Raw genomic sequence first — 115,343 nt, forward strand, 5'->3', positions numbered from 1 at the left:
TGATTCCATTGGTGAAACTGGAGAATTGGTGGTAAAAGCTGCCGCCAGTCAATTTGATTCTACTCGTATTGAAGTTAGACGCAAACATAACTTGAGTTCAGTTCAAGAAGTTACCCAAGCATTAAAACAGGCGGCAGAATGCCGGGCGGCTGTGGTCTACACTTTGGCACGCCCTGATTTAAAACGGCATTTGGAATCCGAAGCGAAAAAGCTGGGTTTGGTTACTGTTGACGTTATGTGTCCGGTAATTGAGGCCTTGGCTAAAGTGACCGGGCAAACACCTAAATATGAACCCGGCCTTATCCGCAAAGTAGATAAAGCTTATTTTTCTAAAGTGGAGGCTATTGAGTTTGCCGTTAAATTTGACGACGGCAAGGATCCTCGCGGCTTGCTGAAAGCCGATGTAGTAGTAATAGGAGTTTCCCGGACGTCTAAGACCCCTTTATGTATGTATCTTGCCCATAAGGGGATTAAGGCAGCCAATGTTCCCCTGGTTCTTGAAACGCTACCGCCAGATGAGCTTTTTCAAATTCCCGCCAATAAAGTGGTGGGACTAACCATCAAACCGGCAAACTTGCAGGAGATTAGGAAACAGCGGCTTAAACTTATGGGTTTGCCGCCTACTACAGATTATGTCAATATGGAAAGGCTGTTGGCGGAATTTGAATATTCCTCTTCGGTTATGCGTAAAGTCGGTTGCGCCGTGATTGATGTAACCAATAGGGCAGTTGAGGAAACAGCCGCCAACGTTTTGGATATATACCAGAAAGGAGTTAGATTCAATGCCTAAATATGTATACCTTTTCAAAGAGGGACGCGCTGATATGCGTGCTCTCTTGGGCGGGAAAGGCGCTAATCTTGCCGAAATGACCAATATTGGTCTTCCTGTACCGCCGGGAATGACAATTAGCACTGAAGCTTGTAAAGAGTATTACCACATAGGTGGTAAGATGCCGGCAGGGATAATGGATGAAGTTAAGCAATACTTGACTACGGTGGAGGAACAGACTGGTAAAAAATTTGGTGATCTTTCTAATCCGCTATTAGTATCTGTCCGTTCCGGCGCCATGTTCTCCATGCCCGGCATGATGGACACAATTTTGAATCTTGGCCTGAATGAACAAACGGTTCAGTCTTTGGCCAGCAATACCGACAATTTGAGATTTGCTTACGATGCCTTCCGGCGTTTCATTCAAATGTTTGGCGACGTGGTATTAGAGCTTCCTAAACATGAATTCGAAAACCTGTTGCACCGGCAAAAAGAGGAGCAGGGTGTTACATACGACCAGGAGTTGACCTCCGAATCCCTGCGAAAAGTGATCAATAACTATAAAGAAATGATTGAAAGTGAGACAGGCCATCCTTTTCCCGAAGACCCCATGGTTCAGCTTACCATGGCGATTGAAGCCGTGTTCCGCTCTTGGAACAATGACCGGGCTATCATATACCGTAATCTTAATAAAATTCCTCACGATCTTGGTACTGCTGTGAATGTCCAGTCCATGGTCTTCGGGAATATGGGCAACGATTCCGGCACCGGCGTAGCATTTACCCGTAATCCGTCTACCGGTGAGAATGTTTTGTATGGAGAGTTTTTGACAAATGCCCAGGGTGAGGATGTAGTCGCCGGTATTCGTACTCCCCGTCCTATAGCTCAACTTAAGGAAGAAATGCCGGTAATATATGACCAGTTCGAAAAAATTGCCGATCTCCTGGAACGCCATTATAAGAATATGCAGGATATTGAATTCACTATTGAGCGTGGCAGGCTTTACATTCTCCAAACCCGCAACGGCAAGCGCACTGCTCAGGCCAGTGTGCGTGTCGCCTATGAGATGGCTAAGGAAGGTTTGATTACCAAACAGGCAGCATTGCTGTTAGTCGAGCCGAATCAGCTGGATCAACTGCTGCATCGCCAGATCGACAGCGGGGCTAAATTAAATGTGATTGCGAAAGGTCTGCCGGCTTCTCCGGGAGCGGCTTCCGGCAAAGTTGTTTTTGACTCCGATGAAGCCGAACGTATGGGTAAGACCGGGGCCAAAGTTCTCCTGGTCCGTATGGAAACTACTCCGGATGACATCCATGGCATTGTAGCTGCTCAGGGCATCTTAACCAGCCGCGGCGGTATGACCAGCCATGCTGCTGTAGTTGCACGCGGCATGGGAAAACCATGTGTCTGCGGTTGTGAACCAATCAGAATCGACTACGCTAAAGAAGAATTTACTGTCGGTCAACTGACTGTTAAAAAAGGCGACATTATTTCCATTGACGGCTCCTCCGGTCAGGTTATTTTAGGCGAAGTGCCAATGAAGGAGCCGGAAATTTCCTCGGAATACAGTATAGTGTTGTCTTGGGCTGACGAATATAAACGTCTTGAAGTACGGGCTAACGCCGATACCCCGGAAGATGCAAAAAAAGCCAGGGAATTCGGTGCCACCGGCATAGGCCTTACCAGGACAGAGCACATGTTCATGGGTCAAGAACGCTTACCGTTTGTGCAGCAAATGATTTTAGCCGAAACATTGGAAGAACGGCTGGAAGCACTGTCACATCTTTTGCCAATGCAACAAGGCGACTTTTACGGAATTTTGAAAGCAATGGAAGGATATCCGGTTTGTATTCGTTTGTTGGATCCCCCACTGCATGAATTTCTGCCCAGCCAGGAAGAACTGCTGATTGAGACAACCGAACTTAAAATAACCGGTAAAGATCCCAAACTGTTGGCAGAGAAGCAGCAGCTTCTAAAAAAAGTGCGTGCGCTTCATGAGTTTAACCCAATGCTGGGACACCGGGGATGTCGCCTGGGTATTACCTTCCCGGAAATATATGAGATGCAGATTCAAGCCATCTTTAACGCAACAGTTGAGCTTACCAAGGAAGGATATAATGTTTTGCCGGAAGTAGAGATACCGTTGACAATTGATGTCAACGAAATGAAGATATTTAAAGAAAAAATTGTAGCAATTGCGGAAGCGGCAATGTCTGCCGCTAACGCCAAATTCCACTACAGCGTGGGGACCATGATTGAATTGCCGCGGGCGGCTCTTTTAGCTGACGAACTGGCCGAGTATAGTGAATTCTTTAGTTTTGGCACTAATGATCTGACGCAAACGACTTTCGGCTTCAGCCGGGATGATGCGGAGGGCAAGTTCTTGCCGAACTACGTGGAACGTAAAATTCTCAAAGAAAATCCGTTCATCGTTCTTGATCAAAAAGGCGTAGGAAAACTTATGCGTATAGCAGTTGAAGGCGGGCGCAAAGCACGTCCCGGGTTATTGATAGGCATATGTGGTGAGCACGGTGGTGAGCCCAGCTCGGTAGCGTTTTGCCATCAGATCGGACTTGATTTTGTAAGTTGTTCTCCCTATCGCGTACCGCTGGCCAGATTGGCTGCCGCCCAGGCTGCCATCACTGATCACGAGATTATTGGTACCAGATAAGAGCGTAAAAGGATGGCGGCACAGAGATACTTCTCTGTGCCTTCTGTCTTATACGGTATAAAAAGGTTTTTTCAGGCGGTGCCCGAAACTAGCCAACTAATCGCCTGAGGTTGCATTCAAGATCGCAGCAATAGCTTGGGCCACGGAGGCAATTATAGTGGCATCCGGCTCGGCCTTGTTAGCTTCCTCTTCATTAATTCTTTCAAGCAACTGCAGTGTTCTGACGGCAAATATCACTCTGGTTAATTGATAGTTGGCAACCAGTTTTTCGAAATTATTATTCGTAAAACCATGCAACCTGTTTCCTCCTTCCAATATATTCTCCCTATATATTGGCTATAAATGGTCAAATGCAAAGTGGATGGTTTTCCTGAATTCTTTAACGCGTTCCATATAGTATTAATAATATGGGTTAGAATGCTCCGGCATGACAAATTTGGTAATAGTGTCTTGACCACATTATCTTTTTAGTTTGATGACGGACAAAATGGCAAATGGCGGCGTCAGCCCCTCCTAGCAGACCCCTTCCAGTATGCGTCGTCGGGTCTTCCTTGCCCTTTGCCATTTTGTCTCGCCCTAAAACTAAAATATAACATGGTCAAGTCACTAGCGTATATAAATCTAACAATTTTACTTCAAATAGCAGGAATGGTTAAATTTATGTTGAATAAAAAAAGCTTAATGCTATACTAGCTCGGAAAGGAGGAAAGAACTAAGGAGCTCTGTTATAGAGCGGCCCGAGAGGGCAATCTGATCTGTGAGAGGAGAGATAAAACGTGCTTGAGAAATTATTTGGTCTTAGTACGCGTAAGACTGACGTTCGAACCGAGGTCATGGCCGGTATTACCACTTTTATGACCATGGCGTATATCCTGTTTGTAAATCCGAGTATTCTCGGGGCTGCCGGCATGGATAAAAATGCCGTTCTGTTAGCCACCGCAATTGGCGCCGGTATTGTCACTATCGCCATGGGCCTTTTTGTTAACTATCCCATTGCTCTTGCCCCCGGTATGGGCCTCAATGCCTTTTATGCCTTTACTGTTGTCATCGGCATGGGTGTTTCTTGGCAAGTGGCTTTAGGCGCCGTATTTATTTCCGGTCTAATTTTTATCATACTTACTGTTACTCAAATACGCCAGTTGCTGGTGGAAGGCATACCTTCCTCCCTAAAGCATGCGATTACGGTTGGTATTGGGTTGTTTATAACCATTATCGGTCTAAAACTTTCCGGAATCATGGCGATCAGACTTTCCTTGATTCCCCCTACTTTAGAGAAAATAATTGCGGCTAAGGGCAATGGCACACCCCTGCCTTTTGAAACAATCATTGAAATGGGTAACCTGTTTCATTCGGAGGTGCTGCTCGCCGTATTTGGCTTAATATTGATCGGTATTCTGATGGCGCGTCAGATTAAAGGTTCTATACTTATCGGTATTCTTACAACAACTGTTATTGGCATCATTACAGGAGTAGTCAACGTTCCCCAAGGGTTTTCTCCTGTTAAAATTCCTGACTTCAGTAATAACGCATTTTTGGCTTTAGATATCATGGGGGCTATTAATATGGGCCTGCTGACAATCATCTTTACTTTCACTTTTGTTGAACTGTTCGATACTATGGGAACATTAGTCGGAACCGCTACCAAGGCCGGCTTAGTCGACAAAAGCGGTAAATTCCCCGGTATTGGTAAAGCTATGCTGGTTGACGCGACCGGTGTAAGCTTTGGCGCGCTGCTGGGCACAAGCACAATTACCGCCTATATCGAAAGCGCTGCCGGGATTGGGGCTGGCGGGCGCACGGGTCTTACGGCGGTAGTATGCGGTATACTGTTTATCTTGGCACTGTTCTTCACTCCTTTGGCCCAGCTGATTCCTGATGCTGCCACTGCGCCGGCGCTCATCATCGTCGGTGTTCTGATGATGGAATCGGTGCTCCATATAAACTTCGCTGATTTTACCGAAGCCATGCCTGCTTTTTTAACGATTGCTCTTATGCCATTTACCTATAGCATTGCCAATGGCATATCCGCCGGTCTGGTTTTATACCCGCTACTTAAGTTGGTTACCGGGCGGGGGCGTGACGTTCATTGGATTGTTTATGTACTAGCCATTTTGGTTGTCTTACGGTTTTTCTTTCTTGCAGAATAGTTTTTAAACAGCCCCGTTATTGGCAAGATGGGGTCTTGCAGCAAATTAGGGGACCGGTGAAACACTGGTCCCTTGATTTTTTCAACAAGGTACAAACAGGTAATTTTAGTATTAACATTGCTGTGATTGTTATAGATAATTATGAAGATGGTTATTGACATAAAAAATATTTTGTGATATTCTAAATGAGTTGCCGCTGATTGTGGCATAAATTAATAAAAGATATGACCTACTAGCTCAGTCGGTAGAGCACCTGACTTTTAATCAGGGTGTCCCGCGTTCGAGTCGCGGGTGGGTCACCAGAGGATCCAAGGCTTTTCAGAAGTAATTCTGAAGGGCTTTTTTTATTCACCTTATCAACCGTATAACCTCATCGATTCTTCAGAAGTTATTCTATTTTTTATAAACTATGATATCATATAAATAGTTGAAGGTAATAGCTTACACGGCAAGAGGTGGACGGGCTGCCACAGCCCGGTAAGAAAGGAGGTAAGGGTATGAATATTGTAATTGAACCGGCGGCTCGTGAATACATTCTGAAAAAAAGTGTTGATAAGGCCATCAACATCAGGATTAAAGAACGACCCGGCATCGGGCGTGTGGGTCAGGCCTATTACCTGTCCGTGCAATTGGGAAAAATCGAACCACATCAAATGCACAGCTTTAATAAAATCGTTATCGATGATACCGAGGTATATTATTTAGACCGGCTGCCTGAGATTTTTAAATCAATAACGGTAAAGATAGAAAAAATGTTGTTTTTCAAAAATTTAGTGGCCAGCGGCGACAAGTGAGGCAATAGATCAAACGTTGCTTGATGGAGGGAATATATGGCGACATGGCAGAGAGAAGAGGCGGTACGGCAGCGGGCCAGCCACATTGCCGGCGTGCTGGTCCGGTACGGCTTTGGTTTTCTGGTGAACGACTTAGGGCTGCGCCGGCTATTTTCGCTTACCGGTTTTTGCAGGTCGGGAGACTGTGTAGGGAGATTCAAAAGCGAGGAGTTTCGGCGGCTGGTGCAGAAGCTGCCATTTATGCTGGAAGAGTTGGGACCTGCTTTTGTCAAATTTGGCCAGTTCTTAAGCAGCCGGCAGGATATTATCCCCATGTATGTAACTGATGCTCTAAAGCGACTGCAGGAAAAGATGACGCCGGTCCCCTTCGCCCGCATTGAGCAAATCATTATTGAAAACCTGCCTGGGTATGGGGATTGGTTTGACTATATTGATCCTGAGCCATTAGGCGTGGCTTCTATCGCTCAGACTCATGCCGCCCGGCTAAAGGATGGCCGCCGGGTGGTCCTTAAAGTTCGCAAGCCGGAGGTTATCAACCAGATTGAACTGGATCTCAAAGTATTGCAAAAGATAGTGGACTTTCTGTCAAAACAGCCGGAGGTTAATAAGTTAATAAATATTGAAACCAGCTTTGCGATTTTTGCTCATTCTCTTAGAAAGGAAATTGACTTTTCGGTGGAAGCGGGCAACATTCAGTTGTTTCAGCACCTGTTGGCCGATAGCGGCTTGGCTAGGACGCCGCAAGTGGAGTGGGAACTGACAAATGAAAACCTGCTGACCATGGAATACATTGAGGGCATTAGCATGGAGGCGGCGGTTGAGGGCGTAGACCCGACCGAGCGCCGGCAACTTGCCCATAAATTTTTAGAGAGTTTCCTCAGGCAAGTGCTTTTGTATGGCGTGTTTCACGGCGATCCTCATTCCGGCAACGTCAGGCTGACGGCAGCCGGAGAAGTTGTCTATCTGGATTTTGGTATCGTCGGGCGCATCGACCCGCGCATGATGGAACGATTGATTGAAAACTTTATCGCGGTGCAAAATGCTGATGTGGAGACACTGATCAACGTAACTATGGAAATAGGCCATTTTTCCGGTGAAATTAACTGGCAAAATTACTATGAAGATATGGCTGAGTTGCTGTATATGTCCCAGAATATGACTCACGGGAAAATAGAATTGGGTAAGATGATTTTTGGTATGATGCAGGTTTCCCAGAAACACGGCATCCATATACCGGAAAGGTTGTTGTTATTGGGGAAAGCTTTCGCCATTGCCGAGGGCAATGCCCGGAAACTTGACCCGGACATCAATTTCCTGGAAATTTCCCGGCCAATTATTCTGGAGTTTTTGCGAAAAAACCTTATGCCTCAGATGAGCGAGACGGCGATGCTGGCCAGTGCATTGGATGTGAAAAAGAAACTCCGTATTGCGTTTAGTGAATTGCCTGCTTTTATTTCCGGCCTGACCCGGGGCGATAAAAAAATACCGCTGGAGTTGAGCGGTATGGACTTTATCGGCGACAAGCTGGACAAGTCCATCAATCGCATTGCTTACAGTGTAATTATCGCCAGTATGCTTTTAGCCTCTTCCATCATGATGCATGCCGGCGAGGGACCCATTCAATCCGAAATACACTACACTGGTTATTACCTTTTGCTGATTTCATTGGGAGCCACGGTATATTTATTCTTTAAAATCTTCCGGCAGGTTAAAAAGTAAGGCAACAATGGGCTGGGTATCCTCCAAACACGTGAATAGTAAAAACGAATTGTAGTGAATTGAAACAGTATATGCAAGAACAGTGTCAAAAACGGTATTGCAAAATGGGATAGTTTCGGTTATAATAATTTTCGCGACAGAAACCTTGTTGTTATTGATGGGAACCAAAGACAGCACAATGATCATGGCCCGTTGGTCAAGCGGTTAAGACACCGCCCTTTCACGGCGGTATCAAGGGTTCGATTCCCTTACGGGTCACCAACTCGCTGTTCGGGATTCGCTGCTCGCTGTTCGAAAGAGCAAAAGCCTGCGAATCTGATTATATGGTTTTCGGAGTAGATTTTGACGTGAGTCAACTATCTAATGTCGAAAATCGATACGGGCGATTAGCTCAGCTGGGAGAGCGCCTGCCTTACAAGCAGGATGTCGGCAGTTCGATCCTGTCATCGCCCACCAATTCAGTCATTAGTCATCAGGCGGCAGTTTGCGGGAGTAATCTTTTTGAAACTTACCGATGTTACCGATGGCTGCAGCCTGACGACAGACGACCGAGAAAATACGGCCCGGTGGTGTAGTGGTTAACATGCCGCCCTGTCACGGCGGAGATCGAGGGTTCAAGTCCCTTCCGGGTCGCCATTAATTTTACCAGCCCCGCGGCTGGCTATAAATGCTCAGATGCTAGGCGCGACGAGGACCGTAGCGGAGGCGTACTGCAGTATGTACGTTGAGCAACGGACCACAGGAGCAACAACGCAGATGGGCGTTTAGAGACTGACGCGTATTTGCCTCGGTAGCTCAGTCGGTAGAGCAGAGGACTGAAAATCCTCGTGTCGGCAGTTCGATTCTGCCCTGAGGCACCATAAAAATGCGGAAGTAGCTCAGTGGTGAGCAACGCCTTGCCAAGGCAAGGATCGCGAGTTAGAATCTCGTTTTCGGCTCCCAACATAAGGCGGCATAGCCAAGTGGTAAGGCAGAGGTCTGCAAAACCTTTACTCCCCAGTTCAAATCTGGGTGCCGCCTCCATAAATATTATAGCATGCATGCAGATTATCAAATGCCACGAACTGCTTAGAAATGGTCAGATGCTAGGCGCGACGAGAACCGGAACGGAAGCGTACTGGTTGTACGCTGGAGTGAGGACCGCAGGAGCAACAACGCAGATGGCCGTTTTTAAGCAGTTCCCAACTTATAGAGAAAGTAGTATTATGCCGGGGTGGCGGAACTGGCAGACGCAACGGACTTAAAATCCGTCGGATGGTAACATCCGTACCGGTTCGATTCCGGTCCTCGGCACCAAAAAAAATTAATAGAATTTATAAGACTTCGCGGGTTAGGCGGAGTTTTTTGCATTTTCAAGTCTAATAATTTTATTAGGTGCTTCAAGTGAGAAAACCGGCTGATAAGCTAGGTTTAGGTGATAAGTAGAGCGTATTACTTAAGCATGCTACAAAATAGCAGATGAAAAATAAACAAAAATCTGATTAAATTGTTATCATATGATAACAAAAATGTTGATAAAAGATCTAATTAGCAATATAATATATAGTGAAGGTGGTGTTTCCGTGGCACGAAGAGCGACAAAAGAAGAAATTGAAAGTGTATTGGCAATTGTTCGGGATTGTGTTAGGAATAAGCGGTATACGTTTATTCCTCGCAAGAAAAATCTTGACGCTCTGGCTGCGGAAGGCATGACTATTCCGGATTTACTTGATGCAATAATCGACATGAAAGCAATCGACTATTTTTATGGGCCTTCTGAAGACCGTGACCGGCCGGGAACCGGCGATATCTGGGAGTTTGGCTGTCAGTTCCGCAAGGAATTTTACTTGAAATTCAAACTGGTTACGTCGAAAGATAACGCTGTCGTAGTTCTTTCTTTCCATGAGCCAGACAGGACAATTCACTATCCTTACAGGCCATGAATTCCATGGCAAAAAAGTGAGTAATTATGAGTGGAGGATGAAACTATGAGCAACCCGATTATATTTTGTCCGCATTGTCTGGAAGAGCGAGCTTATCATACAATTGAAAAGAAAGAAGTCTATCCTGTTAAAGGAGAGCCGGTCGAGATTACTGCAACGGTTGCCGTGTGTGATGCCTGCGGCGAAGAAATCTTTCAGCCGGATTTAGACAATGCCAATCTGTTATTGGCATATGACGTATACCGGAGAAAACACAAGCTGCTGTTTCCGGCTGAAATTAAATCGATCCGGGAAAAGTATGGCTTAAGCCAGCGGAAGTTTGCCAAACTGCTGGGATGGGGCGAGATTACCGTTCATCGCTATGAAGCGGGGGCCCTGCAGGATATTGCCCATAATGATGTTCTGAAACTGCTTCAGGACCCTTTGAATATGCAGCGGCTATTAGAGCAGCGTCAAAGTGAATTAGATGAGAAGGAATATAAAAAATTAGCCGGAACTGTGCGCGATGCGCTGGAGCAAACAAAGAAAGAGCGGCTGCGTGACTGTATTGTGATGAACTATTTTAACAATGAAAGTAACATATATACGGGCAACCGTCCTTTCGATTTAGATAAGTTTGCAGCAATGATTTTGTTTTTTGCCGGAGTAATGTCCGGAATGCTTTACAAAACGATGATGTGGAAACTGTTATGGTATGCCGATATGGTGCATTTCCGGCGGCATGACCGCTCTATTAGCGGCGCCCATTATGCCCACCTTCCCTATGGCCCGGTGCCGGATGAACATGATCTTTTGCTCAGCCAGTTACGAAGCGAGGGAATTATCGATGTTACGCCACAGATTCGCGGCGAGACCATTAAAGGAAAGGTTGACCTGTCAGCTAATGCTTTTACACCGGAAGAAATGGATACGCTAACGCATATCGCGAAAACATTTCAGAAGTTTAACACTAGACGTATTAGTGAATATTCGCATAAAGAAAAGGGCTATATGGAAACCCAGGATGGACAATACATTTCTTATGCTTACACCAAGGAGTTATCCTTGCAGTAAATTGCCTGGAATGAGGGCGAATCCAACGTTCCGACAGCCATGGCAATGATCCTTATCCCCTTGTCCGCCAAAAAGATAGTAATGACTGAAAACGGCTCTCTTATTCCGTAACTTGGGTAAGAGAGCCGTTCCTGATTCTTATGATAATGTTGTATACGAACCGTCTGTGTTTGGCTATGCTATGAAGGAAATGTCCATTACATATCGCGAGATGAGTGATTTAATCGATGTTCTATATCATATGGTTTATATTATCCTGGATAGTTTGGCTTCGGTTTGCCGATAGAGCCCGCTGGCGTGAGATGTTGCCGGTTGTATTTTTTGCAAAAACCTTGGCATTAGCCACCGACCTTTTTGTGGTCCACTACCCGCTGTGGGAATATGTCGGACCCCTGCTCTTTATCCACCTGGCCGATGACTTAGGTATCTATCCTGTGGTGATATACCTCTTTATTCAATGGTTGCCTGATAGCCATACAATTAAACCAATGCTCAAATATTGGCTGGTTTGGACGACCATCGCCGTCATTATCGAACTAATCTATGTGATTTCCGGGCATATGCGATATCACTTATGGTGGAACACGTGGCATTCCTATGCTGCCGACTGGTTTTTGTACTGGCTGTTTTATCAATATCACAGAATCCTTAAGTTGGAGAGATTATCCGCAAATAGGTAAACACCTGTCTGTCGCATAGTCATTTATCGTATTGTTGCCAGGCGTTTGTTTATTTCTCTTAGGAAGTTTTCGGTATTTACAGCCTTTTTTTCCCGGAGTTCCGAAAGGTTTAAGAGGTCTTTTGTCATAACTCCCTCGGCGATGGTTTGGATTGAGGCTTTTTCCAGCTTGCCGGCAAAATCAACTAAATCATTGATTCCATCAAGCTCACCCCGTTTTCTTAAAGCTCCGGTCCAGGCAAAAATGGTAGCCATTGAATTTGAGGATGTCTCTTCCCCTTTAAGATGCTTGTAATAGTGTCTTTGAATAGTTCCGTGGGCAGCCTCAAATTCGTAGTATCCTTCGGGCGACACCAGGACAGATGTCATCATCGCCAAGCTGCCAAATGCGCTTGCGACCATATCGGACATTACATCGCCGTCATAATTTTTGCAGGCCCAGACCATGCCGCCTTCTGAACGGATGATTCTCGCAACAACATCGTCAATTAGTGTATAGAAATATTCGATATTGGCGGCAGTAAATTTTTCGTTGTATTCGTTATCAAAGATTTCCTGGAATAGATTTTTGAAGGTTTGATCGTAATCTTTGGATATTGTATCTTTGGTAGAAAACCACAAATCCTGCTTTTGATCCAGAGCGTAATTGAAGCAAGCTTTAGCAAAGCTTTTTATTGATTGGTCCAGATTATGCATGCCAAGAACTACGCCGGGGCCTTTAAAATCATGGATGGTTTGCCGGGAAACTTCGCCGGCTTCACTGGTGAAAATAAGTTCCGCTTTACCTTTTTCTTTAATCCTATATTCAACATCCTTGTAGATATCGCCGTAGGCATGCCTGGCAATGGTTATTGGCTTTTTCCATGTCTTTACGAAAGGCTTAATGCTGTCAACTATGATGGGAGACCTAAAAACCGTACCATCCAGGATAGCCCGGATTGTAGCATTGGGACTTTTCCAAATTTGTTTCAGATTGTATTCTTTTACCCTGGCTTCGTTGGCGGTAATTGTTGCACATTTGACGCCTACCCCGTACTTTTTTATAGCCAGTGCCGACTCTTCCGTTATTTTGTCGTTCGTCTTGTCTCTGTTTTCAAGGCCAAGGTCATAGTAATCGGTTTTTAACTCTATGTACGGGTCCAACAGGATGTCCTTAATCATTTTCCATATTACTCTGGTCATTTCATCGCCGTCGATTTCTACCAAGGGAGTGCTCATCTTAATTTTTTCAGCCATATTTATTCTCCTTTATAAATTAAATCGGGAATGTATCCTGGCGGAAAACCGCCGTTTTTACATATCTTAGGCTAATTTTAAGTAAAATAACATTTTAGTATTTAACTCTCTAAATTGCCCGATACATATAAAATATTAAACCAAATTGCTATCTTAAGCAAGGTGGTGGGGATTTTTCATATTCATTTGAGAAAAGCGAAACAATTAAGGTATAATTTAAAGACATGGAAATGTTTTGTTGCCACCATGGTTGTTATGGTTGTTGCGAGGAGGACGAAAATGCGAATTGCGGTGGGCGTAACAGGGGCCAGCGGGGCCGTATACGGCTATAACCTTATTCTTTTATTGTCCCGGCTGGGAATTGAAGTACATACGGTGTACACCCAAATGGGAGAAAAAGTATTAGAGTATGAGTGCGGGGTGACCATCAAGGAGATTAGTAAACATGCCAAAGTATATGCCAACGATGACTTGTTTGCATCATTGGCCAGCGGATCATTTAAAACAGATGGTATGGTCATCGTTCCTTGCTCCATGCATACACTAGGCGCTTTGGCCAATGCCAGCGGCGGGAATTTGTTAACCAGGTCGGCCGATGTCACCTTGAAAGAGGGACGCAAGCTGATCGTGGTGCCGCGGGAAACTCCCGTAACCGCCATCCATCTGGAAAATATGCTCAAACTGGCACGGGGCGGAGCTGTCATCCTGCCTGCGTCACCGGCCTTTTATCATAAACCGAAGACTTTGGATGACATGGTGAACTTCATGCTAGGAAAAATTATGGATGTTATCGGCATAGAACACCGGTTATTCCGGCGCTGGGGCGAGTAGCAGCTAACACATCATGGGAAGGGGATAGTTCGTGCTTACAGAACTGACAGTGAAAGATTTTATTGAGGAACTGGCCGCCGATTCGCCGGCTCCGGGCGGCGGCAGCGTTTCGGCATTAGCTGGATCAATGGCGGCCGGATTATTAAACATGGTTTTGAATCTAACCGTGGGCCGGGAAAAATTCGCCGCCGCGGAAGGGGAACTAATGCCGCTTAAGGCTGAAACCGAAAAACTTTACAAGCGTCTCACGGAACTTATTAATATTGATACAGATGCTTTCAATGGCGTAATGGCGGCTCTTAAATTGCCGAAAAAGACGGAAGAACAGAAACAGACGCGTGCGGCTGAAATACAGCTTGCCTATAAACAAGCGGCCGATATTCCGCTGGAAGTAGCCGGTCACTGTTTGTCCGTTTTAAAAATATGCCCGGCAATTTTGGCGAAAGGCAACCCTAATTCACTTTCCGACGCGGGAGTTGCCGTACAAATGGCCTATGCCGGTCTGCAGGGAGCTATAATGAATGTTAAAATTAATATTAGCTCAATCCAGGACACTGAATATGCCAGCGCTGCGGCAGCGAGGGTTACTGTCATGCTGAATGAAGGCGAAGCCTTGCGGCAGCAAGCAATGGCTATTGTGTAGTGGTTGTTTTTGTAACCTTTTATCCAAGTAGTAAAAAATGAATTGTTTAGGATTAAATTGGAAATTACTTGGAACCCGTGATATCGCGGGTTTCTTTCTTCTCTTGCTTCCGTTGTTTGCCGCCATGTTTACCACAATTAGGGTATAATATTATTGTAACCGTACTTGATGGCAGAGGAGAAAAAAGGGTAACCCGCAATGGGGGTGCAAGATGCCAAGGGAAAACAGTGATGATCGTCCCGACGCTGACGAATTACCGGGACGGATTCCAAAAGCAGCGAAAGGAAAACTAACCGTCTTTTTTGGGGCAGCAGCAGGTGTGGGCAAAACTTACACCATGTTGGAGGCTGCTCAGCAATGTTTGGCCGAAGGTATGGACGTGGTTAGCGGCTGGATTGAAACCCATGGCCGTGCGGAAACGGAAAGGCTTGTAGCCGGTCTGCCTTGCATTGCCCCGCAGATAATCCTGTATCGCGACAAGGAAATCAAGGAAATGGACATTGACGCCATCCTGGCGCGAAAACCGGACCTGGTCATAGTGGACGAATTGGCTCATACCAATATCCTCGGCTCCCGTCATGTCCGGCGATACCAGGATATAGAGGAGTTGCTAAATGCGGGCATCAACGTCTATACTACTCTTAGTATTCAACATATTGAGAGTCTGAACGACGTAGTAACCCGGATTACGGGTGTTATTGTCCGGGAGACGGTTCCTGACTACATCGTCGAACGGGCTGATACCGTTCAATTGATTGATATACCGCCGGAAGAACTTATCAAGCGCCTGAAAGAAGGTAAGGTCTACGTTCCCGGCCAAGTCGAGCAGGCTCTCAAAAAATTCTTCCGCCCCGGCAACATCAATGCGTTGCGGGAGCTGGCGCTCCGCTTTACCGCCAGCCGGGTTGACAAGGATTTAGCCCAATATATGCGGGAGCATAATATTGAGGGTCCATGGCCGGCAGCAGGACGCATCATGGTATGCGTCAGCGCCAGTCCATTTTCCGCTCAGCTTATCCGGGCCGCCAGACGCTTGTCCGGTGGCTTGCAAGCTGAACTCCTGGCCGTACATATTGAGGCGCCTACCCGCCGCTATCCCATGGGAGAGAAAGAACGTGACCGGGTGGTCCGGAACTTAAGGCTAGCCGAAGAATTAGGAGCCCAAACGCTGACTATAGTGGGCGAGAACTTAGTGAATGAAATATTAGAGGTGGCTCGTAGCCATAACGTGACCGCTATCGTTGTCGGCAGGCCGCAACACAGTCGCTTATGGGAACTTCGGCACGGCTCATTGGTAGATAAACTTATCCGCCATGGCGGCGGAATTAATGTCTATGTCATCCAGGGAAAAGCGGAAGAGGAAGAGCGGCCCGCCATTAAAACTGCCCCGCCTGCCGTCGCATCCAGGCCGCTTTGGCACTACTGCGGCGGTTTGTCCATGATGGTTGCCGTGACAATTTTAAGTTGGCTTTTTAAGGCCGAACTGGAACTTGTCAATATAGCTCTTTTATATGTTCTTCCCGTACTTTTGGCTGCTGCCTGGTGGGGACGCTGGCCGTCCTATGTTACCGCCGTGGCCAGCGTATTGGCCTTTGATTTTTTATTCGTATCGCCTATTTTCACTTTTTCCGTAAGCGACATACGTTATGTCTGGAGTTTTATAATCTTTTTATTTGTTTCGTTTGTCAGCGGCGGGCGGACTGAACTCCTGCGATTAGAGGCAAAGTCGGCCCGGCAGCGGGAGAAAAGAACTCGCGCATTGTACGAGTTCAGCCGGGGAATAGCTGCTGTTATCAACCTGGAGGCGATAGCGAAGGAACTGGCCAGGCATGCCGGGGAAACTATCGGCAGCAAAACCATGGTGCTTTTGCCGGACGATAAAGGCTATCTGGCGATGGCAGGGTTTTACGATCCAGCCCGTCCAGACAGCTTTTCCCAACCCCAGCCATTATTAGAGGCCGAAAATGCGGTGGCAAGCTGGGCCTATCAGCACAGGCAGGTGGCAGGACGATCAACTGAAACACTGCCGGGGCGGATTTTCTTCTCTATGTACCGCTTATTACCGGCGGCACGGTGCGGGGTGTCCTGGGTGTACATATCATTGCCAATAAAATCACCCCTGAAGAACGGAGGCTTATCGATGCCTGGGCGGGATTGGCGGCTATTGCTGTCGAAAGGGTGAAGCTGGCGGAAGCAGCCCGGGAAACAGCCCTGTTAGTAGAATCCGATCGTTTGCGCACCGCTCTTCTCAATTCCATTTCCCACGAACTCCGGACACCCCTGTCGGGCATTATTGGTTCGGTATCCACTTTGATGGAAGCAGGCGATCTGTACAACGAACAAACCCGGCGCGAACTATTGGAAACCATCCAGGAAGGGGCGGTCCGCATGGAGCGCGTCGTGGCCAATCTTTTGGACACTGCCCGCCTGGAAAGCGGCATGCTGCAACTTAAGACCGATTGGTGTGATATTGAAGATATTGTAGGCGCAGCCCTGCGTCGAATCGGTGATATGGCTCATCAACTCACTGTGGAGATACCTAATGACTTGGACCTGATCCGTGCCGACTGTATATTATTAGAGCAGGTGCTGGTTAATCTGGTGGACAACGCCATAAAGTATTCGCCACCCGCCAGCGCCATTGCTATTACTGCCGCTCAGGAAAACGGGAGTATGCAGGTGTCTGTTCTGGATAACGGCCCTGGCATTCCCAGTGAAGATTTATCCCGCATTTTTGATAAGTTTTATCGTATTCGCCAGCCAAAGCAAATGAGCGGTACCGGCTTGGGCTTATCTATTTGTAAAGGCATTATTGAAGCTCATGGCGGACGGATTTGGGCACAAAACCGTTCCGGTGGCGGAACGGCATTTCACTTTATCATCCCCGTCCGGGGAGACGGGGCGATTATTCCTCCAAAGGCAGGGAGACTGATATGAATGAAAAAGGACTCCGGATGCTGGTGATTGACGATGAGCAGCAAATTCGAAAACTCTTAAACGTTTCGTTAAGTGCCCACGGTTACCAAGTTCACGCAGCGGTGACAGGTCAGGAAGGAATCAACTGGGCAGCCGTCCATAAACCTGATCTAATTATCGTAGACCTCGGACTACCTGATATGGACGGAAAAAACGTGATCAAAAAAATACGTGAATGGTCACAGGTCCCTATTATTATTTTAACTGCCCGCGATCAGGAGCAGGAAAAAATCGAAGCTCTTGACGCCGGCGCCGACGACTATGTCACTAAACCTTTCGGTATGGGCGAACTCATGGCTCGCATGCGCGTATCCCTGCGCCGGGCGGCTACCGCCGAGAACGATCCAGTATTATCCTGCGGCGGCCTTGTCATAGATCTGGTACAGCGCCGTGTAACTGTAGAAGGGAGGGAGATAAAGCTGACTCCCACTGAATATGAAATTATTAAAATCATGGCTCAACATGCAGGCAGGGTACTGACCCACAAACAGCTCCTAAAAGCTGTGTGGGGCAACACTTATAATGAAGATACCCACTATATCCGGGTGTATGTAGGGCAATTACGGCGGAAAATTGAACAGGACCCTGCTCGCCCGCAATATATTATTACCGAATCCGGAGTGGGCTACCGGCTTATGGGGCAGTAGGGCGGCAGCCGCAGAAATATTCCGGGAGAAAGCGGGAGGAGATAGTTTTGCGAAAAGTTGAGGCAATCATTCGGCCGCATAAATTAAATGAGATAAAAGATGGTTTGTCCAGGTTAGGTATCAGAGGGATGACGGTTTCCGAAGTATTTGGCTATGGTCTGCAAAAAGGGCATATCGGTATATACCGGGGAAAGCAGTATAACATAAACATATTACCAAAAGTAAAAATTGAAATAGTAGCCTTGGCTGCCGATGTGGACGATATTATTGATATTATTATAAAAAAAGGGCAAACCGGTGAAATTGGTGACGGCAAAATATTCGTTTTACCGGTTGAGCAGGTCTACCGTATCCGCACAGGAGAATCCGGGAAAGCGGCCTTATAATTTTTGGATTACCATAATATTTTATTAATTTGGCAAGATCTATAAAAATCAGGATAAGATAAAATGTGTTGTGATTTGTGGATTTTATGATATAATATATCTGGAATTTAATATATTTTAAGGCAATGAAGCCGGACTTACCATACGTGTTACGTATGGTAAGTTTGGTTTTTTTGTTTTAGAAAAGGGTTTTAGAAAAGGGGAGGAAGAAAGATGGAATTGTCCATACACTCGTTGGCGTCGGGAATTGACACAGTTTGGGTTCTATTGTGCGCGGCATTGGTCTTTTTGATGGAGGGCGGCTTTGCAGCCTTGGAAGCCGGTTTTATCCGCAGTAAAAATTCATTGAACATTATTATGAAAGTAATAATGGACTGCACGGTTGGAATGATTGGCTATTTTGCATTTGGTTTTGCTTTTATGTATGGTCTCGATAAAGCTGGATTCATTGGATTTTCCGGATTCTTTCTTAATGGGGACATGACTCACCTGGGGTTAAAAATACCGGTCTATGCTTACTGGCTATTCCAAGCCGCCTTTGCAATAGCTATGGCCACCATCGTATCAGGCGCCGTTGCTGAGCGAATGAAATTTGCTCCCTACATAGTCTTTTCTTTCCTGGCTACGGTTATTATCTACCCGGTTGCCGGACACTGGGTATGGAGTGGTGATGGCTGGCTGAATAAGTTGGGGATGATGGATTTTGCCGGTTCTGCGGTGGTGCATTCTTTAGGTGGTTGGGCTTCGCTTGCTGCTGTTTATGTGCTAGGGCCCAGAACCGGGAAATTTGCCAAAGATGGTTCGGTGAACGTCATTCCTGGTCATAACTTGCCGCTTGCCGCTCTTGGCGCGTTTTTCCTGTGGTTTGGCTGGTTTGGATTTAATCCTGGAAGCACATTGTCGGGCCTTGATATGAATATTGCCCGGATTGCTGTGAACACCAACATTGCCGCCGCCGCCGGTGGCACGATGGCGGCTCTGTATACCGCGTTCCGATATGGCAAGGCCGATCCCAGTATGACAATAAACGGTGCTCTGGGCGGTCTTGTGGCCATAACTGCCGGCTGTGCGTTTGTGGAGCCTGTCAGTGCTTTAATTATTGGTGGTATTGCCGGTGTACTTATTGTTTTTGCTGTGGCATTTTTTGACTCCGTTCGGGCTGATGACCCGGTTGGTGCGATTGCAGTCCATGGAGTCTGCGGAACCTTTGGCACCATTGCCGTCGGAATTTTTGCCGAAAACGGCGGGCTGCTTTACGGCGGCGGAGTAGGATTGCTTGGGGTACAAGCCCTTGGGGTGATAGCTGTATCAGTATGGGGATTTGCTGCTACCTACGGATTGTTTAGCTTATTGAAAGCAATCGTCGGGATCAGGGTAGCGGTGGAAGAGGAAATTGAAGGATTAGATATTAGCGAACACGGTATAACGGCCTATAATGATCTGGAATACAACCCAATGCCGACATTAGGGCATACAGTCAATACCGCCGGTACGGTTATGACCGTAGAAAATCGGCTTGCTGAATAGAGTTGTTATCGTCAAGCAGAAATGACTGAGCATTTGTATCAAACCGAGTATAACTAAACGGTAACTTCATTTTAACAATACAGACTGCAGGCAGGAAGGTCACCATGTTGTCATGGCGGCCTTCTTATTTTTTTGGTTATATGTAAAAAACTTATGAAGATTATCATCTGCAGTGTCGATAAAGCAGGAATAACTCGGCAATTTGTAGAACGTAATGGCAAACATTGTAATATTTAATGGAGACAGGAGGGCGCCGGTATGATAAAAAACGTCAGGATGTTTATTGTGCTCATGGCTTTTTTGGGTATAGTATTTTTAGCCTATATTCCGGCCTACGCGGCCGAGCGGGTGTATTCAATAGGGGACGAGGGACTGGTAGTGGCGCAAATCCAGCTAAAATTAAATCAATTTGGTTATTCCAAGCGAGTGATTAACGGCAAATTTGATAAGGATATGTCCAAAGCAATAAAAGAATTTCAAAAAAAGAACAATTTACAGCAGACCGGTGTTGTGGATAAAGTTACTTATAAAATTTTGTTTGATACCGACATGCCGGAAATCAAGGCGCCACAGCAGCAAAAAGCCATACCGGCGAAAAGTACCGGCGTTACCAAGACAGCATCTAAATATCTCGGTACTCCCTACCGGTTTGGCGGAGCCGGTCCGGGAGGATTTGACTGCTCCGGCTTTGTTATGTATGTATTTGATAAGAACGGCAAAAAACTGCCGCGTACGGCAGATGTCCAGTTTACTGTTGGGCGCAAAATAGACCGGGTGGGTCTGACGCCGGGAGACCTGGTATTTTTCACAACTTATGCTCCGGGAGCTTCGCATGTGGGTATTTATTATGGTGACGGAAAGTTTATTCATGCCTCCTCCAGCCGGGGTGTGATGATCAGCAAGCTGGATGAAAGCTACTGGAAGGCACGATACTTAGGCGCAAAACGGGTTTTGTAGAAAGATCTCGGCTTAAAGTGGGGGAACTGCTTAGAAGCCGCCATTTGCGTCGGTGCTTCTGCGGTCCTCACTCCAGCGTACAACCAGTACGCTTCCGTTCCGGTCCTCGTCGCGCCTAGCACCTGACGACTTCTAAGCAGTTCGTGGCAGTTCATTGTCTGTGCAAAAATATAGTTCGTTTAAGATTGGGGGGGACAGAATGATTGTGGGGCACATTTCGAATATAGAGAAAGAAGCTCCGGCTTTTCATCCGGCGATTGTTATGGGGCTGAAGTTTCTTGCCAACGCCGATTTCGGTGCGCTGTCTCCCGGACGGTATACTATTGACGGTGATGATATGTATGTTAATATTGATCACTATCAAACTGAGCCGAAGGAAATTCGCCGGCCGGAAGCTCATCAAAAGTATATTGATATCCAGTACCTGATTGCGGGAGAAGAGATAATTGGTGTAAGCCTTTTAGCGAGTAAGTATCCGGTAATGGAAGATAAGCTGGCGACAAGTGATGTAATTTTTTACCAATCGGTGGACGATGAAGCGGATGTAATTATGACCCAGGGGATGTACGCTGTTTTATTTCCGTGGGATGTCCACCGCCCTTGCTGCAATCGGCTTGCCAGCAGGCCGGTGCGCAAAGCTGTGGTTAAAATAAGGACCGGGCTGTTAACAGAGTGAAAACCCGAACATTGGACGTTGCTTTTTAGAAAAAGTTCATTTTTCTGTTGACAGCTGTTCCGAAACGGCGGTACAATTAGAACCAGGAAATAAAGTCCATAAGGCTCGTATATTTTTGAGGATATGGCTCAAAAGTTTCTACCAGGCAACCGTAAATTGCCCGACTACGGGTGAAAGTGTACCTAGGGTTCCGCGCCGCCGGTTGAGGCTGGTGCTTATTTCGGTTGCGGCTGTGACCAAGTGGTACAGGTGTTATTGGATAACACTACACCGAAGGGATAAAAACCCTGGCGGGGAGGTTTCGCTCTAGAACTGTAAGACGCGAAGTTTCCCCGTTGGGGTTTTTTACATTGTGTTACCATATGTTTGGTAATTTGTTTGGTAATTGCTAATTCCGTATTCCGCCTGAAATAAGGGAGAAACTAATTTTATTAATCAGATTTCCGTCTAAGGGGTGATCACTTGTGAAAGTTGCAATTATTATGGGAAGTGATTCCGACTGGCCGCTGCTTGAACCAGCAGTGAAGCAATTGGCTGATTTGGGTATTAAAAATGAGATTTTAGTGGCATCTGCTCACCGGACTCCGGGAAAGGTTCACGATTTTGCTGCCGGTGCTAGGGAAAGAGGCGTGAAAGTTATTATTGCCGCTGCCGGAGCGGCAGCTCATCTGGCAGGCGTAGTGGCCAGTTTCACTACTCTGCCGGTTATTGGTGTTCCCATTAACAGCACGTCGCTGGGCGGGATAGATGCTTTATTAAGTGTTGCTCAGATGCCTGCCGGTATTCCGGTGGCCACTATGGCTATAAACGGTGCCAAGAACGCAGCTTTGTTTGCTGCTCAAGTCTTAGCGCTGGAAAATCCGGCGCTGGCGGAAAAGTTAACTGCTCACCGTGAGGAAATGGCACGGGAAGTGGAAATGAAAGCAGCCAGACTGTTGGAAAAAATCGGTAAATAAATCTATAGAGTATCGTAATGTTTATCTTCAATTGCCACGAACTGCTCAAAAATCGTCAGATGCTAGGCGCGACGAGGACCGGAACGCAAGCGTACTGGGATGTACGCTGGAGTGAGGACCGCAGGAGCAACGACGCAGATGGCGGTTTTTCAGCAGTTCCCAGCTTAAAGTGAATAGTTAAGAAGATAGGGGGAGATGCAAAGATGGACAAAAAACCTATGTATGAAGGAAAAGCCAAGCAAGTATATGCAACGGATAATCCCGATCAGTTATTAGTGTACTATAAGGATGACGCTACTGCGTTTAATGGTGAGAAACGCGGTACCATCGGCAATAAAGGTATTTTAAATAATAAGATCTCTACTTTCTTTTTTAACCTTTTGACCGAAAAAGGAATTCCCAATCATTTTGTCAAAATGGTCAGTGATAGGGAAATGCTGGTGAAAACCCTCAAGATTTTGTCGGTTGAAGTGGTTGTGCGTAATATTGCCGCCGGCAGCCTGGCCAAACGTATCGGCTGGGAAGAAGGACGAAAGCTGCCTGCTACCGTCGTTGAACTTTATTATAAAAATGATGATTTAGGTGATCCCCTTATCAACTATTATCATATCAGGGCTCTGGGTTTGGCAACTAATGAACAGGTCCTGCTTATGGAGCAATACGCCCTGAAGGTGAATGAAATACTTTCAGACTTTCTTAAAGACAAGAAGATCGAACTAATTGATTTCAAACTTGAGTTTGGATTGCATAACGGCGAACTGCTCCTGGGTGATGAAATCTCGCCTGATACCTGTCGCTTTTGGGATACGGAGACTGGCCAAAAATTAGACAAGGACCGGTTCCGTCGAGACTTGGGCAATGTGGAGGAAGCATATCAGGAAGTGTTAAAGCGGCTTACCGGGCAAAAACAATAGAGGCTGGTTCAAAACGCCCATCTGCGTTGTTGCTCCTGCGGGCGCTCACTCCACGTACTTCTCTGTACTGTTCCGTTCGCGTCCTCGTCGCGCCTAGCATCTGAACATTTTGAACCAGCCTCTCTAAATTAAGGATGCGTGTTTTTTGAAACACGCTTTAATAACCAATATTCGGTGAAGGAGATTAAAGGTGCTTTACGACGCATTGACAGATAAATTTAAAGAAGAGTGCGGCATATTCGGCATATTTTCCCGTTGTGAAAATGTCTCCATGATAACCTACTGGGGTCTGTACGCTCTCCAGCATCGCGGTCAGGAAAGCGCAGGTATAGCTGTTACCGACGGGTGTGTTATGGATATTCAGCGGGGAATGGGGTTGGTGCCTGACGTATTCAAAAATGGCGTGCCGGAAATGGCTGCCCATATCGCCATCGGTCATGTCCGCTACTCGACTACCGGTTCCAGTTTGCTGCGGAATACACAGCCTCTTCTGGTAAATTATTCCGGGGGTCAAATCAGCCTGGCCCATAACGGCAATCTTACTAATGCTCATGAAATTCGCAGCGGACTGGAAAAGGAAGGCTGTGTTTTTCAGACTTCAATCGACAGTGAAGTTATCGTTAACCTGATTGCCCGTTCCGGCAAACCGACGGTAGAAGAAAAAGTCAGCGATAGTTTGACCGGAGTGCACGGAGCGTATTGTCTGGTAATCATGACCGAAAACAAGCTCATTGGTGTACGGGACCCTAACGGTTTTCGGCCTCTTTGCATTGGCAAGACCGGTGAAGGCTGGGTTCTGGCTTCTGAATCCTGTGCTTTGGATACAGTTGGGGCGCGGTTTATCCGGGATGTGGAACCGGGGGAGATGGTGACTATTGATGACACCGGCCTAAGTTCCCGGCATTTTGCGGCAGCTGAGCGCCGGGCGGGTTGTGTGTTTGAGTATATCTATTTTGCCCGGCCGGACAGTATTATTGATGGTCAAAGCGTCTACGAGGCCAGGTTCAATATGGGAAAAACTTTAGCCAGGGAAAGCGGCTACAAAGCCGATATCGTTATATCCGTTCCCGACTCAGGCACCACGGCGGCCGTTGGTTTCAGTCGTGAATCAGGTATTCCGTTTGCGGAGGGACTAATGAAAAACCGCTATATCGGCCGGACATTCATACAGCCGGAACAGAAAAAACGAGATTTAGGCGTTCGGCTTAAACTCAACGCCGTTGCTTCCGTCGTAAAGGGCAAATCGGTAATTATGGTGGATGATTCCATTGTCCGCGGCACTACCAGCGGCAAGATTGTGCGCATGCTCAAAGATGCGGGGGCAACCAAGGTTCACATGTGCGTAAGTTCACCACCCATCGGCTACCCTTGTTACTATGGCATCGATACATCTGTGCGCAAAGAGCTTATAGCTGCCTCGAAGCTAGTTGACGAAATTCGCCGATTTATTGGCGCAGATTCGCTTCACTACCTGTCATTGGAGGGTTTGCATGCTTCCATTCCCAACATCTCAGGGAAGACTTTATGCAATGCCTGTTTCAACTGTGACTATCCGGCAAGAATTCCCTGTGCGGAACAGTGCAGCTGTAACAAGTATGTATTTGAACCCACCCAGCGCCATTGAGCAGATGGTTATAGACTGATTCAATAAGGGGAATCTAACGCATGAATGATAACAGTGATAACAATAATAGCAATGAGGGCAATATTGAATTGACCTACCGGGATGCCGGCGTTAATATAGACGCCGGGAACCGGGCGGTGGAACTGATAAAGCGGCACGTTCGCTCGACTTATCGTCCTGAGGTTCTGGGAGACATCGGCGGATTTGGCGGACTTTTTTCTTTAAACGCGGGAAAGTACCGTCAGCCTGTTCTGGTGAGCGGTACAGACGGCGTCGGTACTAAATTGCGGCTGGCTTTTATGATGGATAAGCATGATACTATCGGCCAGGATGCAGTAGCTATGTGCGTTAACGATATTCTGGTTCAAGGAGCCGAGCCACTCTTCTTTTTAGATTATCTGGCTGTCGGCAAACTGGACCCGGAAAAAGTCGCAGCCATTGTCAGCGGTGTTGCTTTAGGCTGCCGCGAGTCAGGCTGCGCTCTTATTGGCGGCGAAACAGCCGAGATGGCCGGTTTTTATCCGGATGGTGAGTATGATATTGCCGGCTTTGCCGTTGGCGTGGTGGACAAGGATAGTATCATTACCGGAGAAACGATTCGTCCGGGTGACGTGCTGATTGGACTGCCGTCCAGCGGTCTTCATTCCAATGGCTTTTCACTTGTCCGGAAAATATGCTTTGAGATTAAAAAAATGGCGGTAGATGTTTACATTCCCGAATTTGGCCGGACATTGGGCGAAGAGTTACTGGAACCCACCCGCCTCTATCCCAAGGTATGCCTACCGCTTCTGGAACGTTTCGAAGTCAAAGGTATGGTTCATGTCACAGGCGGCGGCTTTTATGACAACATACCCCGAGTGCTGCCGGACAATTGCGGTGTGGAAGTAGACGCGGCTGCATGGCCGGTTCCGCCCGTATTTAAACTTGTGCAGCAGTGGGGCCGTGTGGCCCGACCCGAGATGTACCGAACTTTTAACATGGGTATCGGCATGATTTTTGTTGTGCCCGCTGAGCAGACAGATACCATTTTGGACTATCTCTCCTCCCGCCAGGAAAAAGCCTATATAATCGGTAAAGTAACAACCGGTGACCGCCAAGTAGTACTCAAGTAAAAAGCAGGTTCAATAATGCAATGACAGTTATTCAGCAGATCTTAACGAGTAGTAAACTTGTATCTACCCAGCGTATCAAATGCCGCGAACTGCTTAGAAATCGTCAGCTGCTAGGCGCGATGAGTACTGGAACGCAAGCGTACTGGTTGTACGCTGGAGTGAAGCACGCAAGAGCAACGACGCAGATGGCGGTTTATAAGCAGTTCCCTACTTAAAGTAAATAGTTGGTAAAGGAGGCGTGGCGGGTGAATCGAACAGTCCTGGGAGTGCTGGCTTCCGGCCGGGGCAGCAACCTGCAGGCAATTCTCGACGCCATTAATGCCGGCCGGTTAGCGGCTAAAATAGGGGTGGTCATCAGCGACAATCCGGCAGCGAATGTATTAAAACGCATTGTCGGCCTGGGCATTCCGGCAGCTTGTATTGATCGCAGCCGTTTTTCCAGCAGGCCCGAGTTTGAAAGCGCCTTAGCGGCCGAGTTGAACTTGCATCATGTGGAGCTCGTAGTACTGGCCGGTTTTATGCGGGTACTAAGCCAGAATTTTATTGAATTGTTTCCGGGAAGGATTATGAATATCCACCCGTCGCTTTTGCCGGCTTTTCCCGGTGAAAATGCCCAGGAACAGGCGTTCCGGCACGGCGTAAAGGTATCAGGATGTACTGTGCATTTTGTTGACAAAGGTGTAGACACCGGACCCATCATCCTGCAAGAGGCTGTACCGGTACTGGAAAGCGATACAGTGGAGTCCTTGTCGGAGAGAATATTGCATGTAGAACATATTTTATACCCTCGTGCTATTGGTTTATATACGGCGGGCCGGCTTCGCATTGAGGGAAGCCGGGTTATTATCCTGGATAAGTAACAGTTACCAAGTAAGGGAGAAATGTCATATGGAGATTAAACGCGCGTTACTAAGCGTTTCCGATAAAACGGGTATTGTCGAACTGGCCCGGGCTTTATCGGGTTTGGGAATAGAAATTATTTCCACCGGCGGGACGATGAAGACCATTAAGGAAGCTGGTATTCCTGTTACATATGTAAGTGAAGTTACCGGCTTTCCCGAGATTATGGACGGGAGGGTAAAAACCTTAAATCCTTTCATTCATGGCGGGATTCTTGCCAGACGGGACAATCCTGATCATATAGCGGCGATGGCGAAACATGGCATCCGCGGGATTGACATGGTGGTTGTAAATTTATACCCGTTTCGGCAGACGATAGCCAAACCTGACGTTACTTTGAACGATGCCATTGAAAACATTGATATTGGCGGTCCGGCGATGATACGAGCAGCAGCAAAGAATTTTCAGTATGTCACCGTGGTTGTGAATCCTTCCCGTTACCCGGATGTTTTGCGGCAACTGGAAGCAACCGGCATGATCTCAAGCGATTTGCGCATGGGCTTGGCTCAGGAAGCTTTTTTACATACGGCCGAATATGATGCCTATATTGCCCGCTATCTTGGGCGGCAGCTTGGCGAAACCGAATTCCCGGTAAATCTCCAGCTGGCATATGAGAAGATACAGGATCTGCGCTACGGAGAAAATCCCCATCAACAGGCTGCATTTTACCGGCAAAAACATTTTGACGGACCGGGAGTGGCCACCGCCAAACAATTAAGCGGCAAGGAACTATCCTTTAACAATATTGTTGATGTGGAAGCCGCCTATTCCATTGTCGCGGAGTTCCAACAGCCGGCAGCTACCATTATCAAACATACCAATCCTTGCGGCATGGGAATTGGACCCACTATTGCCGAAGCCTACGCCAAAGCCTATGCAGCTGATCCTGTTTCCGCTTTTGGCGGCATTGTCGGGCTAAACCGGCAGGTAGACCGGGAAACGGCCGAGAAGATAAACGAGATATTTGTTGAAGTTGTTATTGCACCGGCGTTTAGCGATGAAGCAGTGTCGGTGCTGACTCAGAAAAAGAACATAAGGCTTTTGGCTGCCGGTTTACCTCAAACCGGCCAAGCCGGGAAGCTGGATATAAAACCTGTATCAGGCGGCATACTCCTGCAGGACGCGGATATAACAACTGCCACGCAGGAAGAAATGCAGGTTGTGACGAAACGTCGGCCAACGGCGGCGGAATGGGAACAGCTTCTCTTCGCCTGGAAAGTTGTGAAGCATGTGAAATCTAATGCCATTGTGATTGCCGGCAACAGTCAGACTTTGGGGGTAGGAGCCGGACAAATGAACCGGGTAGGGGCGGCGGAAATTGCTCTCGCACAGGCGGGAGATGCGGCCAAGGGAGCGGTATTGGCCTCAGACGCCTTTTTTCCCTTCGCCGATACCGTAGAGGCCGCGGCCCAAGCGGGTATTACCGCCATTATTCAGCCGGGAGGATCTTTAAAAGACGAAGATTCAATTACCGTTGCCAATCAGTATAGCATTACGATGGTATTCACCGGCGTACGGCATTTTAAACATTAACTACATGCCTGTAAGCAGGGAACTGCTTATAAACCGTCATGCTGCGTCGCCGTACCATCTGCGTTGCTGTCATCTGCGACAAATTAACTCGCGTTGATAACACTAAAGAAATCAGAATCGTGCTCCTGCGGTCCTCGCTCCAACGTACCTCCAGTACGCCTCCGCTCCGGTCCTCGTCGTGCCTAGACGGTCTGACTATGTTTACTTAGCAGCATATGAGTTGCTATTCACAATATGTTTTTTGGTATGCAACGGTATCTAACGATTTCTAAGCAGTTCGTGGCATTAGTGATCTGAGCAGATGCATGGAACACATGAAAGGCTATACACGCGAATTTTGCGGTGTAGCCTTCTTTTTACTTATTATAAAAAGTGGTAAAGAGAATTGGAACGCAGAGAGCGCAGAGGGCACAGAGAGAAATTAGTGTGCAGAGTTTTTCTTAAAAAATCATTTATTGATTGAATTGGTTTGAAAAAGTAACATACTAACAGTATAATAAAGAAAATTGGTAAATTATATAGTTATCATTATGGACTGGGGGGTCTAAGCAATGGATACCGACTGTAGACATGGTAAAGCCTGTAGTAAAGAAGTTGGCTTGGAAGCAAGCAATAAAGAGGATGGCTTGAATCAGACAATGCCGGCCAATTTTATTGAGAATATTATTAACGAGGATCTTAAGACCGGCAAATATGTCGGTCGCGTACATACGCGCTTTCCTCCTGAACCAAACGGATATTTACATATTGGACATGCAAAATCCATTTGTCTGAACTTTGGGTTGGCTTTGAAATATGGCGGCCTATGCAACTTGCGCTTTGATGATACCAACCCGAGCAAGGAAGACACCGAGTACGTTGACTCCATTCAGGAAGATGTCAAATGGCTGGGATTTTCCTGGGATGACCGCATGTTTTACGCTTCGGATTACTTTGAGCAATTGTATGAATATGCTGTCCAACTAATCAAGTCGGGGAAAGCATACGTATGCGACTTAAGCGCTGAGCAGATACGGGAGTATCGCGGCACCCTGACAGAGCCGGGAAAAGAAAGTCCCTATCGCAACCGTGGGGTGGAAGAAAATTTGGATTTGTTTGAACGGATGCGCGCCGGCGAGTTTCCAGACGGCTCCCGCGTATTGCGGGCTAAAATTGACATGGCTTCTCCTAATTTAAACATGCGGGACCCGGTATTATATCGCATCATGCGGGCTTCGCACCACCGGACCGGGGACAAATGGCTGATTTATCCCATGTACGATTATGCCCACCCGGTATCGGATTCCATTGAAGGTGTAACCCATTCCATTTGTACGCTGGAGTTCGAGGATCATCGTCCGCTATATGACTGGGCCCTTGAAGCCCTCGGCATCTACCAGTGCCGGCAAATTGAGTTTGCTCGCCTCAACCTGACTAACACCATTATGAGCAAGCGCTATCTCCGTCAATTGGTGGAGGAGGGATACGTAAGCAGCTGGGATGACCCGCGAATGCCGACCATATCCGGTCTTAGACGGCGTGGCTATACCCCTGAAGCCATCCGGGATTTTTGCGACCGCATCGGAGTTGCTAAAAGTAACAGTACTGTCGATATCGCCCTCTTGGAGCATTGTATTCGCGAAGACTTAAATACAAAAGCCTCACGCGTTATGGCTGTACTGCGGCCGTTAAAGGTAGTTATCGTAAACTATCCGGAGGACCGGGTTGAAGAACTGATTGCCGAGAACAATCCGGAAAATCCGGATATGGGATCCAGGGCAATGCCTTTCTCCCGCGAAATATACATTGAACAAGAGGACTTCAATGAGAATCCGCCGAAAAAATATTTTCGTCTGACTCCCGGTGGCGAAGTACGGCTTAAGCATGCTTATATTATCAAATGTGAGCAAGTGGTCAAAGATGAGAAAACCGGTGAAGTTCTTGAAGTTCACTGTACCTACGATCCCGCAACCAAAAGTGGCAGCGGAACCAGTAACCGGAAGGTCAAAGGCACTATTCATTGGGTATCAGCCGCTCATGCCGTTAAAGCTGAGGCCCGCCTTTATGATTATTTAATGATAAGCGGAGACCGGACGGAAGAAGAGGCCGGGGAGACTGACGACTTTAAGTCCAGGCTAAATCCGGATTCTTTGCATACTTTGAGTTGTTTTGTTGAACCTAGCCTTAAGATTGCAAAACCGGGCAGCCGCTATCAATTTTTGCGTCATGGTTATTTCTGCATGGATATAGTGGATTCTACCAATGAGATCCCTGTTTTTAACCGGATTGTATCCTTAAAAGACTCTTGGACTAAGACGGTGGCAGCACAAACAAAATCTTAACTGCAGAATTAAGAAAGACTTTTGCGGCAAAGCCGCGGTTGCCGCAAAAGTCTTTCCGGCTGTGGAGGTGGCTGAATTGCTGTACATTAAATTTTTCTATAGTACATTTTTATTGCCGCCAGGGATCTTTATCCTTATTTTCCTGCTGTATTTCATTTATTTATTCCGGCTGGATAGAAGGAAGGCAACGTTGGGTTTGCTTATTACTTTTATTTTCTATCTTACGGCTACCCATCTGGTGGGAGATTATTTTATCCGTTCCCTGGAAGGACGATACAGCCCGTCGCTTGCCCCTAACGGGGATGTGATTGTTATGCTGGGCGGGGGTGCCACCATGGATACGCCAAACGTAAATGGAACCGGCAATTTATCGGGTTCTGCCGCCAACAGGCTGTTAACCTCTGCCCAGCTATTTCATCTGCTTAACGTCCCGATAATTGTTTCGGGCGGCAAAACGTTTGAAAACACCGGGACGGAAGCTAAGATAGCAAGGCATATATTACTCGGTCTTGGCGTTCCGGAAGAAAAAATAATAATGGAAGATCAGAGCCGAAATACAACAGAGAACGCCATGTTTACCAAGACAATTTTGAACCAGTACGGGTTTTACCGCCCTATTTTAGTCACATCCGCATTTCACATGGAGCGGGCAGTGAGGCAGTTTGCTAAATTTGGTGTGAACGTGACACCCTATCCAACTGACTACCAGACAAACATACGGAGTAATTTTGAAGGCTACCAGTTATGGCCATCTTGTGATGCAATGCTGAATTTTCAATTGGCTTTAAAGGAGTATGTGGGCATACTGGCTTCTGAATGGTACTAATAGCTATTCACCTTTAAGTAGGGAACTGCTTAGAAACCGCCATCTGCGTCGTTGCTCCTGCGTGCTTCACTCCAGCGTACATCCCAGTACGCTTGCGTTCCAGTACTCGTCGCGCCTAGCATCTGACGATTTCTAAACAGTTCGTGGCATTTGATAATCTGAGTAGATACAAAAAAGGGTTGGAACTGTTTGGTCTGATAGAATTTCGAAAATATTTATGTTGTCCCAATTCGTCGACAATTGTTTTGTGGAGGAAATTACCGTTTTAGTGTAGAAAAAATGGTAATAGGTTTGTTATGGTCTTTTAAAGTATGGAGAATAATACGATATAATATAAGCATAGATGAACTTGCATACAAGGAGTGACAAATAAGTTTGAATATATTGGTGATAGGAGGAGGCGGGCGTGAGCACGCTTTGGCGTGGAAACTGTCACAGAGTCCACGCGTGAAGAAATTATATTGCGCGCCGGGGAATCCTGGGATAGCTTCCTTAGCTGAATGCGTAGCCATTAATGTTACTGATAATAAATCCTTGGGCAGCTTTGCTAAGGAACATAATATAGATTTGACGGTAGTTGGTCCTGAATTGCCTCTTACCAACGGCATTGTTGATTATTTCAACGAATTGGGCCTCAAGATATTTGGACCCAATCAGATGGCTGCCCAAATTGAAGGCTCCAAAGCTTTTGCCAAAGAACTTATGCATAAATACGGAATACCTACAGCCAAGTCAGAGGTATTTACTGATGCTAATGCCGCCATTCGGTATATCCAAGAACAAGGTGCGCCAATTGTGGTGAAAGCGGATGGTTTAGCAGCAGGAAAAGGCGTGGTTGTGGCTATGACCGTGGAAGAAGCAACAGCCGCCGTAGAGATGATAATGCTGGATAAGTTTTTCGGCAATGCCGGAGCACAGGTGGTAGTCGAAGAATATCTCAGGGGGGAAGAAGCGTCTGTTTTAGCTTTTACCGACGGAATTACTGTTAAGCCAATGGTAGCTGCTCAGGATCATAAGCGCGTGTTTGACGGCGACCAGGGGCCAAATACGGGCGGAATGGGGGCTTATGCCCCTGCGCCGGTAGTTACCCCGACTTTAGAGAAGAGAGTAGTTACGGAAATTCTCCAGCCGGTAATTAAGGCGATGCAGGAAGAAGGACGGCCCTATACCGGCTGTCTTTATGCAGGACTCATGATTACGGACACGGGACCAAAAGTGATAGAATTCAACGCTCGTTTTGGCGACCCGGAAACCCAGGTCGTATTGCCGCTGGTAGCTTCTGATCTGGTTGATATTATGGAAGCTTGCATAGAACAAAGGTTAAAGGGTATTGAAGTGGAGTGGTCGAATCAGGCGGCCGTTTGCATTGTTTTGGCAGCTGGCGGGTATCCTGGTGAATATAGAAAAGGTGACACTATACATGGTATTAGTCAGGCTGAGGAAAAAGGGGCATTGGTATTCCATGCCGGTACTGCGTTCAACGCAGATGAAGTAGTGACAAACGGCGGACGGGTACTTGGCGTCACCGCAACCGGCTTCAGTATTGAACTGGCTATTAAGAAAGCATATGAGGCGGCAGGGAAGATTCATTTCCGTGACATGCACTTCCGGAACGACATTGCCTGCCGGGCGCTAAACCGGGTCTGACCGACATGGAATATAACTTAGTTATTATAAACCTTCTGACCATCGGGGTTTTATTGATGGGTTTAATCCTGACTGCGATCGGGTTACCCGGAAATGTGGTAATTTTTGTTACAGCCCTCACTTATGGCTACTTTGAAGGTTTTTCCCATATAACGTATTCGGTTTTGCTTCTAATTCTGGCTGCTTTTTTAGCTGGTGAGGCTATTGAGTTTGTGGCCGGCTCCCTGGGAGCCAAAAAAGGAAACGCATCCCGGCGGGCTGTTTGGGCAGCATTTTTGGGTGGAATAGCAGGCGGCATAATCGGTACCGGCATGGCGCCCGGGATTGGTTCTTTGCTTGGGGCTGTGGCGGGAGCTTTCGCTAGCGGTTTCGCGGCTGAACTTAGTAAAACCGGTGACATAACCAAGGCTGGACAGGTGGCAAAAAGTATAGTTATTGGGCAGGTATTAGGCATTATTGCTAAACTGGCCATAGCCTTTGGTATGGTTATCTTGCTCATCTCTAAGCTGGTTTGGACCGGTTAGGCGACTGTTTCAACAGTCTTTGAGAGAGGATGAATTCAGGAGGTTAGTATGAACAACAGCCAGGAACACGGACAGGTGGATGATGGTCGCGGCAAGCGGCAGCAGATACTTGATGCTGCTTATACTGTTTTTTCCCGCAAGGGCTACCATCGCGCTACGGTAGATGAAATTATTGCCCTTGCCGATACCGGCAAGGGGACAGTATATAATTATTTTGTTAACAAAGAGCAATTGTTTTACACATTGATTAAAGAGTGCAGCGCAAAATTCGAGGCAGACCTGGCAGCAATTGCTGCGCTGGATGAACTGCCATTAGACAAAGTCGGGAAGGCTATTAAAGTGTTTCTGGAATTTTATGTGGCCAATGCTGACTTGTGGCGAGTTTTGATGTATGAAATGCGCGGTGTGGGAACTGAAGGAAAATCAGCTTTCACCCTGGTTCAACGGGAAAAATATAAAGAGCGTTTTACCCATACTATCGAAATGCTGGAGAAAATATTGCAAGAAGGTATTGACCAGAAAGTCATCCGGCCTTGTGATGTGACCAAAGCTGCGCACGGGTTGTTCAGCGTTATCCTCATGATGGTCTTTCAGGGATTTGTGGGCCAGAACGATGAGAGTATTGAAAAAGTGTCGCGCAATATTGCGGATATTTTCTTATATGGTGTTGCGCAGACCAATAATAATTAGACGGCTGATTAGCTGTCTGCTCTAGAATTCCTATGGTCTGAACCGCCCCTTTTGAGGGCGGTCTTTTAGTATCCGTTTAAAGAGGATTATTTTCCTATTAAAAGATGATTATTTGAAATTTGATGAATTTGCTCCTGCAAATCTTTTATTTGCTTTTGTACATCATCTTCCGGCGTTTTTTCCTTATTTTCTTTTTCTTTCTTTACACGCAACGCTTCTTCTTGTGCGGCAACCGTTAACAATAGCGCCCCTAATGCAGCCAAAAAATTACCTAAAACATTTAATTGTTCTGAGGTTAATGTCTCCTCAAGTGCTACGGTGATAAGCGTGGCTAAAATGGCAAGCTCATTTGGGTCCAACTCAAAAAATGGTATGTTACTTTCCATTGTTTACTTCATCCCATCATTTTCTATTATGCTCGATCCTGCAAACAATGTTTGCATTTGTCCGAGGGGGGAAGGGGCAAGATATGTGCATAAAAAAGGTTACAACGCAAATAAGTATGCCCAATTGCGTTATAACCTTTGAAATTAGATATAGGAGATACTATATTATATACATACAGTCGGAAATTCATTCGAAAATGGCAACACTTTGGCGGTCCTTTTCCAGATAACAGACTGCATGTCTGGAAAATTTAGGAATCTAATTATTGTTAGTTTCCTTATACCGCTTATCCGTAGGATTTCGAGTATTTGCGGCGTTGCTGGGGATTGCATCTGCTAAATCAACTATTCCCTGATGTTCATTGCTATTTGGCCAGGCAGCCTTATAATTATAGGAGCCGGGAATATCCTGCGGCGAGTCTGAACTGCCCCATTTTAGTACCGCCTGTAAGGCATCTTCACCATCGAATCCTACAAAATTAATATCTGCGGTATCCAAGAATGTCCGATGAAACGGAGGAGCCAACACTCCTTCTTCTAAGGGACGGGGTGTGGCATCGATAACATTCCTGTCCTTCTGGCATTCAATGCAGCGCACAGCCCAGGGCAATGCTTCCAGGCGCTCAATATCAATTTTCCTGCCGCATTTTTCACAAATACCGTAGGACCCGGCGTGTATCCGGTCCAGGGCTGCTTCCACCTGTTCGAGAAGTATATGTTCATTATCCCGAAGCGCCACGTCCTTACTCCGCTCAAACACAACATCTCCCAGATCAGCAGGATGGTTGTCGTACATGGAAAGCTCGCCCACGGAATCTGACATAGTATCGCCAATACCTGTTTCTTCAAGACGGCTAATTACCTGTGTTAGCCGGTCTTTTTCTTTTATTAGCGCGTTTTTAAATCGCTGAAGGACAGCCGGTGGAAGGTGTTGAGTATATTGCACTGATCGATTCTCCCTTTCGATAAAAAATTTAATTGGAACATTATACTCAAAACAGAAAATGTTTTCGAATTTGGAATGGTTGCGTCATCATCGTTTGCGACTGCATTCACCTCCTTCGAATCTATAATGTTCCCAATTACCAAGCGCTTATGTCGGTCAGTTTCGCGGCCGGTTTTCCGTTTGAATTCAATGGGGTACTGCAGGAAACAGTATGTAAAGACGTATAAAAAAAATCTGTGGGGAAAAACTTACATCGAAATACCGAGCCGTTATCGGCCATCAGCACAATAGCGAACGGAGTGGCTTAATGAAAAACGAGCATAACGAGTATATGGATATGAAAATTAATAAGGACATTGATGCAAACATCAACTATTTAAAAGAACTTGTCGGGGTCGGCGAAAGTTTTGACATTATTTTTCGCGAATATAAAGTCGGCCGCAGACGGGCGGCGTCTTTCTCTATCAATGGTATGACCAATGATGTTCTCCTTACCAATGTCTTTCAAAATATGATACTTTTTAATCAGGACGATTTATCGATTAATACGCTGCAAAAGCTGTTTTACTCGCACGCCACGCATTCGCAGGTAAAACTGGTTGATAATATGCATGACGCTGTCATCAGTATGTTATCCGGCGAACTTATATTTTTTGTCGACAACGAGGAACAGGTAATTGTTTTCGATGCCAGGGCATATCCCGTACGCGCCCCGGAAGAATCAAATATTGAGAAGGTAACAAGAGGATCCAGGGACTCCTTTGTTGAGACTTTGCCGTTTAGTACAAGCTTGATCCGGCGGCGGTTACGCGACCCGAATCTACGGTTTGAAATCGTTAAAGTGGGTACCAGATCACAGACAGACGTCGCTGTTGCTTATATAAAGGATATAGTCAACCCGGATTTAATCAAAATCATTAAGGAACGCCTTAACAGTATTGTAATTGATGGTGTCCCAATGGCGGAAAAAGCCATTGAAGAATTCGTTCTTCGCGGCAGTAAATGGAATCCGCTTCCCAAAGTGCGGTACACTGAGCGGCCGGATGTAGTTGCGGTTCACCTTTTAGAGGGGCATGTCTGCCTCATTGTTGATACAACGCCTGATGCTATGATATTGCCTACTACCTTCTGGCATCATGTGCAGCATGTGGAAGAGTATCATCAAAACCCCCTGATCGGCTCCTATCTGCGTTTGGTGCGGCTATTTGGCATACTCATGTCTCTGCTGTTGCCGCCGGTGTGGCTTGCCATGAGTTTGCAGCAGCATCTTTTGCCGGAATCTCTCGCTTTTTTGGGCCCGCGTGATCCGGGGATTATTCCGCTGGGAGTGCAGTTTATTCTCGCGGATATCGGCGTTGAACTGGTTCGTATGGCTACTGTTCATGTTCCGTCGGCGCAATCAACCGCTTTAGGATTCATCGGCGCTTTTATGCTGGGAGAATTTGCGACCAAAGTCGGGCTGTTCGGCAATGAGGTCATTTTTTATACGGCTGTTGCGGCGGTAGGAGGATTTGCAACACCGAGTGTAGAGCTTTCCATGACTATGCGCTTTTTCAGAATCGGCCTGCTCCTCCTCGTAATGTTTTTCAAATTGCCTGGTCTGTTCATTGGGATCATTGCGATCTTTCTGATAATGTTAGGGACTAAATCTTTAAATTTTCCCTATCTTTGGCCGTTATTCCCCTTTAATTACCAGGCAATGAAAGATGTCATTTTCCGGCTGCCGATACCGAAGAAAGTCCTCCGTCCGGCCATGCTCAAGCCCCAGGACAAGGACCGGCAGGAGAAGTGATTTCAGACTATTGCCAGCTGCATATAAAAGATGTAATATAGAAATTACCAAGGGAGCTCATGTTATGGGCTGAGAGTGGGCTGTAAGCGCCAGACCTTTTACCTGATCGGGATAATGCCCGCGTAGGAAGGTAATGGTAATGATTTGGCGCGCCTCATTTTGTGAGTCGCGCTTTTTGGTATTATGGGCTCCCCGCGTAACTATAGCGGCGGCCAAACAGGCTGACATTGTGCTAAATTATATTCTGGGTATAAACAAGTGATGAGGAGAGTAGCCAATGAAAAACTTTCATCTGGAGAATCTGATAGCTGCCGACATTTACGGCATAACGGCGGCAGACTATTCATTAGGGCGCACCAATGTGGAAATTGTCGACTTGCTAATCGCTGCCGGAATCAAAATTATTCAATACCGGGAAAAAAAGAAGCAAGCGCGGGCGAAATATGAAGAGTGCCTTATTATCCGGGAAAAGACCCGGGCTGCAGGTGTAACCTTTATTGTAAATGATCACATTGATTTGGCCATTCTGGTAGAAGCTGACGGTGTGCATATCGGTCAGGATGATCTGCCGCCGCAAGCAGTTCGCAAGCTGGTGGGCGAGAATATGCTTATTGGTCTTTCCACCCACTCGCCTGGCCAGGCTGCTGCTGCTGTTCGTCTAGGTGCGGTTGATTATATTGGCGTTGGTCCTATTTATACGCCGGGCATAAAAAAAGAGGATGTTTGCGCGCCCGTCGGGCTGGAGTATTTGGATTATGTGGCAGGCAATATAAACCTGCCGTTTGTTGCCATCGGCGGAATCAAAGAGCATAACATCAGATTGGTCAAAAACCATGGGGCGCGTACCATTGCCTTGGTCAGCGAAATCGTGGGCGCTGAGAATATTGGCGCTAAGGTTGCCGCGCTAAGGCAGGAAATGAACAGGTAATGAAGTTAATATATTTTCATATTGTAAAGAATCGAAGGATTAAAGCAGTAAAGCAGGGAATCTGATTTTGATGACGAATAGAAAAATTTAGATTTAAGTTTGCCGATTCGCGAGGAGGGCGGAATTTGTGCCGGTAAACCCTAAGCTTAAAGATGACTTAACCGACCGGTTATTTCAGGCCATATTGTCTTTACAGACTGAGGAAGAGTGCTACCAGTTTTTTGAAGATGTCTGTACAATTAGCGAATTAAAAGCTATGGCTCAGCGGCTGGAAGTAGCCAGAATGTTGAAGGCGGGCCACACATACGATGAAATAGTAGATCGGACAGGGGCCAGCACTGCGACCGTCAGCAGGGTGAAACGCTGTTTATATTATGGCGCGGATGGTTACAAACAGGTTTTACTTCGCCTTGAGGAAGAAAACAAGAGAATGGAGAGTTTATAGCATATGAACCGGGACCAATATGTACCGCAAATACCTTATGGAACACGTGACTTGCTGCCGCGTGAAGCTAAGCAGAAGCGAACGGTGGAGAACTCCTTGGCGGATTTATTTACAAAATGGGGCTATGAAGAGGTAATCACGCCTACTTTCGAGTATCTGCAAACTTTGTCTATCGGCGCTGGTGATGAAATGCTCCAGCATGTATTTAAATTCTTTGACAAAAATAATCGTATTCTGGTATTGCGGCCCGACATGACGACTCCTTTGGCCCGGGTAGCGGCTACCCGGCTTAAGGAAACTCCCCCGCCGGTTCGGCTGTTCTATTTGACCAATGTGTTTCGGCACGAGCTGGCGCAAGCCGGACGGCAGTGTGAATTTTATCAAGCCGGAGTCGAGCTGTTGGGTGCTTCTGACCCGGCGGCTGATGCGGAAGTGGTGGCATTAGCCGTGAACGCCATGTTAGAATCAGGTCTTGCTAATTTTCAAATCAGTTTGGGTCAGGTGGAATTTATTAACGGTATCATGGCTGAGAGCGGTCTTGAGGCTGAGTATCGGCATAAAGTTAAGCACTGCATGGTTACCCGCGATTTAGTAGGGTTAGGGGAAATTTTATCACAGTGTGGTTTAAGTACCGGTACCCAGAAGCTTTTGCAGCGGATTCCGCTACTTCATGGCCGGAATGATATGCTCGACCAGGCCTATCACTTGGTGCAAAATGACCTCAGCCGGCAGGCGCTGGATAATCTGGCTGACATCCGCAGACTGCTTACGGGTTACGGCGTGGATCAATACGTCAATTTTGATTTGGGAATCATTCGCGATTTGGATTACTATACCGGCATGGTATTTGAAGCATACACGCCGGGATTGGGCTTCCCGCTGTGCGGGGGCGGCAGATACGACAAAATGGTTGCTGCTTTTGGTATTGAATGTCCGGCTACGGGTTTTGCCCTTGGAATTGAACGAGTGTTGCTGGCTCTGGAGCGGCAAGGTATAAATATAAACATAAAAGCCAAGGATGTGTATATTGCCTGGAAGCAGGGACTGCTGTCGAAGGCTATTGCGACTGCGCAAGAACAACGTGGCTTGGGTCGAATAGCGGAATTGGCGCTGGGACCACAAACCAGAGACCAGGCAGAGGTGGCGCAGCGTGAACGGGGATATCGGGAATTAATTTATATCGAGTGAGTGAATAAAGTAATAAAAGGATTAGTCAATGTTGAACCGGGTAAAACAGGTCGTTGCCGCTTTAAGAGCTGAAATTAACCAGGACGATAGGAATTTTGTCGCCTGCCATTTAACGGAAAAGGAAGCGGCATTGTTTTGGCGTATGAACCTGCCTGACCAGCGCCACTCGCTAAATGTTGCCTATAGCGCTTTAGAGCTTGCTCAGGGGAATAAGAGTATTAACAGTAAAGTTTTATTGAAAGCTGCCTTGCTGCATGATGTAGGCAAAGTTAAAGGCGATGTAAGCACTTTGGACAAAATTGTTACCGTTATTCTCAATAAGGTCGTACCTGAGTGGACCCGGGCTTGGGGGCGGGAAGGCCGGGGCGGAAGAATTGCCAATGTAAGGCATGCTATATATATTTACTATCATCATCCCGCTCGCGGCGCCGACATGCTTGCCGCACAAGGAGTTGAGGGGGAAGTGGTATATATAGTGGGCAAACATCATGCAGCTCCGGCGGCAAACGATGCGCCGGAGCTGCGAGTGCTGCGAACAGCCGATAATATGCACTAAGAGAATAGAGAATAGAGCTAATAACCTTTTGCTTTGTCAATCACATTCAGCATATCCCTGCCTTGGGTAAAGCGGGTAAGGTTATCAACAAACAGTTTCAGGGCGCGATCCAGGTAAGCCGGTGACAGGGCGGCAATATGCGGGGTAATGATCACATTGGGCATATTCCACAAAGGACTGGTGTCGGGAAGCGGTTCTTTTTCAAATACATCCAGCCCGGCGCCTTGAATGATCTTTTGCTCTAATGCCAAAATCAAATCAGCCTCTTTTACAATACTCCCGCGGGCAATGTTAAAAAAATACGCCGAAGGTTTCATACACTGAAAGTGTTCTAAACAGATCAATTCTTTGGTTGCTTCTGTAAGCGGCAAAGCTACAACTACAAAGTCGGACCGGCTGAGCATGTCACGAAGATTTTGGTTGTCTGCAGGATATAGTTTATCTACGAATAGTTCAGTGGTTACCTGCTGTTTGTATGCCAGTACGTGCATTCCCAGCGCCTTTGATTTTTTGGCGATTTCCCGGCCAATGGAGCCTAAGCCTATTATGCCAATGGTTTTTTCGAATATTTCGTCCAAAGGTGCCCGCTGCCATTTTTGTTCGGTTTGATAACGCGCTGATAAATTTAGGCCTCTGGTAAAAGAGAGAATCATGGCCAAAACATGTTCCGATACAGGAATACCGTGGATTCCTTTAGAATTGGTCAAGATAATATCCGACTTTTGAATTTCGGGAAATAACAAGTTTTCCACCCCGGCGCTGAGGGCGTGAATCCATTTTAGTCTGCGCGCCTGCAGATAGAGGGGCTGTGTATCGGCCCCACCCCAAGTTACAAGAATGTCGGTATCTTTTATATATTGCGCCGCGTTTGCAGTGTTGCTTATAATCACCTGAATATTAGGTTCGACATCTGTTATCGCCCTAAGATGCCGTTCGGCCAGATTATTAAGGACCAGGATATTGAGTTCGGGCATAAGAAATACCCCCTTTTTCTTTCCTTCCTTATTATTTAACTACATATTTTATATATGTTCTATATATGGCTTTTGTTTTCCTATGTTTACTAAATAAACAAACTCAACTATATTATATATATTTTTGAACAGAAAAAATCTTGTATGGATATTGACGGATTAATATTTGAGATGATAGTATATTAACATGTTAATGCTTTAAATAACTAAAGCTATGCAGGAGGCTATACAATGACCTCAAGTGATATGGAATACCTTACAATTGCTTTGCCAAAAGGGAAATTGTTCATTCCTTCAGCCGAAATGCTGGCGAAGCTAGGGTATACTGCTGAAGGCCTGAGCGAGAATTCACGCAAACTGGTTATTGCCAATACGGAAAAGAAAATTCGGTTCATTATTACCAAGACGGCCGATTTGCCTACTTATGTGGAATACGGCGCGGCTGATATCGGCATTATTGGCAAGGATGTCTTGTTGGAAGAAAATAAGGATGTCTATGAGCTTTTAGATCTAAAATTTGGTTATTGCCGCATGATGGTAGCCGTGCCCCAAGCGCTGAAACAGGAAAAAATGAGTGACTACGCCCATATGCGGGTTGCAACAAAATACCCGCGGGTGGCGGAAAGCTTTTTTCATGGCATCGGTATTCAAATGGAAATCATCAAGCTGAACGGGTCCATCGAATTAGCGCCGATGGTGGGACTGGCGGAAATGATCGTTGATCTGGTGGAGACAGGGCGAACTCTCAGGGAGAACAATCTGGTGGAGGTGGCCCAAATCCATCCGGCCACAGCCCGTTTTATCGCCAACCGGGTTAGTTTTAAAATGAAGTTTAACCGTATCAATCAAATAGTAGAAGGACTTAAAGGTCTTATCGACAGAGAAAGTGAGAAAGCAAAATGAAAACAATATATAATGGATTTTTAACTAAAGAAGAAATGGCTGAAGTTCTGGAAAAGCCCTCTTTTGATAAAGTAGTATTGAGCAGCGGCGTCCGGGCTAAGATCAGCGAAATGTTCGGCAAGGAAATGACTGCCCAGGAAGTTGTCGCCCAAATTATAGAAGAAGTGCGCAAGCAGGGCGACGAGGCCATCCTTCGTTACACATCGGTTATTGATGGAGTTGACTTAACGGCTGATACGCTGGCAGTATCTGAGGCCGATATCGACCAGGCTATGGAAACAATTGACAAGAGTGTCCTTGCTGCCTTGGAGCAGGCAGTTGTCAATGTCCGTCGTTTTCACGCCGAACAGATGCCTAAATCCTGGCTAACGGAACGAAATCACGGCGCCATGCTGGGGCAGAAATGCCTGCCCATTGACCGGGTAGGCATCTATGTTCCCGGTGGTACTGCGGCATATCCTTCTTCTGTCATTATGAACGCCGTGCCGGCTGCTGTTGCCGGCGTCAAGGAGATTATCATGGTTGTTCCGCCGGCCAAGGATGGTACGGTTAATCCTTATGTTTTGGCCGCCGCCCGCTTAGCAAACGTAACCAGGATATTTAAGCTGGGCGGAGCGCAAGCGATTGCCGCTCTGGCTTTTGGCACCAAAACCGTTCCCAAGGTTGATAAGATAACCGGACCGGGAAACCTTTTTGTTACCTTGGCCAAAAAAGCTGTCTATGGGCATTGCGACATAGACATGCTTGCCGGTCCCAGCGAAATTCTCATTGTTGCGGACGACACCGCCGATCCGGCTTATGTAGCGGCCGACATGTTAAGCCAGGCGGAACATGACCCGCTGGCGTCGAGCATTCTCATCACCGATTCCCGGGAATTAGCAGGCAAGGTTACCGGTGAAGTAAAGCGGCAGCTTGAACTTTTGCCTCGCAAAGATATTGCCGCCGAGTCTATAGAAGAGAATGGCCTAATCATTATCGCCAGCGATATGATGGAAGCGATGGAGCTTGCCAACCTGTCTGCTCCCGAGCACCTGGAGATCTTAACAGCTGAACCTTTCAAGCTGTTGCCGTATGTGCGTCATGCCGGCGCAGTATTTTTGGGGCCTTACTCGCCGGAGCCTTTAGGCGATTATTTCGCCGGACCCAATCATATATTGCCGACCGGTGGAACAGCCCGTTTTTATTCCGTGCTAAATGTGGAAACATTCATGAAAAAAACCAGCATTATTGCCTATACCCAAGCTGCGTTCCAGGAGGTGAGCGAACAGGTAATCCGGCTGGCGGAAGCTGAAGGTCTGGACGCTCATGCTAATGCAGTGCGGGTAAGGAGAAGTTAACATGCTGAATATACGCCTCGGACTTGAAACATTAAAACCTTATTCCGTCGAGGAAATTGATTGGCAAATTAAGCTGGATGCCAACGAGGAACCGCGTAATTTACCGCCGGCAGTCAGAGCAGAACTGATGGAACGAATTTCATCCCTGGCTTTTAATCGTTATCCGGAAATTAACGGTTTGAATCTGAGACGCTTAATCAGCGAAAGATTCAGCCAGAGTTTTAAAAATGTACTTGTAGGGAGCGGATCAAACGGGATACTTGCTGCCCTATGTTTCGCGTATGGCGGTCAAGGCCGAAGCGTAGTTTACCCTAATCCTTCCTTTGCCATGTATGGGATTTATGCCAAACTGTCCGACAGCAAAGGTGTGGCGGTAGAGATGGAACCGGATTTTTCCCTTTCGGTTGATAAAATACTTACAGCAGCCGAGAAAGAGCAGGCCGCTGTCATTATTTTATGCAATCCCAATAATCCGACAGGAGGTATCATCCCACTGGCAGACATAGAATATATCGCTGCCAATGCTAAATGCCTGGTGGTGGTAGACGAAGCCTATTATGAGTTTTACGGTCAATCGGCTGTCGGTTTACTGCCTAAATATCCCCGGTTGGCAGTAACCCGTACCTTTTCTAAGGCTTATTGTCTGGCTGCGGCTCGCGTGGGTTATATGCTGGCGTCGGAAGAGGTTATAGAGACAGTGGGCAAAGTTCTACTACCTTATAATGTGAACACCACATCGCTTATTGCCGCTGAAACTGTCTGGCAAATGCGGGATCAATTCGAGCCGGGAATCGGTGAAACAGTATCTGAAAGGAAGAAACTGGCGGCCGCATTGGAAGCTATTCCTGGAGTGGAAGTGTTTCCCTCTGAAACCAACTTTCTCCTAATTCGAGTGGGTGATACCGCTGGCTGGATGAAGCGCCTGGCTGACCAGGGGATTGGCGTTCGTGATTTTAACAATGCACCGGGGCTGTCCGGCTGCCTAAGAGTGACCGTTGGTACGCCGGCGGAGAACCAGGCCTTTTTAAAGGCGGTGGCGCTATGAAACGTATGGCGTCAATCGAAAGAAACACTATCGAAACCAAGATTAAAGCATCGCTTAGTATTGACGGCGCCGGTCAGTCTTCGGTCGCTACCGGTATAGGCTTTTTTGACCATATGCTTATATTATTCGCCAGGCACGGACTTTTTGACCTGACGATGGAAATTGACGGCGATTTTAACGTGGATGGGCATCATAGCGTGGAAGATGCCGGTATTGTATTAGGCAAGGCTTTGGCCAAGGCTCTGGGTGACAGGGCAGGCATCAAACGTTACGGCACTGCTTTTGTCCCTATGGATGAGGCGCTGGCCATGGTTTCTTTGGATATCAGCGGGAGGCCTTACCTGGTATTTGAAGCAACTATGCCCTCTGAGCGGGTTGGCCAGTTTGAAAGTGAGCTTGTGGAAGAATTTTTGCGGGCTTTTGCCACTCACGCCGGTTTAACTTTGCATGTCCGCCTACTTTCCGGCAAGAATACCCACCATATTATTGAGGCGATATTCAAAGGTTTGGGACAGGCCTTGGACGAAGCTACCCGCGTGGACGAGCGGATTGCTGGAGTGATGTCCACAAAAGGCAAGTTGGACTAGTGCTCTTTAAGTAGGGAACTGCTTATAAACCGTCATCTGCGTCGTTGCTCCTGCGGTCCTCACTCCGACGTACCCCCAGTACGCCTGCGTTCCGGTCCTCGTCGCGCCTAGCACCTGACAATTTCTAAGCAGTTCGTGGCAGTTGGATAAATTGAGCCTATTAGATTGCTTTTTGGGAGCGAATCTTGGAATTACTTGAAGATTATTCTTGAAGTATTCTGAATTCTGAATTCTGACTCCTGAGTACATAGTCACAACGGGAGGTTGACCTATGAAAAACAGCATTGCCATTATTGATTACGGGATGGGGAACCTCCATAGCGCGGCCAAGGCTTTTGCCAAACTTTACGCCGGGGAGGGCAGCCCTTGGGATATCCTGGTCACAAGTGACCCGGCGGAAATTGAAAGCGCCCGGAAAGTAGTCTTGCCGGGCGTCGGTGCTTTTGGCGATTGTATGCGCAATCTGGCGAGTTACGGACTGGTTGATGTCATTCTGCGAGTGATTAGCCGCGGCACACCTTTCCTGGGCATATGCGTGGGGCTGCAGTTGCTGTTCGAAGGCAGCGAAGAAGACCCGGGAGTTGCCGGTCTGGGAGTTTTTAAAGGTATGGTGAAAAAAATTGAGGCTCCCGGTCTAAAAATACCGCACATGGGGTGGAACAGTCTGGAATTTAAGAGCGTCAGTCCGCTATTTGCCGGCTTGCCTTCTAATTCTTATGTCTACTTCGTACATAGCTATCATCCTGTTCCGGACGAAGCTGATGTGATCACCGCCGTTACTCATTACGGCGGGGTGGTTACAGCGGCGGTAGGCCGCGGCAACGTGCAGGCCGTACAGTTTCACCCGGAAAAATCCAGTGCCGTGGGACTAAAAATACTTGCGAACTTCAAAAGTGTGTTTTAAAAAACACACTTCCTCTAAATTATTTGAGACTGTTACAAGGTGCCCAGATGCTAGGCGTACCGGAAGCCGCGCAGCGAGGGCGTACTGGGTTTGTACGTTGAGAATTCGTCGCCATGGAGACTTAGTTAAAGCCGGCATATGATGTTCAGTAAGTAAAAGTCGGCATAATCAGACCGGGGTTGAGGAACAACGACGCAGATGGGTATTTTGTAACAGTCTCTTCAAGGAGTTGACATTATGATTATCTTTCCGGCCATTGACATTCGCGGCGGAAAATGCGTCAGGCTTACCGAAGGCCGGTTTGATCAGGAGACGGTTTTTGCCGACAATCCTGCGGCGATGGCTATCAAATGGGCAGCGGCAGGCGCTACCTACTTGCATGTGGTAGATCTAGACGGAGCTTTAGCCGGCAAGCCTGTAAATGTAAGCGTGATTGCGGAAATCGTGCAGTCGGTCGCCATTCCGATACAAATTGGCGGTGGTATTCGCACTCTCAATAATATTGAAACAGTGCTGGCATCTGGGGTAGAGCGGGTTATATTAGGTTCAGTGGCTGTTCGTAACCCTGAATTGGTCAAGACGGCTTGCCGGGAATTTGGCGAACGCATTGTAATAGGAATTGACGCCAGGGACGGCCTGGTCGCCGTAGAGGGTTGGGGTGTAAGCGGCGGCATTGCAGCGGAAGAGTTGGCCAAACGAATGGCGGACAAGGGTGTAGCCCGCATTATTTATACAGACATTTCCCGCGACGGCACACTACGCGGCGTCAATGTTGCCGCCACGGCATCCCTCGCCAGGGCTGCCGGCATTCCCGTTATCGCTTCAGGCGGTGTGAGCAGCATCGAGGATATTCGCCTGATTACGCAGGCATCAGCGGAGGGCATTGAGGGGGTTATCGTCGGTAAGGCTATTTATACCGGGGCGCTTGACCTGCCGGCTGCTCTCGCCTTAGTCCGGGAAGGGGTGATATAGTATGCACACCAAGCGAATTATTCCTTGCTTGGATGTCAAAGACGGCCGGGTTGTGAAAGGGACTAATTTCGTCGGTTTGCGGGATGCGGGTGATCCGGTGGAATTAGCCAAAGTATATGATCAGATGATGGCCGATGAATTGGTGTTTCTTGACATAACTGCCTCGTCCGACCAGCGCAATACCATGGTGGATGTGGTGGAGCGAACAGCGGCCGAAGTATTTATTCCTTATACTGTTGGCGGCGGAATTCGCGCAGTGGAGGATATCCGCAAAATGTTGAAAGCCGGCGCTGATAAAGTTTCTCTTAATACTGCGGCGGTGAAAAATCCGGATCTAATTAGTGAAGGAGCCAAACGTTTTGGCCGGCAATGCATTGTCCTGGCGGTTGACGCTAGGCAGGTAGGGACGAATCAATGGGAAGTTTATATTAACGGTGGCCGTACACCCACAGGTATTGACGTTTGGGAGTGGGTAAAGCGTGCAACTCAGATGGGGGCAGGGGAAATACTCCTTACAAGTATGGACAAAGACGGCACAAAAGACGGTTATGATATCCCTCTTACCCGGGCCGTATCCGAAGCTGTGGACGTGCCGGTTATTGCCTCGGGCGGCGCCGGCGAGATGGAGCATTTTTATGATGTTTTGACTATCGGCAAAGCTGATGCCGTATTGGCCGCTTCCGTTTTTCACTACGGCCAGTTTACCGTAGGGCAAGTGAAGGAATATCTCAGATCGCGCGGGGTGGAGGTAAGATCATGATGGAAATAGATGGGATTCGATATGATGCCAACGGTCTGGTGCCGGCAATTGTGCAGGATGAGGCCACCGGGACGGTGCTTATGCTGGCCTATATGAATCGGGAATCACTGATGAAAACTATCGCCACAGGTTATACCTGGTTTTATAGCCGCAGCCGGAACAGCCTGTGGCATAAAGGGGAAACCTCCGGACATGTGCAAAAAGTAAAAGACATATTCTACGACTGTGATGCCGACACTCTGCTGGTGAAGGTTGAACAAACAGGGGTAGCTTGTCATGAAGGGACTTTCTCCTGCTTCAGCCGCAAGTTAGGTCAGAAGCAAAGTGAAATAGAAAGAGTTGCTGATCCGCAAGCGGAGTATGGTGAGGCGTCAATCACCATACTCCATGAGCTGTATCATATTATTAATGATCGTAAGCTAAACCCCAAAGAAGGGTCATATACCACATATTTGTTTGATAAAGGACAAGACAAAATCCTCAAAAAGGTCGGTGAAGAATCGGCTGAAACCATTATTGCTTCCAAAAATAACAGTAAAACGGAAATATTATACGAGATGGCCGATTTATGGTATCACTGTCTGGTATTACTGGCTTACCATGGCATTACTCCTACTGAATTATTCGCAGAACTGAAAAGCAGACGAAAGTGAATAAGAGTTAAGACGGGGCGCTGGCAATAATCAATTGGATTTGACCGAAAGAGAGGTTAATGGGTATCCGATGGCCGTTTTTAACGGGTATCTCAATTGTGTCGCTAATAGACTGCGGGGTTAGGTCAAGCTCTGTTCCTCTGTCGGACATGTTAACTGAAAAAACGCCGTTATGTACATTCAAAAACTCTGCGGCACTATCCTTGGTTAACTCGTCTATCACAGCAAGATCTTCTTGGCTGAAGCGACGGGCCAGTTCCAAAAGGGATAAATCTTCCAGCAACAAGCCGGTGAACAGGTTAACGTTACCGGAAATGGATTGCGTTACAAACCAGTTGCCAACCATTTGCGGCAGATCTTGAGAGAAAGGAATAGAGCGGGTTAGTATCGGTTCGTCATCGAGAAACCGGATAATATTGCGCAAGAAAAGCGCGGTATAGTCATAGTATAAGTCGGCCACAGTCTTTTCTTCCGAAAAATCAAGGAAAATACGCACAATGGCGTCAATATCCCGGTTTTGCAGCGATTTAAACTGGTTGGAAGTGAACTGGTTCGCCTGTTTATAACTTTCGAGAGTGTTTTCTAATTGGCTGAGACTGAGGAACCCTTTGTCGACAATAGCTTGGCTTAGGCTGAGGTGGCGATTATTTTGGGCATCTAACAGTTGATCAACTTGCTGGCTGGTAAGGTACCCTTTGGCGATGGCAATTTCCCCGAACTTACGGTCCATCACCTGCTGAAGCTGATGCACTTCCTCCACTTGATTGGCAGTCATCAGTCCGGAATTAATTGCAAGCACTCCCAGTTTGACCCGCACGGAACGTTCATATTCGAAAGCGTCATAAAGCTGGTCTACCGTTAATATTTCTTTATTAAACAAATACTGTCCAAAATATTGACTAAACATGATTCATCTCCTTCTGTGGCACTGGCCGTTACAGTTTGAGGTGTGAGTTGTAGTTGGATAGTGTGTAACTTGAAATTGCAGGATAGTGTCACCGGCCAATGGCTTTAGCAATTTGTTCTTTCGTGTAAGGTTTCTGAATGAAATCAGCAGCGCCGCATTTTAGGGCTTCAATTAGTTTTGCGGACGTGCCGCTGGAAGAAAGCATGATGACCCGGGCGTTGGGGTCATACTCTTTTATACGTTTCAGGGATTCCAATCCGTCAAGTTCAGGCATCACAATATCCATAAGCACGGTTTCAGGTTTGTGAACCTGGTAAAAATCTACACCTTCAAGACCGTTTTTGGCTTCAAAAACTTCGCAGTCCCATTGTTCTAAAATATCGCGAAGTTTTTTACGGACAAGCATTGAATCATCACAAATTAATATTTTAGCGGCCATAACGTAACCCCTTTCTATCAATACTAAAGCGTTAGGGAGAAGGATTTATATTTGGAAATAAACAATTCACCTCCTTTTTTGAATAATAGGTAAGCGAGAAAAAGGATATTTTGCAATAATTATGCAAATATGATATAACAAAAGCGGATGGATTAGAGGGTATCCCCTATTTTTCGGATATATTGGACATTATTATAATAAATCTTATTTATTATCTTATTGAAAGGGGCCGTGATATTATATGGCAAAGGATTGTTCTTTTGATATTGTGTCCGAAGTTGACATGCAGGAAATGGACAATGCCATTAATCAAACTGGGAAAGAGATTAGTCAGCGGTACGATTTTAAAGGGAGCAAAGCGGAAATCGTCCTGGACAAAGATTCTTTAAAGCTTACAGCCGAAGATGATTATAAGCTGGGCGCCATGCTGGATATACTTCGTACTAAAATGGTAAAACGCAATGTGCCGTTAAAATGCCTGCAGCCGGGAAAAATTGAGCCGGCCTCAGGTGGCACGGTCAAACAGACGATCACCATTCAAAAAGGTATAAGCAAGGAAAAAGGCAAGGAAGTGGTAAGCGCCGTTAAGGACTTGAAGTTAAAGGTCCAAGCTCAGATAATGGATGACCAGGTACGGGTAACCGGAGCGAAAAAAGACGATCTGCAAATGGTGATTCAAAAACTTAAAGAAAATGATTTCGGTATCGACCTTCAGTTCATTAACTTCCGTTCATAGAACTATTTATACAAAAAAAGGACAGGAAAAGAAAGGACAGGAAAACAGCCTGCCCTTTCTTTATAATATATTTTTCAAGAAATACAATCGTGACAGTCTCTGTCGGAATCAGAGTCTTGCAGGATTGGGAATGCCTTTGTCAGCCGTGTTCGTTCAAAAGCGGTTTTGGCCAAGCCCTGTAATTCGGTCAAAACAATGTTACCGCCGTTTTGAAGCGCACGTTTTTGGATGTTGACCAGCGTACCAAGGCCGGTGGAATTAATTCCGGTTACTTTCGAAAAATTTAAAGTGAAATTATAATAGCCTTTTTCAATGTAATCTAACAAGGTCTCGCGTATTTCGGCAACGAGTTCTCCCTGGAGGTCACCGGCAAGGTGGACAATTACCTGACTGCCGGCTACTTGAAATTCCTGATTTTTCACTTCTTAATCCTCCTAGCGATGATATGATGATATTAGGGTATTGGAAAATCATATAACTATTGAACAAGGATAAAAGGATAATAAGATAATAGAATCGGAGTTAGGTGGTGAAGTTTTCCATGGCCGTCATTAGGTCGGTAGCCATCGTGTTTGTTGCGGACGAGTTAGAAGCGAGGGCGTCCATAATTGTAGAGGTATGATTGGTTGCCGTAGAAACATCTTTGGCTTGTTCCGCGGTGTTCTCAATTACAGTTGCCAAAGAATCTATCAAGTCGATGATTCGATCAGATTGGGTTACTTCTTCATCGGTAATTTCCAGTACGCCTTCTATATCTTGCACAGTGTTGTTGACAGCAGTCAAAATGTTTTCCAGCGACTGGCCGGCTTCGTTGGCACTTAAAACGCCTTCTTCCACTTCCGTGCGGCTGGCCTGCATCGCTTCAACCGCCGCCGAAGTACTTTGGGTTACCTTTTGTATCAAGGCGGCAACCTCAGTTGCTCCCTGGCTGGATTGTTCAGCCAGTTTTTTTACTTCTTTTGCTACTACGGCGAAACCACGGCCTGCTTCGCCTGCCCTGGCCGCTTCAATTGCCGCATTTAAGGAAAGTAAATTGGTTTGGGAGGCTATATCAGTGATAGTATGAGTAATAGCGCCAATTTTCTCGGTATACTGATCCAGTGTGGCAATCAGGGTTTCTGTCTCCATCGTCTTCATTCGTATGTTTGCCATCCGGGTAACAGTTTCCACTACAGTCTGTTGACCTTGCAAAGCGGCGTTTAGTGTTTCCTTGGAGTTAGTTACCGCGGAAGTCGCTTCTCTTTTAGCGATATCGACTAGAGATGAAAGCTCCAATAAGGATTTTGACACTTCTACAACTGATTCATTTCCAATCTCCGCATCATCCGAGAGCTTACGGCTAATTGCGGCAACATCGGTGGCTGTAGCCGATACATCCTGTACGGAAGCGGCCGTTTCTTCGGAAGCAGCCACCACTTGTTCAGCTGATTGCGACACGGTTTGAACCAAGCCTCGTAAATTTTTCATCATTTTATTCATAGCTATTCCCAAACGTCCTACTTCGTCGTTAGTGGTTATGGGAATCTCAGGCAATGCCAAATTGCCGGCGGCAATTTCCTCTACGCAGGTAACCATATCCCGAACCTGCTCGACTGTAAGCTTTAGCACCAGCAATGCCAGCAATATTGCGGAGCCCAGACCGGATATAATCATGAACCAGAAGAGATGCCGGAGAAAACTGTAGCGCTCGTCGGCATGTGAATATTCTTGCTTGGAAAGTTCCAACTGGAGGTTGATTAACTCCGAAAGATTTTGCGACATAGGCTCAAGACTGGAGTACATCTCTTCGATCATGAAGGTGCTCAGAGCGTTTTTATCTTCTTTCGCCATAATGCTGGACGCTTTCGCGAGAGCGCCGTCGGCTATGCCGAAGAAACCGTCAATTTGGGCTGCCATACGTTCTTCTTCCTTGGTGATGGGTATGGATTTATAGGCTGTCCACTGCTGTTTAATGATTTGCGTTCCCTCGTCCAGCCTTTTTCTTCCCAGCGCCCAGGCCAGATGCCCGTCTTTTACCTTGTGGCAAGTATCAATAATGTTTACAGTAAAGGCATCGGACATAATTTTTAGTTCTTTCAGAACCAGAATCCGGTTGGTGTACATAGTTCTTAGGTCATTGTTCGACGCCTTCATGCCATGAAGACCGAGAATACCTACACCTATCGTTACAAGAGAGAGCAAAGCAACAACCGCAAGCAACTTAAATTTTAAGCTAAACCTGCCTAACAATTTTTGCAGAATGTGGAGGGAGTTCGTTTCTTTTCTTTCGGCAGCTTCTAAGGAACCCGGATTTTTATTGTCAGAAAGCCTTAATTTGGCAAGTATGGGTTTAAGGTGAGCAGAATTTCCTGACAATTGCCGCAGGGTATCCGATATTTTTGAGAATATACTTTGCTTGGATTTCTTCGAACCGAAATTGAGCTTATTGTAAGTGAGTCCAGACTTGGTACGCATGGGTTTAATGCGGACGATATTTCCGAACATATTTCTAATATCGGTGATTAACATCGCAAAGCGCTTAAAAAATTTCACTGTAATAACTCCTTTTCCGTTGTTGCTGCCTGAAGCTGCCTGAAGTGGATTCCCGGTTCATATCGCAATATGTAATAATATGTAGTGCTATGTAGAAATTGCACTTTCGACGCCGATTATCCTCTGCTCTTTATTTAATATTGTGTTAACTATTTGTTAATAATTACTTTGAAGAATAGTAATCGGCAGTATCGTCCCGGTATGATTAAGCTGTGGACAGAGGTAAAGGGGTAACTATATAATTGAATTGACAGTAGACAGTATTGACTGAAAGCAGGTTATATTTTACAAACAAGCTATAGCAGACTTTTTCAAACCATATTGTAGTAAGGCAAGCGGCAAGGAGAGCAGAATGAAATCAAATAATAAAGTGAAATGGATACTGGTAGCAGGAATTATTCTGATTGCGATTTTACACTATTTGTTGCCAAAGGCACCGGACAGAACACCGGTATCACAACCTGTCCCCAACATTGAAAAAACCGGTGCCGGAATTATCGTAGACTTTACCGAGGAGGCCAACAGAATTCATGGGGCCGTTGACACGGCGCTCGCTCAAGAAAAAATTACACCTAAAGATATCAGGGAAGCTAACCGGGAGGTTGCCAGAACAACTGTGGAGGGAAAAATTCGTTGGCATTCCCGTCAAATCTTACTGTCCTTCCCCGCTGACGGGAACGAGAGTATTGATATTTTAGAACAGTCTGTTCGCAAACTGATTAAAGATGCCGGCGGCCAGGTGCTTGGAACTGAGCCGGACAATTATCAAGGGTTGCCGGCAGTTCGTTGGGATATTGGCATCAAGGATAAATTGGATAACGATCCCCTGACTATTGTGACCGATAGACTATACATTGCCAGGGAAAAGGCTGCAGCCGCGCCGGTGGACAGGCCGAAGGCCAAGGTTGAGGGCAAACGGGGAGATTTGGCTATCATTATCGACGATTTTGGCTATACCAGGGAACCCATCGCCGCTTTTGCCGAGATGGATCGTCCTATTACTTTTTCCGTACTGCCCAACCAGATTTTCAGCAATGAAGCCGCGTCTAAAGCTTTAGCCAGTGGCCATTTAGTCATGCTTCATCTGCCGTTAGAGCCCTCATCACCCACTGAAAAACAGGAACCGGCAACAATCACTGCCAACATGAGTGACGATCAAATCCGGCGGACTGTTGACAGAGCAGTTGCTGCTGTTCCCGGAGTCAAGGGAGTGAATAACCATCAAGGTTCCAAAGCAACTGCCGATAAAAGGGTTATGAAAACTGTAATGGAAGTACTCAAATCTCATAGTCTGTTTTTCATTGACAGCCGTACCGGTTCACATACAATTGCAGCGGCAACGGCGCATGACGCAGGTCTCAAAATCGGAGAAAACGAGTTATTTCTGGATAACAGCTCAGATGTAACCTATATAAAAAATCAATTGCGCACTGCCGGGAATATAGCAGTACGCAATGGAAGCGCGATAGTTATTGGGCACGCAAGGATGAATACTGCTGTTGCCATTCGGGAGATGATACCCGAATTAGAGGCGGAGGGGGTACGCCTAGTGTATGCCTCGCAATTACTGGAATGACTTTTTGGCTAAAAGTGGGGAACTGCTTATAAACCGCCATCTGCGTCGTTGTTCCTGCGTGCTTCACTCCAGCGTACATCCCAGTACGCTTGCGTTCCAGTACTCGTCACGCCTACGGTCTGACTATGATAGTTCGAACTGTAATTAGCAAATATCATTACAATAAGTTTTTTTCATATGCAACGGTATCTAACGATTTCTAAGCAGTTCGTGGCAGTAGGTAACCTTTATAGGTACGTTCAAATACGTTCAAAAAACACATAGTATTAATTTTGAGGGGCTAGTTCAGGCCGCTACTAAAAAAGTTCAAAAAGCGAAACTACAAACTCCAGTAAGATTATTAAGATAATAGCAGCTTCCATAAGTTCGGACCGGTTTGTTACAACTTCCTCGGTTAGCAGGTTGTAACTGCGCTGAATGACTTCAATACGCTGGTCAATGCTTGCTGCCCAGTCTTGAATTCGCACCAGGCGGAGATAGGTGGTGTAAACTCTGGCGTAGAACACATCTTCTGTTATTCTGAGCGAGTTATGGATTTTACTGGTAATGGAAGTGATGTCGGCTAAGAGTTCCAGAACCTGGCGGCGAATGCGCCGGTATTCTCCTAACCGGCGGTAAACGGCAGTCCGTTCAGCCTCGGCGATGGCGTCGTACATTTTATCAATTTCCCGGTCCAGCAGGTGATCGTAGTAACGGAGTTCCAGGAGCTGGGCATTGGCAAATTCCAGTAAATCGGGTATGTCTGGGCTGCCGGTCGGGTCATAGACCACTGCTTTGTCCCAGCCCATGACAGTAAAATCTTCGGCGTAAGAGAAACGGTTTGCCAGGGTTTCGCGGCGGGTTTCAGGGCTAACAGGTTCTTTTTCGGCAAGAAGAAGCGGTACCATATCCCAGTCTTTCCATTGCTGAAAGTAATAAATTACCAAGTCTTCATCGACTATGGGAGCCCTTTCGCCGATTATCGCCGGGCGAATTGCCGCTACAACTGATTCCAGCACACTCAGGAATATTTCTTCCGGAATATTATCAATATCCACAGCCAGGTTGACCAGGTGGTCGTAAGTTGTGTCCGGCGGTAGGGTGATACGGAAAATAAGGCTGATCACTCCCAGATCATAGATCCTGGCCCGGACTTCGGCAGAATAAGCATATCCGGCGATTGGTACCTGTTGCGGCGCCAATTGAGCGGTGACAGGCGCATTTTTAAAGGCAATGGCCTTAGGGGATACGCGTGTAAGACGCAGGCGGGAAACGGAACTGCCGGCGGCAAGTATGGACTCAGCCTTTTCCAGGCTAATTGCGTTGGCGGTATCGTATAATCTGTATACCCAAATTGTGCAGCACATTTTATATCCTCCCTTGATTTCAAAAGTCGGGGGAGTGAATATTTGAATATTGTTCTATACTAATTAGTATAGAACAAATTAGTATAGAACAAAATCCCCGGTTATTAAACCGGGGAGAAGCAGAGGTTGCCAAAAAATTAATTTTTTTCAGAACGGTTAGTGTTTTATTTTATCAGGGGTTTTTCATGCGTCGGGAGGTTCCATAACTTCCCGGCAGAGCCGGGCAGCTTTGGCGGGATATTTTTTGGCGCGCGGCCAAATTCTGTCATGTATTTCCAGTAACGTTTTGGCATGTGGCTCATACGGCACTCCGGATTATACCGGCCCTGGATCGCAATGGTATCATAAAACAGCTGCCATAGTTCGCGAAAAGTTTGCTCCTCCTCATCTACTACAGGCAATTCGAGAGAGCCAATCGGAATGATCGCCGACCGGTACGGCTGATATACCAGTCCCACGCCATATGTTTTGTCATGGATTAAAAAGCGCTCTTCCGGATAACGCTCACAAAAATGCTGCACCAGCAGCGGCAGCACGAAATTTTTCGGCGCAATTTCACCCACAAGAACGTTGTTGAAAATGGAAAATCGCAGGAAGCCCTTTAACAAATGACTTTCCCTGTTTAAATGGTTTACCGCTTTAAAGAGCCTATTCACCACATCATTGGTCAGCATATTCATTACAGACGGCCCGCAGCGGTATCCTAACCGCAGGAATAGCAGGATGTATAACTCTTTTTGAGCAAGACAAGTTAAGAAAGCGTGTCGGACAATATTTAGCGCTGAAAACCCCATCTTGGGCGAAATGGACGCCAATACCCGGTTTGCTTTTTGCAAATCAGTCGGAATTTCTTTAACGGAAAAGAGCAGGGGCTGGGATGCACCCGCCAGAAGAATATCCAGCGGAATTTCTTTTTTTTCATAACTTTCAAATACACAGCACAATAATCCGTCAAAACTTCCATCATAGCGATAAATCACATCGGACTGGTTACGCATTTTCGTATATCCTCCAGTGATAAGGGCAGCATCGACGGCTGATCAAAAAGAGAAAGCTGTTCTGCCGGCAGGGAAAAACCCGCATGATATAATGCCAGCGTTTTTTCGGATAGTAAAGAGCGGAGAAAAGCATTCTGGGTAATTTTTATACCGTCTATTGTTTTTCCGCCGCAGGTGATAAAATACTGCGCTCGCTTGAGGACAACCCCGAGGTTTTTTAAGCCGTCCAAGTGAAGAGCCGTTGTACGACGGGCAGTTACAATCCGTTTGGCGCTGGTTACGCCAATGCCTGGTACTCGCAGCAAGTCGCGATAGGGAGAGTGGTTTACATCCACAGGGAAAAAATCCATATGATTGAGGGCCCAGTTGCATTTAGGATCTAAATAAGGGTTAAGACTCTGATGCTGCTGGTCAAGAAGCTCGTTAGCGGCAAAACCGTAAAATCTTAGCAGCCAGTCCGCCTGATAAAGCCGGTGTTCACGCCAAAGGGGCGGTTTTGTATCTACTGCTGGCAGGAGGCTATTTTCAGCTACCGGCATATAGGCGGAGAAAAAAACACGTTTCAATTTATATTTATTATAAAGACCTTCCGCTAAATTTAAAATTTGAAGATCTGTGTCGGGAGTAGCGCCGATTATCATCTGTGTGCTCTGGCCGGCGGGAACGAACTTAGGTGCATGCCGATACTTTACTATGTCGCGTGAGTTTTCTTGTATCCGGCTTTGAATATAGCTCATGGGTGCAAAAATGGATTGTTTTGACTTATCCGGCGCCAGGAGCCGTAAACTGTTCTGAGACGGCAGCTCAATATTTACGCTCATCCGGTCCGCCAGCACACCAAGGCGAGTGAGCAGTGTACTATCCGCTCCGGGGATGGCTTTGGCATGGATATAGCCGGAAAAGCGGTATTCCTCCCGCAGGATATGCAGCGCCTCAATCATTTGTTCGCAGGTATAGTCCGGATTTTTTAACACGCCGGAGCTTAAAAAAAGGCCCTCAATGTAATTCCGTCGATAAAAATTGATGGTCAGCTCAGCTAATTCCCGCGGGGTAAAGGAAGCCCGCGGCGTGTCGTTTGACCGGCGGTTAACGCAGTATTTACAATCATAAACGCAAACATTGGTCATCAGTACTTTCAACAGGGAAACGCAGCGCCCGTCGGCCGCAAAGCTGTGGCAGATGCCACAAGCGGCCGCGCTGCCAATTCCTCCGGCCGTTGCCTTTTTATCCACTCCACTCGAAGTGCAGGCCACATCATATTTTGCCGCGGCGGTTAAAATTTTCAGCTTATCAAAAACATCCATATGCATCAACTCCCACTTGCCCTTGTTTTTATTATACTACAGAACATACGTTCTGGTAAAGGCGAATATAAAACCCCCACTTGCTTAGAGTAGGGGTAATTTTTCATTATAAATAATTATAGTGAATAAAAAAGTATGTCCATTAACTTTTCGTTATTATGATGTTGGGCACAAAGTACCCAAAGTACCTAAAGTATCTTCGGAAGCTTGGGAAAGCAGAAAATTCCAGAAGGATTCGGTACATACAGGCTGCAGCGGCTGGTGGCAGAGGGCGTAAAACTGCCGTACTATTTTCTGTTCGGGAATGGCAAGGTCCACCAGTTTCCCTGTGACAAGTTCGTCGTGAACCGCCCATTTCGATATAAAACCTACGCCCACCTTGTGCAAGACGGCGGCTTTTAAGGCTTCATTACTGTCAATTTCCATGACGACTTTGAGTTGTTCCGGTCTGATGTCATGGGAGGCAAGTGCTTCCATTGCGACACTCCGGGTACCGGAAGATTCTTTGCGCATAACAAAAGGAAGCTTTAATAAATCCAAGGAATTGCGGCAAAATCCTCTAGCAAAATCAGGATGAGCCACGAGTATTAATTCATCAGTCCAAAGGGGAAGACCGGCAAGCTTTTCTTGCGGCTTTTTTCCGACTATCGCGAGGGGAAATTCACCATTCTCAAAGGCGGAAAGAATGGTTTGACTGTCTCCTGAACGGACTGATATTCTTATAGCGGGATTACTGATGAGAAATTTGGCAGCGATAGGGGGCAATATATAGTTGCTGGGGATGGTGCTGGCGCCAATGATAATATGGCCGGCCGTGCCGGCAATTAGGCTTTTTATTTGATTTTGAGTCTTTTGAACCAAATTGTTGATGGTACGAGTGCTTTCATATAACTTTTCACCATAAAGTGTCAGCGAAACTCCCTTGGAAGTCCGAATAAAAAACGGACAGGAAAAATTTTTCTCCAGGTTGTCAATATGAAACGATATAGTAGGTTGGGTAAGGTCCAGTTTTTTTGCTGCCGCAGAAAAGCTGCCTTCTTCCACGACCGTGAGAAAAACGGTTAGAGCCTGTAAATAAGACATGAGTTTCACCTCAGAACGTAATTTGATTCAGTAATGGATCGGCATTTTTATAGTTACTTTCGATTTGCCGTCAGTTTTTCCTGTCGGTTTCATAGTGAAGCAGGAATTTTTGTGTTCCGTATTATTGGTCTTGCTTTCAAGGGAAATATTACCATTTGACCAAAAGGAGTTTAAGGAAATATGTCGAATATTTGCATAGATAAAAATAAAAAAATTAAAAAAATCTCTAAACAAAGCAGTTTTAATGCAAAAGTGACACGCGTGACAAGCGGGAAAGGCAGTTAATATGACAGCCTATGTGATTACATTTCCTTCTGTTTATCATGCTTTTCGGGCTAAAAAGCTTCTGAAGGGAGAAGGAATTCCGGCCGAACTTGTCCCTGTTCCCCGGGAACTGAGCGGGTCTTGCGAAGGGCTTGCTGCCCAGGTGAGCGAGGAACATATTGAACAGGCAGTGGAAATTCTGGGCAACAGAGGTGTAGCCATGGTACAAAAGGGTGTAAAAGTTTTGCTGGATAACTAATATTGATAATTGGAAATTTGGGGGATACTGGAACTCATGCAAAACATATTTAAGCGGATGAATCCTGCTCAACAGGAAGCAATTGCCCATATTAACGGACCGCTGCTGGTGCTGGCGGGGGCAGGATCAGGGAAGACCAGGGTTTTAACCAGTCGTATCGCCTATCTTTTATCGCAGGGAGTTGCGCCGTACCATATTTTGGCTATTACCTTCACCAATAAAGCAGCCGCAGAGATGAAGGAGCGGGTTGCCGCCCTGGTAGGTCCTGTGGCTAAGGATATTTGGCTAAGTACTTTTCACGCTTTTTGCGCTAAGTTTTTACGGCTGGAAATTGAATATTTGGGAGGCTATAACCGGAATTTTGTCATATACGATGCTGCCGATTCCCAGGCCTTGATTAAGAATTGCCTGAAGGAACTGAACCTGGATGACAAGCAATTTACTCCCAACGGGGTACAAGCAGCCATATCCAACGCGAAAAATGCTTTATTGGCCGTTCAGGGCTTCACCAATCAGGCAGATAATTTTTATGCGCTCAAAGTTGCTGAGGTCTATAAACTCTATCAGCATAAGCTGAAAGCCAATAATGCTTTGGATTTTGATGATTTGCTGCTGCTGTCGGTAGATCTTTTGGAATATAATGCCACGATAAGGGAAAAATACCAGAATAAGTTTCAGTATATTTTAATTGATGAATATCAAGATACTAACCAGGCTCAGTACCTTTTGGCAAAAATGCTGGCGGCAAAGTATCGAAACATTTGTGTCGTGGGTGATGTGGACCAGAGCATATATGCCTGGCGCGGCGCCAATATACGAAATATTATGGACTTTGAGGCTGACTATCCGGAGGCTAAGGTTATAAAGTTGGAGCAGAACTATAGGTCCACACAGAACATTTTAGATGCAGCCAACGCAGTCATTGAGAATAATCTTGACCGTAAACCCAAATCTCTCTGGACGGAAAACGAAGCCGGCGAACCAATTACCTGCTACATGGCCGACGACGAACGGGATGAAGCCCGGTATATCGTTGATACCATTACCAGACTGAATACGGTATATAACACGTCTTATGGCGGCATGGCTGTTCTCTATCGGACAAACGCTCAGTCGCGGGTAATTGAAGAATCATTGGTAAAGTACGGCATTCCTTATACTATGGTGGGCGGGCTAAAATTCTATGATCGTAAAGAAGTAAAAGACATATTAGCCTATTTGCGGGTCTTATTTAATCCTGCCGACGCAGTAAGTTTGCTGCGTATAATCAACGTACCGCGGCGGGGAATCGGCGATACCACTATCGGTAAGCTTGTGGAATACGCAACAGGCAATAACGTAGCCTTGTTTGATGCCGTATCCAATCCCGACCTGGTGCCGGGTCTTACCGCCAGAGCCCGAGGACAGCTGGAATCATTGGCGGAACTGATATTTACCTTAATGTCATACCAAAATACCATGTTGGTGGCGGAAATTGTAGAAAAAGTGATGAAAGAAACCGGGTATCTTGCCGAGCTTGAGAATGAAGATACGCCGCAGGCTGAAGCACGTATTGAGAATTTAAAGGAATTTATAAGCGTAGCCAAGGAATTTGCCGGCAGTGAAGTTGAAAATAATTTGGAAAATTTTCTAAGTCACGTTGCCTTGGTTACCGATGCGGATACAGCCCAGACCGGTGATGAAAGAGTTACGCTAATGACTCTTCACTCGGCTAAGGGCCTTGAGTTTCCAATAGTTTTCCTCGCCGGGCTGGAAGAAGGTATTTTTCCCCATGTCCGAACCATGATGGACGAAGGGGATGTGGAAGAGGAGCGGCGTCTTTGCTATGTGGGAATTACGCGAGCCAGGCGCAAGCTATATGTCAGTTACGCCCGCCAGCGCATGATATATGGTAATACTGTTACGTATTCTCCTTCCCGGTTTCTGGCTGAGATTCCCAGCCACCTGATGGAACGGTTTGCACCGGCGCGGCCAGCCTTTCCGGCATACCAACGCCCAACGCAATCCAATTATCAGTTAAACCCGACCGCTGGAGTTTCACGGGCACCGCATAAAAAGCCTGAGTTGACTGTCCTCAAGAGTCCTGTGCCGAGTCCCGCCCGTCCCAGGGAAATGAATTGGAAGGCGGGTGAAAAAGTATATCATGCCAAATGGGGAAACGGCACAATTGTGGAAGTAAAAGGCAAGGGTGCAAGCCAGGAACTTAAGATTGCTTTTCCCAATCAGGGAATTAAGCAGCTGCTGGCCCAGATAGCGCCGATCAGTAGAGTATAGCCGACACGGAGTAGGGTGGAAAATATGGCAGACACAATTCCAATCAAAGTCGAGAACGCACAAGCTGAAGTCGAACGCCTGCGAAAACTGATTCATTATCATAATCACCGCTATTATGTCTTAGATTCCCCGGAGATTAGTGACACCGAGTTTGACCGTCTACTCCGGCAATTGATTAACATCGAGACAGCCTATCCGGAGTTAATTACTCCCGACTCACCGACCCAGCGCGTTGGCGGCGCTCCGGCGGAAGGTTTTGAGCGGATAGCTCATGTGACGCCGATGATGAGTCTGGGAAACGCTTTTTCCGCCGAAGAACTTCGCGCTTTTGACGCGAGGGTGAAAAGCGGGCTAGGCGCCGGACAGGTGGAATATGTTGTAGAACTTAAGATCGACGGACTGGCTATTAACCTTATTTATGAAAAGGGCCGGCTTGTCCGGGGGGCCACCCGGGGTGACGGATCATACGGTGAGGATGTAACTACCAACATCCGTACAATTAGGGCAATTCCGCTTGTATTGGGAGACAATGGCAATGGCATACCTTTACTCTTGGAAGTCAGGGGCGAAGTGTATATGCCGCGCAAAGAATTTGACCGATTAAACACCGAGCGGGATGCCGCCGGCGAACCGTTAATGGCCAATCCTCGTAACGCCGCTGCCGGCTCCTTGCGCCAACTTGACCCTAAAATTACGGCTGGCAGGGCTTTGGACATCTTTGTATACGGTCTGGGAGTCCGGGAAGGATTCCAGGTTGGGACACACGCCCAAACTTTGGAGGAATTAAGCCGACTTGGGTTTAAAATAAACCCCCATTACCGGGTTTTTAATAATATGGATGCTGTGATTGAATACTGTAGGAGTTGGGAAGAACAACGGGTTGACCTGAGTTATGACATTGACGGCCTGGTAATCAAAGTGAACCGGCTTGAGAGTCAGGAGCAACTGGGATCGACTGCCAAGGAGCCGCGCTGGGCCATTGCCTTCAAGTTTCCGGCTGAACAGGCTGTAACGGTTGTGGAAGATATATTTGTCCGTGTTGGCCGTACCGGCGCTATTACCCCCACTGCTATTTTGCGGCCGGTGCGCTTGGCCGGTTCAACGGTGAGTAAGGCGACTTTGCACAATGCCGACTATATTAGCGAAAAAGACATCCGTATCGGCGATACGGTTATTATCCATAAGGCCGGAGAGATCATTCCCGAAGTCATTGCTGTAATTCCGTCCCGGCGTACCGGCAATGAGCGGCAGTTTACCATGCCGGCGCTTTGTCCGGACTGCAGCGGCCCGGTAGTACGGGAACCCGGTGAGGTTGCTTATAAGTGCGTCAATCCCCATTGTCCGGCGCTGCTGCGGGAAGGTCTCATCCACTTCGTGTCCCGTGACGCTATGAACATCGAAGGATTAGGGCCGGCGGTCATTACCGCCCTCTTTGACAGGGGATTGATTAAAGACGCCGCCGATTTATACCACTTAGAAGCGAGTACTCTCGCGGAAATGGAACGTATGGGAGATAAGTCTGCCTGGAATCTGGTTGCGGCCATCGCCAAAAGTAAAGAGGCGGGGCTGGCCAGGGTACTGTTTGCGTTGGGTATCCGCTATGTGGGAGCCAAGGCTTCGCAGATACTGGGCAGACATTTTGCCAATATCGATGCGATTAAAACAGCTACCAGGGATGATCTGCTGACGATCGATGAAATCGGTCCCAAAATCGCGGAAAGTATCGTAACCTACTTTGCTGATAGCAAGAATCTGCGGTTTATTGAAAAACTTCGTGCCGCCGGAGTCAAGCTGACGGAAGAGCGACCGGATACCGGCGAGCAGCAACTGACCGGCAAAACCTTTGTTCTTACCGGTACCTTAACCATGCCCCGGAAAGAGGCCGAAACCCTGATTGAACATATGGGCGGCAAGGTTTCTGCCGCGGTTAGCAAAAAAACCGACTATGTAGTGGCCGGCAGCGAGGCGGGAAGTAAGCTCGACAAGGCAATTCAGTTAGGAATTACGGTACTTAATGAGGAAGAGTTTAAGCGGCTCGTTGCAGGCTCGTTGCGTTAATGTTTCCATTGCTGGCCAAGCATGGTATAATGGAATAATATTGGTATTCAGGAGTCAGAATTACGTCGGACGATTGTTTTTGCGTTCTGACTGCTGAATACCTGAATATCTGGATAGAATTCTTTAGTGGATGGTGAAATTGAAAGTATGAAGATTACGCGTGAAGATGTGGAAAATGTGGCTTTGCTTTCCCGCTTGGAGATGAACGAAACGGAAATGGAACAGTATACCGTTCAGTTAAATGCCATCTTGGAATATGCCGAGGTGCTGGACAAGGTGAATACGGAGAACGTGGAAGCAACGGCTCACGTGCTGCCGCTTAAAAATGTTATGCGTCCTGATGAGGTAAAGTCCTCTTTGCCACGGGAAGCGGCTTTGTCCAATGCGCCAGAGGCGGAAGACGGGTATTTCAAGGTCCCGAAGATCATGGAAGGGTAACATCCAGGAGTCAGAAGTCAGAAAAAAACCGGTTCGCGAAGCATTCTGAATTCTGACTCCTGAATTCTGAATACTTGATAAGAACAGAGATTGGAGGTTAACCAGTGGATCTATTTCATTTAACAGCTCACGCCCTACATGACAAGCTAATCAATAAAGAACTGTCCGCCGTGGAAATTGTAAAAGCTGTGTTTCAGAGAATTGACGCGGTGGAGGAGAAGGTTAAATCTTATATTACTCAGACCCGGGAAACAGCTTTGTCCCAGGCGGAAGCCGTTGACGCTAAAATCGCCAGAGGCGAGAAGATATCGCCATTGGCGGGGATTCCGGGCGCAATTAAAGACAACATGTGCACAAAAGGCATAAAAACTACTTGTGCATCTAAGATTCTTACTGATTTTATCCCACCTTATAATGCTACGGTGATTGAAAAACTGGCAAATGAAGACACTGTTATGGTTGGAAAAGCAAACATGGACGAGTTTGCTATGGGCGGCTCAACCGAAAACTCCGGATTTTTCGTATCCCGTAATCCATGGGATCTTGCAAGGGTACCCGGGGGTTCCAGCGGCGGTTCGGCTGCGGCAGTGGCAGCGGGTGAGGCCATTTGGGCTTTAGGCTCGGATACCGGCGGTTCCATCCGCCAACCGTCCGCGTATTGCGGCCTTGTCGGCATAAAGCCAACATACGGGCGGGTATCCCGGTATGGGCTGGTAGCCTTTGCGTCATCTCTGGATCAAATTGGTTCAATTACCAGAGATGTTACCGACTGTGCCCTGGTTCTGAACGCCATTGCCGGACACGATCCCAAAGACTCCACCGCGATAAAAGCCGATGTACCGGATTATACTCAGGCTCTTGTCAACGATATCAAAGGTCTTAAAATCGGCTTGCCTAAGGAGTACTTTGTTGCCGGCATGGACCCGGAAGTGGAAAAAGCCGTATACAAAGCTATCGACCAGATGGTAGCTTGCGGGGCGGAATATCAGGAAGTATCCATGCCGCATACTCAATATGCTTTATCGGCATACTATCTCATCGCTCCAGCCGAAGCCAGTTCCAATCTGGCCCGTTATGACGGTGTGGGTTTCGGCTACCGCGGTGAAGGCAACGACATTGTCAGCATGTACAAACGGACCCGGAGCGAAGGCTTCGGCAGGGAGGTCAAGCGCCGTATCATGCTTGGAACCTATGCTTTAAGTTCCGGCTACTATGACGCCTATTATCTAAAGGCGCTCAAGGTTCGTACCCTGGTCAAACAAGATTTTGACAAAGCTTTTGAAAAAGTGGATGTGCTGATTACACCCACAGCGCCTACGCAGGCGTTCAAAATTGGTGAAAAAGCTGACGATCCCTTGGCAATGTATCTCCAGGATGTCTGCACCATTCCCGTCAATCTGGCAGGAGTACCGGGTATTTCGGTTCCCTGCGGCTTTGCCAACGGGCTGCCGGTCGGTATGCAGATTATCGGCAAGCCCCTTGACGAGATGACGGTAATCCGGACGGCCTATGCCTTTGAACAAATCAACGACTACCATACGCGCCTGGCGCCAGTCGGGGAGGTTCGGTAAGTTATGAAATACGAAACAGTCATTGGACTGGAAGTCCATTCGGAGCTTAAAACCCAGTCGAAAATTTTCTGCGGCTGCAGCACTAAGTTCGGTTCCGAGCAGAATACCAATGTGTGCCCGGTTTGCCTGGGCCTCCCGGGCGTACTGCCTGTAATCAACGAAAAAGTAGTAGAGTTTGCTGTCAGAGCAGGTCTTGCTCTCAACTGCAACATCCTGCCATTCAGTAAATTCGACCGGAAAAATTATTACTATCCCGATCTGCCCAAGAACTTTCAAACTTCTCAATACGACTTGCCGATTGCCGTTAACGGCTACCTGGAAATCGAAGTGAACGGAGAACCCAAACGCATTGGCATTACCCGGGTACATATGGAAGAGGATGCCGGCAAGCTGGTACACGCCGGCACCATTGTCAAATCGGATTATGCTTTGGTGGATTACAACCGGACCGGCGTTCCCCTGGTCGAGATTGTATCCGAACCTGATATCCGCACGCCGGAGGAAGCTAAAGCCTATCTGGAAAAACTCAAATCCATTCTGCAATATATTGACGTATCCGACTGTAAGATGGAGGAAGGCAGCTTGCGCTGTGACGCTAATATTTCCCTGCGTCCGGCAGGTTCCACCACGCTGGGGACCAAGGCGGAGATCAAAAACCTGAACTCTTTCCGCGCCGTGCAGCGAGGGTTGGAATACGAGCAAGAACGCCAAGCCGAAGTATTGGATGACGGTGGCCGCATTATTCAGGAAACCCGTTCCTGGGATGAAGCCCGGGGAGTCACCCTGTCCCTGCGGAGTAAGGAACAGGCCCATGACTACCGCTATTTCCCGGAACCCGACCTGGTGCCCATAGTGGTTGATCCTGCCTGGGTAGATGACATCCGCGCCAGCCTGCCTGAACTCCCGGATGCACGAAAGGCCAGACTAATGGCCAATTACGGCCTTTCCTCATATGACGCGGAAACCATCACCGCCAGCCGGGAAATGGCAGACTACTATGACGAGATAGTGAAGAAGGGCGCCGAAGCGAAAGTGGCGGCCAACTGGCTGATGGGAGAAGTATCCAAGCACTTGAATGCCGCTGCCTGTTCCGTTGCTGAGTGTCCGGTAAGTCCGGAAAATCTGGCCGGACTCATTAGCTTAATTGACAAAGGTACGATTTCCGGCAAAATCGCCAAAACCGTATTCGAGGATATGTGGGAAAGCAGCAAAGACGCTGAAACCATTGTTAAGGAAAAAGGACTGCTCCAAATTAGCGACGAAGGCGCCATCATTGCGATAGTCGAGGCCGTTATTGCGGCCAACCCCCAATCGGTGGCCGATTACCAAGCCGGTAAGGACCGGGCTATCGGCTTCCTTGTCGGACAGGTGATGAAACAGACCAAAGGCCGGGCGAACCCGGATTTGGTAAACAAACTGTTAAAAGAAAGAATGTAGCCTTCGTTTTTATGATGAAAAAGCGGACGCCTGTGTGCGTCCGCTTCAGCTTGTCGCCAAATCCCAGGCTGTTCAAAAACGAGCATAGCTAGGCGCACCGGAAGAGCCTGCCGCGCCGCGTATGGTTTATGTATTGCCAATGGCATCGTTAAGCAGTTCGCATAAAATAGCAAGCGCTTTTGGCAAGTCTTCGTCAGACAAGTTGGTCCAGCAAACGGTCAAAAGTCTCAATGTCCCCTCCTTGTGTTATATAATAGCCTTGACTGTTATAGTTAAATAATGGTTTTAATATTACTATACATTATTTGTTATATAACAAAAAGGGGGAATTGAGATAATGTATCTTGTTTACGGTTTGATGTGCGTAATTTTCGGAACCACATTTCTGGCAATTAAAGTTGGTGTGGAAGCGGGCGCTCCACCGTTTCTGTTCGCAGCCTTAAGGTTTTTTATTTCAGGCGCCATCATTCTTGCGGCATTTCGCGCGACTAATGCAAAAGTTGCTTTGACGCGAGCGCAAGGTGGCGATGTTATTTTTATAGGCATGACAATGACTGCAATATTATTTGGCTGTCTCTACTGGGGGGAGCAGTTTATTTCTTCCAGCGCGGCGGCACTTTTGTCAGCAACGTCGCCGCTCTTGATTGCTCTGCTGGAATATATAAAGGGCAGCAGGGAGGCTGCTGCGGTTAAAGCCTGTGGATTAATACTGGCGTTCTTCGGGGTAAGTATTGCCCTGGCCCCGTCCTTAAACGGTGAATCAAGCGAAATGGCTTTATTGGCAATTTTCATTATCCTCCTGTCGGAAGTGACCTGCGCTTTGGGAACCATGCGATCACGGAAAGTAATGGAATCCGGTCTTAACCCCTTTGTACTTAATGGCTGGCAGATGATAGTTGGCGGTTTGGCGCTGACTGGATTATCCGCAGCTACGGAAGACTGGCGGTTTTCTTATAGTAATGACGTTTATGTTTCCTGGTTATATCTGATTGTATTCGGCTCATTAATCGGGCATGGATCATACTATTGGCTGGTACGGAAGGCCGGCCCCCTGTTGCCGTCGACCTGGACTTACGTGTCGCCGGTCATTGCCCAGTTTGCCGGGTACTACTGGCTGACTGAACAGTTGTCAGTATGGTCCTTTGCGGGGTTGGCTTTAGTTTTGTTAGGAGTGTTTTTTATCGGTCGCAGTTCCAGTATTAAAGAATGGTTTAGAGGAAAACAAGGTATTGTGTTAAAATCCTAAAACCAGATGTCAAATTTTTTAATATGTTATATACATAACCCCAAAATTTACTTTCCTTCTGTTAAAAACTCTTTGGGTTTTCTTGTATGAAAGAAAGTTTAGTCGCGCATAATGGTACTGACAGCCCGCTCGAAGAGGTAGCAGAATATGTCAAATACGAAATTAAAAGCAGTTTGGGGATTAAAAGCAGTGTTATCTGTTCATTTTTTGCGTATCGCCGCCGTATACTTTTTTGTACGCTTCGTCTATTCACCGCTGTTCAATGCGTCCCCGCCGGTAATTGAGTTAATCGATCGGATTGTAATAATAGCTCTCGTTTTATGGCAAGTTAGGGCCGCGGGGGCGAAGCTGCCGGATATTGGACTTTCTTTTAGTTATGCGGGCCGCAATGTGCTTCGCGGGTTGGCTGGCGGACTGGTGCTGCTAGGCGTGAGTTTGTTTAGCGAAAGACTCTATACGACGGTACTGATGCTCAGCCCTTCTCAGCATCCCCTGGTCCAACAGGTAGAAAAAGCCGTATCATGGCAGCAATTGGCAATCCCTTTATTTTTAGCTGGGGTTGCAGCGCCGGTGGCTGAAGAAATGTTGTACCGGTTATTTACTTTTCTGCCATTAAAGGACCGTTGGGGCTTATGGGCAGGGACACTTATGAGTGCCGGTATATTTGCTTTGTTTCACTTTAATGCTTATTGGTTGGTAGAAATGGTGGCAGTAGGGGCGGGGTTAGCACTACTGTATTATTGGTCCGGGTCCCTGATTACCTCGATAGTGGCTCATTCTTTCATTAACACAAGCAAAATAATTATGGTATTTCTGGGAGCACCGTTGGTATAACAGGAAGGATTTTCAAAACTCAAGGTCGAACATTTGAACATCTAGGGTAAATTTACCATAACCTCAAACCCAAAAGGGAGGACTGATTTCATGACCAATTGGCAGGAACTGCCGGTCGAGAAACTCCGCTTCACGTGCGATGAGGCTTTTTTTAATTTTGAAACCACTGAGACGATACCTGTGCTGAAAGGTATGATTGGACAGGAACGAGCGGTTAAAGCCGTGGAGTTTGGCCTGTTTACCAGGAATCGGGGCTATAATATTTTTATTTCCGGATTAGTAGGTACAGGCAAAATTACGTTTGCCAAAGATGCGGTGCGTAAAGTTGCCTGCCGGCAAAATGTTCCTGATGATTGGTGCTATGTTAACAATTTGGAAACTCCGGGACAGCCCATAGCGTTGTCTTTGCCGCCTGGTATTGGTTATACATTTAAAAAAGACATGCAGGAACTGGTTGAGGATTTAAAAACAGATATTCCCAAAGTATTTAACAGCGACGACTACGAGCAGGCCAAAGCAAATCTGCTCAAGCAATACCAAGAGCAGCGATCGCTCATTGTTGAGGAATTTACTCAATATGCCGAGTCGCAGGATGTTTCGCCGCAATGGACTTCCACCGGCTTTGTCGGCCTGCCGGTTGTTGAAGGAAAGACACTGTCACCGGAAGATTTCCAGCTATTGGATAAGGATAAGAAAGACCTTATCGAAAAAAAATTGCTGGCCGTCCATGAAAAAGGAATGGAAGTTGTCCGTAAAATCCAATTGATGGAAAGGGAAGTCCGGGAGGAATTGAAACAACTCGATACCAAAGTAGGGCTGTTTGCCGCCGGTCATTTGATTGACGCGTTAAAGGAAAAATATAAGGATTATGCTGCCGTGGCGGAATATTTGGAGGCTATCAAACAGGATGTTGTCAAAAACATCAATGATTTTAAACCTCAAGCCGAGGATGAAAATAATCCGCTACTCTTTTTAAAACGCAATGTTCAAGATGCGAAAGAAAAATATAAAGTGAATTTACTTATTGATAATCGGGAAAGAAAAGGCGCTCCGGTCGTTGTGGAAATCAATCCTACCTACTATAATTTGGTGGGCAGGGTTGAATATGAAACCAGGATGGGGGCAGTAAGCACAGACTATTCAATGATTAAGCCAGGGGCCTTGCATAAAGCCAATGGCGGGTACCTGATCTTAAACGCCCGGGATGTACTGGTAAATGTAGGGGCCTGGGAAGCATTGAAACGGGTTTTGAAAACCCAAAACCTTCAAATCGAAAATTTAGGCGAGCAATACGGCATGCTGGCTATGGCTTCCCTGAAGCCTCAGCCTATTCCTGTCAATGTTAAGGTCATACTCATCGGCAATCCTCACCTTTATCATTTACTGTACAATTATGATGAGGATTTTCGCAAGCTATTCAAGGTCCATGCCGATTTCGACATAGTGATGGAGAACAATAAAGCGAACATCGAGAAACTGGCCGGATTCATCAGTTCTACCGCCAATCGGCAAAAGCTGAAGCATTTCGAACGGGCGGCAGTTGCCCGGGTAGTAGAATATTGTTCCCGGCTTACCGGTTCGCAGAATAAGCTGACCACCCTTTTTAATGATGTTGTGGAACTCCTCTGCGAAGCTGATGTTTGGGCCACAATGGACAACAGTCCGACAGTAAAAGCCGGTCATATAAAAAAGGCGATCGAAGAAAAACGGTATCGCGCCAATAAATATGAAGAACATCTGCAGGAGATGTTTGCCGAAGGTCACTTGCTAATTGACACCGAAGGGGAAAAAGTGGGGCAAGTTAACGGCTTGGCTGTTCTCGCGGTTGGCGAATACAGCTTTGGCAAGCCGTCCCGCATCACCGCCAACACTTATCTGGGTAAGCGCGGAGTAGTCAACATTGAGCGGGAGACGAAAACCAGCGGTACCAGTCATACCAAAGGCATACTCATATTAAGCGGCTATCTGGGCCAGAAATATGCCCAGAAACATCCCCTCACCCTGACTGCCAGCTTAACGTTTGAACAACTCTATGACGGTGTGGACGGCGACAGCGCATCCAGTACCGAACTGTATGCTCTTTTATCAAGCCTGTCGGGAGCGCCGATCAGACAGTATATTGCCGTGACCGGATCGGTTAACCAAAAAGGAGAAGTGCAGCCCATCGGCGGCGCGACAGAAAAAATCGAAGGCTTCTTTGCAATATGTAAAATTAAAGGCTTAACCGGTAAACAGGGGGTTATGATACCCCACCAGAATGTAATTAATTTGGCATTAAACGACGAAGTAACCGAAGCGGTTCGAGAAGGGCAATTCCATATTTATCCGGTTAAAACCATTGATGACGGAATTGAAATCTTGACCGGCTTACCTGCCGGCGAGTCGGGGCCGGACGGAGTCTATCCGCCTGGAACGATAAATTATCTGGTAAGCAAGAAACTGCAGGAATACACCCAAACACTAATTAAACTTGGCAAAGAAAGCGAAAAGGAATAACAATATCGCAAAAAGGGCAGGTATGCTGCCCTTTTTCCAATAGCCGTGAAAGGTGATCGTTGTGGCAAAACAAAATCAGCCGCCGGTGATTCCAGGGCAAACTTATACCATTGATATTGTAAATATGGGCCATAGCGGTGAAGGTGTAGGCCGGTACGAAGATTTTACGGTTTTTGTTCCCCAAGCTTTACCCCGGGAAAACGTAGCCGTTAAGATTATTACAGTTAAAAAAAATTACGCGGTAGGCAAGCTTACCGCCATTCATTCACCGTCACCAAGCCGGATTGTACCGGAATGCCATATTTTCGAACAATGCGGCGGCTGTCAACTTCAGCATTTAAGTTATCCTGCCCAATTAGAAATCAAACGCCAGCAGGTGCTTGACGCCGTTAACCGGATCGGCAAACTGCCCGATGTAACCGTACACCCAACCATAGGCGCAGCCGATCCGTGGTTTTACCGTAACAAGATGCAGTTTCCCGTTGGTTCCAGTGACGGACAGGTTGTTGTGGGATGCTACGCCCGCGGAACCCACGATATTATTGGCACAGACAACTGCCTGATCCAGCATCAGGCCAACAACATTATCGCCAGGGAAGTCAGAGCGGCAATCGCTGAAATAGGGATAAGCACTTACAATGAACACACCGGTCAAGGAGTTGTAAGACATGTATTAGGAAGAGTCGGGACCGCCACAGGAGAAATCATGGTAGTGTTAGTGACAGCTTCTGAAACAATACCGCGCCAAGCCCGTTTAATTCATCGCTTGCATGATTCCATTCCCGGGTTGGTCAGCATTGTCCAAAATATTAACAACAAACGCACTAATATTATTTTAGGTGATAAAACAATTACATTATGGGGACAAGACGCCATAACCGACCGCCTGGGAGAATTCACGTTTGAGATATCAGCCGGATCCTTTTTTCAAGTGAACACAATTCAGGCGGAAAAACTGTATAACAAGGCCGTAGAATACGCCGGACTAACCGGCTGCGAAACTGTAATCGACGCCTACTGCGGCACAGGAACCATTACGCTGTTTCTAGCCAGGCATGCAGGAAAAGTTTACGGCATCGAAATCGTCGAATCCGCTATTCTTGACGCCCGACGCAATGCGGCGGCCAACAACGTCAGCAATGCAGAATTCATTGTCGGGGACGCTGTGGATGTAATGCCTAAAATGTACCGGCAAGGCATCAGGCCCCAGGTTATTGTCGTCGACCCTCCCCGCGCCGGCTGCGACTGCAAGGTGCTGGAGACATTTATGCGCATGGAACCACAGCGTATGGTTTATGTTTCTTGCAACCCCGCCTCATTGGCCAGGGATCTGGCGATATTGGCGGAAGGAGATTATGTTACCCGGGAAATTCAGCCTGTGGATATGTTTCCCCAGACTTATCACGTTGAAACGATAATAATGATGACGAAATGTGGTTCGGAGGACAAAAAGTAGACTTTGACCACAAGATGTTGTGGTTTGCAAGCCAAAAATGAACAAAAATCGAAGCAAAAAAGTGCAAATTTTGGCCCGTTTTTTTGGCCGTTTTCATAGATGACAAAGGGTCGTTGGAGAGAAATGACCTCCAAAATTACAATTTCATACAGGAAAATACAAAGGCATCAGGACAGCAAATCTTGATGCCTTTGTATTTATGCTTAGGCTAAATACCGTACTTTCCAGACAAACCCTCTCATGACCATAACGTTCGTAAACCCTCATGCAGCCGCTATTTTTTTGTGCTTACATTATTTCTGCCTTCTCTTTTTGCATTATATAGAGCAATATCAGAGTATTCTACAAGCTTGTCGGCATCTAATGTATCTTCCGGATATGACGAAACGCCTATTGATACAGTCATTTTTATCTCTTGGCCAGTGCTCAAAATAAAACCATGATGCTCAATATTGTTTCTAACGCGTTCAGCAACTTTGACAGCTCGATCTAACGGGCAATCAAGAAGTATAGCTGAAAACTCCTCGCCTCCGTTTCGGGAAACAATATCAAAACTCCGGCAAGTATTTTTGATGATATCGCCTAGTTGTTTTAAGACAAGATCTCCTTCAGTATGCCCGTAAGTGTCATTTACTTTTTTAAAAAAATCAACATCAATAAAAAGAAACGAGAGATTTTCATTTCTTTCATTTGCTTCGTTAATGGCTTTATTTAATAGCGTGTCAAATTGCCTGACATTGTTCAATCCGGTTAAAAAATCTTTCTTAGCGTCATCTTTCATTTGACTATATATCTTGTTCGCTTCAGTAGTATTTTCCAATAAAAAGTATAACAGGAAGGAAGACGCCGCAAATATACCGTAATAAGATATAAGCACATCTTTAAGCACTATTAAGTTTTTTAGTAAAAATGAAAAGCCTATGTCAAACGATTTCAAGGTAAGGGGGTGTGCATTTTTCAGGGGTGTGCATAGCAAATAAATCCATCGGCATAATAAACACTCCCATGAAATACTTATTGATTTAACTCTTCAATAAACTTTTCCCGTACCTTTTCTGCAGCAAAGCACCAACACCAATAAAGCAGGCCAATGCAACAAAGGTTAATATTAGCCCCTGCAAATTATTTTCTTGAGTCTGTGATCCAGCTGAAACCCAAATTAGTGTTCCAGGTATCCTTGACATTCCATATATCAAGAAAAATCGTGAAGCTTTTATAGGAGTCAATCCTGCTATATACACCAGTAAATCCTTGGGGATGAATGGAAGCAGACAAATAATCATGATACCGAATGAGCCTTTAGTTGAGTTAACCAAGTCGCTTATTTTTTTCAATTTATCATGGTGTACCAATTTTGATACAAACTCAGCACCCAAGGTTTTAGAAATAAAGAATGCGCTCATTGTTCCGGCCATAATACCCAGTATCGACAAGCCAAAGCCTATCGGAATACCAAAAACGTAACCTCCAGTGAAATTGAATATATCACCTGGTATCACAACCAGCAAAACATGTAACGCCTGGATAACAACAAATGAGATAAATCCTAAGAACCCTTTAGAAAGAACATATTGTCTTATCGTCTCTGCATCATTTAGTTTGTTTAAAATCCAATCATAATTGCTTAGGATAAATGCCACAATTACTACTGAAAAGATCAGAAGGATAGAGAACTTGATTTTTGTTTTTTTATCAATATCCTGGAGTTTTTTCAACATTTCATTTTACCTTACCGATCCTTTTATTCAAATTCGAAATTTGTCTGTGCCCTTGTACAATCCTTGGCAATAGTAAACGCATCATTAAAATCCGTCTCAATATCGGTGATGCTTTCATATATAATATCAAGCCCCATTAATCTCTTTAAAAAATGCTGTTGCTTTTCCTTTAATGGTAATTCCTCATACCAAGGCTGCCTTTTTTTATCTTTCTTTTGAAAAGAGGAATAAATCAAGTAAAGAAGTAAGTCACCAAAATAAGAATAATCTAGATCATATTTATATAGGTTATTATCTGCAAATCTGGCTAATCCAAAGTCAATAAGATATACATCCTCTTGATCAACGAGAACATTAGGTATCCTTATATCCCTATGGGCCACACCATTTTCATGCAGATATTTGATTATGTTTATGATCTTAATCCCAATATCAAATATTTCCTCATCTGAAAATTTATAATTATACTTAAAAAGCATATCTTTTAGAGTAATTCCAGGTTTCAACTCCAATACAAACGCATAGAATGATTTTTCATTTATCACACCCAGAAGCTCAGGGATTCGATAGTCCCTGAGCTTTGAGAGTATGACTGCCTCATGTGCATTCTTATCTGAATTTCGCGCAAAGATACTAGGTTTGAATCTTTTAAGAACAACCCTTTGTCCATGGTCGTTTTTAGCATGAAAGCACAAGCCGTATCTTCCTTCACCGGCTACTTCCTCAATTGTATATTCCCCGTATTTTTTCCCTCGATGTTTTAATTCACTAAAACATCGCATCAACTCAACCATTCAACTTATTTCCGCAATTGTTACAAAATTTAGCATTGGGTGGCATTTTTCCTCCGCAATTTTGGCAATACAACTCCGTTTTGACCTGTTCACCACAGTTCAGACAAAACTTCGACCCTGCTGGAACCCGGGAATTGCATTTATTACATGCGAGTGTATTTTGCTGAACTGATGATGGATTCTGCTGCCCTTGAGGATAGCCCTGTTGTGGCGGGTAAGGTTGGTTCCCGTAATTATTGTAGTGCCCCCCAGAACCACTTCCCGAACCAAACATATTAAGCAAGTTGCCAAATATACCCTTTTTCTGATAATGATTACTTCCATAATTACCTTGCCTATAGTGATTCCCTTTTGATGATTTTGAAAAAAAACTCATTCTATTACACCTCTTTCAATTGTTTTATTTTACTTGTTTGAAAAATGCTGTCTATTCAAATACCATGAATAGCGATAGGATCAGGGCTATAAGGCCTAAAACTAAAAGCATCGTTTTTATTGGTCTTTGTATAGTTAAATTTGGAAAAGCCTGGCGAAACATTACTTTTATTTGTTTTTGATGCCAAGCAATATGAATCAATACTAATATCACTACTATTATGCCAAGAATAGGATGCAAATCCGAATCCCAACTAACAGCTAATCCCGCCATAAATATAAAGAGTATAGAATCAAGAATGATGTTCTTCCTAACATATCTCAATGCTTTATTATCATCCTTCACCACTCTAAGCCTCCTGCTTGAAAATGACTTTTCGGAAAAGTTTTACCAACTCATACCACAGCACCGCTATACATGAGATTCCAGCCGAAAGCAGCAGTTGCTCTGAAGACAACGGTGCTAATTTCAAAAATCCACTAAGTGGCGTATAAAGCATAATAAGCAGTCCGGCTAAAGTGCCAATGATAACACCCCACATTACTTTATCCTTTATCTGTCTGATAAAAGTTCTAAAGGCAAACTCTGTATTTGAACTGTTTACTTGCACAAGCAGAACATTGGAAAGGAATATAATGCTTAGCCCCATCGTTCTTGCAAGAGGTGCATTTTCCGGATACATATTTATGAAATGGTAGTACGTTGCAAAGGATGCTCCGAATATTACTAAGCCTTGCATTACACTCTTGGATAGCATTGCTGCTGTTAAAAGCTTTTCTTTTGGATTGCGTGGTGGCCTTTGCATAATGTTAGACTCAGCAGGCTGGCGCTCTAATACAATTGAGCAGGTCGGGTCAATTACTAGCTCCAGCAAAACTACATGCAGCGGAAGAAGCAAGAGGCTCGTAGGACTTATCCCCATAAAAGGCGCAAGAAGTGAAGCAAATGCTATAGGTATATGGATAGTAAATACATACCCAACTGCCTTTTTAATGTTGTCATATATCCTTCTGCCATCCTTAATAGTATCAACAATTGTTGAAAAGTTATCATCCAGAAGTATCAGGTCTGCAGCTTCCCTTGAAACCTCCGAGCCACGCTTGCCCATTGCTATTCCAATATCAGCATATTTCAGTGCTGGCGCGTCGTTAACACCATCTCCAGTCATTGCTACCACTTCGCCATTTTCTTTAAAGGCTTTCACAATTCGCATCTTATGTTCAGGAAGAACACGAGAGAAGACGCTAACATCCTTCACTCTTTCTCTCAGCTCGTCGTCACTCATTTCATTGAGTTCGTCACCAGTTATTATATGGTCGCTATTTGGCATATTGATTTGATTTGCTATGGAGCTTGCTGTAATTCCGTTGTCCCCGGTTATCATAACCACTCGAACTCCGGCTTTTGTACAGGTCTTGATATCTTCTTTTACCGATTCTCTCGGCGGATCTGCAAGACCTACCATTCCCAGAAGCTCTAGCTTGCAGTCCAGGAGGGTATCCGGAATTTCATTTTTATTTTGGATAACCATCTGGCCAATCGCAATCACACGAAGACCTTGCTTGGACATTTCGTAAATCTTATCTTCGGCTATTTTTCTTTCGTCGGGAGAAATGTCGCATATTGTAAGAATACGCTCAGGAGAGCCTTTCGCGGCAACTACAATCTCAGTTCCATTCTTCCAGACATGGCCCATCATTTTTAATTCATCAGTGAAGGCATATTCTTTTAGCAGCTGCCCGCTAAAAAGAAGCTCTCTTGAAATCCCCAGTTCTTCACATCGAGCGATCATAGCCTTTTCCATAGGATCGTACGCGTCAGGCTTGCAGCCCATACCCATTATCTTGGATATGTATTTTTCATCGCCTGAGGTGCTGAAGGTTTCTCTAACTGACATTTTGTTTAGTGTTATTGTGCCTGTCTTATCGACACACAGAACAGATACTGCACCTAAGGTTTCAACTGAAGGAAGCCTTCTTACAAGCGATTGTTTTTTTGCAAGCCTCCAAGCACCCATGGACAAGAAAACCGTCAATATAACTGGAAACTCCTCTGGAATCATAGCCATTGCAAGGGTAATTCCTGATAGTATGCTTTCAATAACTCTGCTTTTAATTATGTGATCAGGAATGTTAAAGAATGTAACAACACCAACCAAAACAAACAGCACCGCAGCAATCATACCGCTCAGCTTTACCAATCGGCCTGTCTGCTTCTGAAGAGGTGTATCTCCTATCGGGGCAACAGCGATATCCTTGCCGATCTTTCCATACTCACTAGAAAGTCCGATTTTATCAACTAAAACAGTACCTGTACCCTGTGTAACAAGGGTTCCTGCATAGCAATAATCACGTCGCCAATAATCATTGTTTTCATTAACATAATTATCGCTAGTCACTTTCCAGACACCAAGCGATTCTCCAGTGAGAGAGGATTCGTCAACACATAGCGTACTTGCCCTTACAACAGTTCCGTCTGCCGGAATTTTGACACCTTCCGCTATGAACATGATATCTCCAGGAACCAAATCCACACTGTTGATAATCTTTTCTTCCCCATCACGCAGCACCTTGATACGAGGAGCCGATAAGTCCTTCAATGCCTTCAGTGTCTTATCTGTTTTCCATTCCTGAATTGCTTCAATGCTTATTATCCCGATTACAAATACGAGCATGATTGCTCCGTCTTTTGGCTCTCCAAGTATAAAGTAGACTGCTGCTGCAATGATCAGTAATAAAAACATTGGCTCTGTGATGACTTGAAAGATTTTATGAAATATATTTTCTTTCTTTTCCGGAACTAGCTCATTCTTGCCGTACTGTTCTTGAAGCTTTGTTGCCTCTGAGGTTGTCAGCCCCTTCAGCCTGTTGATCTTTTCATCTGTCATAATAGTTACCTCCAATTTTTCTTGTTATAAGATAGCTCTATGGCATTGCAATCTTCAGATATGTCCCAAAATAGATATAAAAAAAACCTGTGGAACATTTTACTGTCCCACAGGTTGTATTCACCTGCTGCCTAATTAGGCCCAGCCCCATGAACTTTTACAAAGTTCATCGCCTGATCAGATTGTACTGTAGATTTATATGCAGTGCAAAGAGATTATTAAGAGAATACCATGCAAATTATGGCTATGTCAAGTTAAAATACTCATATTCATATAGTTTATAAGTTTTAAGTTACTAATTGTGATTAATCGCTTCAGCATTTTCTCCTTTGTCGCTGACATATTCCTCAGCATTAATTTGAAATTGATTGATAACATACTATTTTTGAAAGCCTATGACAAAGCAACAGCCATTGGCAATGCAGCAATAATGAATGCTATCAATATAGACAATATCCACTTTACCGACCTTCTAATGTTTAACTTTCCTATTAATCCGCATCCTATACCTATGCAAATTGCGGCGACAAAAGCAATAATAGATGATTGGTTTATGCCAAAGTATGCTATACGAAACAGTCCTATTACTAATGACGCAACAATTGCTGACGGAAATGTCGTATATAGCGCCATCATAATTATCGGCAGATTGCGCAAATCAAGATATATATCAGACGTAACATGTACGCTGAAAACCATTAGCAGGCAACCTAGCAACCCCGCCATTAACCCAGTTAATACTTTCCTATGCATTGTTGAAGAAGGTGTTGCAATTTTTTCTCTAAATAATTGGTTACTCAAAGTAATAAACGATATCATGATCGTGGCGTTAAAAAACAATTCTTTCGCAAATTCATACATTTTTCACTTATACCCTTTTGTGTTCTTTGATTTGTTCATCATCATAATTTTATAACATACATATAAGAAAAAATATATCACATTTCGTAACTGCTTTCCATCGCTCTAAAGCAGTTTTTTCTGGCAGATACGTGGTCTTGGTCATGGGCAACACTGATGCCGATCAGTTCTATTATCCGATTTGTCAACACGCCCACGATAAAGGCTATGTTTTCTATATTAGTTAACTTGAATATTCCTGTTATGAGGATATCTTGATGTTTTTATTTTTATTTACAGGCTAAAAATGGAGTGTCTTTTTGGCACTGAGCTAAAAAAATGTGGGCTATGTTTTTCTAAAAACGAAAAGCATAGCCCTTTTTTTATTTCCCTGAAAGCACTGACAACTCAAAAAGATTGGAGGACAACACGATGTCAAATGAAACCATGCGATTCTTTTTTCCTCTGAAGCTCATCACCTATCCTCAGTACGACTGCTCGGAAGATGATCAGGAAGAACTTTCTCCCAGGGAAGCTGTGGCATATGAGGATCAGATTCTCGCTGCCATTGCCAAGGAGAATCGTTTCTTCGAAAACGATCGAGGTCTTGCCGAATATATCCACGACGAAGCTCTCAACAAAAAAGTGTATAGCCTTTATCCATCAGTGGAGGTTGTTGACGGCGAGCTGTGGGGAGTTATGAATGCCGGACTGAAGGAGCCCCTCTCCGGCGAAGAAGTTGCCGCACTCTTGGATTATGTCTCTGGACAAAATTCTGACGGATACGGCGAAGGTTTCGAGCAGCGTCCCATCAAAACTCCTGACGGCGAGATTTACGTCAGTTTTTGGAATCATGAAAACTATTCCCTTAAGCTGGAGAATGAAATGAAAAACAAAGCTCCCGACCTTGAACACGGCGGTCCCGTGATGGGAGGGATGTGATGAGCAAGATATTTTCACTCATCGGTTTGGAAACCAATACCGGCATCCGCGACGTTGCCATCATGGGCGGCATCCCTGAAGTGGAGGACATACAAAGATCGCAGACATATCAGGAGCTGGTAGAGGACTGCGGCTGCTCGGAATATATCTCTGTGGTTGTCCAATCCTTCCGGTATGGACAAGGCCCGCCCGAGCTAGCTGCTCTGGAGGACTTACAGTGGATCGGCTCACACAACGAAATTATTAAAAACGGTGAGGCGGAAAAGCTGCAGACTGCACGCTTCGCTATCCTCTATCCCGACCAGGGATTGCAGATGAACATGTAGCGCTCTTTGGTTTCTACCTGAAACTGAAGGGCGCTTTTTTATTTCAGAAGGAGTTGATCAAATGCAGAAAGAAAAAGTGATGATCGTTACACTCATGCGGTCGGACTTATATGACGCGCCGGGATATGTCGGTGCTTACCTAAACCTTCCCGCCAGCCGGGACGAGATACAGGACGCAATGGATCGCGCCCGGATCAGGGACGGTCTGCCATATCAAATTGTCGAGTGCTTTAATATGCAGGGCGAGGAACTGAACTTCATTCAGGAGAAGCCTTCCCTCGACAAACTAAATTTTTTGGCACACCGCATCAGCGATCTGCCCACGCATGACCTGCTGGCTTTCAACGGGTGTGTGGCGATGGGCGATGAACGGCCGGACATGAAAGCACTCATTAATCTAACTTATAGTCTGGAGGATGTCCATGTGGTTCCCGTGAACAATGATCGGGAGCTCGGAAAATTCTATGTGGACAACGACTTCATCGACGCGGTCAATCATATACCGCCGGAGTATCAGAAGGAACTGCTGGAGCTGCTGGACTATGAGAAAATCGGTTATGAGCAGCGGAAAGCGGAAGGCGGTATATTCAAGAATGGTTATTATGTAGTGCATGGCTCCGGTGTTATGAACCAAATCTATGACGGCGCTCACCTTCCCGATCTCCCGGAGGAAGCACCATATATTTTCAAACTCCAGCTAGCCGAGGCGGATTTTAATATGGAAGATAAGGAACCGGATAAGACTGTGCCGCTTCTCCTGCCGGCTGGAGATAAGAAAATCCTCGCGGCACTGGAGCAGCTGGGTGCGGTATCACTGGAGGAATGTGTGTTTACCCATTGCTCCAGTCCCATTCCGATGCTGGAGCAGGCTTTCTCTTTCAGTGAGGACATTGATAAAATGAATCTCCTTGCCGAACGTATCCGAGAACTGGAGAACGCCGGAGAGCTTCCGAAATTCAAAGCTGCCCTGGAAATCAGCGATTGCTCGGACATCGACCAGGCGTTGGACTTGACCAGAAACCTGGACTGCTATGATTTTAATCCTGACCTATCCTCACCAGAAGAATATGCAAGGCAGGAATTCCTCCTACGCTATCACATTCCGGAAAGCGATCCCGACTTGAAGCTGCTCCACTTTTCACGCTGCGATTCCAAATGGATGCAGGAAGCAAAAGCCATCACTACTCCCTATGGCATCATCCGCCGCAACAACCAGGAAATGACCCTGGACTTTTCCATCAAGCAAACCGGCCAACAGATGCGTTGACCGGCCAACTACATATCGGAACAGAATGGCGCTGTCTTTACAAAAAAGGCAGCGCCTTTTTTGTTTTCCGAGGAAGGAGCTGAAGCTATGAATCATGATTTAAAAACAGAAGAAAAAACAGTCGCGGAGATCACCGGACCTCCGAAGTTTACGATACCTTCCCCGAAGGAGCCTTCCCGCTGCGAGGGCTGTCCTTATCCCGGCGTCGGATTTATCTGCTGGAGTCCCGACGGTTCCTGTTTAAAGACCGACCTGGATCGGATACACGGCAAAAAGAAAGGCAGGTGATGCGATGAACAGCATCATCAGCTGGGTGGGCGGCAAGAAAGCATTGCGGGATCTCATTTACCAAAGGATGCCTAAGGAATACGGGCGGTATGTCGAAGTCTTCGGCGGCGGAGGCTGGGTGCTGTTTGGGCGTCCCCTGAACGCGGTCATGGAGGTGTACAACGATTATAATTCCGACCTGACGAATCTGTTCCGCTGTGTCCGTGACCAGCCGATGGCGTTCCTGACGGAACTGGGATTCCTTCCATTAAACGGCCGCGACGAGTTTATGGTCCTAAAACGATATCTGGAGAAGGAGGAATTCACCAGCGAATTTATGCTGAAGGAACTGGAGCTGGCTCAGCGGCAGCTGACTCCGATCCAGTTCGAGGAAATCAAAACCATCCTCATTGAGAAGGCACAGATGAATGACATCAAACGCGCCGCTGCCTTCTTTAAGCTCATACGCTACAGTTACGGAAGCGGCTGTACCAGCTACGGCTGCCAGCCCTTCGATATCCGTAAGACCTTTCATCTGCTCTGGCAGGGCAGCCGAAGATTAAAGGATACCGTCATCGAGAATAAGGACTTCGAGGATGTAATCAAGCAATACGACCGGGAGAACGCCTTTATCTACTGCGACCCGCCGTACTATTTGACAGAAGGTCACTATGCGGTGGAATTTCTCAAGGAGGATCACTACCGTCTGCGGGATGCGCTGGCAGGTTGTCAGGGCAAGTGTCTGGTAAGCTACAACGACTGTGAATTCATACGGGAGCTATATCAGGACTTCCAGATTGAATCGGTCAGCCGCCTGAACAATCTGGCCCAGCGTTATGATAACGGCAGCGAGTATGCCGAAGTCCTGATCTCCAACTACGACACCGGCGAACGGCTGCGGGATATGCCGACCCAGCTGGGGCTCTTCGACCTTGCCGGATTTTATGGCATGGAATAACTATTCAAAAATCAAATTTAGGAGGAAAACCATTATGAAACTGATTGAAAAACGTATTTGCGTAGACAAGGAAGGCCGCCTGCCGTTGCCCATGGAATTCATCAACGCGGCGGCTATCCAGCCAGACTCAGAGATGACCGTGACCCTGGCGATTTCAGAGGAAGGACTGCTTCCCTGCCCGGTGATGGTCGTCTCGCCAGATACCCCGGTAACCTTTGCATTCGCTCCGGACTGTGACGAGGATGAGGAACCGGAGGACGGTGAAGCGGAGGATGACTTCGCGCTTCCTCATGAGCTTTTAAACGCCGCAGGCATTCCCATCGACAGCGATCTGGACGTCACCTGTGTTCCCGGCGCCATCATCATCAAGGAGTCGGATATCCTGAACCGCCTGCCGGATGGTCTTAAGACCCTGTTCCAATCCTTCGGCGTCCACCCCGAAACCGTTCGGGAGGTCATGAAAAAGGAGGGCTATTTCGTATGAAAGCAAAACCGATTTACAAGATCATGGACGGCAAAGGCCGCGTCCTCATCCCCAAGGAGCTCCGCACAGCCTCCGGCATGGACTACGGCGATATCGTCAAGGTCGGCGTCAGCCAGGGAACCGTCAGCGTGAAGAAGGTCGATCTCATTGAGGTGGGCGACATGTCGCCGGAGGCAGTGGAAGCTTATGTCCATGCCGCCATCCGGGAGATGCCGGAGGAAAAGCAGATTTCCATTGCCGCAAAGCTCCTGGAACTCGTTGAGCAGAGGAAGGGACAACGACATGAGTGATAAGACCCTATTAACACAGGAGGATTGCCGGCAGGTCGGTTATGACATGTCCATCGCGGGAAAAGTGATTGTTCTTCACTCCTCCGCACTGCCGGAGGAATACCGAAACGCGGAACGGCAGCTCTATTTCTGCACCGGAGGCAACGGCAGCAATCCCTATCCCATTGGCCGTTCCATTTTCACTGTCTCTCTTGCGGATGGCGAACATGTCCGCTGGAACCGGAGCGACGTCTTCGGTATCGCAAAACCGGAAGCCCTCTCTGAGAAGGCCCGCCTCCAGCTCTCTCAAATCCGGCCCATCGGCGCACTGGATTTAAAGGGCAACGAGCCGCAGTTCAGCGGCTACTGCTACCTGCCGGACGGCCGCTACACCTCCGGCGTATGGCTGTGCAGCTCCAAGGAGGTACAGGATTACATCGAGATGCAGAAGGACTACCAGCACAGGATCATGATCTGTGACCGCGATGACTTCTGCGTTTTTGAAATGGTAGAGGGAAAGGTCATCTACCCCACGCAGGAGATACTGGATGCACACCGCGATGGGCAGGAGCCGGGAGGCATGGAGCTGAAGCTATGAAAATATTAAGGACTTAAAGCCGGAATCAAGAATATGATTCCGGCTTTTTCACAATCAAATTTAAAAGGAAGAGAGGTATGAAAAATTTATGAACCTGAAAGACAAAAGGAAATGTATCCTCGCGGTATTTCTTCTGGCAGTGCTGCTGGTGACCAGCGGCTTTTATATTGCCTATCGCCTGCATCCTGAACTGTTCATAGGGCAGAACGATATCATCACCCGCGGGGAATTTGCCGCGGAACTGGCAAAGGAGCTGAAGCTGGACACCACCGGATCGGAAAAAGACACGCCCAGCTTTCCCGACATCGACGGACATTGGGCGGAGAAGTACATCGAGGCCCTCGTTGACACCGGCATCATTGACCCTGCCGATTACCCGGACGGCTTCAAACCCGACGAGCCCATCACCCGCGCCGAGATCATTAAAATGATGGTGCGGGCCAAGGGCCAGGACGAGGAAGCGAAAAACACCCAAGGACACAGCGGCTACGATGACCAGTCGGATATCGCGGACGATAACAAGGGCTATGTCATTGTTGGAAAGGAGGATGGTATCATCGGGGATACGGAGGATAACAAGCTCCATCCGAACGACCCGGTGACCAAAGGAGAAGCCGATGACATGTTTGACAAGGCCGACCCGAAACCAGCAACACCGACACCATCCCCAACAACCCCGGCAACCGATACCACTACGCCGACACCGATACCGACGCCTACCGACCCGGATAAGGAACAGCCGACACCAACCCCGTCTCCGACCCCGACACCGACACCCACGCCGGGCGGTGGTTCAGGCGGCGGCTCCTATTATGTCCCGGATGCACAGGTGCGGTTTGACCTGCCCGAAACTGCACACACCGATACTGAGATCAAGGTGATGCCCGTGTGGAAATATATGCAGAGCTTCACCTGGACAATGACGAAAACAGCGGTGGACGGCTCTGAACAGCCGGTGGAGTTGGCAGACGCCGTCACCGGCAGCTTGGGACTGGAGGGCGGTACAATCCAGTTTAAGGAGGAAGGCAAATACACTCTCACGGCAACGGCGAAAAACGCCAGAGGAAAAGAAACGGTCTTAAGCAAAACTGTGACGGTCTATCCCGTGATTGACCTGACCTTTGACCTGCCGGAAACTACTCACACTGACAAGTCGGTCACCCTTACCTTCCTGCTGGAAAAGCTATACGACCACGACATCATGTGGACGGCAGAAAAGGACAGAGAAGCCGTCCAGACTACAGACATACTGGATGGTACGCTGGGGAATGACGGCGGCATCTTTGTTTTCAAGACCAAGGGCGGCTATAAGCTGACCGCCACCATAACCGATGAAACCGGGCGCATTTTTACGCATACAGAGAGCACCAAGGTTTACCCGATAGTCGGTATTGCTTTCACGCTGCCCGCTGCTTCCCATACGGACAAAACCGTGGAGGTAGCCACCACGCTGACTGAAAACGGCGGCCTGTCTGTAGTGTGGAGCCTGACCAAGAATGGTGAAGCCGCTGTGCTATCCGACGAGCTGGAGGGCGCCCTGACCGATGCGGGAGGAAACATCCGGTTCAAGGACAAGGGCGTGTACATGCTGACCGGAACCCTCACCGATGAAACCGGCCGTACCTTCGAAGCCTCACAGACCGTCACGGTCTACCCTGTGGGTTCCGTTGGTTTCTATCTGCCGGAGATCGCGCATACCGATACGAGTGTTCTTGTAAAGGCAACATTCCAGAATCTTGGGACTGCCGAAATCCAGTGGTCGCTGGCAAAAGACGGCGAAGCCGTACCTGTTGCCGACTGCATCGAAGGAACGCTCACGGATACAAACAGCACCATCAGGCTTAAGGAAAAGGGCGAATATGTGCTGAAAGCCGCCTTTGCCGACCCTGCAGGCAGAACCTACAGCTATACCGCACCCATCAAGGTCTATCCTGTACCCAGCATCACTTACAAGCTGCCGCAAACCGCCCACACCGATACCGCTGTTTCTGTGATTCCAGAAACCTTGGAATTAGGGAACTTAAAAGTGGAATGGCTGTTGGAGAACGGCTTCGGATTCCAGGATCTTGCGACCTACATCAACGGGACTCTGGACAACAACGGCGGAACCATCCGCTTTAAACACGCCGGAACCTATGAGCTCATTGCAAGGATCACCGATGAAACCGGGCGTGTGTTCCTCTATGAGGATGGCGGTAAGATCGAAGTCCTGCCGGTTCTGAATATTTCCTTCGAGCTGCCGGCATCGACGCATACCGACCGCACCGTTGACCTTCGGACCCGCGGCAACAACAACGTGCTACCGGTGGAATGGACGCTCACAAAGGATGGCAAGCCGGCAGAGCTCACCGACGCGCTGGAGGGCAGCCTGAACGCTTACGGCGGCAAAATCCAGTTCAAGGATGTTGGAGAATACACCCTGACGGCCTCCATGACGGACGCCCTGGGCCGGGTGTTCTCTTACAGCTCCTCCACCACAGTCTATCCCATCCCGTCCGTTCTGCTGAATTTCCCGCAGACCTGGTATGTCGGAGAAGCAGGAACGGTCAGCGTCAGCGGTACCGATCTGGATAACCTCACCGCAGACTGGACGGTCATTCAGGGCGACGGCGGTACACAGCCCTATAACATTTATACCTCCGGAACCCTGACGAAAACAGGCGGGACTATAACCTTCCCGACAAAAGGACAATACACGCTGATTCTCACAATGACAGACCCCACCGGCCGCACCTTTGTACGAAGCCAGAGCTTTATCGTCTTTCCCATCCCAACGATGTCAATCAGCCTCCCGCAGACCTGGCATGCCGGCGAAGCAGGAACGGTCAGCATCAGCGGAACCGATCTAGAAAACCTCACCGAGGGATGGACTATTAAGCAAGGAAATGGAGATACAAAGCCTTATTCCACTTACGCTGCAGGCACTTTGACCAAGGAGGGCGGCACGATCACCTTCCCGGCAAAGGGGCAGTATGAACTTATCCTCACGATGACGGATACCAACGGCCGCTCCTTCACGGAAAGCCGGAGCCTCACGGTGTATCCCATCCCGACCATGAGCATCAGCATCCCGCAGCCCTGGTACGCTGGGGAAGCCGGGACTGTCAGCGTCAGCGGTACCGATCTGGATAACCTCACCGCAGACTGGACGATCATTCAGGGCAATGGCGAAGCAAAGCCGTATTCAGCCTATGCGACCGGGACATTGACCAAGGATGGTGGATCGATCACCTTCCCCACGAAGGGGCAGTATGAACTTATCCTGACCATGACGGACCCCACCGGCCGCACGTTTACGAGAAGCCGGAGCTTCACAATATCCCCCATCCCGACTATGAGCATCAGCATCCCGTCGCTGACCTACAGCGGCGAATCCTTGGCAGTTACTGCCTCCGGTACCGAGCTGAGCGGAGTCACGGCAGACTGGTACCTTTCCGTCGATGGGGGTGCTTTTACGCCCTACACGGATTATGCCACCGGAACCCTTGGAATGAGTGGCGGCACCCTACGGTTCAATACGGATAAAACCATTTCCGTGAAGCTGCAGGCAGTAGTCACCGACACCAACGGGCGAAAATTCACCTTTACCTCCAATGCCGGAACAATCAAGCCCATCGCCAGCTTTGCTTTTACGGTTCCTTCCTCTGCACATATCGGTTCCGGATTCAGCGTGTCGTTACCATCGACCTCCGGGCTGGAGGGCAGAACCCTCAACTGGTCGCTGATCAGGGACGGCAGCACGGCCAGTTACACAGGAAGTCTGTCAAACAGCGGCGGCACCATTGCCATCAGCTGTTAGCTTGCAAAAAATCTAATCCTTGGCCGGGGAAAATATTGCAGAATCATACGGACGAAGCGTTTTTTCAGATCCGTTCCAATTTGCTATAATATATTGCACATTACAACAGCAACGGGAGCGGATTTTTTGCAGATTCTGATTACAGTTAAAGAAACTATTACGCAATACATTACCCGATTTCAGGCATTAGAAATTGTTCGACCGGAAAAGTGTCCCGTCTGCGGAGCCGTTCACTCGATTCATCGGCATGGCAGCTATTGGCGCAATATCTTGAATGAGCAATGGGAAAAACGGATTCCGGTAGCCAGGTTCTACTGCAAAACGTGCAAACTGACGATATCGATGCTGCCTTCCTTTGCACTGCCCTATTTCCAGTATTCACTGGAGTTCATTGTGACCGCGTTGCAACAAATCTTTCTTGCCAAGGCAACCACGTCAAGAATTTGTTCAGCCCTACTGCGCTTTTATCGAAGACGATTCCATGGCAACTTGCTATTTCTGGAGATGTTTTTCCGCGACCAGGGCTGGCCTGAAGTCACTCCGCAAGATGTAAAAGAAAAAGCCACAAAAATGGTTTGTATGTTAACTGTCCCCACAGCCGAAACCCTTTCGCAAAGGTTTCATCAACACTACAAACATACTTTTATGGCACATTCATTGTACCATAGGTTCTATCTGAGCGTAAACCAGTGCGTTCCCACATAACTTTTCGCTGGCGAAGGTCAGAAAGTTGCGGTATGATGGCTTTTGTACAAGGTTAGCCGGCTAGCCTCCCCATTTACCGGAGGTGTGTTCATTGACAAATGAAGATCGCGAGCAAGTCGCTCTATTTCGTTATGGGCTGATCGCCCCGCTTTTGAATGATCAAGTCGATTCTAAACAAGACTACCTGTCCGAAATCTGCGCCAAGTTCCATGAGGTCCCCTATTATGGCCGCAAAGAATTTGCACCGAAAACTCTGGAGGGCTGGCTCCGCGATTATCGCCGCGGCGGATTTGTGGCCTTAAAACCCAAAGGCCGTTCTGACCGCGGGAGAAGCCGGGTGATCTCACCAGAGCTAAAGGAGCAGATTATTGCTTCGCGTCAGAAAAACAGGGAGCTTTCTGTTGTGCTGTTTTATGAAAAGCTGGTTAAGAACACGGTGTTGGCTCCTGACAAAGTGTCTTACCACAGCGTTTACCGGCTCTTAAAATCACAACAGCTTTTATGGCCGGAGGAGAAAGCATTAAAGGAACGCAAACGCTTTAGTTATGATAAGGTGAATATTCTGTGGCAGGGCGATATGTCCATTGGCCCTTACCTTACGATTGGCGGCAAGAAGCTCAAAACTCATTTGTTCGCCTTTATTGACGACTGCTCCCGGCTGGTTCCTTTTGCTCAGTTCTCGTTTACGGAGAAGTTTAGTCCCATGAAAGCGGTGCTCAAAGAGTCCATTCTCCGCCGGGGTGTCCCGAAGATGATTTATGTTGACAACGGCAAGGTGTATCATGCCAGGGAGCTTCATTTAGCTTGCGCCGCTCTTGGTATTACGCTGACTCATACTCAGCCTTATGATCCGCAGAGCAAAGGAAAAATTGAGCGTTTTTTCGGCACAGTGCGCCGTCGTTTTTACCCGCTCCTTGCCAACAATATGCCTAAATCCCTGGATGATTTAAATGCTCAGTTTTGGAAGTGGCTGGAGAGCGATTACAATCGCAAACCGCATTCCGCACTGGACATGTCTCCTTTTGACTTATTTTTGTCACAGCCGTCTTCTGTCCGATTATATACGGATCCCTATGCTTTGGAACGACTCTTTTTTAAGCGGGAATACCGTAAGGTGAAGCACGACGCAACGATCACGCTGTCAAACCGTTTGTTTGAAGTCCCGGCCAAGCTAGTCGGGCAACGGATTGAAGTACGCTATGATCCGGAGTCGCCCGAGCAAGTCTATATCTATGACAATGACATCCAGGTAGGTGTGGCTGCGCCGGTATCGTTTCGGGACAACTCCCAAGTCAAACGGGAACGCAGGGACTTTCCCAAAGAGACTGCGATTTCTTTTGGCAGTTTACTGGCCTGCCAAAAGGAGGATGTGTGATGTTCCAATCCTTTTATTCTCTCTCGTCGGTGCCCTTTCGCAAAGAGCTTGAAACCAAACACTTCTTTTCCTCGCAAGGATTCTCCGAAGGCACGGCCAGACTGGAATATTTAAAGTCGACTCGCGGTATGGGCGTTGTGATTGGCGAGGCTGGCGCAGGAAAAACTTCGCTGATGAGAAATTTCGCTGCCTCGCTCAATCCTTCGTTGTTTAAGGCCATCTACTTTCCCTTGTCTACTGTCACCGTATCTGACTTTTACAGGGGGTTGACCGTAGGGTTAGGACAGGAGCCGAAGTTTCGCAAGGTCGACCTGTTTGCTCAAATCCAGCAGGCCACGCTTCATCTGTTTCACAACCAAAAGATGACACCGGTTTTCATTCTGGATGAGATGCAAATGGTCTCCAATCAGTTTTTAAACGACATTAGCTTGTTGTTCAATTTTGCGATGGATTCTGCCAATCCGTTTATACTGATTATGGTTGGCCTTCCTCATTTTATGGAACGGTTACGGTTAAGTCACAATCAGCCCCTGGCCCAACGGGTGGTGATGCGTTATCAGATGAATTCCCTTTCGAAAGATGAGGTCAGGCACTACATCCTGCATCAGCTTAAGTTGGCTGGCGCTCTTCATGATATTTTTTCTCCCCAGGCCATTGAGGCCATTACTTCACGTTCTCGTGGGTTTCCTCGCTTGATTAACAATCTGGCAACCAATTGCTTGCTTTACGGCTGTGCCAAAAAACTTGAATTAATTGATGACGAGGCCGTTTTCGCAGTCGCTTCGGAATCCGGATTGTGATTTTACTTCTCTATTTTCCCGCAACCACGTTGTTGCGGGCTTTTTTCTGCGGATGAATGAATGGGCAAACTCACGTTGTATCAATTTGCAAAACCGCTTTTTGCTCTGCTGCATGATTCCTCTTGGTTTGTAAATTAGACCAAATTTCCGGCTCTTTTATTCTGCTATATCACGGATGATTTATTTTGCAAATTAACAATCAGCGCCACAGGAAGCTATGTCCTGACGGCCGGCACCACTGACAGCGCAGGCAGAACCTTCAGCTACTCGCAGGGCATCACCATCACCAACAGCGCGCCAAACAAGCCTTCAGGAAGCGCCTCGGTAACCAGAACAGCCAAGGATGGTAATCTCCTGGTCAACCTCTATGCCTACGCTTCCGACCCGGACGGGGATTCCGTTACCCTGGAATACTCCGGAAACACCTCCGACAGCTACTATGCTGTGGGCAACCATACAGTCTATGTCCGGGCAAAGGATGCCTGGGGGCTTTATTCCGACTGGACTGCCATCTCCTTCACCGTGACCAACTCGGCGCCGACCACACCCGTCATTACCCGAACGCCGGATGGCAACAGTATAGCTCCCGGCGTAGCAATCACTATCACGGCAAGCAGCACCGACCCGGACGGCGACGCCATAACCTATGTGTGGGAGGGCAGGCCGGCACAGACCAGTACCGCCTATCCATTGGGCAAGAATGTGGTGCGCGTCAAGGCGGTGGACTCCACCGGAGCTGAATCACCCTGGGCGGCTATTGTGTTCTTCGTTGCTGACCCCAACCATGGAGGCGGCATGACGTTGACCGGACCGGAATCGGTCATCCTGGAGCAAGGCATCGCAGGAGCGACCATCACCAGCTATACCTTTACAGTGCCGCCGGTTGACGGGCACAGCGGTCAGGATTACGGCCGCGTCCGCGGGTACAACGTCCTGACCGGGCAGTGGGACCAACTGGATTACCAGACCACCACCAACGGCATCACCTTTAGCCGTACTCTAGCGGCCGGAATCTACAGCCAGTTGGAGTTCTACTACTACACGAACCATACGTGCATGTATAACAAGTCAAACATCACCTATTCCGTTACGTTCTATTTCCAGTAACTCGGCGGAATTTACGGAAAACAGAAAAGGAGGAATCACCAATGAGCGCTGAAAACCGGAGGCTTTGTCTGCGCCCCGCTTCGATTGAGGAAGCGGGGCTGTTCTATTCTCAGGATGCGAAAGATGCTGAGCTTGGCACGGTCGGACATATGCGCGTGGACTTTGGGCATGACGGCAGGGAGTTCTGGTCAACCTGGTGGCCGCACAACGAAGACGCGCTGAATACACCGGAATTCAAGTCGGAGCTTCAGTCCTTCGTGGATGAGCTCCGCAAAACCGGACCATTGAGAGATCTTTCGGCAATGTCAGAATATTGCTGCGGCCATGGTGACGGCAGGCTGGGTGACGGCTCCAGAGGAAGCTACGGGTTTGTTGCCGAAAGCGAGCATTACCGTTATTGCCTGCGGTGTACGCCGATCCAGGGCGATTACAATGCCTATCTATATATCTACGACAAGCGTCAGCAGGATATGAACAAGCTTCAAAAGCTCCTGGATACAGAACAGGATTTACCGGAAATGTGTTTTTCCACCCTGTCCAGTGATGGGAGCCTGATCTGCATCAAGCATGGCGAAACCGGCTACTACAAATCGGATTGGGATACCGGCGATCCGGTAAAGAACCGAGAGCTGGCCGATTACAACAACGAAAAGCTGGGAGTTTCTAAACTGCAGGAGGAAGCCATGGTCATCAAATCCATGACCGGATGGACTTCTCAGGAGTCTGCATCCCAGGAATCCGGCATGGAGCAGACAATGGGAGGAATGTGACGCAAGGAGGTGCTATATGAACGGAATCCAAATCAAAAACAACCGCATTCTCTACTATGGCAATACGGCGGGCTATCTTGACACCAAACGGGCAACGGCCATAGTGGACCCGATGTTTGAAAACGATGAGCTGAAATCTTATCTTTCAAACACCAAAGGGCTTAACATTGAGTGGAGGCCCGGTACCTTTGACCGTCTGGCGACGGGTAAGCTCGACCCGGAGGGCAACCTGCAGGTGCTGAAGAAATGCAGGGTGCATCAGCTGAAGCCGGATGCCGATATTATGATGAAATTCATCGGATACGACGAACTCACGGAGCGCTTCGGGGAGCCTGACCCTTCCAATTACCAAGTGGTATACGACGGCGAAGTGGAAACCAACGATCTGGAGGAACTCTATGCTAAATTCAACCTGGACCACCCGCCCAGCTACGAAGGGCACAGCCTCTCTATGTCGGACGTCGTGGAGCTGTATGATGAATCGGGCAACTCCTTCCACTATGTCGACCGCTTCGGCTTCCGGGAGATACCGTTTCAGGAATCGGGACAAGAGTTGGAGCAAGGCCCGCAGATGAGTATGTAACCCAAGTCACTCGCAGCCGGAAGGCTGCTTTATTAATGAAAAGGAGGAATCGACCATGAGTAAAACCCAGGCAGCACCCAAGGCTCCCCAGCAGGATGCACAGACCGCCGCGGAACAGCCCCTGCCCATGAAGGTAGATGTGAAAATCAGCTCCATCCGGCCGGAGGGCAATATCCGTGCTATCGCATCCGTCAATCTGAATGACTGCTTTGCCATCCGCAACGTGAAGGTGATGGACAGCACTAAGGGGCTGTTTGTAGCCATGCCCAGCTACAAGGCCGGAAGCGGTGAATACAAGGACATCTGCTTCCCGGTAACCAAGGAATTCCGGGAGCAGCTGAACAACGTCGTCATTGACGCTTACCATCAGGCTCTGACGCAGAGCCAGGGACAGAACCAGCAGAAGGCGGAAGTATCCCCTTTTGAACAAACGCCGGAGCAGCGCTCCGGCATGCAGATGACGGGACTATAGGTCCCGCCATCCTTGTCACACAACAACTACAACAAAAATATCGGAGGTAAATTAATATGAAGAAATTCCTGAACAAGATCAAGAGAAACCTGTCCAACATGGCGGTCAATATCCGTGACCATCTGACTTTGAAGTATCTCACGGCAAAGACCCTGCTCTGCTCCCAGCGCGGGGAGGGATTTGTGGATACCGCCATAAAAATCCTAATGGCCGTTGTAATCGGCGCGCTTGTCCTCGCCGGGCTCTATGCCCTGTTCGGAGAAACGGTGCTTCCGACCCTGAAGCAGCGGATCACGGACATGTTCAATTATGGGAAGTAACCTGCCGCTGCTGTTGCAGGGCGGACTTTTTACCGCTCTACTGTTCGCGGCTTCCGTGTGCGACGCTAGAAAGCAGCTCATACCGGATTGTATTTGTATTGGGATTGCCTTAACCGGGTTACTGACCTTTACGCCGGAAAAGCTGCTGGGACTCGTAACCGCCGTCATTTTTTTCGGCATTGCCCTCTGGCTTGGCGGTTTGGACGGCGGGGACATCAAGTACACCGCCGCGGTAGGGCTGGTGCTGGGCCTTCACAAAAGCATGGCGGGGATCATCCTTGGTTTTACCGCCATGCTGATATTTCATGCCATATATACCTTGATCCAAAAGGCGCACAGAGGGGATATACGAAAATCATATCCCCTCGCGCCTTTTTTCTCTCTCGGCTGCCTGGCAGCCTATTTCTTTTTTTAGGAGGAACATTCTATGAGCTTTTTGAAAAACCGCACGGTGCTGGGGGCTATCTGCATCGTGCTTTCCCTGATTATCTGTTTTGCGCTGACGCCTCTCTTTAACCAGAGTGTATCGCAGAAAACCACCGTAGTCCGGGTGGTCAAGGACATCCAAAACGGCGAACAAATCTCCAAGGATATGGTGCAGGCTGTGGAGGTAGGCGGCTACAACCTGCCCGAAAACGTCATGACGAAAGCCGATTCGGTGATCGGAAAGTATACCAAGGCAGATTTGTCGCCCGGCGATTACATCCTCGCCGCCAAACTGTCGGACAGCCCGGCTTCGGAAAACGCCTACCTGTATGATCTGAACGGAAGCAAACAGGCCATTTCCGTCACCATCAAGAGCTTCGCGGAGGGCTTATCCGGCAAGCTGGCCTCCGGAGATATTGTCAGCGTCATTGCCCCGGACTACAAAAAGCAGGGCTCCACGGTCATCCCCACCGAGCTGACCTATGTGGAGGTCGTCGGAGTGACCGCCAGTTCCGGCTATGACACCGATCAGGCCGATACACAAACGGATAAATCCACAAGTTCGAATAATGAAAAGCAGCTTCCCGCCACCGTAACCCTTCTTGTATCGCCGGAGCAGGCGAAAATCCTGGCGGAGCTGGACTCTGAGGGAAAGCTCCACCTGTCTCTGATATACCGAGGCACCAAGGATGGCGCCCAGAAATTCCTTGCCATTCAGGATAAACTGCTGGAAGCACTGTATCCGAAACCCTCGCAGAGCCAAAGCGGTACCTCCACAACAGGCAATGCCACATCGACAAGCAGCGCTGCGGGCGGCACATCAACCAGCAGCTCAGCCAAAGCCGCCGCAGCCAATACCGCTGCAGAATCGCAAAGCACGGAAAGCGGGGGACGCTGATGATGAATTTCATGAAAGGGAGTCTTTTCTCCCGAAACCAGCTGAAGCCGCCCCAGGAGGATTTGGAACCGGATGTTCAGGTTCTGGCCGTGTGGGGCAGTCCCGGCAGCGGCAAGACCACCGTCAGTGTGCGCCTTGCCAAGTATCTGGCCGATCATAAGCGCAACGTTGCGTTGCTTCTTTGCGATATGACGGCTCCGATGCTGCCATGTATTTGTCCGCCTGCCGACCTGGAATGCGAACGATCCCTGGGCAGTATTCTGGCGGCGACCCACATCACCGATACCCTCATCCGCCAGAACTGCATCACCCTCAAGAAGATGGGCTATCTGACCATCATCGGTATGATGAAGGGCGAGAATATGTATACATATCCGCCCTATACTCCGGAACTGGCGGTTGAACTCATTGACCACCTGCGGGATGTTGCCCCGTATGTCATCATCGACTGCGGCAGCTACATTGCCTATGATGTCCTCTCGGCGGTTGCGCTTCTGGAGGCAGATTCCGTCCTCCGGCTGGTGAACTGCGACCTTAAATCGGTCAGTTATCTGTCCAGCCAGCTCCCGTTGTTACAGGAACAGAAATGGGACGCGGATAAGCAATACAAGGCGGCATCCAACGTGAAAACCAATCAGGCCGGGGAGCACATCGAGCAGGTGCTGGGCAACATGGCGTTTAAAATCCCGTATTCCTATGAGCTGGAGAATCTGGCGCTGGCGGGAAACCTGCTTGGGGAGCTGGCGCTCAAGGACAGCCGTGGCTTCCGCTCGGAGATCGCCAAAATCGCAAAGGAGGTGTACGGCGCATGAAAAAAGAATCAGGACAGCCGGATATCTTATCTGCTCCAAACATGACGGGCAATCAGAACCTGTTCTTCTCCTCCGGGGAAACGGTCCGGGAGTTCCGCTCGGTGCTGCAGGATGTGCAGGAGTATATCTCCAGCAAATACGCGACGCTGATCACGGACGGAGGAACCGAGGAAGTAAAGGCGCAGGTCAAACGCTATATCACAAAGTATGTGCAGGATTACCGCCTAACTGTGGCCGGTATGACGCAGACGCAGCTGGTGGATGCCTTATACACGGAGATGGCGGAATTCTCGTTTTTAACCAAGTATATCTTCGGCACGGGTATTGAAGAAATTGACGTTAACGCCTGGAACGATGTAGAGGTGCAGTACAGCAATGGTCACACCAGAAAGCTGGACGAACGGTTTGACAGCCCCGCTCACGCAATCAATGTGGTTCGCCGTATGCTCCATGTGTCCGGTATGGTACTGGACAACGCAAGCCCCGCCATCCTGGGGCATCTAAGCAAGAACATCCGTATTGCGGCGTTAAAAACTCCACTGGTGGATGAGGACGTAGGCGTTGCCGCCAGTATCCGTATCGTAAACCCGCAGTCCATGCAAAAGGCTGACTTTATCCGGGGCGGCACCGCCACAGAACCCATGCTGGACTTTTTGGCGGAATGCCTGCGTTATGGGATATCCGTCTGCGTGGCTGGCGCAACCAGCTCCGGCAAGACCACGCTGGCCGGATGGCTCCTGACTACCATCCCCGATAACAAAAGAATATTTACCATTGAGAACGGCTCCCGTGAGCTGGCGCTGATCCGGCAGATGGACGGCAAGATCACAAACAGCGTCATCCATACTTTGACCCGGTTCAGTGAAAATGAAAAACAGAATATCGATCAGGACATCCTACTGGACATGGCTCTGCGCTTTAATCCTGAGATCATTTGTGTGGGTGAGATGCGCGGACCGGAAGCCTACGCCGCCCAGGAGTCAGCCAGAACCGGTCACACGGTGCTGACCACCATCCACTCCAACAGTTGTGAAGCCACCTGGCGTCGCATGGTCACCCTATGCAAGCGCAAGTATGATATGGCGGATAACACACTGATGGATCTGGTTACCGAGGCGTTCCCCATTGTGGTATTCGCCAAGCAGCTCGAAAACAAACAGCGTCGTCTCATGGAGGTTATGGAGTGTGAAATCCTTCCAGACGGTACAAGGAATTACCGCAGCCTCTTCCAGTTCCAGATCACCGAGAACCGCGTGGAAAACGGGAAGTTCATCATCAACGGGAACCACCGGGCGGTACAGGGGATTTCACCCAGCCTGCAGAAGCGCTTTCTGGAAAACGGGATGCCTCAGGACACCTTAAACCGCGTTCTTTCGACAGGAGGTGCAGTAGCTTGACCGCAATCCTTTTAATTGCCTGCGTCGGTATGATTGCCGGCGCTTTTCTGTTGCTCGGAATCTCACCCCTTGCGTTTACCGACGGCCTCTTCGGGTTTCTGACCCGGAAAAACAAGAGTATCCGTTCAGAGATCAACGAGGCCGCCCGGCGCAAAAAAATGTCCTTTTTCCGGCGAGAGATCACGGAGGTGCAGGAAATCCTCAAGATCACCGGACGGAGCAGCCGCTTTTCCCTTATCTGCGCGGCATCCCTGCTGTGCTTTGCCGGCGGCGCCAGCCTTGCCATCCTCATGGGGAATGTTTTTCTGGTGCCGGTGCTGGCAGTCGGTATGATGTTTCTTCCGTTCTGGTACGTCCGATTGACATCAAGCCACTACAAAAAGAACATCGCCGCCGAGCTGGAAACGGCTTTATCCATCATCACCACGGCATATCTGCGGAACGAGGATATCGTGACGGCGGTGGAGGAAAGTCTCCCCTACCTAAACCCACCGGTCCGGAGTGTTTTTGCCGGATTTCTGGCGCAGGTAAAGCTCATCAGTCCGGACATTGACGATGCTCTCCATGCGATGAAGCCGAAAATTGAAAACGAGGTTTTCCGGGAGTGGTGTGACGCCATCGCCGCCTGCCAGTACGACCGAAGCCTGAAAACCACCCTGACCCCCATTGTCAGCAAGCTGTCCGACATGCGCATTGTTAACGCGGAGCTGGAATACCTGGTATTCGAACCCCGGAAGGAATTCATTATCATGGCGATGCTGGTGGTTGGGAATGTACCCATCATGTATTTACTCAACAAGGACTGGTACCACACCTTGATGTATACGGTGGTGGGACAGATCATTCTGGCAGTGTGTGCTGCTGCCATCTTTATTTCCACGGCATTTGTGATCCGACTGACCAAGCCCATTGAATACAGGAGGTGACGCAGATGATAAAGCAATTATTTTTAGCAGGAATCCTGCTTGCCGCGGGGCTGTTTTTTGTCCTCTCGGATATTCTGAAGCTGCCCACCATGAAAGCGGCCAAGGCTATGCTGGAGGCAGGAAAAGGTAACAAAAAAGCCGCAAAAACCATAGAAGCCTGGATCATGTCCGGCGCGGTCCGGCTGTCAAAGCATATCCGCATGGATGAGTACAAGCACAGCCGGATGGCAAATATCCTCAAGGCTGCAGGCTACTCCATGACCCCGGAGGTCTACGCAGCCTACGCCATCACCAAGGCCGGAGCCATCCTGCTGGGCGCTATTCCATGTCTGCTCCTGCTTCCTTTGGTCACGCCGGTCCTGATCATCCTCGCTGTTCTGACCTACTTTAAGGAAATCCGCAAGGCTGATGAACGACTGAAGGCAAAACGCGATCAGATCGAGGGCGAGCTGCCCCGGTTTGTGGCGACGGTCGAGCAGACCTTAAAATCCAGCCGAGATGTACTTGCAATGCTGGAGAATTACAAGAAAAACGCCGGTCCTTCCTTCGTGCGGGAGCTGGATGTGCTGACAGCCGACATGCGCTCCTCATCCTACGAGGCCGCCCTGACCCGGTTTGAAGCAAGGCTCAACTCGCCCATGCTGTCCGATGTAGTAAGAGGACTCATCGGCGTCCTACGGGGCGATGACAGCGCCGTGTATTTTCAGATGCTGGCTCATGACTTCAAGGCACTGGAGCTCCAGCGGCTCAAGGGACAGGCGCAGAAAATCCCGCCGAAAATCCGCGTGTTTTCCTTCGTGATGCTGATGTGTTTTTTGCTGACATATATGGCGATCATCGCGGTTCAGATCTTAACGTCCCTTGGCAACATGTTTTAAAAAGGAGGAACCCATATGGATATGGAAAGAAAAAAACTTGAAAAGAAGCTGCAGGAACGGATTGAGGCAAACTACCGCACCTACCTCCAGCAGCTCCAGGACCGACCCGCTTCCGACCTCATTGAGCAGGCCGCGGAGATCGCCGCGGTAAAGCTCGTCTATGATGAGCTTATGGGTGGCTGTAATCCGGATTATGCGGATTACCTGCTCCGGTTTGATAACCCGCTCCAGTTAGTGAGCGACCAGTGGCTGGCGGAGCAGAATGTGTCCCATGCCGACGAAATGGACCATGTGCTCTGGAACATCGCCGACAAAGGGCTGGGAGAGGGGGACTATGCCATGCTGGAGGATGGGCAGACCCCGGAACAGAACGAGGGGGTACGCTTATGCTGAAGCTCCTCCGTTCCCAGCGCGGCGAGGGGTATATCGATGTGGCAGTGCTGGTGCTGTGTGTCATGCTGGTTCTCGCTGTTGCTGTCAGCGTCATGCCGGTATTCATAACGAAAAACAAGCTGGACACTTACGCCTCAGAGCTGTGCCGGGAAGCGGAGATCGCCGGACGCGTCGGCACGGAAACCACCCTCCGGGCGCAGGTCCTGACGGAACAGACAGGGCTGACTCCAAATATTACATGGTCGAAAACTGGAAGAATCCAGTTGAACGAGGAATTCACCGTAACGCTCACCACTCAGGCGGATATTGGGCTGTTCGGCGGCTTTGGAAGCTTCCCTGTTACTCTGAAGGCTGAAGCGTCCGGTAAGAGCGAGGTGTATTACAAGTGACAAATGGAAAATTATGTGCTATACTCAAAAGCAAGAAAGGGACAGCCTTTCCCCTCACCGTTGCGGTCACCCTGGCTCTGCTGCTGTTCCTTTGCGCCGCTTCCGAAGGCATTCGGCTGATGATCATCGCGCAGGGTGTCCGGGATGCGGTACAATCCGCTGTGATTTCGACGGTAAACGATAATTATGAAAACGTGTATCACGGCGTGAGGGAGGGCTATAGCGGAGCATACCAGCCCTCGGCGGCCGAGTTCGAGCAAAGTCTCAATTACGGCGACATTTACAGCCGGCTGGACAAGGTGCTGGGGCTTACGCAGGAGAACGGCTACCAAGTAAAATATACCGGAAGTAACGTGGAATTCAAGCTATCCGGACTGTCCGTCAGCCTACGGAACATGCCGCTGGCCCCGTCGAATCCTGACAATACGAACGGCTTCCTGGCTGATACAATGATACGGCTGGAGGTTCCGGTATCCTTTGCCGGGAACCTTCTGCCGCCGATGATAATCAATCTCAAGGTTCAGGCAAAATATATGCCTTTATTTTAGGTTCTGAAGCGTGGTCCATAGACTTATGGAAAAGTCTGTGGTAATGTGTGATACTGAAAAAAGGAAATTGACAACCAACATGAAAAAGGAGGTAACATACCATGAAACTGACAGAAAAAGCAAAAAAGCGGCTCACGCTTGCCGGACTCGGTGTCGTGTGTGTCGTCCTTGTTATAGCGATAGCCTCGCAGTTTACGGCAAAGGCGCCCAAAGAAGCGGATGTACAGCCCTCAACTGCGGCAACAAACACCGCGACCCCTTCGGTTCCAACCCCTGCGGCTACGAAAACCCCGACCCCCACGCCAGAAGTTAGCGTACAGCCTATAACCCCGACCGAATCAGCTTCCCAGGTGACAGATACTGGAGATTCCACCGGAACGGATCAGAGCATTCAGGCTGAAGTGACCAAACCCGCCGAGCCTTCGGAGGAAGCAAAAACGAATCCTTCTCAAAAGCCAGACAGCAGTACATCCTCATCCTCAACACCGGCAACACCGAAATCCGGAGATAAGAATTCAAAAGGTCAGGTTTGGGTACCGGGATTTGGCTGGGTAGATGATGAAGGCGCAAATTCAGGAACATCAGTTGATGGTGAAGGCGATATAAATAAGCAAGTCGGCAACATGGATTAAATACAAAGTTTAATAATAGTCAAAAGGCACTGTTTATCAATTGTGAACGGTGCCTTTTGTTTTTCGGAGGTATGCTATGAAACCTAAATGGATCAAAATACTGGTCTTGGTGCTAATGATATCGCTCCTATTACCTACCGTGGCTCATGCTGAAGGGGAAGGAAATATTGACAACGGAGGCGGGGGCATGGGTAGTGGTAGCAGTGAAAACTATTGGAATGTTGGAGATGAAGGTGTTAGGATAACCGTTGTTCGTGCTAGTGACCGGGCAATTGTATCAACACCTGTGGATTTTACAAATAAAACTCCACCCGGAACGATCATACACTTTGGGAAAGTAAGTAAACTACAGTATAATAATGGAGCATCGCTTACCCCTCATGTAAATGGCTATACTTACTACAATCCAGGAGAGACAATACCACGCATTATTAGTTCTGGCAGTGGACAGGCAAGTATAGATGAAATAAAGCGGTATTTCTGCTCAGAGTACATTGTCATGAGAATAGCGGACGTAACAGGTATGAATTATGATGTTCTGACAAATGGACAATACAAGCTTCTTTTAGAGCCGATTGCCTATTTGACATTTGGAGGAACCAAGTATGCCATGACTGCCATGGAAGCCGCACTTTTTGACCAGCAACTTGGTGGAGGCTTACGGAGTAAGATGGTGTCACTCAGCCACAAAAACCTGCCGCTGGCAATGTTCTTGGAAACTCCAGATCTCGGCTATCCAGCATGGAACGGCTCTACGACTACCGCTGCTTCGAATACGGACATCATCTCATCCCTTGGGCTTGGGATTGTGCGGTTTAACGGTGCCCAAGCTGACCCACCTGAGGCCAGCACGGTTGACTACGAATACCGTGTAAACACAGAGGTCATCACCTCGGTGACTGTGCGGGGCGGACAGGCCGATCCGGATCATCCTGTCACGGTTAGATTTACTATCGGCGGACAAACCTACACGGTAAGCGGCGTGTATTATCCGTCAGGTGACAGCCAGCTGGTGTGGGTGCACTGGACAACACCAGTCATTCCACAAACGATGACCATTTACGTATCAGTAACTGGCAGCGGTTCGGCAAGTCAGGGGACTATCACAGCAAAGATCGTCGATCTCTCAGGGAATGATCCCCCCAATCCGGTGGCGGATGACCGCAACAACTCCTACACCAAACCGTCTGTACCAAGCAAAGCGCAGAACACCTCTGCTTCGTGGGGAATCTGGCGTCCCTGGTGGCATGCCAATTGGGTATGGATTTCTACGGGCGAAGATACCGGATATTGGGTAGACGAAGGCTGGTGGGAGTTCGACTGGATTTCATATAGCGCAAGTCTTTCTGCTACAATGAGCATTGTCCCGGATGCCAAAAACCCCACCGCTTCGGGCAAAAGTATGAAAAGTGGCTATGGCATCAACCAGACCACTACGGCGAATGTCAGTACCAATCAGTCCTCGGCAGTAACAGATGCACAGACCGCCGTGACCTATTTCCCCGAATTTCAATACAAAACATACTGGCGGCTGCTGGAGCAGACGCAATCCGGATACAACGCTAAATTTGAGTTCGCGTCCAACAAATACTCGACCTATAAACGCCGTACACACTTCACGCCCATCTGGTTCCCGGACGGAAGCTACACGGCATATACATGGCTCATTGACTGTTGGACGCCAGCCGGAATGTTGTCAGCCAACCTCACAGACTCTGTCGCTATACAGGGCAACCTCTGGTCGGACTGGCATATCGCCCCTGTAAAACCCTAAGCCTCAGAAAAGAAAAAGGATCGCAGAGTGACATCTTTGCGGTCCTTTTTCATGTAAAAAATTATATGGAAAGGTGGAAGTATTCTATGAAAATGAAACGTATTCTCTCGGTTTTCTGTATCGTTCTTCTTCTGACCTGCCTCTTTGCAACAACCGTCTATGCTGCACCCTCCGGTGATGTGGCTGGTGCGATAGAGAACACATGGAACGATGCCTCCAGCCAGATTAAAACAGTGGTCAATAAAGTTGTATTCCCTGCGATAGACCTGGTTCTGGCGGTGTTTTTCTTCGCCAAGCTCGGTACGGCTTATTTTGATTATCGGAAGCATGGTCAGTTCGAATGGGCCGCGCCGGCGATTCTGTTTGCCTGTTTGGTGTTCACGTTAACGGCTCCGCTTTACATCTGGTCTATCCTTGGAATGTAGGAGGTATGAAAATGAATTACTTTGAACAGGAGCTTCGCAGGCTGTTCGGAAATGACACAGCCATCTCTGATAAAAAATTCGTCGGAAGGGCTTTTTTCGGGAGACTCACCGACAATCTCCGTGTGAGAATTGAATTCGTCACGATGGGGATAGCGGACCATTACGAGGCGATCAAGGCAACCGTCATCAATCGAAATGACGGACCGGTAGACGCTGTAACGCTTCGATTTTCTGACCTGTTTGGTAAGAAAGCGGTCAGCAACCCAAACTTCAGGAATGGCATCACTCCGTACATATGGAGGTATGGAGAGGAAATCGATTGGTATGTCTATAAGCCGAATAAAGCGGACTATGATCAGATATCCGAGGCCATCAACAATTACCTTGACGTGTTCAGGGAACCTACGCAGGAGATGGAGCAGTCGGGACAGAGCGAAAACGGCCTGACAATGCGAGGCATCTAAAACAACTTTTCGGGAGCTTGTAAAATGACAGGCTCCCTTATTTTTTTGTCAAGGAGGTGATGCCCATGTTCATATGGGACTTTGCAGCTGATACTGTGCTGAAACAGATTCTGGATTGGGTCTATGGCCAGATCATTGGCTTTCTCGGCAACTTTTTTTCTGCTATGGGCAATATGGGCGCCGATCTGTTCGAAATGACCTGGGTGAAATCCATTGTACTGTTCTTTTTCTATCTGGCTTGGGCGCTATACGGCACAGGATTGGTGGTATCCATCTTTGAGTGCGGCATTGAGTATCAGTCCGGCCGAGGAAGCATTAAGGACACAGCGCTCAACATTCTCAAGGGCTTTCTGGCAGTGGGGCTGTTTTCCACGGTGCCAGTGGAGCTGTATAAGCTCTCCGTTTCCCTGCAGAGCAGTTTCACAGCCGGCATTACCGGATATGGCTCCGGCGTTGATACTCTCGCGGGTAACATCATCAGCCAGCTGTCCTCGGCCGGAAGTCTGGACAGCGCAGGGACAGCCGGCGTGTTTGGAGGTGCTGGAAGCACAATCAACCCGATCATGATGCTGTTTATTCTTATTATGATGGGCTATGCAGTGATCAAGGTTTTTTTCGCCAACCTCAAGCGTGGCGGAATCCTGCTCATCCAAATAGCTGTAGGCAGCCTTTATATGTTTAGTGTTCCGAGAGGTTATCTGGACGGTTTTGTCAGCTGGTGCAAGCAGATCATCGGCCTGTGCCTTACGGCCTTCCTCCAGTCCACAATCCTAATAGCAGGTCTGATGGTAATCAAAGACCACGTTCTGCTGGGGCTGGGGTTGATGTTGGCAGCCGGAGAAATCCCCCGCATCGCCGGAGCCTTTGGACTGGATACCAGCACCAAGGCCAACCTCATGAGTGCGGTATATACCGCTCAGACCGCTGTCAATATGACACGCACTGTGGTAAAGGCGGTGGCTGCGAAATGAAGCTGGTATATATCTGTTCTCCCTTCGCGGGAGATATCGAAAACAATCTTCGGTTTGCCAGAGCCGCCTGCCGCTATGCCGCGGATCAAGGGTGTGCGCCCATAGCTGTCCATATGCTGTACCCGCAAATCTTGGATGACTCAGTCCCCGCTGAAAGAGAGGCCGGCATTCAGATGGGCTTGCGAGTACTGGCCTCCTGCGATGAGGTATGGATTTGCGGTGAGCGGATCAGCCACGGAATGGGCTGTGAGATCGCGGAGGCCGAGCGGCTCGGCATTCCAATACGGAACATATCAACAGAACAAATAAAAGGAGGAATCACTATGAAGCAGTACGGTATTTGGGCACGGCAGAGCGCCGACTCAATCTGCGGAAAAGAAAGGGAGATCGAGCTGGAGGAAGCGCCCTCCTCCGGCATGAAGCTGCAGCTGTGACTTCAATGCTGACCCTCGGAAGCCTGTTCGACGGGATCGGTGGATTTCCGCTGGCAGGCGTCCGGCAGGGCTTTACCCCTGTATGGGCCAGCGAAATCGAACCGTTTCCCATTAAAGTCACGAAATTACGGTTTCCGAATATGCTACATGTTGGCGACATCACACAGCTGAAAGGTGCTGAACTGACTCCCGTGGATGTGGTCTGCGGGGGGAGTCCATGTCAGGATCTTAGTGTGGCAGGAAAACGCGCCGGCCTTCAAGGCGAACGTTCCGGGCTGTTCATGGAGCAGGTTCGTGTCATCAAGGAGATGAGAGCGTATGACAAAGCAAACGGAAGGACAGCTGACACTGTTCGACCTCGGTATATGTGCTGGGAAAATGTTCCTGGAGCCTTCAGTTCCTCAGACTCCGAGGACTTCAGGGCGGTACTCGAAGAAACCTGCAGAATTGCTGACAGTACCGTATCTATACCTCGACCTCCGGGAGGGGTATGGCAATCTGCTGGGGCCATATTGGGAGATCAATTCTCCGTTGCTTGGAGAGTATTGGATGCTCAATACTGGCCCCGCACCCCGCAACGGAGGAAACGTATCTACCTTGTCGCAGATTTTGCAGGCCGAACCGCACCCCAAATATTATTTGAGCAAGACCGCTTGTTTGGGGATTCTGCGGAGAGCGAAGAAACGCGGCAAAGAGCTGCCGCCTGTCCTGAAAAAGGCACTGGAAATACAGGCAGGAATCCGTCCGATCACGGAGATAACGGCAGAGAATGTCTGACACCGTGGGATGTGCAGAGCCGCCGTATTTATGAAAGCGGCGGTGTTTGGCCCTCCCTCTACAGCGGCGGTGGAAGAAATCCGGGTGGACTTCTGTTTGCGGCTTCTTTTTCTGCCGGACAGGGTGCAAAAGCCGGAGGCATCGGTTATCAGGAAGAATGCGCGCCAACGCTAAAGGCTTCGGAAAGCGGTACAAACATGGTACCATCGGTGCTGTGTCTGAATGACCAGGGCGGCAACCGCATGGATATCACTGAAAATATCACAGCTACGCTGCGGGCGCAGATGGATGGACATCCCCCTCTTGTATTGGGTACCCAGCCGGAACTGTTCGAGAACCATGGCATTGACTCGCGCTATACTGGCCCCCATGAGGTAGCCCCAACGATGTCTGCCCGGTATGGCACAGGGGGAAACAACGTGCCGCTGATTTCCCAGCCGGCTGTTCTTCCAGATGAAGAATGTGCCGATCTGTCACCTGACGAAACCTACTGTATCGCCGGTAATATTATCGACCGGCAGGATCATAACGGCGGGAACGGCATCGGCGTACAGCCTGACATCAGTTATACCGTAACGGCCACTGATCGGCATTGTGTCTTTTCCCAGCAGCGAAGTGACGAATATGCACAAAACGAGGTGGTCAGCACCCAAAGCGCAAGACAGTACAAGGATGCAACCGACCTAGTGTGCGAATCTGACGTCGCCGGGCTGGACTGCCGGAACGGTATGGAAAACGGCGATCTGTGTGGAACCCTCCAGTCTAAAACGGATGGTGGGTACTCCCTTAACAACGTGCATCCTGTTCGGGTCGGTAAGCTGATCCGGAGGCTGACGCCGCTGGAATGCGAACGGCTTCAAGGGTTTCCGGATTATTGGACGGATATCCCCGATGCATCGGACAGCGCCCGATACAAAGCACTCGGCAATAGTGTGGCGATCCCCTGTGTGGAGCATGTGCTCCGAGGGATCGCCTATTTTTTACGGAAATTCAAGCAAGAAAAGGAGGCTTCCTGATATGTACATTTACCCTGACAACCTGAAATCCAAGGCGGTGCTGTGGCTGTGGCAGCTCCGCGACATCGGTGTGATCGGCATCGGTCTTTTACTCTCTGTGTTTGCGCTGGCTCAGCTCCGTTTCCTGCCGCCCATCGTCATCACCGCCCTGTATGCATTTCTGACCATACGGTTTGACGATACCAGCATCCTCGACTTTATCAAATATGCCTGCGCCTTTTTCTTATCAAAACAGCAGGTCTACGAATGGGGGTACACCAAGTATGAATAAAACAGAAAAGAAAAAAGCCAAGCAAAAGCAGTTTACAAGACAGCTCATCAATACCAAGGCCGTCACCGACTACAGCCTGGCGACGAACCGGGGCGACGAGTTAGTATACTTCTGCGTCAAGCCGACCAATATTTCCGTCCTTTCCGAGGAAAGCATCTCCGCCAGGATCTACGCATTGATGACAGTGCTCAAGGGTATGGCCGAGCTGGAGTTTCTGTGTTTGAACAGCCGGGAGAACTTTGAGGACAACAAGCAGTTTCTCAGAACCCGGTTGGAACAGGAAGGTAATCTGGCAGTGAGAAGGATGCTGGAGCAGGATCTGACCCAGCTTGACCGGATACAGGTGCAGATGGCGACGGCCAGAGAGTTTCTGGTGGTAATCCGGCTCCGAAATGAGAAAGAAAGCGAGGTATTCCCCTATTTAAACCGCATAGAAAAAACCCTGCGTGAGCAGGGCTTTTCTACGAAGCGCGCCGGCAAGCAGGACATTAAGCGCTTGCTGGCAATTTATTTTGAGCAGAACGTTACTACTGAAAAGTTTGAAGAATATGACGGTGAAAGATGGATAATTTTAAATGACTGATTTTCCCGCTTTTACAGAGAGAAAAAACAGCATTCGAAAGCAACCGGCAAATGCTGCTGTCATAGGCTTGCCGGTTGCCTTTTCATATATGAATTATTCTATAGACATGGCATCCATAATCAACTGAAATATTTGTCTGCTTGTTTCACTGTCACGATAAGTCAAACTGTATAAAAGATCGTTGGTGAGTCCCTGCATGAACCCTGCAACCACAGGCACAATAAAAAACCGTTCCTTAAGCGCGAGATTTAATTGTTCCATCAAGTTTTCATCAACAAGGAAAATGATTTTTTTATATAGCTCGCACAGCTTTACATCATCCAGGATATTCAGCATTGCCTCCTGTTCCCGAACATAAGACTGAGTGGCATATTCCATAAACGCATCGGCCAATAAAACGCTGTGCAGGCTCATAATTGTTGTTCTTTCCTGATAGGTGTCCTGCTGCAAATCAAAGGACTGTTTTACAGTTTGATAAAAAGGATGTTCTTCCAGTGCCCCGCTACCATCCATCACGGCATAGCAGAGATTTTGAAGTTCAGAACCTGCTTCAAAGCCTTTTTCAGCGGCTTCGTAGAGCAAGGTGTTGTTGGCGGCTTCCAGCACGTAGGATAGATAGCTGTCAAGCAGATAGCCCTGTTTGCTGAGCTTTTCACGGATTTCTTTTGCAAGTTTAAAGAGATTTTGAACAGAGTTTTTTGTACGCTCTGGTTCAAAGGTGCCAATAAAGTTGCTCCTGTTTTCAAAGATGTTCATATGATCCCGACCTTTCTTTGTTAGTCGGAAATTTTCGGGTACGTAAAAACGCATGCAAAGGCGGGGGCATGTTTGCCCGTTCCCCTTGCACGCGTGAAAGTTTATCCTTGTGCAGCCATAAAAAACGAGGTAAAATAACCTTGTCATGGTGCCGTTAAACGGTTGTGCAGGGTGCTTGTCTCACCTTGTGCAGGGCGGATATGCTCGTAACATATCTGCCTGCCATGACGTTTTTATTTTCCGAGAAATTCCCGTTGGTGTCTATATGAGCTCTGACAGAGAGAAAAGTCAAGAGATAAACGCTATTATCCAATGGCAATGTTGAAATTATTTTAGATTTATTATTTATAAAAGGCACAGTAAATTGACTTTCGGTGCATATAGTGATATTATGATGGCAAGAATATGAGATAAAGTTCATGGTTATAATATCACTTTAGGAGGTGAAAATATGGAACAGATTGGATATGGAGAACACATTGCCCACACTGTCAAAAATGTGCCTTATGAAGCAGCAATCCAAACCGAGGACATTGCGGAGCAGTTGGCCGAGAAGTTCGCACTTCCATACGATCAGGCCAAAACCTTAACCAACGTCAAGCTAAAACGGATGGCGGACAAGGGCGAAATTGAGCGACTGCAAAAAGGTGTCTACTGCCATGTAAAACAAACCGTTTTTGGGAAGGTCACACCCAGCATCGACCAGGTGCTGTTAAAAACACTAATAATACAAAATGGCGTAAAAATAGGTTATGAATCCGGGGCTTCCCTGTTCAACAAGCTGGGGCTGACAACCTTGATTTCACGTGACATAGAAATCATTACAAACCGTTATGGAGCTAAGCTGCCGGAAGGCTGCCATATCAAAGTGCGAAAGCCGCCTGCGGTTGTGACGGACGAGAATTGGAAATACCTTCAGTTCATCGATATGTTTGACGAACTGCCAGATGCGCATACGGATGCGGAAAACCCGGAACAGTTGCTGTTGCAGTATGCAAAAAGGCAGCAATTAGACAGCCTTACACTGATCTTCACAGCGCGCAGATACTACTCACAGAAAATAGTGCTGCCGCTCATTGATTTACTCATGGAGGTGAAAAATGAAGCTACATCAAGATAGAGAAGCGTTTGGAGATTTGCTTTCCGATGTCAGCCGGAGAACCGGCATTCGAAGCGACATCATAGAGAAGGATTATTACCTTACTCTGCTACTATGGGAGTTGGCGGAAAAGCAGGGTACGCTTCCGGCATACTTTAAGGGTGGTACCGCTTTGTATAAAGCAATAGGCCGTATAAAGCGCTTTTCCGAAGATATTGATCTCACAGTTGAGATACATGACTGTTCAAAAAGCCAAGGGAAAAAGCGTCTGGAAACAGCGGCGAATGGCTACACCACGCTTTTGAGAACAGCAGATAAAACAAGGGAAAGCAATCAAAGGGGCAGCATCACCAGTGTATTTGAATATGATCCTGTTACCACCATTGATGCTTATGATGCGCTTCAACGGTTTGGATATGTAAAAGTTGAGGCGACATCATTCACCATCAGTGAGCCAGTTGAAACCCTTGAGATCTCGCCTCTGCTCTATTCGGAAGCTACCCAATTACAACGTCAAGTCCTGGAAAGCAGTTATGAGGTCAGACCGTTTGTGATCGGGACCATTAAGATGGAACGGATTTTTGCAGATAAAATACTGGCTGCAGAGTTTTACTACCAGCGTCGTATGCTGTTTGACACCGCAAAGCATCTTTATGATCTGGCCACGATGATGGAGCAGGACAGAATACAGACTCTACTTTCTGCACCGGAGGACTTGATAAAAATGCTTGCCTACAAGCGCAGAGAAGAAAAAGAAAGAATTGGAAGTGATCTTGCGGAAAAACCGTTTTCCGAATTTCAGCTGTTTCGGGCAATTGATGTTGATGCAGAACTTTCTGCAGCCTTTTCAAAGATGCAGGAGATTTATGTATTTTCGCAGAGGGATATCCTTTCGCTCACACAATTGTCTGTGTCCATGAGCGCACTGAATCAATCCTTGCTTAAACTGGATGAAGGTCTTCAAATGACACAGACCATCAGTGAAGGTCCGCAACAGCAAATGTTCTGAAGCTGAGAACCTCTTAGAAACAATTGGATAAAATCATGCCCCCGTATAATTACGCGGGCTTTTTTATTTTCAGAAAAGCTATAATAGGAAATCGCCTAATCTCAGGCTGTCACAAAAGTGGCGGTCTTTTTTTATTTCAATCAAGACCAGAAAGGATGGTAAGCCAATGTCAAGAAGAATCAAACCACAGAGTATCCCGCAGGAGGATATCCGAATTCAAGAATTCCTCGACATGATCGCGCCCTCAGTAGTCAAATTCAACACAGATCATTTTATCTGCGGTAACACATATCGATGCGTATGGGCTTTGCGCGAATATCCAACAGAAACGAGTGAGCAGGCCATCCTGCGGCACCTTGGGGAAAAGGACGGCGTAACCTTGCACATTTACACCCGGCATGTGTCCCCCGTGGAGGAAAAGAAGATCATTAGCAATGCTGCCAATAAAAACCGGATGCAAAGAAGCAGCACCCAGGATCTCCAGCAGACAGTCACGGCCGAAAGCAATCTGCAGGATGTTGCCAATATCGTAGCGCAGATGCACCGGAGCAAAGAGCCGCTCCTGCACACAGCAGTATATATCGAGCTGTTCTCCCATGACCTCGACCAACTCAAACTCCTGCAAACAGAGGTGCTGACCGAGCTCGTCAGGAGCAAGCTCAATGTGGACAGACTCCTGCTCCGTCAACAGCAGGGATTTCTATCGGTCATGCCTTCTGGCTGGAACGTGTTCGGGGATCAGTTTGAACGGGTGCTGCCTGCCAGCTCTGTTGCAAACCTTTATCCTTTCAACTACAGCGGGAAAACCGATCCCAATGGTTTCTGCATCGGGCGAGATAAGTTCGGCAGCAACATACTCGTGGATTTCAACCGCCGCGCTGATGACAAGACCAACGCCAATATCCTCATCCTCGGAAACAGCGGCCAGGGTAAGAGCTATCTGTTAAAACTCATCCTGACCAACTTGCGGGAAACAGGTATGCATATCCTGGCTCTTGATCCTGAGATGGAGTACGAGGAACTGACCTTAAACCTTGGCGGATGTTTCATTGACCTGATGAGCGGTGAATTTATCATCAATGTTCTGGAGCCGAAGTCATGGGATGAAAGTGGCGATCCCAGGGATACGGAAGCACCCCAGGCGTTCCGTCAGACCAGCAAGCTCAGCCAGCACATCAGCTTCCTGAAAGATTTCTTCCGTGCCTATAAAGATTTTAATGATCGCCAGATCGATACCATCGAAATCATGCTGGGTAAGCTCTACGATAAATGGGGTATCACGGATCACAGCAACTTTGACCGTTTAAAGCCCACGGACTATCCGATTCTGTCTGACCTGTATGACCTGATCGAGCAAGAATACAAGACCTTCGATGAGGGTAAGCGTCAGCTCTATACCGCCGATATCCTGCGGGAAATCTGCCTTGGACTCCACTCCCTGTGCAAGGGTGCGGAGTCTAAATTTTTTAACGGGCACACCAATATCATCAGCAATGAATTTGTGACATTCGGCGTCAAAGGGCTCTTGCAGGCCAGCAAAAACCTGCGCAATGCCCTGCTGTTCAACGTTTTGTCGTACATGTCAAATGAACTGCTCACCACCGGGAACACCGCAGCCAGCATTGACGAGTTGTATCTGTTCCTGACCAATCTGACAGCCATTGAGTATATCCGAAATTTTATGAAGCGCGTCCGCAAAAAGGAAAGCGCGGTCATCCTCGCGTCGCAGAATCTGGAGGATTTCAACGTGGAACATATCAAGGAACTGACGAAGCCCCTGTTCTCCATTCCGACTCATCAATTCCTGTTCAACGCCGGTTCCATCGACGCCCGCTTCTACATGGATACGCTCCAGTTGGAGAAGTCAGAGTACGACCTGATCAAATACCCGCAGCGTGGCGTGTGTTTGTACAAATGTGGTAATGAGAGGTACAACCTAATGGTCCAGGCGCCGGAGTATAAATCGGAGCTATTCGGAAAGGCAGGTGGACGATAATGAAAGGTCGTGATAAACCATGGAGATGAAGGAGCAGCGCTTTGGTATTGAAATTGAAATGACCGGCATAACGAGGCAGGAGGCTGCCAATGTCGCTGCCTTATATTTTGGCACCGCAGCAAATTATGATGGGTATACATACAGAACCTATTCAGCGCTGGATCAACAAGGGCGAAAATGGAAATTCGTATATGACAGCAGCATAACCGCCCAACAAAAGGTAGGAAGATCAGTTGTTGAAGCTGATGACGAATATAAAACTGAAATGGTAAGTCCCATTTGCAGGTATGGTGATATTGAAACCATTCAAGAGCTTGTTCGTAAGCTGCGTAGCGCAGGTGCCATCGTTAACAACAAATGCGGCATTCACATACATGTAGATGCCTCCCCGCACGATGCAAAGACCCTTCGGAACATTACTAATATCATGGCCTCCAAGGAGGATCTGATCTATAAAGCAATGCAAGTGGAAGTGGTAAGAGAACAGCGTTATTGCAAGAAG

Annotated in this window: 115 protein-coding genes, 7 tRNA genes and 3 riboswitches (2 of these 125 cut by a window edge); of the genes, 100 read left to right on the forward strand and 22 right to left on the reverse strand. The window is 47.6% G+C overall.

Annotation, left to right across the window (positions count from 1 at the left end; genetic code table 11):
- Both MAMMFC1_RS14800 and ppdK read left to right on the forward strand, forming a co-directional pair.
- Positions 1–790, forward strand: partial view of a pyruvate, water dikinase regulatory protein gene (locus MAMMFC1_RS14800; protein WP_269471838.1) — the 3' portion only. 8 nt of this gene lie to the left of the window's left edge; 790 of the gene's 798 nt are visible here — the last part of the coding sequence; its start codon lies beyond the left edge, outside the window; its stop codon occupies positions 788–790.
- Positions 783–3,440 (forward strand): pyruvate, phosphate dikinase, encoded by a 2,658-nt coding sequence (ppdK, locus tag MAMMFC1_RS14805; protein WP_126309221.1) that lies wholly within the window; start codon positions 783–785, stop codon positions 3,438–3,440. The genes MAMMFC1_RS14800 and ppdK overlap by 8 nt, the downstream gene beginning before the upstream one ends.
- Positions 3,441–3,536: 96 nt before the next feature.
- Here the strand turns inward: ppdK and MAMMFC1_RS14810 are convergent, their stop codons facing one another.
- Positions 3,537–3,737 carry a hypothetical protein gene (locus tag MAMMFC1_RS14810; protein ID WP_126309222.1) on the reverse strand — a complete coding sequence of 67 codons (201 nt, stop codon included), beginning with the start codon at positions 3,735–3,737 and terminating at the stop codon, positions 3,537–3,539.
- Between the two features lie 479 nt (positions 3,738–4,216).
- On the opposite strand from MAMMFC1_RS14810, the gene MAMMFC1_RS14815 reads away from it, so the two are divergent.
- From MAMMFC1_RS14815 to MAMMFC1_RS14880, 14 genes are all read left to right on the forward strand, one after another.
- Positions 4,217–5,587 (forward strand): NCS2 family permease, encoded by a 1,371-nt coding sequence (locus tag MAMMFC1_RS14815; RefSeq protein ID WP_126309223.1) that lies wholly within the window; start codon positions 4,217–4,219, stop codon positions 5,585–5,587.
- Between the two features lie 226 nt (positions 5,588–5,813).
- Positions 5,814–5,889: transfer RNA gene (locus MAMMFC1_RS14820), tRNA-Lys, on the forward strand.
- Between the two features lie 195 nt (positions 5,890–6,084).
- Entirely contained in the window at positions 6,085–6,381 is a 297-nt protein-coding gene (locus tag MAMMFC1_RS14825) for a hypothetical protein (RefSeq protein ID WP_126309224.1), read from the forward strand.
- 36 nt (positions 6,382–6,417) lie between these two features.
- Positions 6,418–8,100 (forward strand): ABC1 kinase family protein, encoded by a 1,683-nt coding sequence (locus MAMMFC1_RS14830; protein ID WP_126309225.1) that lies wholly within the window; start codon positions 6,418–6,420, stop codon positions 8,098–8,100.
- Between the two features lie 186 nt (positions 8,101–8,286).
- Positions 8,287–8,361: transfer RNA gene (locus tag MAMMFC1_RS14835), tRNA-Glu, on the forward strand.
- 119 nt (positions 8,362–8,480) lie between these two features.
- Positions 8,481–8,556: transfer RNA gene (locus MAMMFC1_RS14840), tRNA-Val, on the forward strand.
- Positions 8,524–8,682 (forward strand): hypothetical protein, encoded by a 159-nt coding sequence (locus MAMMFC1_RS21565; RefSeq protein WP_158618785.1) that lies wholly within the window; start codon positions 8,524–8,526, stop codon positions 8,680–8,682. Before MAMMFC1_RS14840 ends, MAMMFC1_RS21565 begins: the two co-directional genes overlap by 33 nt.
- Positions 8,661–8,736, forward strand: a tRNA-Asp gene (locus tag MAMMFC1_RS14845). The genes MAMMFC1_RS21565 and MAMMFC1_RS14845 overlap by 22 nt, the downstream gene beginning before the upstream one ends.
- Before the next feature lie 148 nt (positions 8,737–8,884).
- Positions 8,885–8,960, forward strand: a tRNA-Phe gene (locus MAMMFC1_RS14850).
- Positions 8,961–9,048: 88 nt separating this feature from the next.
- Positions 9,049–9,123 (forward strand) — tRNA-Cys (locus MAMMFC1_RS14860).
- 184 nt (positions 9,124–9,307) lie between these two features.
- Positions 9,308–9,396 (forward strand) — tRNA-Leu (locus tag MAMMFC1_RS14865).
- 266 nt (positions 9,397–9,662) lie between these two features.
- On the forward strand, positions 9,663–10,022 hold the full coding sequence (locus MAMMFC1_RS14870) for a type II toxin-antitoxin system MqsR family toxin (protein ID WP_158618786.1): 360 nt from the start codon (positions 9,663–9,665) through the stop codon (positions 10,020–10,022).
- Between the two features lie 45 nt (positions 10,023–10,067).
- Positions 10,068–11,075: a type II TA system antitoxin MqsA family protein gene (locus tag MAMMFC1_RS14875; protein WP_126309227.1), complete on the forward strand. Its 1,008-nt coding sequence runs from the start codon at positions 10,068–10,070 to the stop codon at positions 11,073–11,075.
- Positions 11,076–11,302: 227 nt separating this feature from the next.
- Positions 11,303–11,755, forward strand: a complete 453-nt coding sequence (locus MAMMFC1_RS14880) for a CBO0543 family protein (RefSeq protein WP_126309228.1) — start codon at positions 11,303–11,305, stop codon at positions 11,753–11,755.
- Between the two features lie 23 nt (positions 11,756–11,778).
- Here the strand turns inward: MAMMFC1_RS14880 and MAMMFC1_RS14885 are convergent, their stop codons facing one another.
- A complete protein-coding gene (locus MAMMFC1_RS14885; RefSeq protein ID WP_126309229.1) occupies positions 11,779–12,990 on the reverse strand; it encodes an NADP-dependent isocitrate dehydrogenase in 1,212 nt (403 codons plus the stop codon).
- 279 nt (positions 12,991–13,269) lie between these two features.
- Here MAMMFC1_RS14885 and MAMMFC1_RS14890 point away from each other — a divergent pair, with 279 nt between their 5' ends.
- From MAMMFC1_RS14890 to MAMMFC1_RS14980, 20 genes are all read left to right on the forward strand, one after another.
- Complete coding sequence (locus MAMMFC1_RS14890) at positions 13,270–13,821, forward strand: UbiX family flavin prenyltransferase (RefSeq protein WP_126309230.1); 552 nt, start codon at positions 13,270–13,272, stop codon at positions 13,819–13,821.
- A 31-nt stretch (positions 13,822–13,852) separates the two neighbouring features.
- Positions 13,853–14,464 carry a cyclodeaminase/cyclohydrolase family protein gene (locus MAMMFC1_RS14895; protein WP_126309231.1) on the forward strand — a complete coding sequence of 204 codons (612 nt, stop codon included), beginning with the start codon at positions 13,853–13,855 and terminating at the stop codon, positions 14,462–14,464.
- Positions 14,465–14,675: 211 nt separating this feature from the next.
- Entirely contained in the window at positions 14,676–16,646 is a 1,971-nt protein-coding gene (locus MAMMFC1_RS14900) for a DUF4118 domain-containing protein (protein WP_232035471.1), read from the forward strand.
- Positions 16,643–17,401, forward strand: a complete 759-nt coding sequence (locus MAMMFC1_RS22410) for a sensor histidine kinase (protein ID WP_232035472.1) — start codon at positions 16,643–16,645, stop codon at positions 17,399–17,401. Before MAMMFC1_RS14900 ends, MAMMFC1_RS22410 begins: the two co-directional genes overlap by 4 nt.
- Complete coding sequence (locus MAMMFC1_RS14905) at positions 17,398–18,087, forward strand: response regulator (protein WP_126309232.1); 690 nt, start codon at positions 17,398–17,400, stop codon at positions 18,085–18,087. The genes MAMMFC1_RS22410 and MAMMFC1_RS14905 overlap by 4 nt, the downstream gene beginning before the upstream one ends.
- Positions 18,088–18,134: 47 nt before the next feature.
- A complete protein-coding gene (locus MAMMFC1_RS14910) occupies positions 18,135–18,473 on the forward strand; it encodes a P-II family nitrogen regulator (RefSeq protein ID WP_126309233.1) in 339 nt (112 codons plus the stop codon).
- A gap of 213 nt (positions 18,474–18,686) precedes the next feature.
- Positions 18,687–20,000, forward strand: coding sequence for an ammonium transporter (locus MAMMFC1_RS14915; RefSeq protein ID WP_174234382.1), 1,314 nt, complete (start codon positions 18,687–18,689; stop codon positions 19,998–20,000).
- A 258-nt stretch (positions 20,001–20,258) separates the two neighbouring features.
- Positions 20,259–20,957 (forward strand): C40 family peptidase, encoded by a 699-nt coding sequence (locus tag MAMMFC1_RS14920; protein ID WP_232035473.1) that lies wholly within the window; start codon positions 20,259–20,261, stop codon positions 20,955–20,957.
- 199 nt (positions 20,958–21,156) lie between these two features.
- A complete protein-coding gene (locus tag MAMMFC1_RS14925; RefSeq protein ID WP_126309234.1) occupies positions 21,157–21,633 on the forward strand; it encodes a YhcH/YjgK/YiaL family protein in 477 nt (158 codons plus the stop codon).
- A gap of 85 nt (positions 21,634–21,718) precedes the next feature.
- A riboswitch (purine riboswitch) is annotated at positions 21,719–21,820 on the forward strand.
- Positions 21,821–22,097: 277 nt separating this feature from the next.
- The gene (gene purE, locus MAMMFC1_RS14930) at positions 22,098–22,589 is read left to right on the forward strand and encodes a 5-(carboxyamino)imidazole ribonucleotide mutase (RefSeq protein WP_126309235.1); all 492 of its coding nucleotides are present in this window, start codon (positions 22,098–22,100) and stop codon (positions 22,587–22,589) included.
- A 203-nt stretch (positions 22,590–22,792) separates the two neighbouring features.
- Positions 22,793–23,503 (forward strand): phosphoribosylaminoimidazolesuccinocarboxamide synthase, encoded by a 711-nt coding sequence (gene purC, locus MAMMFC1_RS14935; RefSeq protein ID WP_126309236.1) that lies wholly within the window; start codon positions 22,793–22,795, stop codon positions 23,501–23,503.
- A 190-nt stretch (positions 23,504–23,693) separates the two neighbouring features.
- Positions 23,694–25,127, forward strand: coding sequence for an amidophosphoribosyltransferase (purF, locus tag MAMMFC1_RS14940; RefSeq protein ID WP_126309237.1), 1,434 nt, complete (start codon positions 23,694–23,696; stop codon positions 25,125–25,127).
- A gap of 41 nt (positions 25,128–25,168) precedes the next feature.
- A complete protein-coding gene (gene purM, locus MAMMFC1_RS14945; protein WP_126309238.1) occupies positions 25,169–26,239 on the forward strand; it encodes a phosphoribosylformylglycinamidine cyclo-ligase in 1,071 nt (356 codons plus the stop codon).
- A gap of 245 nt (positions 26,240–26,484) precedes the next feature.
- A complete protein-coding gene (purN, locus tag MAMMFC1_RS14950) occupies positions 26,485–27,099 on the forward strand; it encodes a phosphoribosylglycinamide formyltransferase (protein ID WP_126309239.1) in 615 nt (204 codons plus the stop codon).
- Between the two features lie 28 nt (positions 27,100–27,127).
- Positions 27,128–28,672 (forward strand): bifunctional phosphoribosylaminoimidazolecarboxamide formyltransferase/IMP cyclohydrolase, encoded by a 1,545-nt coding sequence (gene purH, locus MAMMFC1_RS14955; protein WP_126309240.1) that lies wholly within the window; start codon positions 27,128–27,130, stop codon positions 28,670–28,672.
- A gap of 638 nt (positions 28,673–29,310) precedes the next feature.
- Positions 29,311–30,993, forward strand: a complete 1,683-nt coding sequence (locus tag MAMMFC1_RS14960) for a glutamine--tRNA ligase/YqeY domain fusion protein (RefSeq protein ID WP_126310637.1) — start codon at positions 29,311–29,313, stop codon at positions 30,991–30,993.
- A gap of 76 nt (positions 30,994–31,069) precedes the next feature.
- Positions 31,070–31,819 carry a YdcF family protein gene (locus MAMMFC1_RS14965; RefSeq protein ID WP_126309241.1) on the forward strand — a complete coding sequence of 250 codons (750 nt, stop codon included), beginning with the start codon at positions 31,070–31,072 and terminating at the stop codon, positions 31,817–31,819.
- Between the two features lie 375 nt (positions 31,820–32,194).
- Positions 32,195–33,466 carry a phosphoribosylamine--glycine ligase gene (gene purD, locus MAMMFC1_RS14970; RefSeq protein WP_126309242.1) on the forward strand — a complete coding sequence of 424 codons (1,272 nt, stop codon included), beginning with the start codon at positions 32,195–32,197 and terminating at the stop codon, positions 33,464–33,466.
- Between the two features lie 5 nt (positions 33,467–33,471).
- Positions 33,472–33,990: a DUF456 domain-containing protein gene (locus tag MAMMFC1_RS14975; RefSeq protein WP_126309243.1), complete on the forward strand. Its 519-nt coding sequence runs from the start codon at positions 33,472–33,474 to the stop codon at positions 33,988–33,990.
- 48 nt (positions 33,991–34,038) lie between these two features.
- The gene (locus MAMMFC1_RS14980) at positions 34,039–34,680 is read left to right on the forward strand and encodes a TetR/AcrR family transcriptional regulator (protein WP_126309244.1); all 642 of its coding nucleotides are present in this window, start codon (positions 34,039–34,041) and stop codon (positions 34,678–34,680) included.
- Between the two features lie 86 nt (positions 34,681–34,766).
- Here MAMMFC1_RS14980 and MAMMFC1_RS14985 read toward each other — a convergent pair whose 3' ends face one another.
- Positions 34,767–35,066, reverse strand: a complete 300-nt coding sequence (locus tag MAMMFC1_RS14985) for a hypothetical protein (protein ID WP_126309245.1) — start codon at positions 35,064–35,066, stop codon at positions 34,767–34,769.
- Positions 35,067–35,325: 259 nt separating this feature from the next.
- The gene (locus MAMMFC1_RS14990; RefSeq protein ID WP_126309246.1) at positions 35,326–36,012 is read right to left on the reverse strand and encodes a TraR/DksA C4-type zinc finger protein; all 687 of its coding nucleotides are present in this window, start codon (positions 36,010–36,012) and stop codon (positions 35,326–35,328) included.
- Positions 36,013–36,319: 307 nt separating this feature from the next.
- Here MAMMFC1_RS14990 and MAMMFC1_RS14995 point away from each other — a divergent pair, with 307 nt between their 5' ends.
- The 5 genes from MAMMFC1_RS14995 to MAMMFC1_RS15015 all read left to right on the forward strand — a co-directional run bounded on the left by MAMMFC1_RS14995 (position 36,320) and on the right by MAMMFC1_RS15015 (position 40,921).
- The gene (locus MAMMFC1_RS14995) at positions 36,320–37,804 is read left to right on the forward strand and encodes a spore germination protein (RefSeq protein ID WP_232035475.1); all 1,485 of its coding nucleotides are present in this window, start codon (positions 36,320–36,322) and stop codon (positions 37,802–37,804) included.
- Positions 37,805–37,843: 39 nt separating this feature from the next.
- Positions 37,844–37,950, forward strand: a riboswitch (TPP riboswitch).
- Positions 37,951–38,081: 131 nt separating this feature from the next.
- On the forward strand, positions 38,082–38,732 hold the full coding sequence (thiE, locus tag MAMMFC1_RS15000; RefSeq protein ID WP_126309247.1) for a thiamine phosphate synthase: 651 nt from the start codon (positions 38,082–38,084) through the stop codon (positions 38,730–38,732).
- 127 nt (positions 38,733–38,859) lie between these two features.
- Complete coding sequence (locus MAMMFC1_RS15005; protein ID WP_126309248.1) at positions 38,860–39,177, forward strand: YerC/YecD family TrpR-related protein; 318 nt, start codon at positions 38,860–38,862, stop codon at positions 39,175–39,177.
- 3 nt (positions 39,178–39,180) lie between these two features.
- A complete protein-coding gene (gene hisZ, locus MAMMFC1_RS15010) occupies positions 39,181–40,365 on the forward strand; it encodes an ATP phosphoribosyltransferase regulatory subunit (RefSeq protein WP_126309249.1) in 1,185 nt (394 codons plus the stop codon).
- 28 nt (positions 40,366–40,393) lie between these two features.
- On the forward strand, positions 40,394–40,921 hold the full coding sequence (locus MAMMFC1_RS15015; protein ID WP_126309250.1) for an HDIG domain-containing metalloprotein: 528 nt from the start codon (positions 40,394–40,396) through the stop codon (positions 40,919–40,921).
- A gap of 17 nt (positions 40,922–40,938) precedes the next feature.
- Here the strand turns inward: MAMMFC1_RS15015 and MAMMFC1_RS15020 are convergent, their stop codons facing one another.
- Complete coding sequence (locus tag MAMMFC1_RS15020) at positions 40,939–41,895, reverse strand: D-2-hydroxyacid dehydrogenase (RefSeq protein ID WP_126309251.1); 957 nt, start codon at positions 41,893–41,895, stop codon at positions 40,939–40,941.
- A 231-nt stretch (positions 41,896–42,126) separates the two neighbouring features.
- Between MAMMFC1_RS15020 and hisG the strand changes: the two genes are divergently transcribed.
- The 8 genes from hisG to hisIE all read left to right on the forward strand — a co-directional run bounded on the left by hisG (position 42,127) and on the right by hisIE (position 49,056).
- A complete protein-coding gene (hisG, locus tag MAMMFC1_RS15025; protein ID WP_126309252.1) occupies positions 42,127–42,798 on the forward strand; it encodes an ATP phosphoribosyltransferase in 672 nt (223 codons plus the stop codon).
- Positions 42,795–44,135, forward strand: a complete 1,341-nt coding sequence (hisD, locus tag MAMMFC1_RS15030) for a histidinol dehydrogenase (protein ID WP_126309253.1) — start codon at positions 42,795–42,797, stop codon at positions 44,133–44,135. Before hisG ends, hisD begins: the two co-directional genes overlap by 4 nt.
- A 1-nt stretch (position 44,136) precedes the next feature.
- Positions 44,137–45,180 (forward strand): histidinol-phosphate transaminase, encoded by a 1,044-nt coding sequence (gene hisC, locus MAMMFC1_RS15035; RefSeq protein ID WP_126309254.1) that lies wholly within the window; start codon positions 44,137–44,139, stop codon positions 45,178–45,180.
- Positions 45,177–45,767, forward strand: a complete 591-nt coding sequence (hisB, locus tag MAMMFC1_RS15040; RefSeq protein ID WP_126309255.1) for an imidazoleglycerol-phosphate dehydratase HisB — start codon at positions 45,177–45,179, stop codon at positions 45,765–45,767. Before hisC ends, hisB begins: the two co-directional genes overlap by 4 nt.
- Before the next feature lie 271 nt (positions 45,768–46,038).
- On the forward strand, positions 46,039–46,671 hold the full coding sequence (gene hisH, locus MAMMFC1_RS15045; protein WP_126309256.1) for an imidazole glycerol phosphate synthase subunit HisH: 633 nt from the start codon (positions 46,039–46,041) through the stop codon (positions 46,669–46,671).
- A gap of 237 nt (positions 46,672–46,908) precedes the next feature.
- A complete protein-coding gene (gene hisA, locus MAMMFC1_RS15050; protein ID WP_126309257.1) occupies positions 46,909–47,643 on the forward strand; it encodes a 1-(5-phosphoribosyl)-5-[(5-phosphoribosylamino)methylideneamino]imidazole-4-carboxamide isomerase in 735 nt (244 codons plus the stop codon).
- Position 47,644: 1 nt separating this feature from the next.
- On the forward strand, positions 47,645–48,403 hold the full coding sequence (hisF, locus tag MAMMFC1_RS15055; protein ID WP_126309258.1) for an imidazole glycerol phosphate synthase subunit HisF: 759 nt from the start codon (positions 47,645–47,647) through the stop codon (positions 48,401–48,403).
- The gene (gene hisIE / locus MAMMFC1_RS15060; protein ID WP_126309259.1) at positions 48,400–49,056 is read left to right on the forward strand and encodes a bifunctional phosphoribosyl-AMP cyclohydrolase/phosphoribosyl-ATP diphosphatase HisIE; all 657 of its coding nucleotides are present in this window, start codon (positions 48,400–48,402) and stop codon (positions 49,054–49,056) included. The genes hisF and hisIE overlap by 4 nt, the downstream gene beginning before the upstream one ends.
- Positions 49,057–49,063: 7 nt before the next feature.
- Here hisIE and MAMMFC1_RS15065 read toward each other — a convergent pair whose 3' ends face one another.
- Both MAMMFC1_RS15065 and MAMMFC1_RS15070 read right to left on the reverse strand, forming a co-directional pair.
- Positions 49,064–49,963 (reverse strand): hypothetical protein, encoded by a 900-nt coding sequence (locus tag MAMMFC1_RS15065; RefSeq protein ID WP_126309260.1) that lies wholly within the window; start codon positions 49,961–49,963, stop codon positions 49,064–49,066.
- Positions 49,964–50,051: 88 nt separating this feature from the next.
- Positions 50,052–50,402 carry a response regulator gene (locus MAMMFC1_RS15070; RefSeq protein ID WP_126309261.1) on the reverse strand — a complete coding sequence of 117 codons (351 nt, stop codon included), beginning with the start codon at positions 50,400–50,402 and terminating at the stop codon, positions 50,052–50,054.
- Between the two features lie 241 nt (positions 50,403–50,643).
- On the opposite strand from MAMMFC1_RS15070, the gene MAMMFC1_RS15075 reads away from it, so the two are divergent.
- Positions 50,644–51,138: a YajQ family cyclic di-GMP-binding protein gene (locus tag MAMMFC1_RS15075; protein ID WP_126309262.1), complete on the forward strand. Its 495-nt coding sequence runs from the start codon at positions 50,644–50,646 to the stop codon at positions 51,136–51,138.
- Positions 51,139–51,212: 74 nt separating this feature from the next.
- On the opposite strand, the gene MAMMFC1_RS15080 is transcribed toward MAMMFC1_RS15075, so the two are convergent.
- Together MAMMFC1_RS15080 and MAMMFC1_RS15085 are read right to left on the reverse strand one after the other, a co-directional pair.
- Complete coding sequence (locus MAMMFC1_RS15080; protein ID WP_126309263.1) at positions 51,213–51,560, reverse strand: STAS domain-containing protein; 348 nt, start codon at positions 51,558–51,560, stop codon at positions 51,213–51,215.
- 100 nt (positions 51,561–51,660) lie between these two features.
- Positions 51,661–53,670 (reverse strand): methyl-accepting chemotaxis protein, encoded by a 2,010-nt coding sequence (locus MAMMFC1_RS15085; RefSeq protein ID WP_126309264.1) that lies wholly within the window; start codon positions 53,668–53,670, stop codon positions 51,661–51,663.
- Positions 53,671–54,022: 352 nt separating this feature from the next.
- Here MAMMFC1_RS15085 and MAMMFC1_RS15090 point away from each other — a divergent pair, with 352 nt between their 5' ends.
- The gene (locus MAMMFC1_RS15090; protein WP_126309265.1) at positions 54,023–55,246 is read left to right on the forward strand and encodes a divergent polysaccharide deacetylase family protein; all 1,224 of its coding nucleotides are present in this window, start codon (positions 54,023–54,025) and stop codon (positions 55,244–55,246) included.
- 296 nt (positions 55,247–55,542) lie between these two features.
- Here the strand turns inward: MAMMFC1_RS15090 and MAMMFC1_RS15095 are convergent, their stop codons facing one another.
- The 4 genes from MAMMFC1_RS15095 to MAMMFC1_RS15110 form a co-directional block, all read right to left on the reverse strand.
- Positions 55,543–56,592 carry a hypothetical protein gene (locus MAMMFC1_RS15095; protein ID WP_126309266.1) on the reverse strand — a complete coding sequence of 350 codons (1,050 nt, stop codon included), beginning with the start codon at positions 56,590–56,592 and terminating at the stop codon, positions 55,543–55,545.
- Between the two features lie 164 nt (positions 56,593–56,756).
- On the reverse strand, positions 56,757–57,590 hold the full coding sequence (locus MAMMFC1_RS15100) for a TIGR03915 family putative DNA repair protein (protein ID WP_126309267.1): 834 nt from the start codon (positions 57,588–57,590) through the stop codon (positions 56,757–56,759).
- Complete coding sequence (locus tag MAMMFC1_RS15105) at positions 57,569–58,894, reverse strand: putative DNA modification/repair radical SAM protein (RefSeq protein WP_126309268.1); 1,326 nt, start codon at positions 58,892–58,894, stop codon at positions 57,569–57,571. The genes MAMMFC1_RS15100 and MAMMFC1_RS15105 overlap by 22 nt, the downstream gene beginning before the upstream one ends.
- A gap of 156 nt (positions 58,895–59,050) precedes the next feature.
- Positions 59,051–59,977 carry a LysR family transcriptional regulator gene (locus tag MAMMFC1_RS15110; protein ID WP_126309269.1) on the reverse strand — a complete coding sequence of 309 codons (927 nt, stop codon included), beginning with the start codon at positions 59,975–59,977 and terminating at the stop codon, positions 59,051–59,053.
- A gap of 286 nt (positions 59,978–60,263) precedes the next feature.
- Between MAMMFC1_RS15110 and MAMMFC1_RS15115 the strand changes: the two genes are divergently transcribed.
- The 10 genes from MAMMFC1_RS15115 (at position 60,264) to rlmD (ending at position 74,310) form a co-directional block, all read left to right on the forward strand.
- A complete protein-coding gene (locus MAMMFC1_RS15115) occupies positions 60,264–60,500 on the forward strand; it encodes a DUF3343 domain-containing protein (RefSeq protein ID WP_126309270.1) in 237 nt (78 codons plus the stop codon).
- Between the two features lie 36 nt (positions 60,501–60,536).
- Positions 60,537–62,774, forward strand: a complete 2,238-nt coding sequence (gene pcrA / locus MAMMFC1_RS15120; RefSeq protein WP_126309271.1) for a DNA helicase PcrA — start codon at positions 60,537–60,539, stop codon at positions 62,772–62,774.
- 24 nt (positions 62,775–62,798) lie between these two features.
- Positions 62,799–64,832: an NAD-dependent DNA ligase LigA gene (ligA, locus tag MAMMFC1_RS15125; protein ID WP_126309272.1), complete on the forward strand. Its 2,034-nt coding sequence runs from the start codon at positions 62,799–62,801 to the stop codon at positions 64,830–64,832.
- 147 nt (positions 64,833–64,979) lie between these two features.
- Positions 64,980–65,270 (forward strand): Asp-tRNA(Asn)/Glu-tRNA(Gln) amidotransferase subunit GatC, encoded by a 291-nt coding sequence (gatC, locus tag MAMMFC1_RS15130; protein WP_126309273.1) that lies wholly within the window; start codon positions 64,980–64,982, stop codon positions 65,268–65,270.
- A 104-nt stretch (positions 65,271–65,374) separates the two neighbouring features.
- Positions 65,375–66,841, forward strand: a complete 1,467-nt coding sequence (gene gatA / locus MAMMFC1_RS15135; RefSeq protein ID WP_126309274.1) for an Asp-tRNA(Asn)/Glu-tRNA(Gln) amidotransferase subunit GatA — start codon at positions 65,375–65,377, stop codon at positions 66,839–66,841.
- A gap of 3 nt (positions 66,842–66,844) precedes the next feature.
- Positions 66,845–68,278: an Asp-tRNA(Asn)/Glu-tRNA(Gln) amidotransferase subunit GatB gene (gene gatB / locus MAMMFC1_RS15140; protein WP_126309275.1), complete on the forward strand. Its 1,434-nt coding sequence runs from the start codon at positions 66,845–66,847 to the stop codon at positions 68,276–68,278.
- Between the two features lie 337 nt (positions 68,279–68,615).
- Positions 68,616–69,524, forward strand: a complete 909-nt coding sequence (locus tag MAMMFC1_RS15145) for a DMT family transporter (RefSeq protein WP_126309276.1) — start codon at positions 68,616–68,618, stop codon at positions 69,522–69,524.
- Between the two features lie 147 nt (positions 69,525–69,671).
- Positions 69,672–70,358, forward strand: a complete 687-nt coding sequence (locus MAMMFC1_RS15150) for a CPBP family intramembrane glutamic endopeptidase (protein ID WP_126309277.1) — start codon at positions 69,672–69,674, stop codon at positions 70,356–70,358.
- Positions 70,359–70,448: 90 nt separating this feature from the next.
- Positions 70,449–72,854, forward strand: coding sequence for a Lon protease family protein (locus MAMMFC1_RS15155; protein WP_126309278.1), 2,406 nt, complete (start codon positions 70,449–70,451; stop codon positions 72,852–72,854).
- 52 nt (positions 72,855–72,906) lie between these two features.
- Positions 72,907–74,310 carry a 23S rRNA (uracil(1939)-C(5))-methyltransferase RlmD gene (gene rlmD / locus MAMMFC1_RS15160; RefSeq protein ID WP_269471841.1) on the forward strand — a complete coding sequence of 468 codons (1,404 nt, stop codon included), beginning with the start codon at positions 72,907–72,909 and terminating at the stop codon, positions 74,308–74,310.
- Between the two features lie 274 nt (positions 74,311–74,584).
- On the opposite strand, the gene MAMMFC1_RS15165 is transcribed toward rlmD, so the two are convergent.
- From MAMMFC1_RS15165 to MAMMFC1_RS22960, 7 genes are all read right to left on the reverse strand, one after another.
- Positions 74,585–75,091 carry a GGDEF domain-containing protein gene (locus MAMMFC1_RS15165; protein WP_126309279.1) on the reverse strand — a complete coding sequence of 169 codons (507 nt, stop codon included), beginning with the start codon at positions 75,089–75,091 and terminating at the stop codon, positions 74,585–74,587.
- 241 nt (positions 75,092–75,332) lie between these two features.
- Positions 75,333–76,028: a TVP38/TMEM64 family protein gene (locus MAMMFC1_RS15170; protein ID WP_051533815.1), complete on the reverse strand. Its 696-nt coding sequence runs from the start codon at positions 76,026–76,028 to the stop codon at positions 75,333–75,335.
- 23 nt (positions 76,029–76,051) lie between these two features.
- Complete coding sequence (locus MAMMFC1_RS15175) at positions 76,052–76,822, reverse strand: protein kinase family protein (RefSeq protein ID WP_197723828.1); 771 nt, start codon at positions 76,820–76,822, stop codon at positions 76,052–76,054.
- Entirely contained in the window at positions 76,815–77,198 is a 384-nt protein-coding gene (locus MAMMFC1_RS15180; protein ID WP_028307130.1) for a zinc ribbon domain-containing protein, read from the reverse strand. The genes MAMMFC1_RS15175 and MAMMFC1_RS15180 overlap by 8 nt, the downstream gene beginning before the upstream one ends.
- Before the next feature lie 51 nt (positions 77,199–77,249).
- Complete coding sequence (locus MAMMFC1_RS15185) at positions 77,250–77,543, reverse strand: hypothetical protein (RefSeq protein WP_126309280.1); 294 nt, start codon at positions 77,541–77,543, stop codon at positions 77,250–77,252.
- Between the two features lie 4 nt (positions 77,544–77,547).
- Complete coding sequence (locus tag MAMMFC1_RS15190) at positions 77,548–80,085, reverse strand: cation-translocating P-type ATPase (protein ID WP_028307128.1); 2,538 nt, start codon at positions 80,083–80,085, stop codon at positions 77,548–77,550.
- Between the two features lie 100 nt (positions 80,086–80,185).
- A riboswitch (NiCo riboswitch) is annotated at positions 80,186–80,276 on the reverse strand.
- Positions 80,277–80,478: 202 nt separating this feature from the next.
- Positions 80,479–80,946, reverse strand: a complete 468-nt coding sequence (locus tag MAMMFC1_RS22960; protein ID WP_084295519.1) for a LytS/YhcK type 5TM receptor domain-containing protein — start codon at positions 80,944–80,946, stop codon at positions 80,479–80,481.
- Between the two features lie 411 nt (positions 80,947–81,357).
- Here MAMMFC1_RS22960 and MAMMFC1_RS15200 point away from each other — a divergent pair, with 411 nt between their 5' ends.
- The 12 genes from MAMMFC1_RS15200 (at position 81,358) to MAMMFC1_RS15255 (ending at position 92,715) form a co-directional block, all read left to right on the forward strand.
- The gene (locus MAMMFC1_RS15200; RefSeq protein ID WP_028307126.1) at positions 81,358–81,867 is read left to right on the forward strand and encodes a hypothetical protein; all 510 of its coding nucleotides are present in this window, start codon (positions 81,358–81,360) and stop codon (positions 81,865–81,867) included.
- On the forward strand, positions 81,867–82,193 hold the full coding sequence (locus MAMMFC1_RS15205) for a hypothetical protein (RefSeq protein WP_028307125.1): 327 nt from the start codon (positions 81,867–81,869) through the stop codon (positions 82,191–82,193). The genes MAMMFC1_RS15200 and MAMMFC1_RS15205 overlap by 1 nt, the downstream gene beginning before the upstream one ends.
- A 61-nt stretch (positions 82,194–82,254) precedes the next feature.
- A complete protein-coding gene (locus tag MAMMFC1_RS15210) occupies positions 82,255–83,460 on the forward strand; it encodes an antirestriction protein ArdA (RefSeq protein WP_028307124.1) in 1,206 nt (401 codons plus the stop codon).
- Positions 83,461–83,547: 87 nt separating this feature from the next.
- Positions 83,548–83,748 carry a hypothetical protein gene (locus MAMMFC1_RS15215; protein ID WP_028307123.1) on the forward strand — a complete coding sequence of 67 codons (201 nt, stop codon included), beginning with the start codon at positions 83,548–83,550 and terminating at the stop codon, positions 83,746–83,748.
- Between the two features lie 4 nt (positions 83,749–83,752).
- Positions 83,753–84,685: a DNA adenine methylase gene (locus MAMMFC1_RS15220; protein WP_028307122.1), complete on the forward strand. Its 933-nt coding sequence runs from the start codon at positions 83,753–83,755 to the stop codon at positions 84,683–84,685.
- Positions 84,686–84,719: 34 nt separating this feature from the next.
- Entirely contained in the window at positions 84,720–85,169 is a 450-nt protein-coding gene (locus MAMMFC1_RS15225) for a hypothetical protein (RefSeq protein ID WP_028307121.1), read from the forward strand.
- Positions 85,166–85,459: a division/cell wall cluster transcriptional repressor MraZ gene (locus MAMMFC1_RS15230; protein ID WP_028307120.1), complete on the forward strand. Its 294-nt coding sequence runs from the start codon at positions 85,166–85,168 to the stop codon at positions 85,457–85,459. Before MAMMFC1_RS15225 ends, MAMMFC1_RS15230 begins: the two co-directional genes overlap by 4 nt.
- Positions 85,452–86,036 carry a hypothetical protein gene (locus tag MAMMFC1_RS15235; RefSeq protein ID WP_028307119.1) on the forward strand — a complete coding sequence of 195 codons (585 nt, stop codon included), beginning with the start codon at positions 85,452–85,454 and terminating at the stop codon, positions 86,034–86,036. Before MAMMFC1_RS15230 ends, MAMMFC1_RS15235 begins: the two co-directional genes overlap by 8 nt.
- An 88-nt stretch (positions 86,037–86,124) precedes the next feature.
- Positions 86,125–89,835, forward strand: coding sequence for an S-layer homology domain-containing protein (locus tag MAMMFC1_RS15240; protein ID WP_197723829.1), 3,711 nt, complete (start codon positions 86,125–86,127; stop codon positions 89,833–89,835).
- Between the two features lie 126 nt (positions 89,836–89,961).
- Complete coding sequence (locus tag MAMMFC1_RS15245; RefSeq protein ID WP_126305552.1) at positions 89,962–90,540, forward strand: DUF6431 domain-containing protein; 579 nt, start codon at positions 89,962–89,964, stop codon at positions 90,538–90,540.
- 91 nt (positions 90,541–90,631) lie between these two features.
- Positions 90,632–91,915: a DDE-type integrase/transposase/recombinase gene (locus MAMMFC1_RS15250; RefSeq protein WP_126305553.1), complete on the forward strand. Its 1,284-nt coding sequence runs from the start codon at positions 90,632–90,634 to the stop codon at positions 91,913–91,915.
- On the forward strand, positions 91,915–92,715 hold the full coding sequence (locus MAMMFC1_RS15255) for an ExeA family protein (protein ID WP_126305554.1): 801 nt from the start codon (positions 91,915–91,917) through the stop codon (positions 92,713–92,715). Before MAMMFC1_RS15250 ends, MAMMFC1_RS15255 begins: the two co-directional genes overlap by 1 nt.
- 491 nt (positions 92,716–93,206) lie before the next feature.
- Here the strand turns inward: MAMMFC1_RS15255 and MAMMFC1_RS22035 are convergent, their stop codons facing one another.
- Positions 93,207–93,356, reverse strand: coding sequence for a hypothetical protein (locus tag MAMMFC1_RS22035; RefSeq protein WP_197723830.1), 150 nt, complete (start codon positions 93,354–93,356; stop codon positions 93,207–93,209).
- Positions 93,357–93,405: 49 nt separating this feature from the next.
- On the opposite strand from MAMMFC1_RS22035, the gene MAMMFC1_RS22040 reads away from it, so the two are divergent.
- The 23 genes from MAMMFC1_RS22040 to MAMMFC1_RS15370 all read left to right on the forward strand — a co-directional run bounded on the left by MAMMFC1_RS22040 (position 93,406) and on the right by MAMMFC1_RS15370 (position 109,981).
- Positions 93,406–93,822: a hypothetical protein gene (locus MAMMFC1_RS22040; protein ID WP_197723831.1), complete on the forward strand. Its 417-nt coding sequence runs from the start codon at positions 93,406–93,408 to the stop codon at positions 93,820–93,822.
- Between the two features lie 41 nt (positions 93,823–93,863).
- Positions 93,864–94,592, forward strand: coding sequence for a hypothetical protein (locus MAMMFC1_RS15265; RefSeq protein ID WP_028307117.1), 729 nt, complete (start codon positions 93,864–93,866; stop codon positions 94,590–94,592).
- A gap of 16 nt (positions 94,593–94,608) precedes the next feature.
- The gene (locus MAMMFC1_RS15270; protein WP_028307116.1) at positions 94,609–95,175 is read left to right on the forward strand and encodes a YodL domain-containing protein; all 567 of its coding nucleotides are present in this window, start codon (positions 94,609–94,611) and stop codon (positions 95,173–95,175) included.
- A gap of 55 nt (positions 95,176–95,230) precedes the next feature.
- Entirely contained in the window at positions 95,231–95,647 is a 417-nt protein-coding gene (locus MAMMFC1_RS15275; RefSeq protein WP_028307115.1) for a SpoVG family protein, read from the forward strand.
- 56 nt (positions 95,648–95,703) lie between these two features.
- The gene (locus MAMMFC1_RS15280; RefSeq protein ID WP_174234383.1) at positions 95,704–95,967 is read left to right on the forward strand and encodes a DUF6133 family protein; all 264 of its coding nucleotides are present in this window, start codon (positions 95,704–95,706) and stop codon (positions 95,965–95,967) included.
- Positions 95,957–96,382: a prepilin peptidase gene (locus MAMMFC1_RS15285; protein WP_126309281.1), complete on the forward strand. Its 426-nt coding sequence runs from the start codon at positions 95,957–95,959 to the stop codon at positions 96,380–96,382. Before MAMMFC1_RS15280 ends, MAMMFC1_RS15285 begins: the two co-directional genes overlap by 11 nt.
- A 12-nt stretch (positions 96,383–96,394) precedes the next feature.
- Positions 96,395–97,291, forward strand: a complete 897-nt coding sequence (gene cpaB / locus MAMMFC1_RS15290) for a Flp pilus assembly protein CpaB (RefSeq protein WP_126309282.1) — start codon at positions 96,395–96,397, stop codon at positions 97,289–97,291.
- Positions 97,291–98,103 (forward strand): nucleotide-binding protein, encoded by an 813-nt coding sequence (locus MAMMFC1_RS15295; RefSeq protein WP_126309283.1) that lies wholly within the window; start codon positions 97,291–97,293, stop codon positions 98,101–98,103. Before cpaB ends, MAMMFC1_RS15295 begins: the two co-directional genes overlap by 1 nt.
- The gene (locus tag MAMMFC1_RS15300) at positions 98,100–99,500 is read left to right on the forward strand and encodes a type II/IV secretion system ATPase subunit (RefSeq protein ID WP_197723832.1); all 1,401 of its coding nucleotides are present in this window, start codon (positions 98,100–98,102) and stop codon (positions 99,498–99,500) included. The genes MAMMFC1_RS15295 and MAMMFC1_RS15300 overlap by 4 nt, the downstream gene beginning before the upstream one ends.
- The gene (locus MAMMFC1_RS15305) at positions 99,497–100,426 is read left to right on the forward strand and encodes a type II secretion system F family protein (RefSeq protein ID WP_126309284.1); all 930 of its coding nucleotides are present in this window, start codon (positions 99,497–99,499) and stop codon (positions 100,424–100,426) included. Before MAMMFC1_RS15300 ends, MAMMFC1_RS15305 begins: the two co-directional genes overlap by 4 nt.
- Positions 100,427–100,431: 5 nt before the next feature.
- On the forward strand, positions 100,432–101,304 hold the full coding sequence (locus MAMMFC1_RS15310; protein ID WP_126309285.1) for a secretion protein F: 873 nt from the start codon (positions 100,432–100,434) through the stop codon (positions 101,302–101,304).
- Positions 101,305–101,319: 15 nt separating this feature from the next.
- Positions 101,320–101,697 (forward strand): DUF3848 domain-containing protein, encoded by a 378-nt coding sequence (locus MAMMFC1_RS15315; RefSeq protein ID WP_126309286.1) that lies wholly within the window; start codon positions 101,320–101,322, stop codon positions 101,695–101,697.
- Positions 101,691–102,086, forward strand: coding sequence for a DUF4320 family protein (locus MAMMFC1_RS15320; protein WP_126309287.1), 396 nt, complete (start codon positions 101,691–101,693; stop codon positions 102,084–102,086). The genes MAMMFC1_RS15315 and MAMMFC1_RS15320 overlap by 7 nt, the downstream gene beginning before the upstream one ends.
- Positions 102,083–102,634, forward strand: coding sequence for a hypothetical protein (locus MAMMFC1_RS15325; RefSeq protein ID WP_126309288.1), 552 nt, complete (start codon positions 102,083–102,085; stop codon positions 102,632–102,634). The genes MAMMFC1_RS15320 and MAMMFC1_RS15325 overlap by 4 nt, the downstream gene beginning before the upstream one ends.
- Positions 102,635–102,735: 101 nt before the next feature.
- Positions 102,736–103,266, forward strand: a complete 531-nt coding sequence (locus MAMMFC1_RS15330) for a DUF6550 family protein (protein WP_126309289.1) — start codon at positions 102,736–102,738, stop codon at positions 103,264–103,266.
- A 76-nt stretch (positions 103,267–103,342) separates the two neighbouring features.
- Entirely contained in the window at positions 103,343–105,040 is a 1,698-nt protein-coding gene (locus MAMMFC1_RS15335; RefSeq protein ID WP_126309290.1) for a hypothetical protein, read from the forward strand.
- 86 nt (positions 105,041–105,126) lie between these two features.
- Complete coding sequence (locus tag MAMMFC1_RS15340) at positions 105,127–105,465, forward strand: DUF3852 domain-containing protein (protein WP_126309291.1); 339 nt, start codon at positions 105,127–105,129, stop codon at positions 105,463–105,465.
- 11 nt (positions 105,466–105,476) lie between these two features.
- A complete protein-coding gene (locus MAMMFC1_RS15345; protein WP_126309292.1) occupies positions 105,477–105,929 on the forward strand; it encodes a hypothetical protein in 453 nt (150 codons plus the stop codon).
- 65 nt (positions 105,930–105,994) lie between these two features.
- A complete protein-coding gene (locus MAMMFC1_RS15350; protein ID WP_126309293.1) occupies positions 105,995–106,900 on the forward strand; it encodes a conjugal transfer protein TrbL family protein in 906 nt (301 codons plus the stop codon).
- Positions 106,897–107,334, forward strand: coding sequence for a DUF7768 domain-containing protein (locus MAMMFC1_RS15355; RefSeq protein ID WP_126309294.1), 438 nt, complete (start codon positions 106,897–106,899; stop codon positions 107,332–107,334). The genes MAMMFC1_RS15350 and MAMMFC1_RS15355 overlap by 4 nt, the downstream gene beginning before the upstream one ends.
- A gap of 5 nt (positions 107,335–107,339) precedes the next feature.
- On the forward strand, positions 107,340–109,127 hold the full coding sequence (locus MAMMFC1_RS15360) for a DNA cytosine methyltransferase (RefSeq protein ID WP_126310646.1): 1,788 nt from the start codon (positions 107,340–107,342) through the stop codon (positions 109,125–109,127).
- A gap of 1 nt (position 109,128) precedes the next feature.
- The gene (locus MAMMFC1_RS15365) at positions 109,129–109,398 is read left to right on the forward strand and encodes a hypothetical protein (protein WP_126309295.1); all 270 of its coding nucleotides are present in this window, start codon (positions 109,129–109,131) and stop codon (positions 109,396–109,398) included.
- A complete protein-coding gene (locus MAMMFC1_RS15370) occupies positions 109,391–109,981 on the forward strand; it encodes a hypothetical protein (protein ID WP_126309296.1) in 591 nt (196 codons plus the stop codon). Before MAMMFC1_RS15365 ends, MAMMFC1_RS15370 begins: the two co-directional genes overlap by 8 nt.
- Before the next feature lie 93 nt (positions 109,982–110,074).
- Here MAMMFC1_RS15370 and MAMMFC1_RS15375 read toward each other — a convergent pair whose 3' ends face one another.
- Positions 110,075–110,791: a hypothetical protein gene (locus MAMMFC1_RS15375; protein WP_145987647.1), complete on the reverse strand. Its 717-nt coding sequence runs from the start codon at positions 110,789–110,791 to the stop codon at positions 110,075–110,077.
- Positions 110,792–111,188: 397 nt separating this feature from the next.
- Here MAMMFC1_RS15375 and MAMMFC1_RS15380 point away from each other — a divergent pair, with 397 nt between their 5' ends.
- The 4 genes from MAMMFC1_RS15380 to MAMMFC1_RS15395 all read left to right on the forward strand — a co-directional run.
- The gene (locus MAMMFC1_RS15380; protein WP_126309298.1) at positions 111,189–111,857 is read left to right on the forward strand and encodes a type IV toxin-antitoxin system AbiEi family antitoxin domain-containing protein; all 669 of its coding nucleotides are present in this window, start codon (positions 111,189–111,191) and stop codon (positions 111,855–111,857) included.
- A complete protein-coding gene (locus tag MAMMFC1_RS15385) occupies positions 111,838–112,845 on the forward strand; it encodes a nucleotidyl transferase AbiEii/AbiGii toxin family protein (RefSeq protein WP_126309299.1) in 1,008 nt (335 codons plus the stop codon). Before MAMMFC1_RS15380 ends, MAMMFC1_RS15385 begins: the two co-directional genes overlap by 20 nt.
- A gap of 166 nt (positions 112,846–113,011) precedes the next feature.
- Positions 113,012–114,841 (forward strand): VirB4 family type IV secretion system protein, encoded by a 1,830-nt coding sequence (locus MAMMFC1_RS15390; protein WP_126309300.1) that lies wholly within the window; start codon positions 113,012–113,014, stop codon positions 114,839–114,841.
- Between the two features lie 19 nt (positions 114,842–114,860).
- A protein-coding gene (locus MAMMFC1_RS15395) for an amidoligase family protein (protein WP_126309301.1) crosses the window boundary here: on the forward strand, positions 114,861–115,343 show its 5' end (the start). It continues 570 nt past the right edge of the window; the window shows 483 of its 1,053 coding nt (coding positions 1–483); it begins with the start codon at positions 114,861–114,863; the stop codon falls past the right edge of the window.

Origin of the sequence: Methylomusa anaerophila (assembly GCF_003966895.1) — a bacterium.
Classification (GTDB): Bacteria; Bacillota; Negativicutes; order Sporomusales; family Sporomusaceae; genus Methylomusa; species Methylomusa anaerophila.

What these genes read in the sequence shown, in the direction of transcription:
- MAMMFC1_RS15355 (WP_126309294.1), top strand. Translation starts at nt 106,897, where the DNA reads ATGAAGCTGGTATATATCTGTTCTCCCTTCGCGGGAGATATCGAAAAC.
- cpaB (WP_126309282.1), top strand. Translation starts at nt 96,395, where the DNA reads ATGAGCTTTTTGAAAAACCGCACGGTGCTGGGGGCTATCTGCATCGTG.
- MAMMFC1_RS15285 (WP_126309281.1), top strand. Translation starts at nt 95,957, where the DNA reads ATGGGAAGTAACCTGCCGCTGCTGTTGCAGGGCGGACTTTTTACCGCT.
- pcrA (WP_126309271.1), top strand. Translation starts at nt 60,537, where the DNA reads ATGCAAAACATATTTAAGCGGATGAATCCTGCTCAACAGGAAGCAATT.
- MAMMFC1_RS14920 (WP_232035473.1), top strand. Translation starts at nt 20,259, where the DNA reads ATGATAAAAAACGTCAGGATGTTTATTGTGCTCATGGCTTTTTTGGGT.
- ppdK (WP_126309221.1), top strand. Translation starts at nt 783, where the DNA reads ATGCCTAAATATGTATACCTTTTCAAAGAGGGACGCGCTGATATGCGT.
- MAMMFC1_RS15105 (WP_126309268.1), bottom strand. Translation starts at nt 58,894, where the DNA reads ATGGATGTTTTTGATAAGCTGAAAATTTTAACCGCCGCGGCAAAATAT.
- MAMMFC1_RS14900 (WP_232035471.1), top strand. Translation starts at nt 14,676, where the DNA reads ATGCCAAGGGAAAACAGTGATGATCGTCCCGACGCTGACGAATTACCG.
- MAMMFC1_RS15340 (WP_126309291.1), top strand. Translation starts at nt 105,127, where the DNA reads ATGAAAATGAAACGTATTCTCTCGGTTTTCTGTATCGTTCTTCTTCTG.
- hisA (WP_126309257.1), top strand. Translation starts at nt 46,909, where the DNA reads ATGATTATCTTTCCGGCCATTGACATTCGCGGCGGAAAATGCGTCAGG.
- hisZ (WP_126309249.1), top strand. Translation starts at nt 39,181, where the DNA reads ATGAACCGGGACCAATATGTACCGCAAATACCTTATGGAACACGTGAC.
- MAMMFC1_RS15015 (WP_126309250.1), top strand. Translation starts at nt 40,394, where the DNA reads ATGTTGAACCGGGTAAAACAGGTCGTTGCCGCTTTAAGAGCTGAAATT.
- MAMMFC1_RS15280 (WP_174234383.1), top strand. Translation starts at nt 95,704, where the DNA reads ATGAAGAAATTCCTGAACAAGATCAAGAGAAACCTGTCCAACATGGCG.
- MAMMFC1_RS15265 (WP_028307117.1), top strand. Translation starts at nt 93,864, where the DNA reads ATGAGCGCTGAAAACCGGAGGCTTTGTCTGCGCCCCGCTTCGATTGAG.
- MAMMFC1_RS14960 (WP_126310637.1), top strand. Translation starts at nt 29,311, where the DNA reads ATGCCGGCCAATTTTATTGAGAATATTATTAACGAGGATCTTAAGACC.
- MAMMFC1_RS15275 (WP_028307115.1), top strand. Translation starts at nt 95,231, where the DNA reads ATGAGTAAAACCCAGGCAGCACCCAAGGCTCCCCAGCAGGATGCACAG.
- MAMMFC1_RS15270 (WP_028307116.1), top strand. Translation starts at nt 94,609, where the DNA reads ATGAACGGAATCCAAATCAAAAACAACCGCATTCTCTACTATGGCAAT.
- MAMMFC1_RS15145 (WP_126309276.1), top strand. Translation starts at nt 68,616, where the DNA reads ATGTATCTTGTTTACGGTTTGATGTGCGTAATTTTCGGAACCACATTT.
- MAMMFC1_RS14980 (WP_126309244.1), top strand. Translation starts at nt 34,039, where the DNA reads ATGAACAACAGCCAGGAACACGGACAGGTGGATGATGGTCGCGGCAAG.
- MAMMFC1_RS15175 (WP_197723828.1), bottom strand. Translation starts at nt 76,822, where the DNA reads ATGGTTGAGTTGATGCGATGTTTTAGTGAATTAAAACATCGAGGGAAA.
- MAMMFC1_RS15230 (WP_028307120.1), top strand. Translation starts at nt 85,166, where the DNA reads ATGAAAGCAAAACCGATTTACAAGATCATGGACGGCAAAGGCCGCGTC.
- MAMMFC1_RS15360 (WP_126310646.1), top strand. Translation starts at nt 107,340, where the DNA reads ATGCTGACCCTCGGAAGCCTGTTCGACGGGATCGGTGGATTTCCGCTG.
- purC (WP_126309236.1), top strand. Translation starts at nt 22,793, where the DNA reads ATGGACAAAAAACCTATGTATGAAGGAAAAGCCAAGCAAGTATATGCA.
- MAMMFC1_RS14830 (WP_126309225.1), top strand. Translation starts at nt 6,418, where the DNA reads ATGGCGACATGGCAGAGAGAAGAGGCGGTACGGCAGCGGGCCAGCCAC.
- MAMMFC1_RS15065 (WP_126309260.1), bottom strand. Translation starts at nt 49,963, where the DNA reads ATGTTTAGTCAATATTTTGGACAGTATTTGTTTAATAAAGAAATATTA.
- hisC (WP_126309254.1), top strand. Translation starts at nt 44,137, where the DNA reads ATGCTGAATATACGCCTCGGACTTGAAACATTAAAACCTTATTCCGTC.
- MAMMFC1_RS14985 (WP_126309245.1), bottom strand. Translation starts at nt 35,066, where the DNA reads ATGGAAAGTAACATACCATTTTTTGAGTTGGACCCAAATGAGCTTGCC.
- MAMMFC1_RS22960 (WP_084295519.1), bottom strand. Translation starts at nt 80,946, where the DNA reads ATGTATGAATTTGCGAAAGAATTGTTTTTTAACGCCACGATCATGATA.
- purH (WP_126309240.1), top strand. Translation starts at nt 27,128, where the DNA reads ATGGAGATTAAACGCGCGTTACTAAGCGTTTCCGATAAAACGGGTATT.
- MAMMFC1_RS15205 (WP_028307125.1), top strand. Translation starts at nt 81,867, where the DNA reads ATGAGCAAGATATTTTCACTCATCGGTTTGGAAACCAATACCGGCATC.
- MAMMFC1_RS15215 (WP_028307123.1), top strand. Translation starts at nt 83,548, where the DNA reads ATGAATCATGATTTAAAAACAGAAGAAAAAACAGTCGCGGAGATCACC.
- MAMMFC1_RS14915 (WP_174234382.1), top strand. Translation starts at nt 18,687, where the DNA reads ATGGAATTGTCCATACACTCGTTGGCGTCGGGAATTGACACAGTTTGG.
- MAMMFC1_RS14995 (WP_232035475.1), top strand. Translation starts at nt 36,320, where the DNA reads ATGAAAAACGAGCATAACGAGTATATGGATATGAAAATTAATAAGGAC.
- MAMMFC1_RS21565 (WP_158618785.1), top strand. Translation starts at nt 8,524, where the DNA reads ATGTCGGCAGTTCGATCCTGTCATCGCCCACCAATTCAGTCATTAGTC.
- MAMMFC1_RS15240 (WP_197723829.1), top strand. Translation starts at nt 86,125, where the DNA reads ATGAACCTGAAAGACAAAAGGAAATGTATCCTCGCGGTATTTCTTCTG.
- MAMMFC1_RS15180 (WP_028307130.1), bottom strand. Translation starts at nt 77,198, where the DNA reads ATGAGTTTTTTTTCAAAATCATCAAAAGGGAATCACTATAGGCAAGGT.
- MAMMFC1_RS14825 (WP_126309224.1), top strand. Translation starts at nt 6,085, where the DNA reads ATGAATATTGTAATTGAACCGGCGGCTCGTGAATACATTCTGAAAAAA.
- MAMMFC1_RS15295 (WP_126309283.1), top strand. Translation starts at nt 97,291, where the DNA reads ATGATGAATTTCATGAAAGGGAGTCTTTTCTCCCGAAACCAGCTGAAG.
- MAMMFC1_RS15095 (WP_126309266.1), bottom strand. Translation starts at nt 56,592, where the DNA reads ATGTGCTGCACAATTTGGGTATACAGATTATACGATACCGCCAACGCA.
- MAMMFC1_RS15115 (WP_126309270.1), top strand. Translation starts at nt 60,264, where the DNA reads ATGACAGCCTATGTGATTACATTTCCTTCTGTTTATCATGCTTTTCGG.
- MAMMFC1_RS22035 (WP_197723830.1), bottom strand. Translation starts at nt 93,356, where the DNA reads ATGGCGTCGCCGTCCGGGTCGGTGCTGCTTGCCGTGATAGTGATTGCT.
- MAMMFC1_RS15075 (WP_126309262.1), top strand. Translation starts at nt 50,644, where the DNA reads ATGGCAAAGGATTGTTCTTTTGATATTGTGTCCGAAGTTGACATGCAG.
- MAMMFC1_RS15365 (WP_126309295.1), top strand. Translation starts at nt 109,129, where the DNA reads ATGTACATTTACCCTGACAACCTGAAATCCAAGGCGGTGCTGTGGCTG.
- MAMMFC1_RS14890 (WP_126309230.1), top strand. Translation starts at nt 13,270, where the DNA reads ATGCGAATTGCGGTGGGCGTAACAGGGGCCAGCGGGGCCGTATACGGC.
- gatB (WP_126309275.1), top strand. Translation starts at nt 66,845, where the DNA reads ATGAAATACGAAACAGTCATTGGACTGGAAGTCCATTCGGAGCTTAAA.
- MAMMFC1_RS15380 (WP_126309298.1), top strand. Translation starts at nt 111,189, where the DNA reads ATGGAACAGATTGGATATGGAGAACACATTGCCCACACTGTCAAAAAT.
- MAMMFC1_RS15300 (WP_197723832.1), top strand. Translation starts at nt 98,100, where the DNA reads ATGAAAAAAGAATCAGGACAGCCGGATATCTTATCTGCTCCAAACATG.
- MAMMFC1_RS14880 (WP_126309228.1), top strand. Translation starts at nt 11,303, where the DNA reads ATGTTCTATATCATATGGTTTATATTATCCTGGATAGTTTGGCTTCGG.
- MAMMFC1_RS14875 (WP_126309227.1), top strand. Translation starts at nt 10,068, where the DNA reads ATGAGCAACCCGATTATATTTTGTCCGCATTGTCTGGAAGAGCGAGCT.
- hisH (WP_126309256.1), top strand. Translation starts at nt 46,039, where the DNA reads ATGAAAAACAGCATTGCCATTATTGATTACGGGATGGGGAACCTCCAT.
- MAMMFC1_RS15020 (WP_126309251.1), bottom strand. Translation starts at nt 41,895, where the DNA reads ATGCCCGAACTCAATATCCTGGTCCTTAATAATCTGGCCGAACGGCAT.
- MAMMFC1_RS15190 (WP_028307128.1), bottom strand. Translation starts at nt 80,085, where the DNA reads ATGACAGATGAAAAGATCAACAGGCTGAAGGGGCTGACAACCTCAGAG.
- MAMMFC1_RS15310 (WP_126309285.1), top strand. Translation starts at nt 100,432, where the DNA reads ATGATAAAGCAATTATTTTTAGCAGGAATCCTGCTTGCCGCGGGGCTG.
- MAMMFC1_RS15335 (WP_126309290.1), top strand. Translation starts at nt 103,343, where the DNA reads ATGAAACCTAAATGGATCAAAATACTGGTCTTGGTGCTAATGATATCG.
- MAMMFC1_RS15315 (WP_126309286.1), top strand. Translation starts at nt 101,320, where the DNA reads ATGGATATGGAAAGAAAAAAACTTGAAAAGAAGCTGCAGGAACGGATT.
- MAMMFC1_RS15370 (WP_126309296.1), top strand. Translation starts at nt 109,391, where the DNA reads ATGAATAAAACAGAAAAGAAAAAAGCCAAGCAAAAGCAGTTTACAAGA.
- MAMMFC1_RS14885 (WP_126309229.1), bottom strand. Translation starts at nt 12,990, where the DNA reads ATGGCTGAAAAAATTAAGATGAGCACTCCCTTGGTAGAAATCGACGGC.
- MAMMFC1_RS14905 (WP_126309232.1), top strand. Translation starts at nt 17,398, where the DNA reads ATGAATGAAAAAGGACTCCGGATGCTGGTGATTGACGATGAGCAGCAA.
- MAMMFC1_RS15255 (WP_126305554.1), top strand. Translation starts at nt 91,915, where the DNA reads ATGTTCCAATCCTTTTATTCTCTCTCGTCGGTGCCCTTTCGCAAAGAG.
- MAMMFC1_RS15235 (WP_028307119.1), top strand. Translation starts at nt 85,452, where the DNA reads ATGAGTGATAAGACCCTATTAACACAGGAGGATTGCCGGCAGGTCGGT.
- MAMMFC1_RS15200 (WP_028307126.1), top strand. Translation starts at nt 81,358, where the DNA reads ATGTCAAATGAAACCATGCGATTCTTTTTTCCTCTGAAGCTCATCACC.
- MAMMFC1_RS15070 (WP_126309261.1), bottom strand. Translation starts at nt 50,402, where the DNA reads ATGGCCGCTAAAATATTAATTTGTGATGATTCAATGCTTGTCCGTAAA.
- MAMMFC1_RS15385 (WP_126309299.1), top strand. Translation starts at nt 111,838, where the DNA reads ATGAAGCTACATCAAGATAGAGAAGCGTTTGGAGATTTGCTTTCCGAT.
- MAMMFC1_RS15150 (WP_126309277.1), top strand. Translation starts at nt 69,672, where the DNA reads ATGTCAAATACGAAATTAAAAGCAGTTTGGGGATTAAAAGCAGTGTTA.
- MAMMFC1_RS15320 (WP_126309287.1), top strand. Translation starts at nt 101,691, where the DNA reads ATGCTGAAGCTCCTCCGTTCCCAGCGCGGCGAGGGGTATATCGATGTG.
- hisD (WP_126309253.1), top strand. Translation starts at nt 42,795, where the DNA reads ATGAAAACAATATATAATGGATTTTTAACTAAAGAAGAAATGGCTGAA.
- MAMMFC1_RS14925 (WP_126309234.1), top strand. Translation starts at nt 21,157, where the DNA reads ATGATTGTGGGGCACATTTCGAATATAGAGAAAGAAGCTCCGGCTTTT.
- MAMMFC1_RS15110 (WP_126309269.1), bottom strand. Translation starts at nt 59,977, where the DNA reads ATGTCTTATTTACAGGCTCTAACCGTTTTTCTCACGGTCGTGGAAGAA.
- MAMMFC1_RS15225 (WP_028307121.1), top strand. Translation starts at nt 84,720, where the DNA reads ATGAAACTGATTGAAAAACGTATTTGCGTAGACAAGGAAGGCCGCCTG.
- MAMMFC1_RS15170 (WP_051533815.1), bottom strand. Translation starts at nt 76,028, where the DNA reads ATGTTGAAAAAACTCCAGGATATTGATAAAAAAACAAAAATCAAGTTC.
- MAMMFC1_RS15350 (WP_126309293.1), top strand. Translation starts at nt 105,995, where the DNA reads ATGTTCATATGGGACTTTGCAGCTGATACTGTGCTGAAACAGATTCTG.
- MAMMFC1_RS14975 (WP_126309243.1), top strand. Translation starts at nt 33,472, where the DNA reads ATGGAATATAACTTAGTTATTATAAACCTTCTGACCATCGGGGTTTTA.
- hisG (WP_126309252.1), top strand. Translation starts at nt 42,127, where the DNA reads ATGACCTCAAGTGATATGGAATACCTTACAATTGCTTTGCCAAAAGGG.
- gatC (WP_126309273.1), top strand. Translation starts at nt 64,980, where the DNA reads ATGAAGATTACGCGTGAAGATGTGGAAAATGTGGCTTTGCTTTCCCGC.
- MAMMFC1_RS15375 (WP_145987647.1), bottom strand. Translation starts at nt 110,791, where the DNA reads ATGCGTTTTTACGTACCCGAAAATTTCCGACTAACAAAGAAAGGTCGG.
- hisB (WP_126309255.1), top strand. Translation starts at nt 45,177, where the DNA reads ATGAAACGTATGGCGTCAATCGAAAGAAACACTATCGAAACCAAGATT.
- MAMMFC1_RS15090 (WP_126309265.1), top strand. Translation starts at nt 54,023, where the DNA reads ATGAAATCAAATAATAAAGTGAAATGGATACTGGTAGCAGGAATTATT.
- MAMMFC1_RS15165 (WP_126309279.1), bottom strand. Translation starts at nt 75,091, where the DNA reads ATGAAAGATGACGCTAAGAAAGATTTTTTAACCGGATTGAACAATGTC.
- MAMMFC1_RS15345 (WP_126309292.1), top strand. Translation starts at nt 105,477, where the DNA reads ATGAATTACTTTGAACAGGAGCTTCGCAGGCTGTTCGGAAATGACACA.
- thiE (WP_126309247.1), top strand. Translation starts at nt 38,082, where the DNA reads ATGAAAAACTTTCATCTGGAGAATCTGATAGCTGCCGACATTTACGGC.
- MAMMFC1_RS15330 (WP_126309289.1), top strand. Translation starts at nt 102,736, where the DNA reads ATGAAACTGACAGAAAAAGCAAAAAAGCGGCTCACGCTTGCCGGACTC.
- MAMMFC1_RS15100 (WP_126309267.1), bottom strand. Translation starts at nt 57,590, where the DNA reads ATGCGTAACCAGTCCGATGTGATTTATCGCTATGATGGAAGTTTTGAC.
- MAMMFC1_RS15220 (WP_028307122.1), top strand. Translation starts at nt 83,753, where the DNA reads ATGAACAGCATCATCAGCTGGGTGGGCGGCAAGAAAGCATTGCGGGAT.
- ligA (WP_126309272.1), top strand. Translation starts at nt 62,799, where the DNA reads ATGGCAGACACAATTCCAATCAAAGTCGAGAACGCACAAGCTGAAGTC.
- MAMMFC1_RS15390 (WP_126309300.1), top strand. Translation starts at nt 113,012, where the DNA reads ATGTCAAGAAGAATCAAACCACAGAGTATCCCGCAGGAGGATATCCGA.
- MAMMFC1_RS15210 (WP_028307124.1), top strand. Translation starts at nt 82,255, where the DNA reads ATGCAGAAAGAAAAAGTGATGATCGTTACACTCATGCGGTCGGACTTA.
- purM (WP_126309238.1), top strand. Translation starts at nt 25,169, where the DNA reads ATGAATGATAACAGTGATAACAATAATAGCAATGAGGGCAATATTGAA.
- hisIE (WP_126309259.1), top strand. Translation starts at nt 48,400, where the DNA reads ATGATGGAAATAGATGGGATTCGATATGATGCCAACGGTCTGGTGCCG.
- hisF (WP_126309258.1), top strand. Translation starts at nt 47,645, where the DNA reads ATGCACACCAAGCGAATTATTCCTTGCTTGGATGTCAAAGACGGCCGG.
- MAMMFC1_RS15155 (WP_126309278.1), top strand. Translation starts at nt 70,449, where the DNA reads ATGACCAATTGGCAGGAACTGCCGGTCGAGAAACTCCGCTTCACGTGC.